Origin of the sequence: Shewanella fidelis ATCC BAA-318 (assembly GCF_000518605.1) — a bacterium.
Lineage (GTDB): Bacteria > Pseudomonadota > Gammaproteobacteria > Enterobacterales > Shewanellaceae > Shewanella > Shewanella fidelis.
The window spans coordinates 115,343-198,789 of sequence record NZ_KI912461.1 but is presented as its reverse complement, the minus strand read 5'-3'; the positions used below and the strand labels follow the sequence as shown (position 1 = coordinate 198,789).

At 42.8% G+C, this 83,447-nt stretch carries 80 protein-coding genes and 3 tRNA genes (1 of these 83 cut by a window edge); 61 read left to right on the top strand and 22 right to left on the bottom strand.

Going from position 1 to position 83,447, the window contains the following annotated elements:
* Positions 1-2 precede the first annotated feature (2 nt).
* Positions 3-77, top strand: a tRNA-Gln gene (locus L884_RS0120345).
* A gap of 181 nt (positions 78-258) precedes the next feature.
* On the top strand, positions 259-2,004 hold the full coding sequence (locus tag L884_RS23345; RefSeq protein ID WP_028769214.1) for a hypothetical protein: 1,746 nt from the start codon (positions 259-261) through the stop codon (positions 2,002-2,004).
* Positions 2,005-2,032: 28 nt separating this feature from the next.
* On the opposite strand, the gene L884_RS23340 is transcribed toward L884_RS23345, so the two are convergent.
* The 4 genes from L884_RS23340 to lolB form a co-directional block, all read right to left on the bottom strand.
* Positions 2,033-2,170: a hypothetical protein gene (locus L884_RS23340; RefSeq protein WP_156925732.1), complete on the bottom strand. Its 138-nt coding sequence runs from the start codon at positions 2,168-2,170 to the stop codon at positions 2,033-2,035.
* Between the two features lie 176 nt (positions 2,171-2,346).
* Entirely contained in the window at positions 2,347-3,294 is a 948-nt protein-coding gene (locus L884_RS0120335; RefSeq protein ID WP_028769213.1) for a ribose-phosphate pyrophosphokinase, read from the bottom strand.
* A 61-nt stretch (positions 3,295-3,355) separates the two neighbouring features.
* Positions 3,356-4,210 (bottom strand): 4-(cytidine 5'-diphospho)-2-C-methyl-D-erythritol kinase, encoded by an 855-nt coding sequence (gene ispE / locus L884_RS0120330; RefSeq protein ID WP_028769212.1) that lies wholly within the window; start codon positions 4,208-4,210, stop codon positions 3,356-3,358.
* Positions 4,207-4,866, bottom strand: a complete 660-nt coding sequence (gene lolB, locus L884_RS0120325) for a lipoprotein insertase outer membrane protein LolB (RefSeq protein WP_028769211.1) — start codon at positions 4,864-4,866, stop codon at positions 4,207-4,209. Before lolB ends, ispE begins: the two co-directional genes overlap by 4 nt.
* A 270-nt stretch (positions 4,867-5,136) precedes the next feature.
* Between lolB and hemA the strand changes: the two genes are divergently transcribed.
* From hemA to L884_RS0120280, 9 genes are all read left to right on the top strand, one after another.
* Entirely contained in the window at positions 5,137-6,387 is a 1,251-nt protein-coding gene (gene hemA, locus L884_RS0120320) for a glutamyl-tRNA reductase (protein ID WP_028769210.1), read from the top strand.
* Positions 6,388-6,400: 13 nt separating this feature from the next.
* Complete coding sequence (gene prfA, locus L884_RS0120315) at positions 6,401-7,486, top strand: peptide chain release factor 1 (protein ID WP_028769209.1); 1,086 nt, start codon at positions 6,401-6,403, stop codon at positions 7,484-7,486.
* 45 nt (positions 7,487-7,531) lie between these two features.
* Positions 7,532-8,374 (top strand): peptide chain release factor N(5)-glutamine methyltransferase, encoded by an 843-nt coding sequence (gene prmC / locus L884_RS0120310; RefSeq protein ID WP_028769208.1) that lies wholly within the window; start codon positions 7,532-7,534, stop codon positions 8,372-8,374.
* A gap of 183 nt (positions 8,375-8,557) precedes the next feature.
* A complete protein-coding gene (locus L884_RS0120305) occupies positions 8,558-8,953 on the top strand; it encodes a SirB2 family protein (RefSeq protein ID WP_028769207.1) in 396 nt (131 codons plus the stop codon).
* The gene (locus L884_RS0120300) at positions 8,953-9,741 is read left to right on the top strand and encodes a transglutaminase family protein (protein WP_028769206.1); all 789 of its coding nucleotides are present in this window, start codon (positions 8,953-8,955) and stop codon (positions 9,739-9,741) included. The genes L884_RS0120305 and L884_RS0120300 overlap by 1 nt, the downstream gene beginning before the upstream one ends.
* A gap of 206 nt (positions 9,742-9,947) precedes the next feature.
* Positions 9,948-11,216 carry a DUF819 family protein gene (locus L884_RS0120295; protein ID WP_028769205.1) on the top strand — a complete coding sequence of 423 codons (1,269 nt, stop codon included), beginning with the start codon at positions 9,948-9,950 and terminating at the stop codon, positions 11,214-11,216.
* A 69-nt stretch (positions 11,217-11,285) separates the two neighbouring features.
* Positions 11,286-12,134 (top strand): 3-deoxy-8-phosphooctulonate synthase, encoded by an 849-nt coding sequence (kdsA, locus tag L884_RS0120290; protein ID WP_028769204.1) that lies wholly within the window; start codon positions 11,286-11,288, stop codon positions 12,132-12,134.
* 214 nt (positions 12,135-12,348) lie between these two features.
* Positions 12,349-13,911 carry an AbgT family transporter gene (locus L884_RS0120285; RefSeq protein ID WP_028769203.1) on the top strand — a complete coding sequence of 521 codons (1,563 nt, stop codon included), beginning with the start codon at positions 12,349-12,351 and terminating at the stop codon, positions 13,909-13,911.
* A 151-nt stretch (positions 13,912-14,062) separates the two neighbouring features.
* Positions 14,063-14,938, top strand: a complete 876-nt coding sequence (locus L884_RS0120280; RefSeq protein WP_028769202.1) for a DMT family transporter — start codon at positions 14,063-14,065, stop codon at positions 14,936-14,938.
* On the opposite strand, the gene L884_RS22480 is transcribed toward L884_RS0120280, so the two are convergent.
* Entirely contained in the window at positions 14,935-15,447 is a 513-nt protein-coding gene (locus L884_RS22480; protein ID WP_245603174.1) for a phosphatase PAP2 family protein, read from the bottom strand. The genes L884_RS0120280 and L884_RS22480 overlap by 4 nt on opposite strands.
* A 345-nt stretch (positions 15,448-15,792) precedes the next feature.
* On the opposite strand from L884_RS22480, the gene L884_RS0120270 reads away from it, so the two are divergent.
* Positions 15,793-16,998: a C45 family autoproteolytic acyltransferase/hydrolase gene (locus L884_RS0120270; protein ID WP_028769201.1), complete on the top strand. Its 1,206-nt coding sequence runs from the start codon at positions 15,793-15,795 to the stop codon at positions 16,996-16,998.
* Between the two features lie 63 nt (positions 16,999-17,061).
* On the opposite strand, the gene L884_RS23120 is transcribed toward L884_RS0120270, so the two are convergent.
* The 4 genes from L884_RS23120 to L884_RS0120245 form a co-directional block, all read right to left on the bottom strand.
* Positions 17,062-17,175 carry a methionine/alanine import family NSS transporter small subunit gene (locus L884_RS23120; protein WP_156925731.1) on the bottom strand — a complete coding sequence of 38 codons (114 nt, stop codon included), beginning with the start codon at positions 17,173-17,175 and terminating at the stop codon, positions 17,062-17,064.
* Positions 17,176-18,708, bottom strand: a complete 1,533-nt coding sequence (locus tag L884_RS22475) for a sodium-dependent transporter (protein WP_051435709.1) — start codon at positions 18,706-18,708, stop codon at positions 17,176-17,178. It abuts the gene before it with no gap.
* 211 nt (positions 18,709-18,919) lie between these two features.
* The gene (locus L884_RS0120250) at positions 18,920-19,876 is read right to left on the bottom strand and encodes a ketopantoate reductase family protein (RefSeq protein ID WP_028769199.1); all 957 of its coding nucleotides are present in this window, start codon (positions 19,874-19,876) and stop codon (positions 18,920-18,922) included.
* On the bottom strand, positions 19,876-20,283 hold the full coding sequence (locus L884_RS0120245; protein ID WP_051435708.1) for a VanZ family protein: 408 nt from the start codon (positions 20,281-20,283) through the stop codon (positions 19,876-19,878). Before L884_RS0120245 ends, L884_RS0120250 begins: the two co-directional genes overlap by 1 nt.
* Positions 20,284-20,408: 125 nt before the next feature.
* On the opposite strand from L884_RS0120245, the gene L884_RS0120240 reads away from it, so the two are divergent.
* Positions 20,409-20,894 carry a YajQ family cyclic di-GMP-binding protein gene (locus tag L884_RS0120240; RefSeq protein ID WP_028769197.1) on the top strand — a complete coding sequence of 162 codons (486 nt, stop codon included), beginning with the start codon at positions 20,409-20,411 and terminating at the stop codon, positions 20,892-20,894.
* Positions 20,895-20,952: 58 nt separating this feature from the next.
* Here the strand turns inward: L884_RS0120240 and L884_RS22470 are convergent, their stop codons facing one another.
* From L884_RS22470 to L884_RS0120215, 5 genes are all read right to left on the bottom strand, one after another.
* Positions 20,953-21,186, bottom strand: coding sequence for a hypothetical protein (locus tag L884_RS22470; RefSeq protein ID WP_037411325.1), 234 nt, complete (start codon positions 21,184-21,186; stop codon positions 20,953-20,955).
* A 196-nt stretch (positions 21,187-21,382) separates the two neighbouring features.
* On the bottom strand, positions 21,383-22,798 hold the full coding sequence (locus L884_RS0120230) for an AmpG family muropeptide MFS transporter (protein WP_028769196.1): 1,416 nt from the start codon (positions 22,796-22,798) through the stop codon (positions 21,383-21,385).
* 237 nt (positions 22,799-23,035) lie between these two features.
* A complete protein-coding gene (locus L884_RS0120225) occupies positions 23,036-23,356 on the bottom strand; it encodes a hypothetical protein (protein WP_028769195.1) in 321 nt (106 codons plus the stop codon).
* Between the two features lie 180 nt (positions 23,357-23,536).
* On the bottom strand, positions 23,537-24,133 hold the full coding sequence (locus L884_RS0120220; RefSeq protein WP_211239217.1) for a peptidylprolyl isomerase: 597 nt from the start codon (positions 24,131-24,133) through the stop codon (positions 23,537-23,539).
* Between the two features lie 33 nt (positions 24,134-24,166).
* Positions 24,167-24,733, bottom strand: a complete 567-nt coding sequence (locus tag L884_RS0120215) for a YajG family lipoprotein (RefSeq protein ID WP_028769193.1) — start codon at positions 24,731-24,733, stop codon at positions 24,167-24,169.
* Between the two features lie 227 nt (positions 24,734-24,960).
* Here L884_RS0120215 and L884_RS0120210 point away from each other — a divergent pair, with 227 nt between their 5' ends.
* The 5 genes from L884_RS0120210 (at position 24,961) to L884_RS0120190 (ending at position 30,735) form a co-directional block, all read left to right on the top strand.
* Positions 24,961-25,518 (top strand): porin family protein, encoded by a 558-nt coding sequence (locus L884_RS0120210; protein ID WP_028769192.1) that lies wholly within the window; start codon positions 24,961-24,963, stop codon positions 25,516-25,518.
* Positions 25,519-25,711: 193 nt separating this feature from the next.
* Positions 25,712-26,776, top strand: a complete 1,065-nt coding sequence (locus tag L884_RS0120205) for a DUF2804 domain-containing protein (RefSeq protein WP_037411323.1) — start codon at positions 25,712-25,714, stop codon at positions 26,774-26,776.
* A 66-nt stretch (positions 26,777-26,842) separates the two neighbouring features.
* Positions 26,843-27,751 (top strand): sterol desaturase family protein, encoded by a 909-nt coding sequence (locus L884_RS0120200; RefSeq protein WP_028769190.1) that lies wholly within the window; start codon positions 26,843-26,845, stop codon positions 27,749-27,751.
* A 104-nt stretch (positions 27,752-27,855) separates the two neighbouring features.
* The gene (locus L884_RS0120195) at positions 27,856-29,439 is read left to right on the top strand and encodes a winged helix-turn-helix domain-containing protein (protein ID WP_028769189.1); all 1,584 of its coding nucleotides are present in this window, start codon (positions 27,856-27,858) and stop codon (positions 29,437-29,439) included.
* 411 nt (positions 29,440-29,850) lie between these two features.
* Positions 29,851-30,735: a hypothetical protein gene (locus L884_RS0120190; RefSeq protein ID WP_156925730.1), complete on the top strand. Its 885-nt coding sequence runs from the start codon at positions 29,851-29,853 to the stop codon at positions 30,733-30,735.
* 58 nt (positions 30,736-30,793) lie between these two features.
* Here L884_RS0120190 and L884_RS0120185 read toward each other — a convergent pair whose 3' ends face one another.
* Positions 30,794-32,050: a methyltransferase gene (locus tag L884_RS0120185; RefSeq protein ID WP_028769187.1), complete on the bottom strand. Its 1,257-nt coding sequence runs from the start codon at positions 32,048-32,050 to the stop codon at positions 30,794-30,796.
* A gap of 109 nt (positions 32,051-32,159) precedes the next feature.
* Here L884_RS0120185 and L884_RS0120180 point away from each other — a divergent pair, with 109 nt between their 5' ends.
* From L884_RS0120180 to dinB, 16 genes are all read left to right on the top strand, one after another.
* Complete coding sequence (locus L884_RS0120180) at positions 32,160-32,828, top strand: alpha-ketoglutarate-dependent dioxygenase AlkB family protein (protein ID WP_028769186.1); 669 nt, start codon at positions 32,160-32,162, stop codon at positions 32,826-32,828.
* A 121-nt stretch (positions 32,829-32,949) separates the two neighbouring features.
* Positions 32,950-33,249: a BolA family protein gene (locus tag L884_RS0120175; protein WP_028769185.1), complete on the top strand. Its 300-nt coding sequence runs from the start codon at positions 32,950-32,952 to the stop codon at positions 33,247-33,249.
* Positions 33,250-33,595: 346 nt separating this feature from the next.
* Complete coding sequence (gene luxS / locus L884_RS0120165) at positions 33,596-34,105, top strand: S-ribosylhomocysteine lyase (protein ID WP_028769184.1); 510 nt, start codon at positions 33,596-33,598, stop codon at positions 34,103-34,105.
* A 745-nt stretch (positions 34,106-34,850) separates the two neighbouring features.
* Positions 34,851-36,185: a Na(+)-translocating NADH-quinone reductase subunit A gene (locus L884_RS0120155; protein WP_028769183.1), complete on the top strand. Its 1,335-nt coding sequence runs from the start codon at positions 34,851-34,853 to the stop codon at positions 36,183-36,185.
* On the top strand, positions 36,185-37,384 hold the full coding sequence (locus tag L884_RS0120150) for an NADH:ubiquinone reductase (Na(+)-transporting) subunit B (protein WP_028769182.1): 1,200 nt from the start codon (positions 36,185-36,187) through the stop codon (positions 37,382-37,384). Before L884_RS0120155 ends, L884_RS0120150 begins: the two co-directional genes overlap by 1 nt.
* Complete coding sequence (locus L884_RS0120145) at positions 37,377-38,171, top strand: Na(+)-translocating NADH-quinone reductase subunit C (RefSeq protein WP_028769181.1); 795 nt, start codon at positions 37,377-37,379, stop codon at positions 38,169-38,171. The genes L884_RS0120150 and L884_RS0120145 overlap by 8 nt, the downstream gene beginning before the upstream one ends.
* Positions 38,171-38,803, top strand: coding sequence for an NADH:ubiquinone reductase (Na(+)-transporting) subunit D (locus L884_RS0120140; protein WP_028769180.1), 633 nt, complete (start codon positions 38,171-38,173; stop codon positions 38,801-38,803). The genes L884_RS0120145 and L884_RS0120140 overlap by 1 nt, the downstream gene beginning before the upstream one ends.
* A 5-nt stretch (positions 38,804-38,808) precedes the next feature.
* The gene (nqrE, locus tag L884_RS0120135) at positions 38,809-39,417 is read left to right on the top strand and encodes an NADH:ubiquinone reductase (Na(+)-transporting) subunit E (RefSeq protein ID WP_028769179.1); all 609 of its coding nucleotides are present in this window, start codon (positions 38,809-38,811) and stop codon (positions 39,415-39,417) included.
* Between the two features lie 47 nt (positions 39,418-39,464).
* Complete coding sequence (gene nqrF / locus L884_RS0120130; RefSeq protein ID WP_028769178.1) at positions 39,465-40,712, top strand: NADH:ubiquinone reductase (Na(+)-transporting) subunit F; 1,248 nt, start codon at positions 39,465-39,467, stop codon at positions 40,710-40,712.
* A 29-nt stretch (positions 40,713-40,741) separates the two neighbouring features.
* The gene (locus L884_RS0120125; protein WP_028769177.1) at positions 40,742-41,758 is read left to right on the top strand and encodes an FAD:protein FMN transferase; all 1,017 of its coding nucleotides are present in this window, start codon (positions 40,742-40,744) and stop codon (positions 41,756-41,758) included.
* A gap of 12 nt (positions 41,759-41,770) precedes the next feature.
* Positions 41,771-41,992 carry a (Na+)-NQR maturation NqrM gene (nqrM, locus tag L884_RS0120120; RefSeq protein WP_028769176.1) on the top strand — a complete coding sequence of 74 codons (222 nt, stop codon included), beginning with the start codon at positions 41,771-41,773 and terminating at the stop codon, positions 41,990-41,992.
* 332 nt (positions 41,993-42,324) lie between these two features.
* Positions 42,325-42,792 carry a bacterioferritin gene (gene bfr / locus L884_RS0120115; protein WP_028769175.1) on the top strand — a complete coding sequence of 156 codons (468 nt, stop codon included), beginning with the start codon at positions 42,325-42,327 and terminating at the stop codon, positions 42,790-42,792.
* 12 nt (positions 42,793-42,804) lie between these two features.
* A complete protein-coding gene (gene bfr, locus L884_RS0120110) occupies positions 42,805-43,272 on the top strand; it encodes a bacterioferritin (RefSeq protein ID WP_028769174.1) in 468 nt (155 codons plus the stop codon).
* Between the two features lie 262 nt (positions 43,273-43,534).
* Positions 43,535-43,747 carry a hypothetical protein gene (locus tag L884_RS0120105; RefSeq protein ID WP_028769173.1) on the top strand — a complete coding sequence of 71 codons (213 nt, stop codon included), beginning with the start codon at positions 43,535-43,537 and terminating at the stop codon, positions 43,745-43,747.
* Between the two features lie 324 nt (positions 43,748-44,071).
* Positions 44,072-46,072: a methyl-accepting chemotaxis protein gene (locus L884_RS0120100; protein WP_028769172.1), complete on the top strand. Its 2,001-nt coding sequence runs from the start codon at positions 44,072-44,074 to the stop codon at positions 46,070-46,072.
* 144 nt (positions 46,073-46,216) lie between these two features.
* On the top strand, positions 46,217-47,296 hold the full coding sequence (dinB, locus tag L884_RS0120095) for a DNA polymerase IV (protein ID WP_028769171.1): 1,080 nt from the start codon (positions 46,217-46,219) through the stop codon (positions 47,294-47,296).
* Positions 47,297-47,375: 79 nt separating this feature from the next.
* On the opposite strand, the gene L884_RS0120090 is transcribed toward dinB, so the two are convergent.
* The gene (locus L884_RS0120090; protein ID WP_028769170.1) at positions 47,376-48,836 is read right to left on the bottom strand and encodes an aminoacyl-histidine dipeptidase; all 1,461 of its coding nucleotides are present in this window, start codon (positions 48,834-48,836) and stop codon (positions 47,376-47,378) included.
* Positions 48,837-49,123: 287 nt separating this feature from the next.
* On the opposite strand from L884_RS0120090, the gene L884_RS0120085 reads away from it, so the two are divergent.
* The gene (locus L884_RS0120085) at positions 49,124-50,656 is read left to right on the top strand and encodes a M17 family metallopeptidase (protein WP_028769169.1); all 1,533 of its coding nucleotides are present in this window, start codon (positions 49,124-49,126) and stop codon (positions 50,654-50,656) included.
* Between the two features lie 930 nt (positions 50,657-51,586).
* Here the strand turns inward: L884_RS0120085 and L884_RS0120075 are convergent.
* The 3 genes from L884_RS0120075 to L884_RS0120065 all read right to left on the bottom strand — a co-directional run bounded on the left by L884_RS0120075 (position 51,587) and on the right by L884_RS0120065 (position 52,725).
* Entirely contained in the window at positions 51,587-52,102 is a 516-nt protein-coding gene (locus L884_RS0120075; RefSeq protein WP_028769168.1) for a hypothetical protein, read from the bottom strand.
* Positions 52,102-52,443, bottom strand: coding sequence for a hypothetical protein (locus tag L884_RS0120070; RefSeq protein ID WP_028769167.1), 342 nt, complete (start codon positions 52,441-52,443; stop codon positions 52,102-52,104). Before L884_RS0120070 ends, L884_RS0120075 begins: the two co-directional genes overlap by 1 nt.
* A 72-nt stretch (positions 52,444-52,515) precedes the next feature.
* Positions 52,516-52,725 (bottom strand): hypothetical protein, encoded by a 210-nt coding sequence (locus L884_RS0120065; RefSeq protein ID WP_028769166.1) that lies wholly within the window; start codon positions 52,723-52,725, stop codon positions 52,516-52,518.
* Positions 52,726-53,150: 425 nt separating this feature from the next.
* On the opposite strand from L884_RS0120065, the gene L884_RS0120060 reads away from it, so the two are divergent.
* The 6 genes from L884_RS0120060 (at position 53,151) to L884_RS0120035 (ending at position 59,226) form a co-directional block, all read left to right on the top strand.
* Entirely contained in the window at positions 53,151-53,498 is a 348-nt protein-coding gene (locus L884_RS0120060) for a hypothetical protein (protein ID WP_028769165.1), read from the top strand.
* Positions 53,499-53,588: 90 nt separating this feature from the next.
* Positions 53,589-54,029 (top strand): hypothetical protein, encoded by a 441-nt coding sequence (locus tag L884_RS22465; RefSeq protein ID WP_051435706.1) that lies wholly within the window; start codon positions 53,589-53,591, stop codon positions 54,027-54,029.
* Positions 54,016-54,528 (top strand): DUF3592 domain-containing protein, encoded by a 513-nt coding sequence (locus tag L884_RS0120050; RefSeq protein WP_028769164.1) that lies wholly within the window; start codon positions 54,016-54,018, stop codon positions 54,526-54,528. The genes L884_RS22465 and L884_RS0120050 overlap by 14 nt, the downstream gene beginning before the upstream one ends.
* 360 nt (positions 54,529-54,888) lie before the next feature.
* Positions 54,889-56,178, top strand: coding sequence for an NCS2 family permease (locus L884_RS0120045; RefSeq protein WP_028769163.1), 1,290 nt, complete (start codon positions 54,889-54,891; stop codon positions 56,176-56,178).
* Between the two features lie 258 nt (positions 56,179-56,436).
* Positions 56,437-57,561, top strand: coding sequence for a glutamate 5-kinase (proB, locus tag L884_RS0120040; RefSeq protein WP_028769162.1), 1,125 nt, complete (start codon positions 56,437-56,439; stop codon positions 57,559-57,561).
* Between the two features lie 399 nt (positions 57,562-57,960).
* Entirely contained in the window at positions 57,961-59,226 is a 1,266-nt protein-coding gene (locus tag L884_RS0120035; protein WP_028769161.1) for a glutamate-5-semialdehyde dehydrogenase, read from the top strand.
* Between the two features lie 64 nt (positions 59,227-59,290).
* On the opposite strand, the gene L884_RS22460 is transcribed toward L884_RS0120035, so the two are convergent.
* Together L884_RS22460 and L884_RS0120025 are read right to left on the bottom strand one after the other, a co-directional pair.
* Positions 59,291-59,638, bottom strand: coding sequence for a hypothetical protein (locus L884_RS22460; protein ID WP_156925729.1), 348 nt, complete (start codon positions 59,636-59,638; stop codon positions 59,291-59,293).
* Between the two features lie 198 nt (positions 59,639-59,836).
* On the bottom strand, positions 59,837-60,751 hold the full coding sequence (locus L884_RS0120025) for a DMT family transporter (RefSeq protein WP_028769160.1): 915 nt from the start codon (positions 60,749-60,751) through the stop codon (positions 59,837-59,839).
* Positions 60,752-61,054: 303 nt separating this feature from the next.
* Between L884_RS0120025 and dnaK the strand changes: the two genes are divergently transcribed.
* The 11 genes from dnaK (at position 61,055) to secF (ending at position 75,881) form a co-directional block, all read left to right on the top strand.
* On the top strand, positions 61,055-62,971 hold the full coding sequence (dnaK, locus tag L884_RS0120020) for a molecular chaperone DnaK (RefSeq protein WP_028769159.1): 1,917 nt from the start codon (positions 61,055-61,057) through the stop codon (positions 62,969-62,971).
* Positions 62,972-63,059: 88 nt separating this feature from the next.
* Positions 63,060-64,190 (top strand): molecular chaperone DnaJ, encoded by a 1,131-nt coding sequence (gene dnaJ / locus L884_RS0120015; protein ID WP_028769158.1) that lies wholly within the window; start codon positions 63,060-63,062, stop codon positions 64,188-64,190.
* A 239-nt stretch (positions 64,191-64,429) separates the two neighbouring features.
* Positions 64,430-65,230 carry a M48 family metallopeptidase gene (locus L884_RS0120010; protein ID WP_028769157.1) on the top strand — a complete coding sequence of 267 codons (801 nt, stop codon included), beginning with the start codon at positions 64,430-64,432 and terminating at the stop codon, positions 65,228-65,230.
* A gap of 82 nt (positions 65,231-65,312) precedes the next feature.
* Positions 65,313-65,930: a BamJ family beta-barrel-assembly machinery protein gene (bamJ, locus tag L884_RS0120005; protein ID WP_028769156.1), complete on the top strand. Its 618-nt coding sequence runs from the start codon at positions 65,313-65,315 to the stop codon at positions 65,928-65,930.
* 63 nt (positions 65,931-65,993) lie between these two features.
* The gene (gene dapB / locus L884_RS0120000; RefSeq protein WP_028769155.1) at positions 65,994-66,809 is read left to right on the top strand and encodes a 4-hydroxy-tetrahydrodipicolinate reductase; all 816 of its coding nucleotides are present in this window, start codon (positions 65,994-65,996) and stop codon (positions 66,807-66,809) included.
* Positions 66,810-66,983: 174 nt separating this feature from the next.
* On the top strand, positions 66,984-68,156 hold the full coding sequence (gene carA / locus L884_RS0119995) for a glutamine-hydrolyzing carbamoyl-phosphate synthase small subunit (RefSeq protein ID WP_108947366.1): 1,173 nt from the start codon (positions 66,984-66,986) through the stop codon (positions 68,154-68,156).
* A 28-nt stretch (positions 68,157-68,184) separates the two neighbouring features.
* Positions 68,185-71,406 carry a carbamoyl-phosphate synthase large subunit gene (gene carB / locus L884_RS0119990; protein ID WP_028769153.1) on the top strand — a complete coding sequence of 1,074 codons (3,222 nt, stop codon included), beginning with the start codon at positions 68,185-68,187 and terminating at the stop codon, positions 71,404-71,406.
* A 282-nt stretch (positions 71,407-71,688) separates the two neighbouring features.
* The gene (gene greA, locus L884_RS0119985) at positions 71,689-72,165 is read left to right on the top strand and encodes a transcription elongation factor GreA (RefSeq protein WP_028769152.1); all 477 of its coding nucleotides are present in this window, start codon (positions 71,689-71,691) and stop codon (positions 72,163-72,165) included.
* Positions 72,166-72,342: 177 nt separating this feature from the next.
* A complete protein-coding gene (locus tag L884_RS0119980; RefSeq protein ID WP_037411339.1) occupies positions 72,343-72,795 on the top strand; it encodes a hypothetical protein in 453 nt (150 codons plus the stop codon).
* Positions 72,796-73,156: 361 nt separating this feature from the next.
* On the top strand, positions 73,157-74,971 hold the full coding sequence (gene secD / locus L884_RS0119975) for a protein translocase subunit SecD (RefSeq protein WP_028769150.1): 1,815 nt from the start codon (positions 73,157-73,159) through the stop codon (positions 74,969-74,971).
* A 1-nt stretch (position 74,972) separates the two neighbouring features.
* On the top strand, positions 74,973-75,881 hold the full coding sequence (gene secF, locus L884_RS0119970) for a protein translocase subunit SecF (protein ID WP_374991340.1): 909 nt from the start codon (positions 74,973-74,975) through the stop codon (positions 75,879-75,881).
* 102 nt (positions 75,882-75,983) lie between these two features.
* On the opposite strand, the gene yhbY is transcribed toward secF, so the two are convergent.
* Positions 75,984-76,283, bottom strand: coding sequence for a ribosome assembly RNA-binding protein YhbY (gene yhbY / locus L884_RS0119965; RefSeq protein ID WP_028769148.1), 300 nt, complete (start codon positions 76,281-76,283; stop codon positions 75,984-75,986).
* 93 nt (positions 76,284-76,376) lie between these two features.
* Here yhbY and rlmE point away from each other — a divergent pair, with 93 nt between their 5' ends.
* The 9 genes from rlmE to rimP all read left to right on the top strand — a co-directional run.
* On the top strand, positions 76,377-77,006 hold the full coding sequence (rlmE, locus tag L884_RS0119960; RefSeq protein ID WP_028769147.1) for a 23S rRNA (uridine(2552)-2'-O)-methyltransferase RlmE: 630 nt from the start codon (positions 76,377-76,379) through the stop codon (positions 77,004-77,006).
* A gap of 69 nt (positions 77,007-77,075) precedes the next feature.
* Positions 77,076-79,034, top strand: coding sequence for an ATP-dependent zinc metalloprotease FtsH (gene ftsH / locus L884_RS0119955; protein WP_037411317.1), 1,959 nt, complete (start codon positions 77,076-77,078; stop codon positions 79,032-79,034).
* Between the two features lie 113 nt (positions 79,035-79,147).
* Positions 79,148-79,936, top strand: a complete 789-nt coding sequence (gene folP / locus L884_RS0119950; protein ID WP_425423503.1) for a dihydropteroate synthase — start codon at positions 79,148-79,150, stop codon at positions 79,934-79,936.
* Between the two features lie 121 nt (positions 79,937-80,057).
* The gene (gene glmM / locus L884_RS0119945; protein ID WP_028769144.1) at positions 80,058-81,395 is read left to right on the top strand and encodes a phosphoglucosamine mutase; all 1,338 of its coding nucleotides are present in this window, start codon (positions 80,058-80,060) and stop codon (positions 81,393-81,395) included.
* Positions 81,396-81,590: 195 nt separating this feature from the next.
* Positions 81,591-82,373 (top strand): triose-phosphate isomerase, encoded by a 783-nt coding sequence (gene tpiA / locus L884_RS0119940; protein ID WP_028769143.1) that lies wholly within the window; start codon positions 81,591-81,593, stop codon positions 82,371-82,373.
* Between the two features lies 1 nt (position 82,374).
* The gene (gene secG, locus L884_RS0119935) at positions 82,375-82,710 is read left to right on the top strand and encodes a preprotein translocase subunit SecG (protein ID WP_028769142.1); all 336 of its coding nucleotides are present in this window, start codon (positions 82,375-82,377) and stop codon (positions 82,708-82,710) included.
* 110 nt (positions 82,711-82,820) lie between these two features.
* Positions 82,821-82,906 (top strand) — tRNA-Leu (locus L884_RS0119930).
* Between the two features lie 104 nt (positions 82,907-83,010).
* Positions 83,011-83,087 (top strand) — tRNA-Met (locus L884_RS0119925).
* A 160-nt stretch (positions 83,088-83,247) separates the two neighbouring features.
* Positions 83,248-83,447 carry the 5' portion of a ribosome maturation factor RimP gene (rimP, locus tag L884_RS0119920; protein ID WP_028769141.1) on the top strand. The gene runs 256 nt beyond the window's last position, so 200 of the gene's 456 nt are visible here — the first part of the coding sequence; it begins with the start codon at positions 83,248-83,250; its stop codon lies beyond the right edge, outside the window.

Sequence of the window (83,447 nt, the reverse complement as noted above, 5' to 3'; positions counted from 1 at the left end):
ATTGGGGTATCGCCAAGCGGTAAGGCACCGGGTTTTGATCTCGGCATTCCCAGGTTCAAATCCTGGTACCCCAGCCATATAAGAAAAGCCCATCTTCGGATGGGCTTTTTTGCATCTGTCGTTCTCTCATTTTTAAACCGCGTTAGCAACCCTTGCTATTCTATTTTGTCTTCACTTTATAAGTTGATACTAATTGCTATAAGCGGTAAATTTTCTCGCTAAGTGATTGAAACGTTTGCTACCGTTATGGAATCAATAATGAAACTTCCCTTTATATTACATATACCGAATTCCCCACTTTCCGTTGAGCTACAGTTACTTTCGCCTTTGTCTGATGGACGTAATGCACTGCATTGGCAGCATGAACTTAGTGAATTGCGTAGTGAACATGATATTAGCCTAGCAGAGTTTTATAACGATAATGAGTTTGTGGTGGCAGCCACGACAGGCCAGATCTACAAAGGTAATGTTGAAGGTGAGCTGACTCTGTTTATCAGTTTGCAAGTGATGGGCATAGACGGTGGTAAAGGCTGGCTTGATAAAACAAGGCAAGAGTTTTGGTATGCCATTACAGCGCCAATGGATGACGAGCAAGGGGATCGACTTTATGGTTGGTCTTTAAGAGATTGGAGCCTTATTGGTGAGATGCAATTGCCAGAGTATCTCGACATTCAACAGCTACATCGCCGCAGTGACGGTAACTTTCTTTTCTATCATAAACGCAGCAGAGATTTGCATAAACGAAGCCAAGGTTTCTGGGTTATTAACCCTGTTACTGCAGAGGCTGAATACCACGCGCTCAACAGCCTCCCAGCAGCAGGCCGATTCAAAATTCGCAATATGCTTGCCCTGTGCCCTAAACGAGATCTCGCGTTGCTACCGTTTGTTGATGCCTTGCCATACAAAGAAAGTGATGGTGAGCTGCAACTGGGGTTTCAGTTACAACTTATCGATCTTAATAGCTTTAATACGCTATGGGTGAAAACACTTCGTTGGCTGGGCAACGATTCTGAGCAGATGCTTGATATAGATATACGTCAGACTCTAAAAGCGTATTTTGCTGATGAAGAGGTAGATGACGATGAGTTGGAAGATGCCCTTGAGGAGTGGGTTGATACCCTTAAAGGTATTCGATTTAGCGATAATGAAGATGCTTGCTGGCTGTGCTGGAGAGATGGCGTACTACGTAAGATTTATTTGAGTAATCGCCAGCAAGAACACCAATTAGCTGCTATGTCAGCGCTAGTGAAGCCGGTGCAATTAAATGAGTCTGCAGATTGGCCAAACCCACTTAATCAGGTTGCATTTCATCAATATGGTTATCATCTACAGAGCTTAAGCGAGCAGCAATTAGCAGTGATCAATTTTGATATTAAAGTGGTCGATATCAGCAAAGTTAAGCCTTGTGATAATGAATTTGAACAACTGGTGGTTGGTTATCAAGATGGCAAGCAAGCAGAATTAGCGATGTCTGAGGTATACAGAATGGCCTATACCGAGGAAGGGCTTAACGTTATTAATATCGACTATCTAGCTTTGCCCGAATGTTTGCTTGAGGGATTACAACAAATGCGGCAGCGCACGGCTTGTTTGGCTGAACATGTCAAAGGGAGTCGTCTTGAGTGGTTAATTGAAGACAGGGATGGTAGCAAACGCACTGAAGCGGAGTTTGCAGCGATGACTATTGAGTTACCGACGGCAGCAGAGCTGATGGCGCTGATGGTTGAAGATCTCTGTGACTATGGGGATGCTTGCTCTCTAAGAAGTAGCCAACATAAAGCCGCTTTATCAGATATTATTGCGGCCTTAGCAGAGTTTGATATCGCGCATTTACCTTTAGTTAGCCGCTATTTAAACACGATAGATCTTGGCCGATTCGGGGACTTTCATATTCAGCACACATTGCCTGTAATTCAGCAAAAGTACGGTCAAAGCCTGTTTTATAAGCTTAAATACAATAAGTTTATTAAGAGTCTACCGGCGCAATTGACTTATACCAATTAGTATAAAGATTTGGTCGCTCAGCGAGAATTTAGCGGCACTGAGACAAGGCAACGAGTGAAGAGCATAGTTGTTCTACGTTCGAGCTTGTTAACGCAGTATCAGCGCCGCTAAAACTCGCCATTCTGGAGCGTTTTTGGCTGCCTACTTCTTCGTTGAATAACTTCACAAGGGAGCAACCATTCTTTCAATTATTCGCCTTGAATTAGATTGCCAAAAACGCTCTGAGTAGATCAACTTCTTATACTGATTGGTATTAAATGATTAACTAAAGATAAGGCATAAAAAAACGCACTCTATGGAGTGCGTTTTTATTACTGCTTGTTTAGCTTAATTCATCAAGAATTAGTGCTTAAACATTGCAGAGATTGATTCTTCATTGCTTACACGGCGAATAGCTTCAGCCATAACGGTAGACATAGTTAATTGTGAAACCTTGTCTAGCGCAGCAATTTCAGGGCTCAATGGGATGGTATCTGTAACGATAACTTCGTCGATTACCGACTCAGCGATGTTTTTAGCAGCGTTACCAGAGAATACTGGGTGAGTAGCATAAGCAAATACGCGGTTTGCACCGTGCTCTTTTAATGCTTCAGCTGCTTTACATAATGTACCACCAGTGTCGATCATGTCATCAACGATGATACAGTCACGGCCTTGAACATCACCAATGATATGCATTACTTGCGCAACGTTTGCTTGCGGGCGACGCTTGTCAATAATTGCTAAATCAGAATCATCTAGTAGTTTAGCTACTGCACGAGCACGAACCACGCCACCGATGTCTGGAGAAACAACAACAGGGTTTTCTAGGTTCTTAGCTAACATGTCTTCTAGTAGTACAGGGCTACCAAAAACGTTATCAACAGGAACATCGAAGAAACCTTGAATTTGCTCAGCGTGTAGATCACAAGTCAATACGCGGTCAACACCAACGCTTGATAGGAAATCTGCTACAACTTTAGCTGTGATAGGTACACGAGCACTACGAACACGACGGTCCTGACGCGCGTAACCAAAGTAAGGAATAACTGCTGTAATACGACCAGCTGATGCACGACGAAGCGCGTCAACCATAACGATAAGTTCCATTAGGTTATCGTTAGTAGGAGCGCAAGTAGATTGAATGATGAACACATCCGCACCACGTACATTTTCATTAATTTGGACACTGATTTCGCCGTCACTGAAAACGCCTACCTCTGCGTCTCCAAGTTTACAAAATAGACGATCGGCTATCTTCTTAGCGAGACTAGGTGTAGCGTTACCGGCAAAAAGTTTAATGTCAGGCACTGTAGGAACCTCAGGCGTATGCTTCATGATTGTGGCTGGGAGAACGTTTCCCAGAAAGTGGTTAACGTTGAGCTAATCTCAACATTAACGGCGATTTATTTGCCCCTTTCGCAATGAAAGCTTTAGTCGATGCCGGCAGTTTAGCCAATACATCTTTAGCTTCATGCTCCTGTTCGAATTGACCAAAAACGCATGCTCCGGTTCCGGTCATTCTGGACGGCGCATATTCTAGCAGCCACTCCAAGGCTTTGGCAACTTGAGGGTGACGTTTTGCGACTAAAGCTTGGCAGTCATTTTTCCATGGGCTGTTCATTAATGAATCAAGGCTGACCTTTGGGGTATTTCTTGGTAAATCTGGGTCTTGGAAGATCTCGGCTGTAGATACGTGGACATCAGGAATAATGACCAAATACCAATGCTCGCTTGGTTCAACATTCTGTAGTTTTTCGCCAACACCTTCGGCAAATGCAGCAAAACCATTAATAAAAACAGGTACATCAGCACCTAAAGTTAAGCCAATTTCAGCAAGCTCACGGCTTGATAAACCGGTACCCCATAGCTTATTTAAGGCCACTAAAGTGGTTGCTGCATCAGACGAACCGCCACCAAGGCCACCGCCCATAGGTAGACGTTTATCTAACCAGATCTCTGCGCCTTGCTGACAATTTGTTCGATCTTGTAGGGATTTTGCGGCCTTGAGAATTAAGTTATCGCTGTCAGCAACAACGCCAGACATATTTGAGTGTAACTTAAGAGTTGGCTTATTTAATACTTTGAAATCTAAGTAATCGCAATGTTCAACAAACTGAAATAGTGTTTGCAGTTCATGGTAGCCATCTTCACGTCGAGCATTTACATGAAGAAATAAGTTCAGTTTAGCTGGGGCAGGCCAGCCCATTGACAGTTGCGTAGTCATAAAGAGTTCTCTGGGCTTGATATCGGTTTAATCAAGGCTTGGTTTTCTGGAGCAAGTGCTTGCCATTTATTAAGCTGTAATTTTAGGCGCAGATCGCCGCGGGTTAAATTAAGTAGTCTAGGTACATCAGCGCCACTTTGTTTTTGCCAGCTTTTAAACTCAACTTGCCACGGTGGTAATTGTTGTGAATTGACGAGTTTACTTGGCCGTTGTTGACTGTCACTACTGATGAGTTTATCGCCTGCGGTTAATTGTCCTGTTAGCCAAAGAGGTAAAGAGTCAATCGGAATTGACCAACCTGATACACGAGTAAGTAGTCGCTGAGCATTGGTATCTTGATAAGTTTCACCGTCTACACTCAAGGTGACAAGACCATCTTGGCTAGATAAAGATAATAAGGTAGTACCAAGCACAGTGGTAAGGGTTAACTCGTCTCTGTGGGGACTATGTAACCAATAAATATTGGTACTAAAGCGATCTTGCGAGGTTCTCACTGCGAGTTTACCTTGCATTTCCCACGCGCTAGCTTGCTGTACTTTGTTAACAGAGACGGGAATGAGGTTGTCTGGTATGGTAGTTGAGCAACCACTAATAAAAATAGTGCTTAGCATCACCCATAGATAAGTGTTTTTTGTGAACCGGCTCAAATTATTCATCTATTACTGATATAAAAGAGCCCTTATGATACGAGGGCTTGGATAAATTACCAATGCCCATATGCAAAAATAACCATATTGCACAATGCTTATTGGGCTTAAAGCGTGAAATATCTATGTGAAAATAGTTAAAAAAGTGATGCTAATTGAAAAAATGGGTAAGAACCGAGATTATTATTCGGTTTTGTTAAGCGTATTCTGTTTTTAACAAAATCAATTCAGTAGAATGGCAGCCATAAATGAGATGCCCAAGAGTCCAGAACGAGTCAAATGAGCCTTGTAGCAATCGGAATTAACCATAAAACGGCCACGGTCGACCTACGTGAGAAAGTTGCTTTCGCACCAGACAAAATTCATGATGCCATGAAAAGTCTTGCGGCTATTACTCCATCGGGCGAAGCCGTCATCATATCCACCTGTAACCGTACAGAACTTTACTGTAATAACAGTGAAGCCGCTGATGTGGTTGCGTGGCTGGAAGAATATCACCAACTCTCCCATGAAGCTGTTGAGCCTTGCTTGTACCAATATCAAGGTCAAGAAGCGGTCAAGCATTTGATGCGTGTATCTGCTGGTTTAGATTCGCTGATTTTGGGTGAACCACAAATTTTAGGCCAAGTTAAACAATCTTTTGTGAAAGCGAAAGAGGCTGGCAGTGTCGGTTCTACAATGGATAAGCTATTTCAAAATACCTTTTCCGTTGCTAAAAAAATTCGTACCGAAACTGAAATTGGCGCAGCTGCAGTATCGGTTGCATTCGCAGCTGTAAGCATGGCGAAGCATATTTTCTCATCACTGAGTACGACCCAGGTCTTATTGGTCGGTGCGGGTGAGACTATTGAGCTAGTTGCGCGTCACTTAAAAGATAACGGTGTGAGCACTATGGTGGTTGCAAACCGAACAATTTCACGTGCTGAAGCCATGTGTGAAGAGTTCGGTGCAACAGCAATTACACTAGAACAGATCCCAGATTTTCTCCCTAAGGCCGATATCGTGATATCCTCTACGGCTAGCCCGTTACCGATCCTCGGTAAAGGCATGGTAGAAAAAGCGCTTAAGCAACGTCGTCATCAACCTATGTTATTGGTTGATATAGCAGTTCCTCGAGATATTGAGGCTGAGGTTGCGGATTTAGATGATGCATTCCTCTATACCGTCGATGACCTGCAAAGCATTATTGAACAGAATATGGCCTCTCGAAGAGAAGCCGCCGAGCAAGCAGAATTAATTGCAGACGATCAAGCTCATCAGTTCATGGAATGGATCCGCTCATTGGAGTCGGTTGACAGTATTCGTGAATATCGCACCCAAAGTATGGCGATAAAAGATGAGTTGGTAGAGCGAGCGGTCAATAAATTGGCCCAAGGTGGTAACTGTGAGCAAGTCTTACTGGAACTTGCCAATAAGCTCACCAATAAGCTGATCCATGCGCCGACACAAGCGCTTACCGCTGCGAGTCGCCAAGGGGATTTGAATTCTCTTGGACAATTAAGAGCTGTGCTTGGACTAGATAAAGACTAAGGTTAGCGTTTAAATGAAGGACAGTGTGATTCGTAAGCTAGAAGGCTTACTTGAACGTAATGAAGAAGTATTGGCGTTACTGAGCGATGCTGAGGTAATTGCTGATCAGGAGCGTTTTCGCGCCTTGTCTAAAGAATACTCTCAATTAGAAGATGTAGTTAAAGCTTTCCAATCATATCAGCAAGCTGAAGAAGATCTTGAGTCAGCAAAAGAGATGATGGAAGAAGATGATCCAGATCTGAAAGAGATGGCTCAAGAAGAGTTCAAGGCGGCCAAGGCTGCCATTGCAACGCTAGAAGATGAATTACAAATTCTTCTGCTTCCAAAAGATCCTAATGATGACAATAACTGTTTCGTTGAGATCCGTGCTGGCGCGGGTGGTGATGAAGCAGCTATTTTCGCTGGTGATCTTTTCCGTATGTACAGTAAATACGCTGAAAGTAAGCGCTGGCAAATAGAAGTGATGAACACCAACGAAGGTGAACATGGCGGCTTTAAAGAAGTCATTGCAAAAATCAGTGGTGAAGGTGTTTACGGTAAGCTGAAGTTTGAATCAGGCGGTCACCGTGTCCAGCGTGTACCTGAGACAGAATCTCAAGGTCGTGTGCATACCTCTGCTTGTACAGTGATTGTGTTACCTGAAATTCCTGAAGCTGAAGCGATTGAGATTAACAAGGCTGACTTGAAAGTCGATACGTTCCGTGCATCGGGCGCGGGTGGTCAGCACGTGAACAAAACTGACTCAGCTATTCGTATTACCCATATTCCAACGGGTATTGTAGTTGAGTGTCAGGATCAACGTTCTCAGCATAAAAACCGTGCACAAGCTATGAGCGTACTGGCAGCTCGTATTCAAGCGGTTGAAGACGAGAAGCGCCGTAGCGCAGAAGAGAGTACTCGCCGTAACTTGGTAACCAGTGGTGACCGTTCTGAGCGTATTCGTACTTACAACTTCCCGCAAGGTCGTGTGAGTGAACACCGTATTAACTTGACGCTGTACCGCTTAGGTGAATTTATGGAAGGCGATATTGACGTAGTCATTGAGCCTCTGATCCAAGAAAACCAAGCGGATATGCTTGCAGCACTTGGTGAAGCGTAAATTTTAGCCTCCTCATACTGTGCTACAGATGAATAAGGATATTCCTTGCAACTAACTATCTCTGGGGCCCTTAAATGGGCCTCAACTCAGCTTGAAAGTATTTCAGACTCTGCAGCATTAGATGCAGAGGTGATGCTATTGCACGTTATCAGTAAACCACGTAGCTATTTATACACTTGGCCTGAAAAAAGCTTAGAGCCTGAAGAGGTGTTTGAGTTTAAGCAAATGCTTGCTAAGCGATTACGGGGCAAGCCAATTGCGCATATTGTTGGCGAGCGAGAGTTTTGGTCACTGCCGTTCAAAGTCAATCCAACTACGCTTATTCCGCGTCCAGATACGGAAATTTTAGTTGAGACAGCTTTGAACTTGCCCTTGGCTGAAAATGCGAAAGTGCTGGATCTCGGTACCGGAACTGGTGCGATAGCGTTGTCACTTGCTCATGAGCGTAATGACTGGCAGGTGTGCGCCATTGATAAAGTGGAAGAGGCGGTCGCATTAGCTAAAGAGAATCGCAGCAACCTAAAGCTAGAACAGGTCGATGTATTTCAGAGTGACTGGTTTGATGCCGTTGAGTGTTACGACTTTAACTTAATTGTGTCTAATCCTCCTTATATTGATGAAGAAGATGAGCATCTATCCCAAGGTGATGTTCGCTTTGAGCCGCAAAGTGCGTTAACTGCGCCGTTAAGAGGGTTTGCAGATCTGTTCCATATTGCAGAGTGCGCCCGTGATTATTTAGCACCAGGTGGTTATTTGCTACTTGAGCACGGTTATCAGCAAGCAATAGAGTTGAGAGAGAAGTTAATCGAGCTAGGCTACGAAAATGTGGCAACGGTCAGAGATTTTGGTAGTAATGATCGCTGTACACTTGGCCGTTGGCCGCGTTAAACCTCAGTCATAGCAGGTCTAAAAGGCACTACATATAGTGCCTTTTTTATTGATTTTCTCGCGTCGAAAAAATTAATGCGGTTAAACTTTGTGCGGTTCTGCTACTTGTCATCGCCTGATATTGGTTATGGTTCAAGGTATGGGGTACACTAGCCGCCTTTATCAGCTAAAAGACCTTTATTTATGGACACTTTTTACAGTTTATATCCAGCGTTCAAACACATGCATATGACGCTCATTGCGACCAGCGTATTGTTTTTCTTAGTCCGCTTTGTGCTCCATATGCGTAAATCACCAGTGTTAGAAAAGAAAGCCATCAAGATAGCACCACATGTTATCGATACTTTCTTACTACTATCAGGTCTAATTTTATGCTTCCAAATTCAACAGTATCCTTTTGTTGATCCATGGTTGACTGAAAAGCTTGGCGCTGTGGTTGCTTATATTGCGTTAGCGACTATCGCATTAAAAGCAGATCGTAACGCGCTATTTAAAATATTCGCGGCCTTTGGTGCTATTGGCTGGATTGTTTACGCAGCTAAACTTGCGATTCTTAAGCAAGGAGTATTACTCGGTTAATGGCTGATTTAACCCATAACGATTCTATTCAACTGCCGGAAACTGCATTTGAAATAGCCGAGCATTTAGGCTTTTCTAAAGTGAAAAACGCCAATTGGGCGTGGCTAGAGCTAGCAGGCTCAGTATTGAGCTTTTATGTAGTCGATAGACATGAACGTTTGAATGGCCTATTTCGTTGGTTTTATAACGATCTAGGCTTTTGCGCTCGTGAAGACTATTACAGCGCAGCATCAGCAGATCTTGGTAAATGCATTACCTCAAGACAAGGTAATAGCACTACCTTAGCAACGGTGTTGATGCTGCTTGCTAAGCAGTTGGACTTGCAACTAGATCTACTGTTATTGCCGGGGCAAACCGTACTTTGCAGCCGCATTGATAATGAGGTTCGTTATTTCGAGCCATTAACCGGTAGCGAGCTTTCAAAGCATCAGTTACACGTATTTGTCCGCGGTGAGCTAGGTAATGCAGCTAAGTTCAAGCCAAGTTATTTAAAGCCAGCGAGCGTTAAACGTATTATCTCGCGAATGATCCACGAGATGAAAGCGGGCAGTATTGTGGCACATAACTTTGAACCAGCATTAGAGTGCTGTAATTTATTGCTGCAGTGGCATAGTAATGATTTAAATTTAAATCGTGAACGTGCATTTATCGCCCAACAACTCGGCTGTATTAGTGTTGCTGCGGCGGATTTAGCTCATTTTGTCGAGAACAGTCCGCATGATCCAGTGATTGAACTGGTGAAAATGCAATTAAAAGAACTTAAAGAGGAAGTTGAAACTTTCCATTAAGTCATACAATAGGGCCATTTAGGCCCTTTTGTGTTGATACGCCTGAATAAACTAGATTTGCTCAGGTGCGAAAGATCGCGCAGTGTTTTCAAACAAGCTTTCTAAACATTAGCAGCGCCATAAAAATAAAAAATAGCAAAACATAAAATTGAAGATTTGAAAATAATAATTAGGCAAACAATGCCAATTTCAAGGGGATAGATTTCATGAGTAGTAGCGATACAGTCACCACGGCGTTGGTGACTAATGACGCAACAGCGTTAGGTATTTTAGCTGTCGTGCTTGGTTTTGTATTTTATACCAGCAATAGCAGTAATGCATTTTGGAAGAAGTTTTACACATTCGTACCCGCTTTATTGATGTGTTACTTTTTGCCGTCGTTACTCAATACCTTCGACATTATCGACGGCAAAGCATCGCAGCTTTACTATGTGGCATCGCGCTACTTACTACCCGCTTGTTTAGTGTTATTGATTTTAAGTGTCGACTTAAAAGCGATTATGTCTTTAGGGCCTAAAGCGATTGTCATGTTCTTAACAGGTACCGTGGGAATTGTTATCGGTGGACCGATTGCCTTATTGATTGTCTCTGCAATTCACCCTGAGATTTTAGGCGTTACTGGTCCTGATGCGGTATGGCGTGGCATGACAACACTAGCGGGAAGCTGGATTGGTGGCGGCGCTAACCAAGCGGCAATGAAAGAGATTTATGAGGCTGGTGGTGACATTTTCTCAATTATGGTCACCGTTGATGTGATTGTGGCTAATATTTGGATGGCAGTACTGCTGTTTATGGCCTCAAAAGCTAAGCAAATAGATGCAAAAACTGGCGCAGATACTTCAGCACTAGAAGCACTAAAAGACAAGGTTGAGAAATACCATGCTGAAAATGCTCGTATTCCAAGCCTTAACGACTTTATGATGATTGCGGCGGTTGGTTTCGGTGTAACCGGTGTTGCACATATTGCCGCAGACTTTTTAGGACCATTTTTTGAAACTAACTATCCATGGACACGTGACTACAGCTTAACCTCGAATTTTTTCTGGTTGATTGTTACGGTAACCTCTATTGGTTTAGCGATGTCATTTACTCGAGTTCGCCACTTAGAAGCTGCGGGAGCATCAAAAGTCGCTTCAGCATTTTTATATATTTTAGTGGCAACCATTGGTTTGCATATGGATGTATCCAAACTCGCCGATACCGAAAACCTTTGGTACTTTGCCATTGGTATGATTTGGATGTTAGTACATGCTAGCTTTATGCTGATTGTGGCAAAATTGATTAAAGCACCGCTGTTTTATATGGCAGTGGGTAGCCAAGCTAACGTTGGTGGTGCGGCATCGGCTCCTGTAGTCGCTGCAGCCTTCCATCCGGCACTTGCACCTGTGGGTGTGCTTCTTGCGGTATTAGGCTATGCTTTAGGCACTTATATGGCATGGATTTGTGGCCAGATTTTACAAGCTGTGGCGAGTTAACGCGGCAGCGATTGTGTATTTGATTAATGCTGAGGCATAGGCCTTGGCTCATGAAGAGAGAAAAGATTGATGAGTAATAAAATCATTAGTTTAGGTTCGATTGAAATCGCTAACGATAAGCCTTTTGTACTGTTTGGCGGCATGAACGTACTTGAGTCACGCGACTTAGCGATGCAAATTGCTGAGACTTATGCTGAAGTGACGCAAAAGCTAGGGATCCCTTATGTGTTTAAGGCCTCTTTTGATAAGGCAAACCGCTCATCTGTTAACTCTTATCGTGGCCCAGGCATGGAAGCAGGCTTAAAGATTTTTGAAGAGATTAAGTCGACTTTCAACCTACCTATCATTACCGATGTGCATGAAGTACACCAGTGTGCGCCGGTAGCAGAGGTTGTTGATGTTATTCAATTACCAGCGTTCCTTGCTCGCCAAACTGATTTGGTGGTGGCGATGGCAAAGACTGGCGCCATCATTAATGTGAAAAAGCCACAGTTTTTAGCGCCACATGAAATGCGTCATATCATCACCAAGTTTAATGAAGCAGGTAATGATGAAATTATGCTGTGTGAGCGTGGCTCAAGCTTTGGTTACAATAACTTAGTTGTTGATATGCTTGGTATGGATGAAATGAAGCAAACCGGTTACCCGGTGATCTTCGATGCAACTCATGCGCTGCAACGCCCTGGTGGACGAAGCGATAGTGCTGGTGGACGCCGCGCTCAAGCAACTGAGCTTGCACGTAGCGGAATGGCGTTAGGTTTAGCTGGTTTGTTCATTGAAGCTCACCCAGATCCTGACAACGCTAAGTGCGATGGTCCATGTGCACTGCCATTGCATCAATTAGAGAACTACTTAACTCAAATGAAAGCGATTGATGATTTAGTTAAGTCGTTCGATCCAATCGACACTAGTAAGTAAGTGTAAAGTATTTTATTCTTCTAACTAGCGGTTAAAAGTTATAAAACCCTGTTTAATCACAGGGTTTTATTGTTTTTGTCGATACAATTTAAGTTTAAATACAGATTGGCCATTTATTCTAGTAGGTTATAAAAATACTCGGTATTAAGCCCCATTATGGCATTTACTGCCATTTGTTCCGTTTAATGTGAGACATAATAAAATAGGTTGAATGATGAAAGCAGATAAACAGGCGCTTGAAGATCAAGGGCCACAAGGGATGTTGGGTAAAGCGTTAGATAGCATTGAAAGAGTAGGTAATAAGTTACCGGATCCTGCAATGCTATTTTTGATTTTAATGTTTGCAGTGTGGGCGTTATCGGCACTGTTATCGGGCGTAAGCTTTGATGCTATAGATCCACGCACCAATTCACCGATTGTGGTGAATAATCTACTTAGTGCTGAGGCGCTAACTAACTTTTTAACGTCAATGGTCACCACGTTCACCGCATTTGCACCTTTAGGTGTGGTGCTGGTGGCTATGTTAGGTGTGGGGGTTGCTGAGCATTCCGGCTTTATTAACACGGCGTTAAAGCGCATGTTAAAAATTACCCCAGCTAAGTTTCTCACTCCTGCCGTTGTGTTAGTCGGTATTATCTCTCATACCGCCACAGATGCGGGCTATGTAGTGGTTATTCCTCTTGCTGGTGTGATCTTCTTTACTGTCGGTCGCCATCCATTAGCGGGTATTGCTGCTGCGTTTGCTGGTGTATCTGGTGGTTTCTGCGCTAACTTTATTCCTTCTGGTATTGACCCATTACTGCAAAGTTTTACTCAGGCAGCTGCACAAATTGTTGACCCTAATATTGAAGTTAACCCATTAAATAACTGGTTCTTCGCGGCATCATCTTGTATTCCTATCACGTTACTTATTTGGTATCTAACAGATAAAGTATTAGAGCCGCGTTTAAACCGTACTCATAAAGTTAACCGTGACGAGGTGGATCTTCCTGCAATGGAAGAGGAAAAGCCATCTGAAATTAAAGCGTTTCGTGTCGCAACGTTAGTGATGTTAGTTGCGATTGTTGCTTTCTTTTCACTGACAGTGCCAGAAACATCGACCCTTAGAGATACAGATGGCTCTTTAACGAGCTTTAAAGCGCCATTGATGCAAGCAATTGTGCCGCTGATCTTTATCTTCTTTATGTTGCCAGGCCTAGTATACGGCTATATGACAGGTGCTTTTAAGACTTCAGGCGATGTTGTTCAAGCCATGTCTAAGTCGATGAATGGTATGTCGCATTACATCGTTATGGCCTTTTTCTGTGCACAGTTTGTGGCAGCGTTTTCGGCATCTAACCTTGGTGCGCTGATTGCGGTTGAAGGTGCTGGTGGCCTTAAAGCACTTAACCTGCCGGCTGAAATTACCGTTGTTGGCATGATCATACTCGTGGGGTTTGTGAACCTATTTGTGGGGTCATCATCGGCGAAGTGGGCATTGATTGGTCCGGTTCTTGTGCCTATGTTGATGCAACTTAATATCAGCCCGGATCTATCACAAGCGGCATATCGTGTGGGCGACTCAAGCTCAAATATCATTACACCGCTGATGCCTTACTTCCCGCTGGTTGTTGTTTATTGTCAGCGTTATGTGAAGAATATTGGTATCGGTACACTGATTTCTATGATGCTGCCATTTAGTTTAGCGCTGCTATCTATTTGGAGTGTGTGGTTACTGGCTTATTGGGCGTTAGGTTTCCCATTAGGACTGGGTGCTAGTTACACTTACGGGCTGTAATTTATTTATAGCGTTTAAATCAAAAAGCCAAGTCAGAGATGATTTGGCTTTTTGTATTTTCAGTCGTTATTTTCAGTATTAATGAAATATTGCCAATAATGCAATTTGTGCTGGCATAATAACGTTTTTCTTACCTGGCAAATTAATCTCTATGACTTGGATATTTTTTACTTTTCTTGCAGCCTTTATGCAGGCGTGGCGCAATGCGTTTCAAAGTCAGCTAAGTAAAGAGGTTAATATTGCTGGCGTTACACTAGCTCGCTTTATCTGGGCAACGCCGATTGCAATGGCCTATTTGGTCGGACTTTATACGTGGCAGCCTGTAGGCTTACCTTTTATTACCCTCAAGTTTACTGCCTATGTGTTGGGGGCGTCGGCAATGCAAATTTTGGCAACGGCCTTAATGGTGAAACTGTTCAAAATGAAGAACTTTGCCGTTGGGGCAGGGCTTGCTAAGAGCGAAGCTATCGTTGCCGCGATTTTAGGTGTGGTGTTTTTTGGCACTGAGCTGTCACTCTTAGGTTGGCTAGGCGTACTTATCGGTGGTATTGCGGTATTTATGCTGAGCTGTAAAGGTGATGTTAAACAGCTTTCATTAGCAACGGTTTTTCTTGGGCTAGCGTGCGGTGCAGCCTTTGCGCTGACCTCTTTGTGGGTGCGCGAAGCAAGTTTAAACCTTGATTTACCTTTTCCTCACAGAGCTGCTTGGGTTCTGCTGTTTGTGATTGCGATTCAAACCACTATCTTGCTGATCTACTCAACTTTGGTAGACAAAACGACCCTTGAGGGGCTAATCCAAAGACCTAAACTGACGTTATTAACCAGTGCGACCAGTTGTATTGGCTCAATTGGCTGGTTTAGTGCTATGTCGTTACAAGCTGTGCCTTATGTGAAAACACTGGGTCAGGTAGAGGTGTTCTTTACCTTACTTATCGCAATGTTGTGGCTAAAAGATAAGGTAAAGATTAAAGATATGCTGGCACTCATTTTAATTGCTGTAGCTGCAATATTAGTTATGTGGAGTTAATGGTGTTTTGGCATCACTCGCTCACTTAACCAGATAGATATTTGCGCGCAAAATACACCTAAAGTAGCGCCAGCTAACAGATCGCCTAGAAAATGATAGTTTTGCCCTAATTGTCCCGCAACTGCTCCTAGCATAGCCACTAACCAAAGTGGGTAAAGCTTGGGCAAGCGCCACCAGAAAACACTGACAAGCGCGAAGGTAAATAGCGCATGACCTGATGGAAAAGAGTTGTAGGCTGCGCCCGCCATAAAAGGGTGGAATCCTTCAACCCCATGGGTTATCCACGATGGGTTACCGCCACTGTCTAATTGCAGCCAGGTTTCTGGCCAAGTTCTACCAAATATCCATTTAGCGCCAAGCCTTACAATGGTGGCACTTATCAAGGTGAAGATAAGGGCTAAGGCAAAGTGAGCCAGTTTCACTCGAAACTTAGCTATCAGGCAGCTCAAAATAACTAAGGCTGACAGAACTTCAAATAACACTGGCATTTGGCTTAAAGGCTTAAACAAAACACTGGCATTAATGTTGTGATGCATCCAAGTTGAAATGGAGCGATCCAGAAAAAGCACGCTGAAAACAACACAACAGGTTGCAGCTAGATAAAGCCAAGCACTGCTATGTAAAGTGAGTCTCTTATTGTTTCGAGAAGGCTTGCTAGCGTTGAGGGAGTTATTTAAATGATCCATAGATCCAAGTGTAATGCCTGAGCTTAAATGGAGTTTATGAGTTTCCTTGACTAACTACAATAGACAGCTTTGCTGCTGCAGCTTAACTAAGTTTACTAATTTTCTTAGAAATGTTTAGTAATGAGGTTGTGATTATTCTAGCTCCATCATCTTAGACAGGAGCTCAACATGAAAAAATCAATTATTGCGGCAACACTTGCGTTATCTTCTATATTTTCGGTTGGCGCTCAAGCAGAACTTATTCAGCATACAGATCAAATTGCTGAAGTGAAGTTTCAAGGTTCTAGTTATGAACTGGGTTTGCATGTTGGTGTCGTTGCCAAAGCACAAATTCTTGATGGTATTGAACGCTTCGATAATACCTTGGGAGTAATGTTACCCGGGCTTAATGTCATCTCACTATCAAAGTCTTTTGAGGCGCAGAGTATTTTTACAAAACTAAAGGCGAGTTCGCCAGATGCTGCTGCTTATATTCAAGGCTTATCTGAGTCATTAAATCGCTCACCTAATTTATTGTTAGCCGTTGGCATGTCAGATGAAGCCATTTTGGAGTCTCAGCGTTCTGGTGGCATGGGCTTCTTACAAGCTGAAAAGCCAGCTCATGATCCTGCGGCTCCGGCAAAGTGCACCGTACTTGGCATGTCAGATAAACAAGGTCGTGCTTGGGGGCAAGCAAACTTCGATTATATGGGAATTAACTATGAAGGTTTAATCGTACTTAACCATACTGATGTGGACGGTCAAACCAGAGTTATCCAAACTTGGGCAGGGCTTATTCCTTACGGCGGGATAGCCAAGGGCGGACAAGCTATTATGATGAATACGATGGCCGATGAGGGGACTGCTCGTGAAAAAGCCGGTGCTGAGATCTTAGTGGATAATGCCACACCTTCATATTACCTAAGTTGGGAAGCTTACAATATTGGCTCGCAGCAAGAGTTACTAGATATCTTTAACGCTCATCAACAGTACACTGCATTTTTCTCCTACACAGTGATTGATAGTAATGCAAAAGTAATGAATATTGAGAATAACTTTTCTGCAGCCAAAGGCGGCGTGGTTAACCATTCTTATGCTGACAAAATGGTACATGCCAATCACTCTTTGTATCAGCAGCAACCATTTGTTGATCAGGCATTTGCGGCAAAATCGCTGCCAAGACAAGCCGCTGCTGAATCGTTTTTAGATAAAGCGAGTATCGAAACAACAAAGGCTCAGACACAAGAGTTTGCTGAAACCTCAGTACTTTGGAAGGGGCGTGGAGAGATGATGGGAACCGTTACCTCAACTCGATTTGATATCAATGGTGATCACGTTGATATGTTTATAAAAACAGATATGGCGCACCCTGAGGTACATATTAAGAACTATTAGTTTATGGCGTAAACCACTTACTTGTAGCATTGAGTCAGAGGTTAGCTATCAAAGCAAAGATATTTATCTTTGCTTTGATATTTTCGCGGCTCTCATAGCAATTGCGATGCATACAGCCGCGCCTCCCCAAGTAATGGTTAATGCTAAAATCATCATCACAATTGCAGCTGTACTCATTTAATGCTCTCCTTTGTTTCTCGCTTTAGCGGATTTTATTCCTATATCGTCTTTACTGGGTTCACGCGAAACTAAGCTAATAAAAATTGCGATAAACAGCATCAGTGCAATTAAGCCCCAGCCGAGAAAGATCTGATCGGCGATAGGATAATCTTCATAACCGTTTCTTAGGGTATTGATCAGATTCTTGATTAAAATGACACTCAACATAATCGGCCCAATAAAGCGCAGGCATAGATTAAACCATTTTCCAACACTGAACTCGCTGCACTGGTTGGCATAATCTCGTATATCAGCAATCTTAAATAACCATGTAAGAACAATTAATTCGATAAGGCAACTTGTTAGCAAGGCGATGTTATTTATGAAGTAATCCACTAGATCTAAAAGCAGTAAACCGCCATTGGTTGAAAATGCCATTGAAATCGTAAAACCTATGCCGCATACCAGCAGAGCGGCTTTTTTGCGTGAGATTGCCAGTTTATCGATTACAGCCGCAACAACAGCTTCAATAATGGAGATATGTGAGCTGATACCCGCAACAACTAAAGCTAGAAAGAATAACGGCCCTAAAATATAGGGGATCGGCAGTAAGTTAATAGCTGCCGGGATAGTGACAAACGCTAGCCCCACGCCAGATGTCACCACATCGGTTATAGGTTTGGCTTGCTCTGCTGCCATATAGCCAAGCACCGCGAAAATCATAATGCCGCCTAAAATAGAAAAGCCGCAGTTAATCAATACCGTCATAAAAGCATTGTTATTGATATCTGACTTTTCAGGCAGGTAGCTAGAGTAGGCGAGCATAATGGCAAAACCGACGCTTAAGGTAAAAAAGATCTGTCCGTATGCGGCAGACCAAACCTTAACATCTAAGATCATGCTGAAATCGGGCCTAAATAGGTAATTAAGCCCATCGAGCGCGCCGGGGAGTAACACAATTCTGCCAATTAATAGCAGTACCATAATAAATAACAGCGGCATCATGATTTTGCTTGCCCGTTCAATGCCCGCCTTAACGCCGCTAAAAACGGCCAAAGAGGTCATTACCCAAGCAATCGCCATCGGAATTGCGATATGTAGTTGCAACGAACCTAACTTAGTGGGCGAATTGTCGCCAAGCTGCAAGTATTCGTTGAAAAAGAAGCTATTGGTATCAGTGCCCCAGCTTTGGCTGATTGAAAAGACAAAATATGAGATAGCCCAGCCGATAATTGCCACGTAGTAAATGGCGATAACAGCAGCGATAAATACTTGAAACCAGCCCAGCCATTCAAGCCTAAAGCCAAGTGACGCACCAAGTTTTCCAAATATACGAGGAGCAGCGCCGCGATGTTTGTGTCCTAGGCTAAATTCCATAATCATAAACGGGATGCCTGCGGTCAACATAGCAAATAGGTAGGGGATAAAAAAAGCACCACCGCCGTTTTCGTACGCCATATAGGGAAAGCGCCATATATTACCTAGCCCAATCGCCGAACCAACTGCGGCAAGAATAAAACCAGTCCTTGAGTTCCATTGCTCTCTTTGCATGAGCTCTGCCTTTTTGTCTAATTACAAAAATGTCACTACAGAACTAATTTTAGTCAGAATTATAAATTGCGTAGGATTAGTTTATGAATTAACAACCGTTTATGGCTTTGAAGATCTCACTGTATGCCTAGCCGTTATTGGAGCTTGGGCGGCTAAACTTATCGGTACTACAACAGATGAGTAGATTATCTTGCTATAACACTTGAAGACGTTACAGGTACTTTGCTTCAATCTGTTTAATTTGTTGTTGCAACGACAGAATAACGGGGGCTGCAAGCTGGTGGACGCTGGCTCTTTGCAGCACAAAACCATTAATTGCATCGATTTCTGTCTGCCTATGGTGATGCACATCCTGATGCATTGATGAGAAGTTATCCGCAGTCAATTCAATAACGAGATACACCCTTTGCAGTAGGGCATCTAGATCAAGTTCAATATTGTCCTGTTTAGCGACCGCTACTAACTCACTCACCGCATTGAAAATGAGTGGTTTATGTTCATCGGCAGCGAGCTCCCCGTTACGGCAATTAAAAATCGCGGTAAGTGGATTTATAGCAAGGTTAACAGCAAGTTTTTGCCACAGTAAGGGCAATATCTCGGCGAACCATTCACTTTGAGGAATAGCGTTTAATAATATCTGTTTAAGCTCTATCGACAGTGGCGGTAATTGCGCCAGCATTTCGCTGCTACCTAATTGAGTTAAACCTTTACCAGTTTGTTTGATATGCCACTTATCTAATTTTAATGCCCCTTGGGAGGTGGTACCTAAACTGACTCCCAGTCCTTTAAGCATAGGGATGATCTCTATGTGAGGTCCCATGCCGTTGTGTAGCAATAGAATATGCGCTTGAGATCCGAGCAGAGGTAAAATAGGCTCAAGAGCATCGCTGACTTGATAAGCTTTAACACAAACAATCAGCAGATCTACTTGATTAAGGTGCACCTGATAATCTGCTTTACCTATGAGCTTTGCTTCACGGCTAATGATTTGCTCATCAAGAGTTGTAAAATGCAGTGGTTGTATTGATGAGTTGGTATCTCGACTAATAAAACTGAGCTGACTTTGCGATTGCTGCGCGAGTTGATGATAAACAAGCTGACCAATTGCGCCAGCACCTAAAATACAGATTTTAGCAAAGGCCGTTTTTTGATTAGATAGTGTAGACATTATTCTGGATCAGAGTCGACAAGTTTAGCAGCTTTAAAGTAGCGCAGGTAAAGCCAGTGGCATATGTAAAACAATAATATTCCCAGCATATCAGCAACAAAGTCTGCAAATGAGGCACTTCGATAAGAAAGCTGAGATTGAACTAATTCAATAAATACCGCATAGCCCGCTAGGATGATGGCGAGTATATACCACTTAGGCTTAAAGGCGAGGTGGGTTAAATAAGACAACATAAAAAAGCTACCCATATGGCCAATTTTATCTAGGTTAGGGATCCCACTTGGATAGTAGTTTGGTTTAGAGAAAACCAAGTAGCTTACTAAAATTAGCGTTAGTGCTAGCGCCCACTTAAAAACTGCCTGTGTCTTTATCACGTCATCGTCATTTGAGTTATTTGCGTCAATCATAAGAAAAGCGTTAGCTAAAGTCACCTCTAAGCCGAGATTTCATCTGATTTTATGGTTAATTTACTTCAAGTTCATCTTCTCAATGCGTAAAATACGGCCACAGAAATTTTTTTAGGACCAAACTTATGCCTTCAATGGATATTGTTTCAGAAGTAAATGAAGTTGAGCTGCGTAACGCGGTTGATAATTCAGTTCGTGAATTGAAAGGGCGCTTTGACTTTCGTGGTAAAGAAGCCTCGATTGAATATAAAGACCATGTGGTTACTCTAACTGCTGAAGATGATTTTCAGGTTCGTCAGTTAGTTGATATTTTACGCATGCAGATGAGTAAGCGTAATGTTGACCCGAAATCAATGGATGTTGATGAGAAAGCGGTTCACAGCGGTAAAACTTTCTCTTTAAAGGTGAGATTTAAAGAAGGTATTGAAACCTTAGTAGCTAAAAAGCTAGTTAAGCTGATTAAAGACAGTAAGCTGAAAGTACAATCATCGATTCAAGGTGATTCAGTGCGAGTAACGGGTAAGAAGCGTGATGACTTACAAGCGGTTATGGCACTAGCTCGTGAGTCTGATCTTGGTCAACCATTCCAGTTTAATAACTTTAGAGACTAATCTTCCTTGGGGGATGTCTCAATGAGGGCTGCTGCGTTAGCAGCCCTTGTCATATGAATTAATCTTTTAGCTTATTAATCTCTTCACTCACTTCATAACCTTTATCGGTAATGATTTTCTCCAAAACCACTAAACGATGTTGAATGCTTTTCACTTCATCAATAAGCTTCATTTTGTCACTACTATCGATTTTTGCTTCAAGCTGCTTCATACGAAAGCGGTATTTAAAAAAGTCAGTACCAAAGATGGCAAACACGATAATTGCAACGATAATAATTTGACCGATATCCATATTCTTTCCTTTTACTAGTCCAAGTTAGTCATATTGTTAACATAGCTTAAGGCAAATAAAGTGCCAACATTAAAAGTCTTTAATTTCATGGCTTTATGGTTTTACCGCCAAGTTGAAATATCTAAAGTCACAAAAATTATCGATATTACTCACTTGTTGGTGAATTAAACCATTGCTCGATATCACTAACTTTATATTAGCTTTCGTACTCTTTGGCTTTATCTTGCTTAAGCAACTCATCTTGCTCGATTGACGCCGGATTAGGTGCATACTTTTGAACTAACATAATAAGTCCAAGAACCGGGAAGCCAATTAAACTGGCTGCAATAAAGAAGCTAACATAGTTATAGGCATCAATATAAGCACCAGAGAATCCAGCAACAAATTTAGGGAACAGCAGCATTATTGATGAAAGAAGAGCGTATTGGGTTGCACTGTAACCGCTACTAGTCAAGCTAGAGAGGTAAGCAATGAAGGCGGCTGTTGCAATGCCTGCACTGAAGTTATCTACCGAAATGGCAAAGGTTAAAAAACTAACGTTATAGCCGATCATAGCTTGGTAGGCGAATAGTAAGTTAGTCACTGCAACCAGCAGGGCGCCGAGAAATAGAATTTTCATCGTGCCATAACGGGCGATCAATAAGCCGCCTGCTCCAGCTCCGACGAGTGTCATAATTAAACCGTATACTTTACTTAGTGTGGCAATTTCAGTTTTTGAAAAGCCCATATCAACGTAAAACACGTTGGCCATAATGCCCATCACAATATCGGAAATTCGATAGCAAGAGATAAGCAATAAGATAAGAATTGCACTGCGGCCATATCGTTTAAAGAAGTCAATAAATGGCAGTACGCTGGCGGTATAAAGCCAAGATAGGCTCGCAGCAATAAAGGTTGGATATTTGGCGGCAAACTTATCTTTAAGTGCAGCTTCTTTTTCATCTGCATCCTTGGTTTCAACAGTAGGTTCACTGCTAAATAGGGTGGTCAGAATACCGATGAACATTAAGCCTGCCATGCTGATATAAGCTGTTTGCCACGAAACTAAGCTGTAAGCTTCGCTTTCAGGTTCTATCCAAGCCGCAATGGTAAGAGCACCCGCCGTAGCAACAATCATGGCTGTGCGATATCCCACTTGATAAGCCGCAGCAAGAGCGGCTTGCATTTTGACTGGCGCTGATTCGATACGAAAAGCATCGATAACAATATCTTGGGTAGCCGAGGCAAAGGCGACCATGAGTGCAAATAGCGCTAGCCTTTCAAGATCAACTAAGGGATCACTTTGGCTCATTCCAAGTATGGCTATCACCAATAACAGTTGGGCGAACATCATCCAGCCCCGTCGCCGCCCCAAAAGTCGGGTAAATATGGGCAGTGACATGCGATCAACTAATGGTGACCAAGCCCACTTAAAACCATAAGCTAGAGCAATCCAGCTAAAGTAACCGATGGCTGTACGATCAACACCCGCTTCTCTGAGCCAGAATGATAATGTTGAGAACACTAACATGAGCGGTAAGCCAGCTGAAAAACCGAGCAATAACAGGATAAGAACCCGTTTATGACAATAAATTGATGCAGCGTCTTTAAAACGCGAAAAGAAAGAATGCACGGGGGCGAACCACCTAAGGTAGAGAGATAACAATGAGTTCAGCTAGCTTACGTAGGACGGTGCCAGGGTTCAAGGGCACAATAATGTTTTTTATCTCAGGATAGTGATTACTGCCGTAGCGGTTACTACCTGCGCGAGATTTACTTCATTTTAAGTTAAGGCAATAAAAAGCCCAAACCTGAAAGGTTTGGGCTTTGTTAGAGTTTTTACACTCTGGTGTGATTAATGGTATGGCTTTTAAGGTCTGATCCCGATACAGCCTTGAGGAATTTGGCCACCAAGACTTAAATAGTCGCAGCAGTCGTCAACTTGCTTTCGCAAAAATTGATTTCCTCTAATAGCCCAACAAGGCCATTTATCAAAGGCATGTAGTAGGTGCCAAAACACTCGTTCCATATCTGTTTGCGCTTCACCCTGATGATTGTACATCTGCCATTCTTCAAGGGTGTCCCATAGGTACATCTGGATTTCATTGAAGTCGAGTTGATTGCTCAAAAATGCTTTTCCATAGAAAGCCAGCTGGGGCGCCTTACCATCAATGAACTCATCCGCTGTCATTGAGCCGCCTCCTTATTTTACAAAAATAAGTATAGACACATATTGCTAGTTGCTGCTCAAATTTTTTGGTTTATTACACTTTCATTACAAAATATTGTAAGGCTTAGCTTTATGTTAGCTAAGCCTTGGATTTATCTTTAAAGTGTCAAAAAATAAGATTAATCAACTGATTATATTGGACTAGTTACGAGGTAGTAGGGTCGCTTTTTTTAGTACGATATCGGTCACAGGAAAATCTGGCCATTCAATCGTGGTATTAAACTCGGTTGGAACTAAAGACATAGCTTGTAATACTTCCATCCCCGAGGTGACTTCACCAAAAACTGCATAACCCCAGCGGCGTGAAGAGGGGTCTAACTTTTCATTATCGACCACATTAAAATAGAATTGGCTGGTGGCTGTATGAGGTTCTGCTTCTCTTGCCATGGCAATCGTGCCGGTTAGGTTAGATAAACCGTTGCCTGATTCGTTGACGATAGGCGCAGAGGTTGGCCTTTCCTCTTTATTCAAGTCTAAGCCGCCACCTTGAACAACGAAATCTGCAATAACACGATGAAACAGCGTGTTGTCATAGTGGCCTTTAACTACATAGGTTAAAAAGTTATCAACGGTAATAGGGGCACGAGTTCTATCGAGCTCAACTACAATTTTGCCCATAGTGGTGTCTAACTCAACCTGAGGGTAAAGCGTGTCAGGCTGAATATCTACAGCGTGGCTAACTTGGCTTATAAGTAATAGGCCTAAAGGTGCAAGCGCTTTTAAAATCCAAGATTTCATTTGGTTCCCTTATTGTTAATTAAGCGGCGTTAACTACTGTTGAATAAACTGGTTTAATTCAGGATCGTTGATAATATCCTGAGTTAACTCACCAATTAGTTTATTGATTTCTAGCTCTAACGTCGCAAAATCTGCACTAAGTGGACCTTTTAATAAACCCTTTGCACGATAACGCTTTGTCAGCTCTTGATTGGTGTTCTTGGCTATGACGTTAATAATCACTTGGCTGTTAGCTTCGAATCCGAAGGTGCTTTCATTCACGTCGGTAAGTAATTGTTCCAGTTGAATTTGCATATGGTTTACAGCGCTTGGATCGATTCGATAGCCTGCTTGGGTAAATCCTTGTCTAAATACTTGATCCATTTGCACCCGTGGTGCTTCTGTTGGGCTAACTAAACGCGCTGCTTTGTCGCCGTCATTGAATCGCACAATAAAATTGGCTGAGCGAGTATCTATGGTTTCTATTGCGATCGGCAGTTCAGCTTCTGTTTGCACTGAAATCGCAGGAACTTCGGGGTTTAATGCAATGTGCGATGGGCCTTGGCTGGCGCAACCAACCATAACTAATGCGGTCGTTAGTATTAAAAGTAAAGATTTCATTATTATCATAAATTAGCAAAAAGTTGATGGCCTCAGCATACCAGAATAGCGTTGGTATTCCAGCGCTACACGGCTCTTTTTGTTATTGCTTTTTGATGCCCAAATTGGTTGTAGATTAACCATGATTACTTATTGTAGTATGGCGAAATTAATAGAGAGAGGCGCTAATTTAGTCATAAATTAGTTGTTTCATCGTTGTTCTATAACGCGTATTTAAAGGAGTTAATATGCGAATACTTTCTGTGTTGGTTGCAGGGTTATTAAGTTGTAACGCCATGGCTGTGCAAGGCGATCATATTATGGGCGCTAACGTTGGTTTTGGTCACCAAGATTTTGAGGGGAGTTCAAGTGACAGCTCAACGAGTGGTGATAATATGATGTACGACATTTATTATCGCTATATGTGGCAGGATAACTTCGGCGTTGAGGCGGGTTACCTTTCAGGAAGTGGCGGTATTGTTAGTGCGTTTGTGGGCATAATAGCCAAAGTGAATAACATTGAATATAACGGTTTTAGAACTGCACTCTATGGCGAATATATGTTGTCTCCGAGTAATCGTCTTTACGCAAAATTGGGGGCTAGCGCCAATGAGCTTAGCTACGATTTAGAAGCTAGCAATAATAACGTTAAGTCTATTAGTGATAGGGATGTTGACCTATTCAGTGCTGTAGGTTGGGGGATCCGCTTTAATTCGGGTTTAGGTATGAATATTGAGTATCAATATATTCCAATTCAACAACTGACTGTACAAAACTTGAGTATTGGTATGAGTTACCGTTTTTAGCCAGCTATTATCGCCCCGCATTTTTAAGATAGCGCAGTCTAATGCGCTATTTTTGGAGGTATTCTTCAATTCAGCTATTAATCTTCAGTTAGTGCATTTACAAATGCGCAACAAAAAGTGGGTGATTCACTTTTAACCTGCCTCAGTTCCAGTTAGAGTAAAAGGTCAAATAAGCGTTAAGGACCTAAGACTTATGTTAGCGAAAGCTGCTGATTGGACGCCACAAATATTGACCAGTGTACCTGCGCCGCAGCGATTAATTGATGAAGTTGGGCAACCTGTGTTTGGTCACTTCGATGGCCCAGTGGCTGAGCTTGGTGTAGAACACTTTAACTATCGCAACGAAATGGACAAGCCAGCATCGCGCTGGGCTAAGCATTTCGACTATAAGCAGTTTCAGTTTTTAAGCATAGTGACCCCGCATTATGTGATTGGCGTTGCTTTAGCAGATATCCGCTATGTAGGCAGCGCTTTCTGTTATTTATATGACATCAGTAGCAACCAGCTTATTGAAACGAGTTGGCTTAAGCCTTTAGGCCTGGGTTATCAAATGTCGGACTCGCCAATGCAGGGCTGTGCCAATATTAAAGGGACAAAAGGCAGTGTTACATTTGAGATTGAACAGGGGCTTTGGCGATTAAGATTAAACACTTTGGGTATTGAGGCTGATTTAACCCTGCAACCAGATGTGTTGAGTTTACCAATGGCCATGTGTAATCCAACCGGATATAGCGGCTGGACATATACCCAAAAGCATAATGGTTTAGCGCTAAAGGGGAGTTTGTTGATAAACCACGAGCCCCAGCCACTGCAACGTGCTTGTGCTGGTTATGACTTTAGTGCTGGCTTTATGCGGCGTGATACGAGCTGGCGCTGGGCAAGTATTAACTGTATTAGCGAACACGCAGTGCTAGGGCTTAACTTAGCTGCTGGCGTTAATGAAACTGGATGCAATGAGAATGCATTTTGGCATAACGGTGAACGTCACTTACTGGGGCCGGTGCATTTTCAATTTACTCGGCCTACATCGCAAAGTCAGTCAGCAGGTAAATGGCGAGTCTTTTCTGATAATGGGCAAGTGGAGCTCAGTTTTACCTCTAAAAACTGTCGTCAAGAGAAGCTTAACCTAGGCTTTTTAAAAAGTAATTTTAGGCAATATATAGGCTATTTCGACGGTTTTATTATTGATAACTTAGGTAATAAACACCAATTAAATCAAGTGCTAGGGCTAACAGAAGATCACTTTGCCCGCTGGTAGCGACAGATGCATGGTCGGCGTATTTGAGTGTTGGCGCCAGACTGATAAATAAAAGGATCATAGAAGATGGATTTTAATTCACTGATTGCCCACCCTGAAGTATTGCTCTTGGTGTTAGCGCCATTATTTTTCGTGTGTATTTTACTCGAATGGTACGTGGGTGATAGGCAGAACAAGTTACCGCTTAATGCTCGATATCATTTACCTGAAGTGCTATGTAACTTTGCGTTAGCAGGGATGCATCAGTTAACCGATATCCTGACAGGCTTATTGATAGCAAAGCTGTACTTAGTCTTTTTTGGTTGGCGATTATTTGATATTGAAATGAACGCAGTAACCTTTGTTGCGTTGATGATTGCGCAGGATTTTTGTTATTACTGGTTTCATCGTGCTAGCCATCGAGTGCGTTGGATGTGGGCTGCCCATGTTGCTCACCACAGCTCAGAGAATATGAATTTTAGTACCGCATTTCGTCAGAGTTTAATGTATCCATTAGCAGGTATGTGGTTATTTTGGCTGCCTTTGGTGATTATTGGCTTTGATCCTAACTGGGTGGTTTTTGTGGTGCTATTAAATTTAGGTCTACAGTTTTTTGTACATACTCAATCAATCAAGTCATTAGGGATCTTTGAGTGGGTATTAAACACACCTTCACACCATAGGGTGCACCATGGCCGTAATCCCCAATATATAGATAAAAACTACGCAGGAATTTTAATTATTTGGGATCGTTTGTTTGGCACCTTTGTCAAAGAGCGTGAAACGGTTGAATATGGAATTACTAAACCGATAAATAGCTTTAACCCGTTGGTGGTGACTTTCACTGAATGGCGCGATATGGGAGCTGAATTTTTAGCGCCAAATCGCAGTTGGAAGCAGCGATTTAGTGCGTTATTTGCACCGCCGCAAACAACTCAAGCAGTCAAGAAGGGAGCTGAACTGAGCAGTGTTAATAGTGAAGCTGTTAAAGACTAATTTGAGCCTGCCAATATAACTAGTGTCATATTGTGATAAGACAACCACTATGGCTTCACGGTAATATTTAACCGAGACTCAAAAGTGCTAAACAAGGATGAGGCGTGCCACAAATAGATTTTCAGCAACAAGATTTTAGCCAAGTATATTGTGCAGAGAACTTCAAAATTTGTTGCCGTGAACGAGTGGTTTATTTTGCTGAGCATAAGGTTGAAGTTAGGCCAAAAACCTTAGCGTTAATGCAATATTTAATTGAGTCAAAACGCGATATTTGCACTAAAACTGAACTGTTGGAAGCCATTTGGGATGATGTACATTGTGACGAGCAGGTACTGTTTCAAACGATAAGTGAAATTAGACGGATATTTGCACCACAAAAAGTCATCCAAACCTTTCCAAGAAAGGGCTATCGCTGGTGCGTCAATGTGACTCGTCAGGCGCTAGAACCGTCAGCCGTCCATGCTGACATCGGTGGTGTAACAACTTCTGACAGCTTTTTGTCTAATGATATTTGTCATCTTGGGGATGGGCATGCCCCCCTTGATACTAATAAGCATCCTTTAGCTGTTGAGCTGGTATTGCAGCACTATAAACTATTGTTAGCGCTGTTAGGCATCATAACGCTTTGCTATTTTCTGTTATTCAATACAACAACGTTTGATAAACAACGTGTTGCTGCAACGGGGACAGTGATTATTTTGCCTGTAAGTAATCAGGTTATTGGCAGAGATCATGCTTGGGTACCGTTAGGTGCAATGGATCAATTGATTGGTAATCTTAATAACCGTGGCAAAGTGATGAGTACCGAATACGTGCTGCCGCTGGTTGCCAAGTTATCACTGACTGCAAACTATAGTCACAATGATATTGCAACAATGTTTAAGCGCACTGGAGCAAACTTAATTGTTGAAACCCAACTCCACGGCAATGTTCGTGACTACCAACTTTCTTATCGACTTCATGTAAAGCAAGGTGAAACCGTTGGCGTGGTTTTTAGTACTAGCCTCGACGATGCGTTATTGCAACTTGCTGCAATCATCAATCGGCATTTAGGTGCAAGCGCGGCGGCGATCCGAGCTGATTTTCAAAGCGAGCTTAAAAACGAATTGGTGTTTCAAGCCATTGTTCTGTATAAGCAAGGTAAACTAAATGCCGCCCAAGCTATGCTTAGGAGTACGTTAGCGATAGAGCCTGATAATCACAGCGTGCGTTTATTACTCGCTCAGTGGTTGATGTTGGCGGGTAAAGAGTTGCAGGGTAGGGAGCTTTTATTCGAACAAACCAACCTGCTTCAACCGACAAGCCACTTGAGTGGGCGTTACGCCTATTGGCTTGCTTATAGTTACAGCCAAGAAAACTTCGGCGCAACACTCAAAGCACTCGAGCAGTCCATCAAGCAAAGCCAAGTTGATAATGACTTTTTGTATCTGGGATACGCCTACCAATTAAAAGCTGCACTTTATAGTGATCTCGCACAGCAAGCGAATATCAATCTTGCTGTGGCGGAAGATTCATTAAAGCAGGCGTTGGCTTTTCATCAAATGATTTTTTGCCCAATGGGAGTCAGTCAGGTAAAGCTAGCGCTAGCATCGCTTTATCAGCAGCAGGGAAAGCATGAATTATCATTAAGCTACTTAGAGGCTGCAAAAAAACAGATCCGTTTACACGAACTGACCATAAAAATATAGCCTCAGAGCAATTTAATCTCATCTTAGTTGTTAGCTTGGTATTTGTTTAATTTCTGAATTTTAAAGCTGTTTTATAAAATTTTAGAAAGTTTTGGTGGTAGTGGATAACGCACTGGTCAACAGTGAGTCATCACTTACTTTAACACTCTAAATTCTATGCTTAATCGATGGTTCCATTTTCGCGCTTTGATCAGCTTGGTTATTTTTGCCAGCATGTTTGTCATGTTTGCTTCGTCAATTTTCATGTTTGTCAAAAGTCATTATCCACCAGTGGCAACATTGCACACTATTGTTGGATTCGGGTTGTTGCTCGCTGCGTTTTGGCATTTGAAAAATAATTTTACGCCGTTAAAAAGTTACTTGCAGTTGCGCTTCTGGGGCAAAAAGTCCCGCTATAAATGGACCTTGCCGATGGCATTTTTATCGGTTGCGATATTAGCTGCTTTATCTTGGCTTGGTATTCAGCCAGTTAAACAGTTTTACCAGTGGGGTATGACGCTAAGGGCAACGGATCTGGGTTTTGAAAATCAAGAGCTGCGTTACCTTTTAGTCGATAATACTGCTGAAGGTTTAACTACGCCGCAGTTATCTATTGAGTTTAAAGCGGGCGTAGCTTTTCAGTGGCCGCAATATGCGATTTGGTTAGAAACATTAGAGGGGCAATTTGTTCAACCTATCTATGTAACACAAAAATTGGCTGAAAATAACTTTGCTAACCGGGTCTCCACTCGTGACAAGAATGCTGTATTTACCGATAACCCGTTTGAGCGGCCAGGGTTTACGATGGAGCAAGCGTTTGATTTAGTGGTGGAGCCGGAAACGCGTAATGATAGGTTTCGAAAAGAGTCTTTGCCGGTGTTTTTGCATAAGTTAGCAAGCAACAACCAGTCAGTAGAGGCAAACCAAATCAGTAAGTTGGTAGATGGCTACTCTGGCGCAACTATGATGAACAACTTTATTTATCGCGCGAGTGTCGAGCAGAAGCTGAGTGGTATTTATAGGTTACGTCTTGAGGTTAATCAATCATTCGACTTTAACCAATATTACGCGAGTGATCGTTTTCCTGAAGATGCGGTTTATTCTGGTAGCGGTTATTCAGCGCAGCCTTCGGTGATTTATGAAACTGAGATCAATTTCGATAAACCGAATGCGCTATTTGTAATGAAACTGATTGGACGTGGCCATCATTCTGGGCAAGATGGTGAGGTACATGCTGATCTTTCGGGAATGACTTCAGCGCTCCAGCTAGTTGATAGGGTGTTAGTTGAAGTTAAAGCGGCTAACACTGCTAGTTAGAATGTGTTTAAAAATTAAAAAGGTGAGCATAAGCTCACCTTTATTGGTTTAAGGCTGACTATTTTGACTTTGGTTTACCATAGAGTGAGCTTTGTGGGTGCGGCTCATCATTTGTTTGGTTTGCCGCACTTGGCGCTTGTGAATCAAACTCTTGCGCTTTTTTACTGATCTTTTGAGCCTGTAAAATAACAAACTTGCCGTTAGAGGCAACCGTGGTACAGTTTTTAAAAATACGCTTTAATTTAACGTGATAGGCTAAATGACGGTTACCTACAACATGCAGTATGCCGCCATTTTTTAAACGTCTAAAGGCGTCTAAAAACATCTGCCATGCAATATGGTCAGTAATTGCTTCGCCTTGATGGAAAGGCGGGTTACACAACACAAGATCTGGGCGGAAGCCCTCGCTCATATTAGTCAAACAGTCATCCCAGCCAAAAGTCGCTTGCTCACCCACAAGGGCTGGGTTATCAAGTTTATTTGCTTGCCAGTTAGCTCTTGCTGAGGCCACGGCCATCTCTGAATCATCGATGAAATGAATATAAGCTTCAGGAAAAACTTGTTTGGCGTGTAAGCCTAAAATGCCATTACCGCAACCTAAATCGACAATCGATTTAAAGTTACCTTTTGGCATATTATCGAGCATGATCCGCGCACCAATATCGAGCTTGTTCGCTGCAAACACATTGCTCAGATTACTGATCTCTAGATTAAACTCAGGTACAGACCAAGTTGTGGCTTTGGGCAGAGTACGTGGCTTGCCGTCAGCAACACAAGTGATCACACGGGTCTTTTTCCATGCAAGACTCGCATTGGCTGGCCCTAAATATTGGCCGATGGTCTCTAATAGCGATTTATTGATTGATTTAGCTTTAGCGCCAATAAGTACTTGAGTGCCAGCGGGCAACACTTGTGACAATCTACTTAGTTGGTGGCTAAAATAAGTCAGGTTTTTAGGCAACTTCATCAAGACGAGGCTAATACCTTGTGGCAACTCGTCACGGCTATTAACCCAAGTAATACTGTTGCTGTTTAGCTGATTACGCTCAATATTTTGTTGAGTACCGAGTAAACTGGTTTTGGCATCTGTCTCAATCGTCAGTGGCCAGCTAGCATTGATCGATAGTAATGCTGTAGTTAACGCACCGAAACTATCATTAATAACCGCGGTATTGGCTGGTGCTTGCTCAGTATCTAACAAATGTTTTATTAGGTGCTCATCGGCAGCATCCCATGCCTGCAGATTGGATTCTTGTCTGCTAGGGTAACGGAAAAGTTCGAGTTCAATACCCGATACAGAAAATTGTGTAGTCATATGCCAATCAGTACCAAATAAAATAGGGCGCATATTATCGCAGATTTATGATCTCAGGTATATGATGTCTAAGTATGCCGTTTATAGCTTTGTTTAGTGGAAGGTGAAGATGCAACAAGATGATTTTGATTTCGACCCGCCATCAGAAGCACAGCCAGCCACTCAAGGGCATGAGAGCCAATTGCAAAAGGCAAATACAAAGCCACGTCCACCTTATACCTTAATAAAAGGCTATTTAAATCTAGCTCAACAAGCAGCGCTACTTAAAGAAGTTGAGACTTATCCGTTAACCCGCCCCGAAGTATTTGTTTTTGGTAAGCATCATCCTATTCCACGCAGCCAAGTGTGGTTTGGCGATAAAGGCTGTGATTACGTCTATTCTGGCTTATTCATTGAAGCTCAACCTTGGCCGCATTATGCTCAAAAACTGCGTCTTAAACTCGAACGTGATTTTGGCTTGCAGTCAAATGGAGTATTAGTCAACCTCTATGCTAATGGCCATGAATCTATGGGCTGGCATAGTGATGATGAAAAGGAAATTAAATCTGGAACGGATATCGCTTCTGTGACGATTGGAGCAAGTCGTGATTTTTTCATTCGCCATAAGCAAACATTAGACAAGCAATGTTTGCATTTAGAAAGTGGCGATTTACTGATTATGCATTGGCCTATGCAAAGTGATTGGGAGCACTCATTACCAAAGCGGCTCAAGGTTGAACAACCTAGAGTGAATTACACTTTTAGGTGTTTAATCGCTAATTATCATCAGCATAATTAGCAGCCTAGCATGACTGATAGCAGCTTATTCAAATTTCATTACAGGGTCGTCAGTTGACCTTTAACATTGATAGCAGTACTCTGCCGCAATCGCATTTATGCCTTAATTCGAGAACATCTTTATGTCAGTAGCGCAGATCATTACCGAAAAACTTACCGCAGCACTATCACCATCGCACCTAGAAGTGATCAATGAAAGTCACAATCACCATGTACCACCAAATTCAGAGACTCACTTTAAAGTGATTATTGCTAGTAGTGAGTTTGAAGGTAAGCGACTTATTGGTCGTCATCGTGCGGTCAATGAAGCGTTAGCTGAAGAGTTTGCTCAAGGCTTACATGCCTTGTCTATGCACACTTATACACCGCAAGAATGGGCTGACGAAGCAAATGTACCAGACTCGCCAAAGTGTAAAGGCTAACTAACAAAAGTTAGCCCAGATAGTTAACTATCTAGTGATAACCTAAAGCCATAGCAAATTGCTGTGGCTTTTTTGTATGTGTCGTTGAGTAAGTCATACGCTGCAGTGTATAAGTCACTGGTCTGCTCATTTTATATGCCCCTTGGTTTGGCTGCTGTTTGAACGCAAATGTTATAAGAGCAGCTTTGATGAAAAAAGTTTGTGATAGTTATTGTTGACTATAGCGTTGGGCTAGGTAAGTATCATTTGCGGTACAAAGTCGGGGCTGTAAGATAAATAATAAAAGCGTCACAAGCGCGTTGAGCGTAGTGATTGTAAAAAAACTAGGTGAATTTGGAGAATTGCCATGCCGTTATTAGATAGTTTTACTGTTGACCATACTCGTATGAATGCGCCTGCTGTGCGTGTAGCTAAATCGATGGCGACACCTAAAGGCGATACCATCACTGTGTTTGACTTACGTTTTTGCGTACCCAACAAAGAGATCTTAAGTGAGCGTGGTATTCATACTTTAGAGCATCTTTTTGCAGGCTTTATGCGTGATCACTTAAACGGCGATGATGTGGAAATTATTGATATTTCACCTATGGGCTGCCGTACCGGTTTTTATATGAGCTTAATTGGTACGCCGAGTGAGTCAGTAGTTGCAGACGCTTGGTTAGCTGCTATGCAAGATGTATTAAAAGTGGCTGCGCAATCAGAGATCCCAGAGCTTAATGAATATCAGTGTGGTACTTATGAGATGCATTCATTAGATCAGGCCAAAGAGATTGCACGTAATATTATTGCCGCAGGGATTAATGTGAACCGCAATGATGACCTTAGCCTGAGCGAAGATATTTTAAAGGGGCTTTAAATTAGTTGGGTGTTTAAAATATACAAAAAAGCAGCGTTAGCTGCTTTTTTTGTATTTAAGACTCAATTATTGGATAAAGCTGACACTACCCTGACAAAGATGCAGCTCTGCTAATCCTTGCTACAAGCGGAAGGTTTGGTTTCTGTTTTACTTGCTCGCTCGCTTGCCACTCATTTACCACCTAATAAAGTTACATACCATTAACAATAAGGCATTTGGTTATTCGCTTATTTAGGGTTTAAGCATGTTTTTTGCTTTGAATAGCGGCTATTCAAAATAGCGATATGTGAGCTATTTTGCAGTGGCAAAACATAGCTTGCGGTGAGTTTTATTTGCTTTTTATTGCTTGTGATCTAGATCTCGCAAGCTCAATTAAGCAGCAGTTAGACAAAAGTGTAAATTTTATTATTAACAATAACTATAACAGTGTTATGAAAGCGTAAAAGTTAATTAACCTCTTTAAATGTATGGAGAATGTGGCCTGCAGCTATATTAATTGATTCTTAATATCTTCGTAGATTTAGGATGTTTGTTATAAAAATGCCTTCAAGCTTTTAAAACAGACACAATTTTCATGGCGAGTCGGTGATATTTGGGGTAAAATGCGCGCGACCAGCGTGATTTTGATCGCATTTTGGCGATAAATTAGCGCTAGCTCAACACGAATTAGAGGTTTGTTTAAAACTTGTGTGTTTAGCAGGAACGCGGCGCATTGTCTTTCCTTCATAACGTAGTGCTTGTGGATATGATTACAATAAAGAAAGGATTGGACCTGCCTATTGCAGGTGGGCCAGAGCAAGTTATCCATGATGGTAATGCCATCAAACATGTAGCTATTTTGGGTGAAGAGTATATTGGCTTACGTCCTACCATGAAAATTAAGGTGGGAGATAAAGTTAAAAAAGGTCAGGTTCTTTTTGAAGATAAGAAAAACCTAGGCGTGATATACACAGCTTCAGCCAGTGGCACAATTTCCGAAGTTAACCGGGGCGCTCAGCGTGTTCTGCAGTCTGTTGTTATAGAAGTAGAAGGGGATGAAAGCATCTCTTTTGCTAAATATGACGCCACTGCTATCGACACGTTAGAGTCACAGCAAGTACGTGACAACCTGATCCAATCAGGCTTGTGGACTGCTTTGCGTACGCGTCCTTTTAGTAAAGTACCTGGCGTTGATGCAACTGCCGCAGGTATTTTTGTCACCGCTATCGATACTCAACCACTGGCAGCAGATCCTGTTGTCGTGATTGCAGAGCATAAAGCTGATTTTGAAAATGGTTTAAAGCTACTTTCAAAGTTAACTGAAGGTAAGGTTTACCTTTGTAAAGCTGCTGGCGCAGATATTCCAGCTGCTAACGCTCAGGTTGAAGAGTTTGCTGGCCTGCACCCTGCGGGATTACCTGGCACGCACATTCATCACCTATTACCTGCTTCTGCAAACAGAACCGTTTGGCATATTAACTACCAAGACGTGATTGCGTTTGGTCAGTTATTTACAACGGGTGAGCTTTATACTCAGCGTGTTGTTGCTATTGCCGGTCCTAAAGCTGTTAAGCCACGCTTAGTGCGTACGCAAGTTGGTGCATCTATGGTGCAATTACTTGAAGGCGAAAAAGCAGAAGGGACTGTTCGTTCTATTTCTGGTTCTGTTTTAAACGGTCGCAACGCTATAGGCCCTCACGCTTATCTTGGCCGTTACCATAACCAAGTTAGCTTGCTTGAAGAAGGTACAGAAAAAGAGTTCTTTGGTTGGGCAATGCCTGGCGCCAATAAGTTCTCAATTACTCGTGCGTTCCTTGGGCACCTTTCATCTTCTCGTCTATTTAACATGACAACGAGTACCGGTGGTAGTGACCGTGCAATGGTGCCTATTGGCAACTATGAACGTGTGATGCCATTAGATATTCTGCCAACTATGTTACTGCGTGATCTGGTTTCAGGTGATTACGATGGTGCGGCAACGTTAGGCGCATTGGAGTTGGATGAAGAAGATTTGGCACTGTGTACTTTCGTATGTCCAGGTAAGTATGACTACGCGTCATATCTACGTGACTGCTTAGATACGATTCTGAGGGAAGGCTAATGGGCTTAAAACAGTTTTTCGAAAATATTGAGCCGCAATTTGAAAAAGGCGGTAAATATGAGAAGTTTTATGCGCTTTTTGAAGCAGCATATACTGTCTTTTATACCCCAGGTTATGTGAACAAGGGACGCACCCACGTTCGTGATAACTTGGACCTAAAGCGTATGATGATTACGGTTTGGGCATGTACATTCCCTGCAATGTTTATGGGTATGTTTAACGTCGGCTTACAAGCACAAGATGCATTGGCTGCAGGTTTTGCTGCTCCAGACACTTGGCAGGTCGCACTTTTCGGTATGTTTGGTACTGAACTTACTGCTGATTCGGGGGTTGCCGCATTAATGTGGTATGGTGCCTGTTGGTTCTTACCTATTTATGCCGTGACGTTCGTTGTTGGTGGTATATGGGAAGTACTTTTTGCATCAGTACGCGGACATGAAGTTAACGAAGGCTTCTTTGTTACCTCGATTCTTTTCGCATTAACACTGCCGGCAACGATTCCGCTATGGATGGTTGCACTTGGTATTACCTTCGGTGTAGTGGTTGCGAAAGAGATCTTTGGTGGTACAGGGCGTAACTTCTTAAACCCAGCACTGGCTGGCCGTGCATTCCTATTCTTCGCTTATCCGCTAAACATGTCTGGTGACACCACTTGGGTTGTTGCTGACGGTTTCTCTGGTGCAACAGCACTGAGCCAAGCGGCACAAGGCACTTTAGAATACGGTCTAACACAAGACTGGTGGAACGCATTCTTAGGTTTCATTCCTGGTTCTGTTGGTGAAGTGTCAACACTTGCTATCTTAATCGGTGGCGCGGTTATCATCTACACTCGTATCGCTTCATGGCGTATCGTGGGTGGTGTGATGGTCGGTATGATTGCCGTTTCTTACCTACTTAACTTTATCGGTAGTGATACTAACCCTATGTTTGCTATGCCTTGGTACTGGCACCTTGTTTTAGGTGGCTTTGCGTTCGGTATGATGTTTATGGCGACAGACCCTGTTTCGGCGTCTTTCACCAATAATGCAAAATGGGCCTACGGTATTCTTATCGGTGCTATGGCAGTATTCATTCGCGTTATCAACCCTGCGTTCCCAGAAGGCATGATGTTGGCTATCTTGTTCGCGAACCTATTTGCTCCATTATTTGACCATTTCGTGGTTCAGTCGAATATTAAGCGGAGGATTGCACGTGGCTAGTAATAAAGATTCTTTTGGTAAAACTCTGTTTGTCGTTGTTGGTTTATGTTTCATCTGCTCGATGTTTGTATCCACAGCAGCGGTATTGTTGAAGCCAACCCAACAAGAAAACAAGCTTCTTGATAAGCAAAAATACATTCTTGAAGCTGCTGGTCTTATCAATACTCGTGAAGGTAAAGTTGAAAAGGCTACCATTTTATCTACATACGATAAGTATGTTGAAGCTAAATTGGTTGACCTTAAAACCGGTGACTTTGTAGAAGGTGATGCGAATGCTTTTGATACTGAAAAAGCAGCGCGTACTCCAGCTACATCGTTTATCCCACAAAACGATATTGCATCTGTAAAGCGTGTTGCAAACAAAGCGGTTGTGTACTTAGTGCATGATGACAACAAACAACTACAAACAGTGATTATTCCTGTTAAAGGTTACGGTTTGTGGTCAACCATGTTTGCTTTCTTAGCGGTAGAACCTGACTTGAATACGATTCGTAGTTTGGTTTACTACAGCTTCACTGGCTCTGGTGAAACACCAGGTCTAGGTGGTGAAGTTCAAAACCCACAGTGGATCGCTAAGTGGACAGGTAAGAAGCTATATAACGACAAGGGTGAGCTTGCGATTAGCGTAACGAAAAACCCTGCAGTAGCGGCTTCTCCATACGGTGTTGATGCATTATCTGGTGCAACGCTTACTGGTAATGGTGTACAAAACTCACTTGAATTTTGGTTAGGTGAAGAAGGTTTTGCACGCTTTATCGAAAAGGCTCGCAATGGAGGGCTTAGCTAATGGCTGATGCTAAAGAACTTAAATCGGTTCTGATTGGACCTATTGTTAGCAATAACCCGATTGCTCTACAAATTCTGGGTGTATGTAGTGCCTTGGCTGTAACCAGTAAAATGGAAACAGCTTTGGTAATGACAATCGCACTTACTGCTGTATGTGCTTTGTCTAACCTATTTATCTCATTAATCCGTAATCACATTCCAAGCAGTGTTCGTATTATCGTACAGATGACGATTATTGCGTCTTTGGTAATTGTGGTTGACCAAGTATTGCAAGCTTACGCTTATGATGTCGCTAAGCAGTTGTCAGTATTCGTTGGTTTGATTATTACTAACTGTATCGTAATGGGCCGTGCAGAGGCTTATGCGATGAAGACTCCTCCTATGATGAGCTTCATGGATGGTATCGGTAACGGCTTAGGCTATGGTGCTATCTTGCTATCAGTTGGCTTCGTACGTGAGCTGTTTGGTAATGGTTCACTATTTGGCATTGAAATCTTAAGCAAGATTTCAGACGGTGGCTGGTACCAGCCTAATGGCCTATTGCTGCTTCCTCCAAGTGCGTTCTTCCTGATCGGTGCATTGATCTGGATTATTCGTGTGATGAAGCCTGAGCAAGTTGAAGCGAAAGGATAAGCATAATGGAACATTATATTAGTCTATTAATCCGTTCTGTTTTCATTGAAAACATGGCGCTATCCTTTTTCCTTGGTATGTGTACTTTCCTTGCAGTTTCAAAGAAAGTTAAAACAGCCATGGGTCTAGGTGTTGCGGTTATTGTAGTACTGGCAATTTCAGTACCTGTTAACCAAATTATCTATCAAGGTCTTCTTGCTCCAGGCGCGCTTGCTTGGGCTGGTGTACCTGATGCCGACTTAAGCTTCTTAAAATTCATTACCTTTATTGGTGTGATCGCAGCTTTAGTTCAAATCCTTGAAATGACATTAGATAAGTATTTCCCACCGCTATATAACGCGTTAGGGATTTTCCTACCACTTATCACTGTAAACTGTGCAATTTTCGGTGCGGTTTCATTCATGGTTGAACGTGATTACAACCTAGGCGAAAGCTTAGTGTTTGGTATTGGTTCTGGTATTGGCTGGGCGTTAGCACTTGTGCTGCTTGCTGGTATCCGTGAGAAGTTAAAATATGCAGATGTTCCTGATGGGCTTCGCGGTTTAGGTATTACCTTTGTAACTGCTGGTTTGATGGCTCTAGGTTTCATGTCGTTCTCTGGTGTGTCTCTGTAAAGAGGCACCTAAACGACGCATTAATTTGAACCTTTAAGGATAAGTTTATGGGTATTCTTGAATCTACTCCGATAGATGTTTATCTCGGTGTGAGTATGTTTACCGCAATCGTATTAGTGTTAGTGTTAGTGATTCTCTTCGCTAAGTCTAAGCTAGTTGCAAGCGGTGACGTCACTATCGGCATTAACGGTGATGCAGATAAAGCAATTAAAACTGCGGCTGGTGGCAAGCTACTAGGTGCGTTAGCTGAAAGCGGTATTTTCGTGTCATCAGCTTGTGGTGGCGGCGGTACTTGTGGTCAGTGTAAAGTACACGTGAAATCAGGTGGTGGTGATATTCTGCCTACTGAAATGGACCACATCAGTAAAGGTGAAGCCCGTGGCGGTTGTCGTTTATCTTGTCAGGTAAACGTAAAAACTGACATGGAGATTGAACTAGAAGAAGAGATCTTTGGTGTTAAGAAGTGGAAATGTGAAGTTATCTCTAACGATAACAAAGCCACTTTCATTAAAGAGCTAAAGCTTGGTATTCCAGATGGCGAATCAGTGCCTTTCCGTGCTGGTGGTTACATCCAGATCGAAGCGCCAGCTCACCACGTAAAATATGCAGATTTTGATGTACCTGCAGAATACCGTGGCGACTGGGAACACTTTGGCTTCTTTAACCTAGAGTCAAAAGTGGATGATGAAACAATCCGTGCATACTCCATGGCGAACTACCCTGAAGAAGAAGGGATCATCATGTTGAACGTACGTATTGCAACGCCTCCACCGCGCAATTTAAGCCTGCCTTGTGGTAAGATGTCTTCGTACATCTGGAGCTTAAAAGCGGGTGACAAGGTAACAATTTCAGGTCCATTTGGTGAGTTCTTCGCTAAAGAAACTGACGCTGAAATGGTATTTATCGGTGGTGGTGCTGGTATGGCACCTATGCGTTCACACATCTTCGACCAACTTAAGCGTCTTAAGTCTAAGCGTAAGATGAGCTTCTGGTACGGTGCACGTTCTAGTCGTGAAATGTTCTACGTAGAAGATTTCGATGGTCTAGCGGCAGATAATGACAACTTCCAATGGCATGTTGCGCTATCTGATCCACAGCCTGAAGATAACTGGGATGGATACACTGGCTTTATTCATAACGTATTGTACGAAAACTACTTACGTGACCATGAAGCACCAGAAGATTGTGAATACTACATGTGTGGCCCACCAATGATGAACGCTGCTGTTATAGGTATGCTTAAAGATCTTGGTGTCGAAGATGAAAACATCCTATTGGATGACTTCGGTGGCTAACCCTTCTCTTATTGGAGATCTAGGTCAATATGTTTAAGACCTTAGTAAATTGGCTGGCCCTTATTGGGTTAGCCTTTTTTATTTCAGCTTGTACTAAACAAGCTGAAGTGATTTCACTGTCTGGCAACACAATGGGCACGACTTATCACATTAAAGTCGTCCCTAACGAAAGAATGCCAGATGCCCAGTTACTGCAAGCAGAGATCGATTTAGCCTTAGAGCAGGTTAACGATCAAATGTCGACCTATCGACCAAACTCGGAGTTATCTAAATTTAACCAGATGACACGTAATGAAAAAGTCGAAGTGTCAGCCGATACTGCTAAGGTAATTGCTGAAGGATTAGCATTGTATAAAACAACCGATGGCGCGCTGGATATTACTTTAGGGCCATTAGTTAACTTATGGGGATTTGGGCCAGATAAACGGCCAACACAAGTACCAACCCAGCAAGAAATTGACACCGCTAGACTGCGAACAGGAATAGAATCGATTGTTTTAGAAGGTAATAAGCTTAGTAAGCTCAACCCTGATATTTACGTCGATCTATCTTCGATTGCAAAAGGTTTCGGTGTTGATAAAATAGCCGCCTTATTGGATAAATATCAACCTATGGGATATTTGGTCGAAATAGGTGGTGAGATCAGTCTACGCGGTACCAAGGCCGACGGTTCACTATGGCGAATTGCCATAGAAAAGCCGGATAACAGTGGTAATGGCATACAGCAAGTGATTTCGCCAAAGAATATGGCGATGGCGACATCGGGTGATTATCGTAATTATTACGAAGAAGATGGTAAACGTTTTTCTCACTTGATAGACCCGCGTACAGGATACCCAATTAATCATAGATTAGCGTCTGTAACAGTCTTGCATAAAGAGTCAATGATTGCAGATGGCTACGCTACCGCTATGATGGTTTTAGGCACGCAAGCGTCACTAGAGCTTGCTAATCGTGAGCATCTAGCGATAATGCTTATTGAAAAGCAAGATGATGGCTTTAAAGTTTTCTATAGTGAAGCTTTCAAACCTTTCGTTACTCAGTAGTTGGAGTCGAATATGAGCAATTTTATTGCAGCTTTTGTCGTATTAATCGGATTCTTTTTATTAATGTCGATAGGCTATTTAGTTAAGCGTAAAGCAGTGGCGGGTAGCTGCGGTGGCTTAGGGGCGCTAGGAATTGAAAAGGCATGCGACTGTGATGATCCATGTGATAAGCGTAAAGCCCGTATGGCAGAACAAGAACGCAAAGAAAAGTTAGCGCAAAACCGTATCATCTAACTTGGTTGTATTTGCGACATGAAGGCTCCTTTTTAGGAGCCTTTTTTATACCCTTTTCAACTAAGCTTAGTGCTTATTATTGCTTAAATAGCAGCCCTAACTATTCTATGATCCGCAGTCCTTTCATTTAGCTTATACATACCTTTGGTAATTCCTTAGTTTTAAAGTAGTAATCAGTTAGCTAATTAATCTTATGCTTATTAATAATTGTAGTAGAAATGAGAATGGTTATCTTTACTAAGCATTTGAAATATAAAGTTTATTTGAAATTGATGCTTTTTTGTTCTAGGTTATAAATATTGATATAGATCAATTTAACTAAGGACACAAAGATGAAAGGACAACCTAAGGTCATTAGTCAGCTTAATAAAGTGCTGACCAGCGAGCTTACTGCAATTAACCAATATTTTTTACACGCACGTATGTTCAAAAATTGGGGCTTAGGTGAGCTGAACGAAAAGGCCTACAAAAAATCCATTCAAGACATGAAGCATGCAGACAAGCTGATCGAACGTGTATTGTTTCTTGAAGGCTTACCAAATCTACAGCAACTCGATAAATTACGCATTGGTGAGCATAGCCAAGAGATGCTCGAGTGTGACAAGGTGATGCTCGAGGAGGAACTGGTTGTGCTGCGTGAAGCTATCGCTTTGTGTGAGAGTGAAGCCGACTATGTCAGCCGCGATATTTTAGAAGATCTGCTTGAAGATGAAGAAGAGCATCTTGATTGGTTAGAAGCCCAGTTAGAACTCATTTCGTTAACGGGTATGCAGAACTACTTACAATCGAAAATGGACTAACTGGAGGCAATTATGAAAGGTAATAAAGAAGTCATTGATACACTCAACAAATTGCTGACCGGTGAGCTATCAGCAATGGATCAGTATTTTGTTCATGGGCTAATGTACGAAGATTGGGGCCTCAATGAGCTGCACGAACGTATTTCCCATGAAAGTGACGACGAACGTGAACATGCCAAAAAGCTGGTGCAACGTATTTTGTTTCTTGAGGGAACACCTGACGTTGCCAGTCGTGAGCCATTAAATATCGGTAAAGACACCGAGCAGATGCTGAAAAATGATCTCGCTTATGAATATCAAGTCGCTGATAACCTACGCAGTGCAATCGCGCTGTGCGAGGCAAAGCAAGATTATGAAACCCGTGAGATCTTAGAAGTCCTACTTGAGGAGACTGAGTCTGATCATATGTACTGGCTTGAAAAGCAGTTAGGCCTGATAGACAAAGTTGGTTTAGCTAATTACTTGCAAAGCAAGATGTAGTTTTTTGGCTCTAATTCATTCACAAAAGGCGCTTAATGCGCCTTTTGACATTATAAGAGCACGCTGGCAAAAAATCCCTACCAGTTAAAAATTCTTGTCTATACTTTGAATATTGAAAAGGAGCCGATTCAATAGTCGCTGTACAGCAAGTATTCAGCTAGGCGGACCTATCCTATATAAGTCGTTTTAAATTGAGTCGAAATTTGATTGTTAGTGCTTAACTAGTGGACGTACTTTAGTTGACTGGTATCAGGGGGAGCATATGATTAATGTTGTTAAAGCCAATGCTGCTCGCCTGAGTCGAGAAAGCCAGTTTCAAGTGGATTTTTTACTAGAATGCATTGAGCGTTACGAGCAACAACAGGCAATGCTCCAGAGTAACAGTAAGCCTAGTGCGCAACCTGCCATTAATACCATCACACCTAGATCTGTGCTTACCCGTGAAGAGTTGACCATGCTAACAACCCTATTTTAACTGGGGTTACTACCCTAGATCTTGGCCTTTATCTTTATTTTAGAACTAAATATTTACATATTATTTGTCGCGCCTTAGTGGTAGCAACTTGAACTGATATTCCCTAAATGAATAGCCTATTATGTTGCTATAGCTTATAGGCGTAATGAATTTGGCTTAATATCGGTTGCGGGTTAACCATTATTACTACTCTCTCCAACTGTACTTTTACTAACCTTGGCCATTCTGGCTAGATTAACTACTTTAATCTGTACTCTTTTCTGTTAGATTTGTGAATATCTGATAACGAAACCTACTTAAAAAATATAACAAAGAGGGGAGTCAATGCAGTGGTTTAAACGTTCGTTGAGTATGCAGCTCGTTGTAACCATAGTCGGTGCACTTGCTGTGCTATTCACTGTGGTTGCCGTATTTCTGGTGAAAAATGAAAGTAGCAGCACACGCCAGCAAATTGATAACGATCTCACCAGTCTAGTCCAGTTAAAGTCTACTGAAGTACGTAGTTATTTTGAGGCCAAAGGCCAACTTATCCATGCAATATTTGCTGATCCTACCGTGGTGAACTGGTTCAGTCAGTACAATGCCCGCCTAAGTGACTTATCACGAGATAAAGACTATCCATTAGTGGTTGAGTATTTTAAACATTTTTCTGACAAAGATAGCGACATTAAGTCAGTGTTCTTTGGTTCTGCTAATACCTTTGAATATTTTGATTTAAACGGCCGCTACAACGATAGCGAATACTTCACTAATAAACGGCCATGGTGGCATGAAGCAATTGAAAAGAATGGCATGTTTGTTGGCGATCCCGCTGTAGATGCTAATGACGGCTCTATCTCAACAACGGTTAAAACCCTTGTCAAAGATAAATCAGGTCGTTTTATTGGTATCGGTGGTATGGATATTTTAATTGATACGATAGGTAGCGAACTGCTTGCGCCGATTAAATATCAAGGTGAGGGCCAAGCATTTTTAACCACAGATGCAGGTAAGTTAGTTTATTTCCCCGGTTTTTCAGATAAGTTTCCACCAGGTTCTGATGCTGCCAAAGTTGATAGCCAGTTTAGCGACTCAAGTGGATTTGCCCAGTTGAGCCGACAAATGCAGTCACAAGGCTCTGGTTTTGCAGAGGTTATATTTAAGGGGGAGCCACAGCGAGTCATCTTTATTGATGTGGGAGGAGAGTATCCTGAGCAGAAGTGGCATCTTGCCTTTATGTTGCCAGTGGAGGTAATTGAAGCGCCAGTATCAGAAGCTATTGTTAATTCTATCTTACTGTCAGTGCTGATAATGGCTCTAGTGGGAGTGACAGTTTGGGGGACTTTGTTACCGTTCAGAAAGCAGATTAATGAGCTGCTGGCAGCGATGGAGGATATTGCTGAAGGTGATAGTGATTTAGCCAAACGTATCGAAATGAACCGCGAAGATGAGCTAGGCAAACTCGGTGACGCCTTTAATCGTTTTGCTGCTAAAGTGCAGGGAATGTTACAAGAAACTCGAGAGTTAACCTTGCAAGTTGAGCAAGGGGTCGTTGCAGCGTCAGATGTGAGTACGCGGGCACTCGAGTCTGTAGCGCAGCAAAAGCAAGAGATTGCCTCGGTTGCTACCGCTGCCACGGAGATGGCGCATACCAGCCAAGAGATGGCTGCAAGTGCGCAAAGGGCGAGTGAATTTGCAGATCAAGCTCAGGCTCAGTCGAGTGAGGGCAGTGCTATTGTCGCGCAGGCAACTCAAGGTATGCAGTCACTTTCAGTGCAGGTGATTGAAGCAGCTAAAGTGGTCAAACAGCTTAGAAGCCGTTCTGAGCAAATTGGTGAAGTACTCAATGTTATTCGTGGTATTGCTGAGCAAACCAATTTGTTAGCACTAAACGCTGCCATTGAAGCTGCTAGGGCCGGTGAACAAGGTCGTGGTTTTGCGGTGGTAGCTGATGAAGTGAGAACATTAGCATCACGTACACAGGACTCAACGGCCAATATTCAAGAGATCATCCAAACACTTCAGCTTAATGCTAATGAGGCTGAGCAAGTTATGGAAGCGGGAGTAGAGCAGGCCAATATTGGTCAAGATCTTACAGCTAAAGTGGAAGTGGCATTAGGGGATATTACCGATGCGATTGAGGCGATTCAGCAACAGACCATTGAAATATCTGCAGCTGTTGGCCAGCAAGCCGTTGTGGCTGAAGAGGTTGCTTGCAATATTGAGAATGTACGCACGCTATCTGACGAATCACTCGCTGCGAGTGAAGCCTTGTCCCACAACTTTGATGAGTTTACTCAAGTGAGCAAGTCATTGGGTAATAATATTAAGCAGTTTAAAATCTAGCATTTAAGCTTTGTTTATTGAAAGGAGCCCTATGGCTCCTTTTTTATTTACCCCGAATAATTCGCGATTGCTCAATCGTTAAAATGCGCTTTTTATTGTGCACTGTATTTTTATACAGTATCATTATTGGCGGAGGAGATTGGCTTGCAAAAAATCATTCACGTTGACATGGATTGCTTTTACGCCGCAGTGGAAATGCGCGACTTTCCTGAACTGAGAGGAAAACCAATTGCTGTCGGTGGTCGTAGCGATCGCCGCGGAGTTATTAGTACCTGTAATTATGAAGCGAGGCAATTTGGTGTTCGCTCTGCAATGGCATCGGGTTATGCACTAAAGCTTTGTCCTAATTTAATTTTGGTTCCCGGTCGCATGCAAGTTTATAAAGAGGTTTCAAGTCAGATCCGTGCAGTGTTTGAACGCTATACTGACTTAATTGAGCCGCTGTCTTTAGATGAAGCCTATCTTGATGTTACTGATAGCCCACACTGTAAAGGCTCTGCAACCTTGATTGCACAAGCTATTCGCGCAGATATCTTGGCTGAAACAGGGCTTACGGCTTCTGCGGGGATCGCTCCAGTGAAGTTTTTAGCCAAGATAGCCTCCGATTTAAATAAACCCAACGGGCAGTATGTGATCCGTCCCGACATGATTGATGAGTTTGTAAAAACCTTACCACTGATAAAAATTCCGGGAGTAGGAAAGGTTACCGCTAAAAAGTTAGCCGATCTCGGCTTACACACTTGCAGTGATGTTCAAGCGTATCCACAGGCAAAGCTCATCGAGCGTTTTGGTAAATTTGGTGCAGTATTGATAGAGAGAGCAAAAGGTATAGATAAGCGCGGAATTTCACCTAATCGTGAACGAAAATCAGTGGGTGTAGAAACCACATTAGCTAAAGATATTCATACGCTAGAGCAGTGTCGTGCAGTGATGCCGCAACTGATCCAAGAGTTAGGCGCAAGAGTGAGTCGTGGTGCAAAAGATAGAATAATTAACAAGCAGGTCGTTAAGCTTAAATTTGAAGACTTTAAGCAAACCACCATTGAACATCGCAGTGATGAGATCTCGGTGAACCTATTTTATCAATTACTTGAACAAGCGATGGAAAGGCAACATGAGCGCGGTATTCGTTTACTTGGGGTATCGGTTGGTTTGGCATCGAATACAACAAATACAGCAAAAAGCGATTGTTATGATACCAGCCAACTGGATTTAGGTTTTTGAATTTGTCATAAAAAAGGCCACTTATTGCTAGGTAATTAGCTAAGTGGCCTTGCATTATGTTGCGTATTTAAACCTATGGTTAGTCTTTAGCTGGAGTACGTTCAAGTACAGCTAACAGCAGCTTCCAGTATTGACCTACAGTGGTAATATTTACTTTCTCATCAGGGCTATGCGGGTAACGAATCGTTGGGCCAATCGATACCATATCCATATCAGGATAAGGTTTCTTAAATAGGCCGCACTCAAGACCGGCATGGATCACCATGATAGTTGGTTCTTTGTTGTAAATCGCTTCGTAGGTTTCACGTACGCTTGCCATAACAGGTGAGCTGTTATCAGGTTTCCAACCAGGGTAAGCACCGCTAAATTCAACACCAGCGCCAGCAAGGTTAGCAAGCGAGCTTAAAACGCCTTCAACTTCACTGCGGCCAGAGTCAATCAAAGAACGAATAAGACACAGAATTTGCACACTGTCATTCTCAGTGCTAATCACGCCAACGTTCAGCGAGGTTTCGGTAACGCCCTCAACTTCATCGCTCATGCGAATAACGCCGTTAGGGCAGGCATTGAGTAGGTCAATTAAGATCTGCTGTGAGTCTTCACTCATCACTTGTTTTTCAGCTGGGATCTCATCGAGGGTTAACACTGTACCCGGATCAGCAATCGCCAGTTCTTCACGGACTAGCGCTTGGAACTCACTGATACGAGTTTGTAACAGGTTTAAATTCTCTGGCGGTAGCATAAAGTGAATAGCAGCTTCGCGTGGAATGGCATTACGCAGTGAACCACCAACAAATTGGGTTAGCTCGATAGCCAGTTCATCAGCGTGATCAAACAGGAAGCGCGCTAATAGCTTGTTTGCATTACCACGGCCCAAATGGATATTCACCCCAGAGTGACCGCCTTTTAAACCAGAAAGAGACAGCTTATAGCTGGCATTTGTTGGTTCTGGTGATTGCCATACCATAGGTACTGTTAGCTCAGCGTCAACACCGCCAGCACAGCCCATGTAAATCTCACCTTCTTGCTCTGAGTCGGTATTAATTAAAATCTCAGCTTCAAGCATGCCAGCTTCAAGACCAAAAGCACCTGTCATGCCTGCTTCTTCATCAATGGTTAGCAGTACTTCTAGTGGTCCGTGAGCAATGTCATCAGCCCCTAACACAGCAAGAGCTGATGCCATGCCAATGCCATTATCTGCACCTAAGGTTGTGCCTTTAGCTTTCACCCAGTCGCCATCGACATAGGCTTCAATTGGGTCTTTTTCAAAGTCATGTTCTTTATCGGCATTTTTTTGCGGCACCATGTCGATATGGGCTTGTAGTACCACAGTTTTGCAATGTTCCATGCCAGCGGTTGCGGGCTTTTTAATAATTAGGTTACCGACTTTATCTTCAACAACATCCAGTTGCTTATCTTTAGCCCAAGCTTGGATGTAGGCGCTTAGCGCTTGTTCATGTTTTGATGGGTGTGGAATGGCACAGATTTGTTCAAACCATTGCCAAAGAGCTTGCGGTTGTAATTGACTTAGAGTGGTCACGAGTAATCCCCTATTTTAATAAAAATGCGCAGCGGAATCTGTTCGAATAAATGCGCTTGAGGCTTGAAATTACCACAGTCTAACATAGTCTAACTGTGGTGCGGAGTCGTTTACTAAGGAGAGGTATTTGCTTTGTCAGCGTAAGTTTCCACTGTGATTATTAGTCAATAAAAACAGATTGGTAATCAAGGCGTATTCGGTGAATAATGCGTTAGCAAAAAGTTGTTTTGCCCTGCGCAGATGCAGGCACAATGACACAATATAATAGCAGCAAGAAAGGAAAGGTTATGGGGTCAGTACAGTTTGTTGATGTGCCAGAGCAAGATGCGATTTTTGAAGGCAATGGATGGGATGCGTTAGTTGTTGTGACCGCGGATGTCACATCGATCCAAGTCGATGAAGTGGCGATGTTGGCAAGTCATGGGCAGAAAGTCGATCAGCGAGTAGGTCAATCAGTTACCTTACTTTTTGCTCCGGGTATGGCTGGCGGTCGTTTGATTATCGCCCCAGTTAAACATGCGGATGATGACTATCAAGACGTACGGATCTTTGCTGATGCAGCGCGTGAAGGCATAAAAGTAGCTAAAGATGCAGGTGCAAAAAGACCGTTACTCCTTGTTGATGGAATTGAGCAACAGCGCTACCAACATGCTCAGCAGGTTGCTGCACTGGCATGTGGCCAAGCACTATGGCAAGCATTAGAACTAAGAGAGGCTGGAGGCGGCGCTGAACCATTAGAAGCGATAGGAATATTTGCAGGCAATACCGCGACAACCCTCACCGCAATTGAAGCTGGCCGAATACTCGCTCGTGACTTATGTGGCACTGAGCCTGAACGTATGTCAGCGCCAGCTTTTGCTGATTATTGCGTTGCAGCATTACAAGACTCTGGTCTGGCTATGAGTGTGGTTGAAGACAGAGACATTTTAGAGCGTGATTATCCATTATTGTGCGCGGTTGGCCGTTCATCTTTTGCAGTGTTAAGGCATCAGCCAAGAGTGGTTAAGCTTGAATACGTAGGTGAAGGCGATATTGAACAGACTTTCTTTTTCGCAGGCAAAGGCGTGGTATATGACACCGGTGGTGCAGATTTAAAAGTTGCTGGTGCTATGGCGGGCATGAGTCGTGATAAAGGTGGTGCTGCAGCTGTAGCAGGATTAATGAAGACCATTAGCCTATTAAAACCGAAAGGGATCAGAGTGGTTGCAGAGTTAGGTTTAGTGCGTAACAGCATAGGTAGCGAAGCGTTTGTTACCGACGAGATCATTACTAGCCATGCAGGAAAGCGTGTGCGGATTGGTAACACAGATGCAGAAGGCCGCTTAGTATTAGCAGACTTGCTTTCGCACTTACGACTAAAGGCTGCAATGGCAGTTAAGCCACAAATGTTTTCAGTTGCGACTCTGACCGGCCATGTGGTGCGTTGCTATGGCGGATATACTGCAGTAGTGGAAAACAGTGTTGCTAAACAAAACAATGTGGCCAATAACATGCAAGCATTGGCATCACTTTGGGGCGAACCAATAGAGGTGAGTCAATTGCGTCGCGACGACTTTAATAAAATCGTTGATCCATCTGCAGCGGCAGATATGCTGTCATCAAATAATGCTCCATCGTCAGTGACTGCGCGTGGCCACCAATATCCAGCAGCGTTCTTAATTGAAGCATCTGGTTTGAGTCAACATGGCTTGAATGCTAAAACGCCAATTGCTTATAGCCATATTGATATTGCAGGTAGTGCAACAGAAGGTCACCCACAATACGGTACGCCAACAGCGACCCCGTTAGTTGGTCTATTTGCTTATATGACGGCAGAGTAAATCACAGTCATACTGTAAAGCTGTGTCTTATGAAAAACCGCGACTGCTTCAGTGGCGGTTTTTTGTTGTCCATGCATCGCGAATTCAAGATGATCGAATAATATCTATAGCTAATACATTTTGTAATAAAATAACGTAAAAACGCCTTTTTTAAGTTTTTTAAAGAAAAAGCTTGTAATAAAACTACATTTATTTATAATTCTCTTCGTCGGGTAAGCAATGGTGCTTATCGGCACTTAGTCTATCCAGGAAGGATAATTCTCCAAGGAATCGAGCGACAAGTTGCCTCATTAAGTGAGTTTGGTTTAACCCCATCGACTGACTTAGTTTGAGATATTGATACAACTTTGCTTTGGAGCACAGGCTATGTCTTGTACAGGACAAACGACGATTTACTGGCAAAATACTTGGTTAGATTCAACTGTTTTGCGCGGCGGTTTATTCGCCATGACTTTTTAAGGCCTAACCTCCTTTTTAAGTGGTTTCATCATCCATCAACCTTTATCACATCCTTTGGGTGTGTTTAGACTCAAGTGGTATGTTGACTTTGTTGATATACCATTGATTAACGCTAGCGCGCTAACCGATTTCCTTTTTACTCTTTATTAGAGACGCTTGAAATATGTCTTGCCAGCTCTTTGAGCTGGTTTTTTTTTACCTAAATTTTAATGGTTGCTGACTGCTTATAGTGCGCAATATTCACTAAGCTCATTGAAAGAGTTTGTATTAATGCTAACCGATTTCCTTTTTACTCTTTATTAGAGACGCTTGAAACATGTCTTGCCAGCTGTTTGAGCTGGTTTTTTTTTGCCTAAATTTTAATGGTTGCTGATTGCTTATAGTGCCTAGTTTCGACCTCGTTCGTCGTAAGACTTTGAGAAGCCCAAATACATAGGTAGTCATAGTAAATGGCTAACTATAGTTTTATAGCTAACGAGCAAATGCGGGGATATTGATAACTAAGTTATTGTAGTATTCAAGCTCACTTTCTCTTTTTGACTCAACTATCTGGATGTGTGATAACTCTATAGCACTATCATATTCGATAAGCTTAGATACTACCTCTATGTTTTTTCCATTTTTGAAATAGTCACGAAGTGCGATATCAAGGGGATCCAGCCCGTTAACTCGGATTTCAGGACTAACTCCTTGATGAAGTAATAAATTGAGTATTGAAAGTTTAGATTTGTACATAACAGCGACATTGACAGAGTTGCCGAGCGATGGTTCAGAGTAGAAAATATCTAACCCGTAATTTTGAAGTTCAATAATTTTAGTAGACTGTCCTTTTATAACCAGCATAAAAATTGTATTACCCGGTAAGGTTGCGCCTTGATTAAGTAAATCAATAATTACTGGTAAAGGGGCATCTTGTTGCAGTGCATGGTATAAAATAATTTGAAGTACTTCAGGGGATACTTGCCGTATTGAGTTTATGAAATTCATTAACTCACCCACTCTTTCTTATTAATTAATTTATATATATCTTTACCTAGTTGAATTCCCTCATTAATTTCAGGGTGGTCACTGTGTCCGATATCTATAGCTTCACTAATTTTTCCTAGCAATATATTGTGGTTGTTTGATTTCGAAATAAACTGGTCTTCTGGTTGATATAATGTGTTTTTATTCTTTTCTCGCTCAATGATATTTACATCAAGATGCGGAGGCGGGGATACTTCTGAATCGCGATAAATAATTTTATTTACCAGTACGATAATACTCAATATGAGAACTATCACACTGATAAATATTAATTTTATGGCTTTAAGTTTTCTATTTTGCAAATGAATGATTCCTTTTCGTATTCTCCTGACTTGTACTATCTCGCTCTTAAAGCCAATATTGCTATTTGTTATCTACTTTAGTTTTTTAAATCCATTCTCGTCAGTCACACGTCCAACAACTATAGCTAAAAACATCCAGAATAATAGCTGCCAAAGGGCTGGTTGGTGTTCGATAACTCCAAGGAAGTAGAGTCCGTAAGTAGGAATAGCTATACATAAGAAAATTGCAAAACTACGGTAGGTTAGGCTTTTAGGAAGTTTAAAAAAATACTTTTGTAACATAGAAACTCCTTTGCTATTTATCTTGTAACCCCTTTTCATTACATAGTATCCATACTTTTTAAAGGGGTATTTAGGGTTGCACTATATTTGTAATGTGGCAAGCCTTTTTCTGGTGGCATATCAAAATAATTAATTGTCAGGCTCAAGAGAATAAATAGACTGTCATAGCTAATGGCATGCAGATTTGTTTATTCTTTATCTGAGACGCTTTGACCCGCTCTTAGCCGCATATTGAGTTTTTCACTAACACCTTCATTAATACTTCATCATTGCCGCTTTAGTTTGCAGATAGACTAAATGATTATTTTTGCTGCTTAGTTAAAAAAACGATGTTTATCGATAGACCTAAGCTGTTCGCCCCATGTAGCATTCACAGCCATTAGCTCATGTTTCTATTTTAACGCTATTAAAAATCGAGAGGCGGCATGCTGTTTTATTTTTTCGTGGTAATTATTTATGCCTTACCAGCGCTATTTACTTTATTGCACGACAAGATCTTTTATGGGCAAGCATGGACCAAAGGCGTTACCTGCAACCGTCTGCTAGCTTGTTATGGGATCTATATGCTTGGCTTAATGGGATATACCGTTTGGGAACCGATCGATTATTTCGTTAATAGCTATTCCTGTGGTTGGTATGATTCTGCTACTTGGTGCGGTGGTTATTGGTATTCACTGGTGCAAGGTATTGAGGATTGGTTAATGTGGGTATCACTGATTTGCGCTGGAATTGGGCAAATTATCTACATTCACTTCATCTCAAAAATAAAATAGCACTGCTGGGCATGCTTTTGTATTTTGGCGTTGAGCTTTATCGTATATCGGTTGGCTTAAAGTTCACTTTTATTAAAATAAGGATTGTTAATGGTGCTATTAAGTCGTTCGCCAGTAACACCACTGCGCAACTGTTACCTTGCTGCATCTGCGATTTATATACTTAGCTGGGCTTTCTGGCCTGTCGCTGTTCTGTGGCTGGTATTAACTGCTTGGATTTGGCGTTGTTGGCGTAAAGCGTCAAATGCACTGTGGCAGCAAGTGTATTGCAATATGTTGCAAGCTGTCGGTTTATATGTCGGTTTACATTTAGCGGCTTTTGGCGCAATAGTTATCGCCAGTAAGTTTAATTATGGCGGGCTTTCTTCTGCAGCTGGCGCTGAAAACTTTATGTACTTACTTAGCTTCGGTCTACTTGCAGTGCTTTTGCTAATTGTTGGCACTATATGGCCAATCGTCCGCCTTGTTAAAGGTCATCGTCGTTTTCTATCCAATCAGCAACCAAAGGAAACCCATTGTGAAGCGCATTAAGTTGTCTCAGGTTTCAATCCTAATGTGGTTTATGTTTATTATGTTTTCCTTTGCAGTGGGGCTCGCGTCTTATGTAGTGCATCAGTTTCATGCTTCTTTTAGTTGGCCGACAGCTAAGGGAATGGTGGTAGACAGTTGGATTATTGAGCGTTACCACGAAAGAAGCAGTGCTGACTCACATTATGAAGTGGGTATCGAGTATTTTTATGACGTTGATGGCGTCAGGTATCACAAAAACAAGAAGTCAGATATTACTGGTGCTATCCCTGGGTATTCGTTAGAAGAGGCGACAGCTTTGGTTACAGAGTTGCCAGCTGGCAAGGTTATTGCGGTGCATTACAAGCCTAGTGATCCTGATAACGCTGTGATTAAGCCAACTATGCATCTGTTTATGATTGTTGCTTTAATTATCTTCTCTTTGATTCTAATTCCTATTTGCTATGTGATGTATCTGCAGATGACAGCTAAAGCAGATAGTTACATTGTGCGTCATGTTTAGCTTAGCCTTTATAACCAATTGCTAGGTTTGAACAAGTAGTCACAATGTAATCATTACTCTTAATACTAGAACAATCATTTCGATGAAGTAGGTTAAAGCTAAAATCTATTAGTACCGACTTGTGTAAATCAAAAACAAACATGTGTTTGAAATTACTGGTCTCAGGCGTTAACCCTCCGTATAATCGCTGCGAAATGTACGCTCTGAACAACTTTTGTACATACTCTACATTGCTACCTTGTTGACCTAGCCGAATTGAGCGCTAAACAATGATTGTTTGCTAACTCGAAAAGTCTTGCTTAGGTTAGCAATGAATACACCCTACAAATCAATATAATAAAATCCAAGGGACTTAGTTCCATGTTAGAAAAACTATTTAAATTAAAACAAAATCAAACAACGCTTAAACAAGAGGTGGTTGCTGGTTTAACTACCTTTTTAACCATGGCGTATATCATCTTTGTTAATCCTATGATGTTAGCTGACGCTGGTATGGATCATGGGGCGGTTTTTGTTGCAACTTGTTTGGCGGCAGCAATTGGTTGCTTAGTTATGGGGTTGGTGGCGAATTATCCTATCGCATTAGCACCAGGTATGGGCTTGAATGCCTTTTTTACTTATACCGTAGTTGGTGAAATGGGGTACTCGTGGGAGACGGCACTTGGCGCGGTATTTTTGTCGGGCATATGCTTTTTAGTTTTGTCTTTGGTGCGTATTCGTGAGTGGATAGTCAATAGTATTCCTATGTCGCTTAGAGTGGGGATTGCTGCTGGTATTGGTTTGTTCTTAGCCCTGCTGGCTCTTAAAAGCGCAGGTATTGTTGTTGCTAACCCTGCAACCTTAGTCACTATGGGAGACATTACTGCATTTCCTGCATTAATGGCGACATTAGGCTTCTTTCTGATTATTGCTATGGTACATCATGGTATGAAGTCAGCAGTGGTCATTAGCATTTTAGCGATTACATTGCTTGGTGTTTTATTTGGTGATGTTCAGTATCAAGGCATGGTATCGGCGCCGCCGTCAGTTATGCCAACATTCATGAAAATGGATCTATCAAACGTACTCGAAGTCAGTATGTTGTCGGTAGTGTTTGCATTCTTATTTGTCGATCTATTCGATACCTCTGGCACCTTAGTCGCCGTCGCTCAGCGTGGTGGCTTTTTAGATGATAAAGGCCGACTACCGCGACTAAACCGTGCATTAACAGCAGACAGTACCGCAACGATTGCTGGTGCAATGCTTGGTACTTCAACAACAACTAGCTATGTAGAAAGTACTGCTGGTGTTAGCGCTGGTGGCCGTACTGGGTTAACAGCGGTTGTGGTTGGTTTATTGTTTATTGGTGCGCTATTTATTTCACCGCTTGCGGGGATGGTGCCTGCTTATGCGACTGCCGGCACTTTGTTTTATGTGGCCATTTTGATGATGTCCGGTTTAGTGCAAGTTGAATGGGAAGATATTACCGAGGCGGCTCCAGTGGTAGTGGTGTGTATTTTAATGCCATTGACTTTTTCCATTGCAACAGGAATCGCGATGGGGTTTATCTCTTACGCTGTAATAAAACTGATGAGCGGTCGTTATAAAGATTTAACTGCTGGGGTAGTTGTGCTTGCAGCCTTATTTATCGCTAAATTTATCTATGGATAGTCTCAGCTAACACTTGTCAGATTTTGTCGTAATTTGCCGTTTAGCTAACCAAGAGTAAAAGCCGCACCCTGTGTGGCTTTTGTGTTATATCTATTAAAAAATAGGGAGCAAAACTTAACGCTTGTGCAAATTCTTGCCTAAATAATATGAGATCTCGCTAATTTGGCAGTTTTTTTTAGTTTCTTTGTTGGTGCTTACTACCATTTCAAACCTATATTGGGTATAAGGATTTATTCAATATAATTTTGTTAGCAGACAATGAACTTAAGTGAGATTGGCTACCGTCGCGTAGTAGTAAAATTGGGAACAAGTGTACTGACATCTGGCAGCTTAAAGTTAGATAGAGCACACATGGTTGAATTGGCAAGACAAATGGCTTGCTTAATGAAAGCAGGCGTTGAAGTCGTATTGTGTACTTCAGGTGCAATTGCCGCAGGTAAAGAGCATTTAAGTTACCCCAAGCTCCCCGATACTATTGCAAGTAAACAGCTATTAGCTGCCGTAGGTCAAAGCCAGCTTATTCTTGCTTGGTCACAACTGTTTAGTATTTACGATCTGCATGTGGGTCAGTTATTGCTTACTCGCGCTGATCTGCACGATCGTGAGCGTTACCTTAATGCTCGAGACTCGTTAAACGCACTACTTAACAACGGTATTATTCCGATTATTAACGAGAACGATGCTGTTGCTACCGCTGAAATTAAGGTTGGTGATAACGATAACCTATCGGCTCGTGCTGCATTGCTTTGTGATGCTGACTTGTTGATTTTACTTACGGACCAAAAAGGCTTATTTGACGCCGACCCACGTAAAAACCCTGATGCTAAGTTGATTACTGAAGTTGAGAAAATCGACGATAGTCTGCGTATGCTTGCGGGCGGCGCGGTGTCAGGTCTTGGCACTGGCGGTATGGCAACTAAGTTAGAAGCTGCCGATATTGCTCGCCGTGCTGGAATTGAAGTGGTGATCGCGTCTGGCCATCATAAAGATGTGATTCAAAATGTAGTGTGTAAAAAGCCTGTAGGAACTCATTTTACAGCGCTTGAACATCCGTTAGAAAGCCGTAAACAGTGGATTTTAGCTGGGCCTAAGGCTCGTGGTCAGGTTGCGCTTGATAGTGGTGCAATTACTGCGGTAACCGAAAAAGGCCGTAGCTTACTTTCTAAGGGGATCACTAAAGTCACGGGTAAGTTCCTACGCGGTGATACCATTGAGCTAATTGATACTAATGGTAAGGTCTACGCTAAAGGTATGTCACGCTACAGCTCTGTAGATGTGGACAAGATAGCGGGTAAGCACTCTGACAATATTGAAGAAGTATTAGGTTACGATTACGGTGACGCTGTTGTGCATCGTAATGATATGGTGGTGTTGTCAGCTTAGCTCGGCATTGGCTTGTATTACAAATGATTTAAACTAGGCTCACTTTTTACTGATCTAGAGCAGTGAGCTTAGTTATTATTTTATATCTAGCTGTTGCGTCAAAAATCACTTTTGCATGAATTCAATATCTCCTAGGTTTGTTTGTCCGAACGACAGTTCGATGATGCATTAGTGTGTGACCGTTAACGAAAACGTGCATTAGTTATACTTAAAATGTCTTTTTGAATTTATATGCACTTTATTGTTCTGCGGTTGTTTTAGCGTTAGCTTAGTTATCAAGTTTCGGCATATCGCTGATGCTCAGTTAATGTAGATAAATAGTGGTTCAAGCTCCTGATATTATTAGCTTGGCTACGACTACGGTGATGCAATTATTCATCGTAACGATATGGTGGTGTTATGAATAACAATGAATATTTAACGGCGTTAGGCCAAAAAGCAAAACAAGCAAGTTATGCGCTAGCTGCATTATCGGGTCAGCAGAAAACTGCGCTATTACGCTGTATTGCAGCCAAGCTAACTGCGGCAAAAGCAGATATTGTCAATGCTAATCAGCAAGATGTGGCTAACGCAAAACAGAACGGTTTATCTGATGCGATGATTGACCGTTTACTGCTTGATGAAGCACGTTTAATGGGCGTGATCGGTGATATCGACAACGTCATTGGCCTAACCGATCCTGTGGGTAGCGAAATCGATAGCCGTTTACTAGACAATGGCTTACGTTTATCACGTCGCCGCGTGCCACTTGGCGTGATTGGGGTGATTTATGAAGCGCGCCCGAATGTGACTGTTGATATTGCCGTCTTAGCGTTAAAAACCGGTAATGCAGTGATTTTGCGTGGCGGTAAGGAAACGCTGGCATCAAATAAAGCGCTTTGTGAAGTGATCCGCTCAGCCATGGTTGAACAAGGCTTGCCTGCGGACTGCGTACAGTTAATTGATAACCCAGATAGAAGTTTAGTGTCCGGTTTATTAAAGCTTGATAAATATGTAGACATGATTGTGCCTCGTGGCGGACAAAATCTGCAACGCTTATGCGCTGAGCAAGCAACGATCCCAGTTATTTTAGGGGGGATCGGGATCTGTCATATCTATGTTGATGCTGAGGCTAACCTTGAAAAAGCCATCGCGGTGATTGAAAACGCCAAAGTGCAACGTCCAACAGTATGTAATGCATTAGACACGGTATTGATTAACCAAAATCACGCAGAGCAATTTATTCCGCTACTGGCAAAACATCTTGCTCAATTAGGTGTGAGTTTTTATGGCTGTGAGCAAACTCAAGATATACTTTCTGCTGCCGGAGTTGCAGTTAATGCTGCTAATGAAGAAACATATGCAACCGAGTGGTTATCGCTAACACTCGGCATAAAAGTTGTGGCAGATCTAGATGGCGCGGTTGAACATATCCGCACTTTCTCTAGTGGTCACTCAGAGTCTATTTTGACTGACAATATCCATACAGCTAGCGAGTTTATGAATGCGATTGATTCAGCTGCTGTTTACGTCAATGCGAGTACACGCTTTACCGATGGTGGTGAGTTTGGTTTAGGTGCTGAAGTTGCTGTAAGTACGCAAAAACTTCATGCTCGTGGGCCGATGGGCTTAGAAGCGCTAACCACTTATAAATGGTTAGCATGGGGTGATTACACCGTTCGTTAATCCTGTTGCTTCAGACAATAAAGCCGCGTAATGCGGCTTTTTTGTGGCAAAAAAACGGTGAGGATCAAGCTAGCCAGTGAGGAAGGGCCGGGAATATCGGACGGTCGTAACTAATGAGTTGGTGGAGATACAAGCCTAAGTAGATGACGGCCATGATGCTGGTATAGGTTTTTAATGGCGTAATGACTTCGCGCATTTGTAAAAAAAACTTATGCTGCACCGAGCTAGTAAAATAAAGTGATGGGATTAAGAAAAAGCAGTACAGACAAGCATAATACCAAGAGCTTGAACCTACTTGCTGTAGCTCATTGAGTAATATTATTACCGCACAAAGCATGCCGCAGATGCGGATGATATTGACCAGTTTAGGTTGCTTTAATCGTGAAAATGATTCCATAAATTTGCTATACATAACTAATATCCATTTGGTTACGTTAGATTTTTATACCGTGATTCAACTGAGTTTACAAATATAGATGAGTAATAAGTACTTAAGTTGTAGGAAAGTATAGATAATTATGCCGTGAAGGCTGAGCTGCATATGTGAAAAAGTCGGCTTAGTTATGCCGACTTTTTTGAATGTAAGTGTATGCGTTATGTTTAGACTAAATTAAACGGGCACGCGCTTTTTGGTTCTCCAGTTACCCACTTTTGGCAAAATCTGCTGTAGAGCCAATGCAAGCAGGATTAAGCCAAGGCCAATATAGGTCGATTTTTCGATGTTTTCTTGCAGTACCCAAGCAATAAAGCCTATCGACATAACGGGAGTGATAAATACTAACGTACTTATACTGGCTGTGCGTTCGGCCTTTTTTAACGCGATTAACCAAAGTACGAAAGTAACGCCCATTTCAAATAGCCCAACATAGACACCCGCTGCGAGTGCTTTTATATCCCAACTTGGTAAAGACTGCGTCATCAGTAGTGCGGTAACAATAAAAGGTAAGCCAACTAAAAAACTGAGTAATAGGCTAACCACAGGATCGCCCTTATCTTTAGTGTTCACTATCCAATAAAGTGACCAAAGCAGGGTGCTGGTGAGTGCTAATGCTACCCCCGCCATACTTTCAAATTGAAATCCGCTTAGGTTGCCTTTAGTGGCAATAAAAAATACCCCGCAATAGGCCACAAGTGCAGCGGTCATATCGCTTTTACGTAGTTTTTGTCCAAGTAATGGCACTGATAGCAGCGGCAATAAGATTGCCCAAGTGTAATTTAACGATAATGCCTGCTGCGCGGGTAACAGATCATAAGCTTTAAACAATACTAGGTAGTAAAGAAACGGGTTTAACAAACCTGTTTGCAAATAAAACCAAGGTTTAGCCAAAAATTGTTGCTTAATTAACGGCAACTTTCTTTGTGCTATCAGGATCGCCCCTAAGGTGACAATGGAGGTGGTAACAGCCACAAAAACCAGTTGCAGCGGTGTGTAGTGAGCCAGCGCTAATTTAAAGGCGGTAGCAACGGTAGACCACAAAAATATAGCGCCAATGCCAAAGGCATAAGCTTGATGGGATGATTTCAATGTGCACTTCTCTTACAGCGAGATAACAACTCAGCCTAATGCCAGTATGACCTTAGCAATGGGCTACCTCATAGATTGTATTCATTATACGTATTTGCAAGGTTTGGGCACAACGCGCGAGATCAAATTAATGCACACTTCAGATAATTTTTATCTTTGTCCCTTGTATTCATCTGAAACGTCCCAATATAGGGGGTAAGAGAAGATTTAGGGTGAAAAAAAGACTTGAAAAACATTCAGTCTGTCCCCACTTCATAAACCAGATAACAAATTTAGTTTTTAAAAAGTTTTTCGGAGGACTCCATGGGTAGAATTATTGGTATCGATTTAGGCACAACTAACTCTTGTGTTGCAGTATTAGATGGCGACAAAGCGCGCGTATTGGAGAATGCTGAAGGCGATCGTACTACACCCTCTATCATCGCATACACTGCTGATGAAACTTTAGTTGGTCAACCTGCAAAGCGTCAGGCGGTAACAAACCCAACTAACACATTATTTGCTATTAAGCGTCTAATCGGCCGTCGTTTTAAAGATGACGAAGTTCAACGTGACGTTAGCATTATGCCATTCAAAATTATCGGTGCTGACAACGGCGACGCTTGGGTAGAAGCTCAAGGTAAGAAAATGGCTCCACCACAAGTATCTGCAGAAATCTTGAAGAAGATGAAGAAAACTGCTGAAGACTACTTAGGTGAAGAAGTAACAGAAGCGGTTATTACTGTTCCTGCATACTTTAATGATTCACAGCGTCAAGCAACTAAAGATGCGGGTCGCATCGCAGGTCTTGAAGTTAAGCGTATTATCAACGAGCCAACAGCGGCTGCACTTGCTTACGGTATCGACAAGAAGCAAGGTGACAACATCGTTGCAGTATACGACTTAGGTGGTGGTACATTCGATATCTCTATCATCGAAATCGACAGCGTTGATGGCGAGCAAACTTTCGAAGTACTTGCAACTAACGGTGACACTCACTTAGGTGGTGAAGACTTTGACAACCGTTTAATCAACTACCTAGCTGACGAGTTCAAGAAAGAGCAATCTCTTGACCTACGTAACGATCCGCTAGCAATGCAACGTCTAAAAGAAGCTGCAGAGAAAGCGAAGATCGAACTTTCAAGCACAACACAAACTGAAGTTAACCTGCCATACATCACTGCTGATGCAACAGGTCCTAAGCACTTAGTTGTTAAAATCACTCGTGCAAAACTTGAGTCACTAGTTGAAGACTTGATCAAACGTTCTCTAGAGCCGCTAAAGATTGCTCTAGCTGATGCTGACCTTTCTGTTTCAGACGTTAACGAGGTAATCCTTGTTGGTGGTCAGACTCGTATGCCTAAAGTACGTGAAGAAGTATCTGCTTTCTTCGGTAAAGAGCTACGTCAAGACGTTAACCCAGACGAAGCGGTTGCTATCGGTGCTGCGGTTCAAGCGGGCGTACTATCTGGCGACGTTAAAGACGTATTGCTACTAGACGTTACTCCACTATCTCTAGGTATTGAGACTATGGGTAGCGTAATGACTAAGCTTATCGAGAAGAACACTACTATCCCGACTAAAGCTTCACAAACATTCTCGACTGCTGACGACAACCAAAGCGCTGTGACTATTCACGTACTTCAAGGTGAGCGTAAGCAATCAAGCGGTAACAAGTCTCTAGGTCAATTCAACCTAGAAGGTATTGAGCCTGCGCCACGTGGCATGCCACAAATCGAAGTTGCTTTCGACATCGATGCTGACGGTATCTTGCATGTATCTGCTACAGACAAGAAGACCGGTAAAGCACAAAACATCACTATTAAAGCCTCTTCAGGTCTAAGTGATGAAGAAGTTGAAGCTATGGTACGTGATGCTGAAGCACACGCTGACGAAGATGCTAAATTCGAAGAGCTAGTGACTGCTCGTAACCAAGCTGATGGCATGGTTCACGGTACTAAGAAGCAAATCGAAGAAGCGGGTGACGCATTACCAAGCGAAGACAAAGAAAAGATTGAAGCTGCAATGGCTAACGTTGAAACTGCCGTTAAAGGTAGCGACAAAGAAGCAATTGAAAAAGCAACTCAAGAGCTAATGGAAGCGTCTGCTAAATTAATGGAAATCGCTCAAGCTAAAGCGCAAGCACAACAAGGTCAACCTGAAGGTGAAGCAAAAGCTGCTAAGCCAGAAGATGACGTAGTTGACGCTGAGTTTGAAGAAGTTAAAGACGACAAAAAATAATGACGGGTAACTCCTAAATTATTGTAGCGGGCGTTACGAGGAAACTCTAACGCCCGTTTGTGCAACTTTAGCAAAGAAATAAAAAACTATGTCAAAGCGCGATTATTACGAAGTATTAGGTGTCGGACGTGACGCCAGCGAACGCGAAATTAAGAAAGCTTACAAGCGTTTAGCAATGAAATTCCACCCAGACCGTAATCCGGGTAACAAAGAAGCTGAAGCGAGCTTTAAAGAAGTTAAAGAAGCTTATGAAATTCTAACCGATGGCGACAAAAAAGCGGCCTATGATCAGTTTGGTCATGCTGGCGTTGATCCTAACCGCGGTGGCGGTGGATTCGGTGGCGGCGCTGATTTTGGCGATGTTTTCGGTGACGTATTTGGTGATATCTTCGGTGGCGGACGCCGCGGTGGCCAACGTCAAGCTGCGCGCGGTAGCGATCTGCGTTATAACCTTGAACTTTCTCTAGAAGAAGCGGTAAGAGGTTTAACTAAAGAGTTACGCATCCCAACACTTGCTGCTTGTGACGTGTGTGACGGCAGCGGTGCAAAGAAAGGCACTACGCCAACAACTTGTGGCACCTGTCACGGTCAAGGCCAAGTACAAATGCGCCAAGGTTTCTTCGCGGTGCAGCAGGCATGTCCAACCTGTCATGGCCGCGGCAAGATCATCAAAGATCCTTGTAACAAGTGTCATGGTGAAGGTCGTGTTGAAAAGAGCAAAACGCTTTCAGTTAAGATCCCAGCTGGTGTGGATACAGGCGATCGCATTCGTCTATCTGGCGAAGGTGAAGCGGGCGAGTATGGCGCACCTCCAGGCGATCTATACGTACAAGTTAGCGTGCGTGAACATGCTATTTTCCAACGTGATGGCAATAACCTTTATTGTGAAGTGCCTATCTCGTTCAGCAAGGCTGCTCTTGGTGGTGAGATTGAAGTGCCAACACTTGATGGCAAAGTCAATCTTAAGATCCCTGCTGAAACTCAAACAGGCCGTATGTTCCGTATGCGTGGTAAAGGCGTTAAGTCGGTACGCAGCCATGCAGTAGGTGATTTGCTTTGTAAGGTTGTGATGGAAACCCCGGTTAACCTTAATGAGCGTCAAAAAGAGTTATTACGTGAATTTGAAGAAACATTAACCGGCCAATCAAAGAAGCACAGCCCAAAAGCTGAAGGTTTCTTCGATGGTGTGAAGAAGTTCTTTCAAGATCTAAATAGCTAATATCGGTACCTTTCGGTATATAATTTAAGCCTCGCAATAGCGGGGCTTTTATTATACCAATTAGTATAAAGATTTAGTCGCCATTCTGGAGCGGTTTTGGCTGCCTACTTCTGCGTTGAATAACTTCACAAGGGAGTAACCATTCTTTCAGTTATTCGCCTTGAATTAGTTTGCCAAAATCGCTCTGAGTAGATCAACTTCTTATACTAATTGGTATTATTTATGGAAGAGAGCAAGATATGAAAGGAATACTATTACTGCTGAGTGCAGCGCTGTTGTTAACTGGCTGTGCCACAAATCAGTCACCGACAGGTCGCAGTCAAACATTGCTATTTTCATCCCAAGAGATGGCCCAGCTAGGTGAGTCCTCATTCACGCAAATCAAACAGCAAGAAACAATCAACCAAGATAAAGCGATTAATGCCTACGTTCAGTGTGTGGCTGACAGAGTGACGGCTGCTTTGCCGCAACAAAACTTGCCATGGGAAGTTGTTGTCTTCAAATCCGACCAAGTTAATGCGTTTGCGTTGCCGGGTGGTCATATAGGCGTGTATACCGGCTTACTTGATGTGGCGGTTAGCGCTGATCAGCTAGCAACCGTAATCGGTCATGAAATCGCCCATGTACTTGCCAACCACAGTAATGAACAAGTCTCTCGCGCACAGTTAACTGGCGCGGGTATGCAATTGGCTGACATTGCGCTTGGTGCTGGCGGTATTGCTGATAAAGATCTGTATATGGCGGCATTAGGCCTAGGTGTGCAGGTGGGTTACATACTTCCCTATGGCCGCAGCCAAGAGACAGAGGCCGATGTAATGGGGGTTGAGCTAATGGCAAGAGCGGGCTTTGATCCTGCAGCAAGCGTAGAACTATGGAAGAATATGGCAAAAGCCGGTGGAGAGCAGGGGCCTGAGTTACTTTCTACACATCCATCTCATGGTCAACGTATCGCTCAGTTGCAACAAATGCAGACAAAAGCGCAGCCCTTATATCAACAGAGCAGAGCAAGTGTGAAAAATATTTGCCAACGCCCAAAATAACGTCAGTTTTTAGGGCAATATCACAATAGATATGATAAAGTTGCGCGCGAAAATTCATTGAATAATTGAGAGTACAATCATTATGTCTGATAAGTTCAGTACAATTGAAGGTCAAGCAAGTTACGGTGTTGGTCGCCAACTAGGTGAGCAACTAGCGGCTAACTCGTTTGAAGGTATCGATATTTCTGCTGTTCAATTGGGTCTATCTGACGCATTCGAAGGTAAAGAAAGCGTTGTATCTATGCAAGATATGCAAATTGCATTCACTGAAATCAGCAAACGTATTCAGAAAGTACAAGAAGAAGCTGCTGCAGCTGCTTCTGAAGAAGGTGAAAAGTACCTAGCTGAAAACGGCGCCCGTGACGGTGTTGTAACGCTAGAGTCTGGTCTTCAGTACGAAATCATCACTGAAGGTAACGGTGACAAGCCTGGTTACGATTCTACTGTGCGTACTCACTACCACGGTACTTTCATTTCTGGTGATGTGTTTGATAGCTCTGTTACACGTGGCGAGCCAGCTGAGTTCCCAGTTTCTGGCGTTATCGCTGGTTGGACTGAAGCGCTACAACTAATGCCTGTTGGTTCTAAGTGGAGACTGTTTGTACCACAACACCTTGCATACGGTGAGCGTGGCGCTGGTGCTGCTATCCCACCTTACTCAACTTTAGTTTTCGAAGTTGAGCTATTAGATATTATCTAAGTTAGACAATAAGCCTAAGTTAATACTTAGGCTTTTTTTTGACATTTGCAGGGAGTAACAGAGATGAGTGAACGCGTAAGAGTGGCAATTACCGGTGGCAGCGGCCGCATGGGACGTACTCTTATTGAGGCAGCAAAACAAAATGAATTAATTTTGTTAGGTGCAGCGATTGAACGAGCGGGCTCAACGCTGATGGGCGTTGACGCAGGTGAGCTAGCTGGGGTTGGCGCGATGAACGTGGCGATTACTGACTCTCTCGATAAAGCGGTCGATGATTTCGATGTACTCATCGATTTTACCTCGCCAGAGGCTTCTGTTATTCACACAGACTGGTGTGCAAAGCACGGCAAGGCAATTGTTATTGGTACTACAGGCTTTAATCATGCTCAGAAAGAGCAGATTTCAGCATATGCCGACCAAGTACCTATTGTTATGGCACCGAATATGGCTGTTGGCGTAAATTTGATGTGGAAGCTACTTGAAGTTGCCGCAGAGGTTATGGGCCATTACAGCGATATTGAGATCATCGAAGGTCACCATAGATATAAAAAAGATGCACCATCGGGTACGGCATTAAAAATGGGCGAAGTGATTGCTGAAACCCTAGGCCGGGATCTAGAAAAATGTGCGGTTTATGGTCGTGAAGGTATTACCGGTGAGCGTGACAGAGAAACCATAGGTTTTGCGACTGTGCGTGCCGGTGACATTGTGGGTGAGCACACAGCCTTGTTTGCCGATATCGGTGAACGTTTGGAGATCACTCATAAAGCCTCAAGTCGAATGACCTTTGCTAATGGTGCAATGCGCGCGGCAACTTGGTTAGTCGATCAAGATGCCGGGCTTTATGATATGCAGCAAGTCTTAGGCTTGAAAGCATAATTATTTAAAACCGCTATTAGCGGTTTTTTTTTGCTAAAAAAATTTTTTGACAAATTTCTTATTTGTACTATGGACAGGTTGTTATTTTACATATAAAATCGGCGGAATTTGTCAAAATTTTGCATTTTAGCGAAAGTTGGTATTTTAAAAACACATAAAAAACAATTAATTTCAATGATTTGGCTCTTTCCGGAGGTCGCGTTGACAAAGTCTGCCTTACTCGTACTTGAAGATGGAACCATTTTTTCTGGCACTGCTATCGGTGCTGAAGGGATGTCTGTTGGTGAAGTTGTATTTAACACTTCAATGACTGGTTACCAAGAAATTTTGACTGATCCATCATATTCACGTCAAATGGTCACCCTCACTTATCCACATATTGGTAATACTGGTACCAATGAAGAAGATACAGAATCTGATTCTGTTCATGCTTGTGGCCTTATCATTAGAGACTTGCCATTAGTGGCAAGTAATTTTCGAAATCAGCAATCTTTAAGTGATTATTTGATCGCTAACAACGTTGTTGGTATTGCTGATATCGATACCCGTAAATTAACTCGTATCCTACGTGAAAAAGGCGCCCAAGCCGGTTGTATCATGGTTGGTGATTTAGATGAAGCTAAAGCGCTAGCTGCAGCTAAAGCCTTCCCTGGTCTTAAAGGCATGGATTTAGCTAAAGAAGTTACAACAAATGAAACCTACTCATGGCGCAGCGGCAGCTGGCGTTTAGTTGGCGGTTTGCCATCTGACACTCCTGAAGCTGAACTAAAGTATAAAGTGGTTGCTTACGACTATGGTGTTAAGCGCAACATCCTACGTATGTTAGTTGACCGCGGTTGTGACGTAACAGTAGTTCCAGCTCAAACTCCTGCTAGCGAAGTGCTAGCGATGAATCCTGATGGGGTTTTCCTATCAAACGGTCCTGGCGACCCAGAGCCATGTGATTATGCTATTGCGGCGATTCAAGAGATCTTAAAGACTGATATTCCAGTTTTTGGTATCTGTCTTGGTCACCAGCTACTGGCACTGGCTTCAGGTGCTAAAACACTGAAAATGAAGTTTGGTCACCATGGTGCTAACCATCCAGTGAGTAATATCGAGCAAGGTAATGTGATGATCACCAGCCAAAACCACGGTTTTGCTGCTGATGAAGCCTCACTACCAGCCAACATTAAGGTGACTCACAAGTCGCTATTTGATGGTTCATTGCAAGGTATTCACCTGACTGATAAGCCTGCATTTAGTTTCCAAGGTCACCCTGAGGCTAGCCCTGGACCACATGATGCCGCGCCATTATTTAATCATTTCATTGATTTGATTGAGTTGTACCGTAAAAACGCCAAGTAGTAACTTCATCCGGGAGAAGATTTAAGCAATGCCAAAACGTACAGATATAAAGAGTATTCTTATCCTAGGTGCTGGACCGATTGTAATTGGTCAAGCCTGTGAGTTTGACTACTCAGGCGCTCAAGCCTGTAAAGCCCTACGCGAAGAAGGTTACCGAGTTATTCTTGTTAACTCTAACCCTGCAACGATTATGACTGACCCTGAAATGGCCGATGCAACTTACATCGAGCCAATCCAGTGGGAAGTGGTACGCAACATTATTGCCAAAGAGCGTCCAGACGCAATTTTGCCAACAATGGGCGGCCAAACTGCACTTAACTGTGCTCTAGAGCTTGAAAGCCGCGGCGTACTAAAAGAGTTTAACGTTGATATGATTGGTGCAACCGCCGATGCAATCGACAAGGCTGAAGACCGTAGCCGTTTCGACAAAGCAATGAAGTCGATTGGTCTTGAGTGTCCGCGTGCGGGTATCGCCCACTCAATGGAAGATGCTTACAAGGTACTTGAGCAAGTTGGCTTCCCATGTATCATTCGTCCGTCTTTCACTATGGGTGGTAGCGGCGGTGGTATCGCTTACAACAAAGAAGAGTTTGAGGATATCTGTTCTCAAGGTCTTGAGCTATCGCCAACTAACGAACTGCTTATCGACGAATCTTTGATTGGTTGGAAAGAGTACGAGATGGAAGTGGTCCGTGACCGCAACGATAACTGTATTATCGTATGTTCTATCGAAAACTTTGACCCAATGGGCGTTCATACTGGTGACTCAATTACAGTTGCTCCAGCGCAAACACTAACAGACAAAGAATACCAGTTGATGCGTAATGCTTCGCTAGCTGTTCTGCGTGAAATTGGTGTTGAAACAGGTGGTTCAAACGTACAGTTTGGTATTAACCCGAAAGATGGCCGTATGGTTATCATCGAGATGAACCCACGTGTATCGCGCTCTTCTGCACTAGCATCGAAAGCAACCGGTTTCCCGATTGCTAAAATCGCAGCTAAGCTAGCGGTTGGTTTCACTCTTGATGAACTAAGCAACGACATTACTGGTGGTGCAACACCTGCATCGTTTGAACCAGCAATCGACTATGTGGTAACTAAGGTTCCACGCTTTAACTTCGAAAAATTTGCCGGTGCAAATGACCGCCTAACCACACAGATGAAATCTGTGGGTGAAGTGATGGCAATTGGTCGTACTTTCCAAGAGTCGCTACAAAAGGCACTACGTGGTCTTGAAGTTGGCAAACATGGCCTTTGTCCGCACATTGATTTGGCAGAACCTGAAGCTTTAACACGTATTCGTCACGAGTTAAAAGAACCAGGTGCAGACCGTATTTGGTACATTGCCGATGCATTCCGTGCAGGCCTTTCTGTGGAAGATGTGTTTGCGTTAACTAACATCGACCCTTGGTTCCTTGTGCAACTTGAAGACTTGTTAAAGAGCGAAGCACTGGTTGCTGAGCAAGGTCTAGCTGGTCTGAATGAACACACACTTCGCCAGTTAAAGCGTAAAGGTTTTGCCGATGCTCGTTTAGCGGCACTTGCTGGCGTGAGCGAAACTGAAGTGCGTAAACTACGCGCTCGCTTTGATATTCACCCTGTTTATAAGCGTGTAGATACTTGTGCGGCAGAGTTTTCAACTGATACCGCATACATGTACTCAACGTATGAAGAAGAGTGTGAAGCGAACCCATCTACTCGTGAAAAGATCATGGTATTAGGTGGCGGTCCAAACCGTATCGGTCAAGGTATCGAATTCGATTACTGCTGTGTACACGCGGCATTAGCGCTACGTGAAGACGGCTATGAAACTATCATGGTTAACTGTAACCCTGAAACAGTTTCTACCGACTACGACACATCAGATCGCTTGTACTTTGAGCCTGTAACTTTTGAAGATGTACTTGAAATTGTTCATATCGAAAAGCCAAAAGGCGTTATCGTGCAATACGGTGGTCAAACACCACTTAAACTGGCACGCGACCTAGAAGCTGCTGGTGTGCCAATTATTGGTACTAGCCCTGACGCGATTGACCGTGCTGAAGACCGTGAGCGTTTCCAGCAAGCGATTGAACGCTTAGGCATGAAACAGCCAGAAAACGATACTGTTACAACGGTTGAAGGTGCAGTTATTTCAGCAGAGCGTATCGGTTATCCGTTAGTTGTTCGTCCGTCATATGTACTCGGTGGCCGCGCAATGGAAATCGTTTATGACGAGCAAGATTTACGTCGTTACTTTAACGAAGCGGTAAGTGTATCTAATGCGTCTCCAGTGCTACTAGACCACTTCTTAGATAACGCAATTGAAATCGACATCGACGCAGTATGTGATGGTGAAACAGTCGTAATTGGCTCAATCATGGAGCATATCGAGCAAGCGGGTGTTCACTCTGGTGACTCGGGTTGTTCACTGCCTCCATACAGCCTAAGCCAAGACATTCAAGACCGCATGCGTGAGCAAGTGGGCAAACTTGCAATGGAACTTGGTGTTGTCGGTTTGATGAACGTGCAGTTTGCGGTGAAGGATAACGAGATCTATATGATTGAAGTTAACCCTCGTGCAGCGCGAACCGTACCATTTGTATCTAAAGCTACCGGTGTGCCATTAGCTAAGATCGCAGCGCGAGTGATGGCAGGCCAAAGCCTAAAATCACAGAACTTCACTGAAGAAGTTATTCCGCCATTCTACTCTGTAAAAGAAGTGGTATTGCCGTTTAACAAGTTCCCAGGTGTTGATCCACTATTAGGCCCTGAAATGCGCTCTACTGGTGAAGTCATGGGGGTAGGTGACACGTTTGCTGAAGCTTATGCGAAAGCACAGCTTGGTGCGACATCTGAAGTACCTAAGTCTGGTCGTGCATTATTGTCTGTACGTAACAGCGATAAAGCACGTGTTGCTGAGCTAGCTGCTAAGTTGATTGAACTGGGCTACCAAATTGATGCTACTCACGGTACAGCGGTTATCCTAGGTGAAGCGGGCATTAACCCACGTTTAGTTAATAAAGTGCATGAAGGTCGCCCACATATTCTTGACCGTATCAAGAATGGTGAGTACACCTACATTGTTAACACAACAGAAGGTCGTAAGGCGATTGAAGACTCACGTCAACTTCGTCGTGGTGCACTGCGTTACAAAGTGAACTACACAACGACACTAAACGCTGCATTTGCAACTTGTATGGCGCACTCTGCAGATGATCGTTCTAACGTGAATTCTGTTCAAGAGTTACATAAACGCATTAGTCAGTAATTAGCTAAGCTGTTGTTTAAAAGGCCGCTATAGCGGCCTTTTTTATTTTCTAAAATAAAATTTATCAGCCATAGCTAGCAACTCGGAGCAAGGTTGAGTAAGCTCTATGTTTAGAGTCCATGTTTTGGCTAGATTAGTTTCATATAGCGCGAGTGAATACGGATTTAAGTGCATCACTTGCCCCCAGCGTATACAATAACGCGATTCCACCAGATGATTTACCTCACTGATATTTTGATTCGGTGAGGCATGCTTTTGTTTTAAAGGAGACGAAAGAAACTTATGAGTACAGTTCCAATGACAGTTGTCGGTGCTGAACAGCTGCGTAAAGAATTAGATTATCTTAAATTTGAGCGTCGCCCACAAATTGCTGAAGCGATCGGTGAAGCGCGTGAACTTGGCGATTTAAAAGAAAATGCTGAGTATCATGCTGCACGTGAAGAGCAAGGTTTGTGTGAAGCACGCGTAAGAGACATCGAAGGTAAGCTTTCTCACGCTCAGATCATCGACGTGACCACTATGGCCAACAATGGCCGTGTTATCTTTGGCTCTACGGTTACCATTTTAAATCTGGACACAGACGAAGAAGTGACCTACCGCATCGTAGGCGAAGATGAAGCGAATATTAAAGAAAATTTGATTTCAGTTAGCTCTCCGATTGCTCGTGGACTAATTGGTAAAAACCTTGATGATGAGATCTCAATTGTGACGCCTGGTGGCACTAACGATTTTGAAATCATTAAAGTTGACTACATTTAATTGCTGCTGCGTTTAGGTGATGATAAAAAAACCGCTTGTTAGCGGTTTTTTTGTTTAAGTTGCTAAAAAAGCAATTTATCTATTGGTAACATTTATCTTCTAGGTTTAGTATAGCTTTTATTGTAAAGCAGGTTGAATAGGGCTCGAGTGCAGTTATTTTGGCGTTTTGGATTAGTTATGTTGTTCATAGGGGGATTTTTCCTTTCACCTATGCATGTAACTGCGTCTGAACAGAACCAAACTCAACAGCCAATTGCAGTCAGTACAGAGTTTCAACCTCTAGAGCATTATTCAAATGTTTTGTTGTCATCAGATCTCGCCCAAGTGGGGTTACCTGTGACGCTAAAAGAACACCCTGCCAAACAATCAAGTGGTAATGAATCTGAGTATATTCAGGCTGTTTCACAGCGTTTTATTAGCTTTTCACAACATGATCCGCAGCAGAGTCGGCCACAATATGAATTGGCGTTTGAGTTTTCATCACCACCTATCCCTTCGCTAGCTATCGGTTATCGAATCGATGTTAAACCTGCAGCAGATTGGGTATTGCACGTAAATAGTTGTGCATATCGACTTGCTGCTTGGAAAGAATCCAACCTGTTATATCGCTTCTCTCAAGCTCGAGCTTAGTCTCGATAAACCTAAGGGTTTATCTCATTTCATTTTTAAACAACACAGCTATCGAGAATGGTCTAGTTTCGGCTTTTTTATAAGCTTGGCTTTGAGTTTATGTTTTCGTAAACCATAAAACTATTGGCGTAGGTCATCGACGTTATGTGCACTCTGTTAGATAACATCTGTTAATCAGTGCATTAGCGTTGCGCCGCCATAGTTAAGCAGTTTGCGAGTTACCAGTTAATTAAAAGCGGGTAACACTCTGGCTAATAAACAAACTAGCACTCTCGGTATCGATCAATGAACTGCCATTAAATGCGGGAACCCCCGTATTATTTAGGTTGTTCACCATCGCGTATTCAGTGAAGAGCGAACTATGAGAGAGCAAAAACAAACCACTATTTTAAACCATTACTCAGCGTGGAAGTATGTGCTGTTAGTGGTCACTATTACCGTCATGTTATTTAGCGCATTACCCACATTTTTTGGCGAAGATGCTGCTGTGCAAATTGCCCCGGAAGCTGAACTTAATGTTAATCCGTTGGAGCTGCATCAGTTATTAATATCCCATGGCATAGATTTAAAACGAATTGATCAAAGCAATGGGCAAACAACGGTTATTCTTGCTGATAATGCTCAGCAGACACAGCTTAAAACCCTTCTAAGTCAGCAGGTAAAAGATCCTTCTAAATTGACATTAACCTTGGCTCCCGCAGCGCCAAACTGGTTGTTGTCTCTCGGGTTTAACCCAATAAAGCTTGGACTCGATCTACGTGGTGGAGTGCAGTTCTTACTAGATGTAGAGATCGAGCCTGTTTATAAACTGCATAATAATGCTTTTATCGAAGCGGTTAGACAATTTGTACGCCAAGACTCGTTATTTGGAGTGAGTGTAAAGCAGCAAGTTGATGGTCGGGTGCAGATCCAAACTGCAGATCTGACTCAGCGCGCGGCTATTCGTGAATTTATTAATAAGCAGTATCCGAATTGGCAAATATCTAATGCTGGCGATAAATCATTACAAGTGGCTTTATCAGAAGCAGAGAAGCTTAATATTCGTGATTTGACGGTAAAGCAAAATTTACAAATTATGCGCAGTCGCATTGAGCAACTTGGTATTACTGAAGCTGTGGTGCAGCGCCAAGGCGAGCACCGTATTCGCATTGAATTACCTGGTGTGCAAGATCCTGCCGCAGCCAAGTCAGTGATTGGTGCGACAGCCAGTTTAGCTTTTTATCAAGTTAAGCAGGCAGGTTCGGTTAATGCGCAAACGTTAAAAGATGAGCATGGACAAGCTGTTTATGTTGCCAGACGCCCAGTACTCGGTGGTGAGCACATTGTTGATGCCAGAGCGACGCTTGGTGAGATGGGGTTGCCTGAAGTCGTTATTCACCTTGATAGGGAAGGCGGCTCAATGATGTCGGATTTCTCTCGCGACAATATTGGTAAGCCAATGGCGACTTCGTACAGTGAATATAGCCGTGACGAAAACGGCCAGATCCGCCAGAGTACCGAGGTCATTAGTGTTGCCACGATCCAATCACAATTAGGTGACCGCTTTAGTATTACCGGAGCCGGCAATTATGCGCAGGCACAGGAGTTAGCGTTACTACTCAGAGCGGGCTCGATGACAGCGCCTGTCACCATAGTGGAAGAGCGCACAATTGGGCCGAGCTTAGGGGAAGAAAACATCACTAACGGTTTTTCAGCACTGGCATTAGGCATGGGCGTTACCCTGTTATTTATGGGGCTTTGGTATCGCCGCCTTGGATGGGTTGCCAACGTGGCACTTATGGCCAATATGATCCTAATTTTTGGGTTAATGGCATTAATTCCGGGGGCAGTTTTGACGTTGCCAGGTATTGCTGGGTTAGTACTTACTGTCGGTATGGCAGTTGATACTAACGTACTTATTTTTGAACGTATTAAAGATAAGTTAAAAGAGGGCAGAAGTTTTGCTCATGCGATTGATAGAGGATTTGATAGTGCGTTTTCAACCATTGTCGATGCTAACTTCACCACGATGATCACCGCAGTTGTACTTTACGCTATTGGCAATGGACCTATTCAAGGTTTTGCTTTGACCTTGGGGCTCGGTCTACTAACCAGTATGTTTACTGGAATATTTGCATCGAGAGCCCTTATCAACTGGGCTTATGGTCGTAACTTTAGTCGTAACGTGAAGGTGTAATATGAAATTTAATAATATGAGTAGTTTAGGTAAATTAACCAAGGCACGTTACCTTTCTAGTGTTTTCTCATTACTGATCATGCTGGCATCGGTTGCTATTATTGTGACGAATGGATTCAATTGGGGTCTTGATTTTACTGGTGGTATTGTTACTGAGGTTAAGTTAGATCCGAGTATTAAAGCTGCGCAAATAAGCCAAGTTTTGGGTCATGATTCCAAACAAGAAGTCAGTGTGATCTCAGCTGGAGAACCGGGTCGTTGGGTACTTAGATACGCTAAAGTTGATAGTGGCGCATCTGCAGATATTCAGTCTGTTTTAGCGCCACTAACTGATAATGTAGAAGTGCTTAATTCGAGTATCGTTGGTCCGCAAATCGGTCAAGAGTTAGCAGAGCAAGGTGGACTAGCGTTACTGGCTGCAATGTTGTGTATTTTAGGTTATTTGAGTTTTCGCTTTGAATGGCGTTTGGCTAGCGGGGCATTACTAGCACTATTTCACGATGTGATTTTTGTACTGGCGTTTTTCTCCTTAACGCAGATGGAGTTTAATTTAACCATTTTGGCGGCAGTATTGGCGATTTTAGGTTATTCACTGAATGACTCAATTGTGATTGCGGATAGGGTAAGGGAAGTGCTGATAGCAAAACCAAAGATGGCAATAGATGAGATTTGCAGTAGTGCAGTGAAGGCAACCTTTTCCCGCACTATGGTGACTAGTGGCACAACCCTGTTTACCGTAGCTGCGCTATGGATAATGGGAGGCACGCCGTTACAAGGTTTTTCAATCGCAATGTTCCTTGGCATTATGATTGGCACAATTTCATCGATTTCGGTTGGCACCTGTTTGCCTGAGTACTTAAAGGTAAGTGCTGAGCACTATAAAGTTGAGCCGATTAGCGACGCGCCTTAATTTATACAGCTAAAAGTCAAAAAAAGAGCCGCTGTGTAAACAGCGGCTCTTTTTATTTATCTTGCATTAATAACTTTATTGGCTAAAGCTATCTTTGCGAATTTACTTTGCTTTTGGCAAAGCAATTTTCATTTCTTCAGACTGACGGAACAGTACTAAAACGTGACCAATAAGCTGTACTTTTTCAGCTTGAGTTTCACGTACAATGGCGTCTACGATAGCGTTTTTAAGTTCTCTGTCACCAGAGGCTACTTTCACTTTAATCAATTCATGATAAGAAAGTGCATTATCAATTTCAGCCAGTACACCTTCAGTCAGGCCGTTGCCACCAAGCATCACTACAGGCTTGAGACCATGCGCTAAGCCTTTTAAGTGCTGTTTTTGTTTGGTTGTTAAGTTCATTTATACCAACTTTATGCTGAGTTACTGTTGAAAACCCGCTATTCTACCCTTATATAGTCTTTGTGTAACTCTCAATTTTGTTGCGGATTTTAAATGTCAGGAAAAAAACGAACGGCTAGCTCTTCTCGCTGGATGCAGGAACATTTCGACGATCACTATGTCAAACTGTCGCAAAAGCGCGGTTTGAGGTCGCGTGCGGCCTTTAAACTTGAAGAGATCCAAGAAAAAGATAAACTCATTCGTCCGGGGATGACAGTTGTCGATTTAGGGGCGGCGCCGGGTGGTTGGTCGCAAATCGCGGTGAAATTAGCGGGTGATAACGGTCAAGTTATTGCTTGTGATATCTTACCGATGGATCCTATTGTTGGTGTTGATTTCCTACAGGGTGATTTCCGCGAAGAAAAAGTACTTGATGCATTATTAACTCGAGTTGGTGATGATAAAGTAGATGTGGTGCTATCTGATATGGCACCTAATATGAGTGGTTCAGGTGGCGTTGACCAACCGCGTGCCATGTATTTAGTAGAGCTAGCATTAGATATGTGTCATCAAGTTTTGGCACCCAATGGCAGCTTTGCAGTTAAAGTCTTTCAGGGGGAGGGCTTTGATGAATACATGAAAGCGGTTAAAGAGGCGTTTAAAACAGTTAAAACACGTAAGCCCGATTCTTCACGACCACGTTCACGTGAAGTCTATCTTGTGGCGACGGGCTACAAGTTATAGTAATCTATCGTAAGTACTCTAACATTTGTTTTCGAAAGACTTTAAAAGAGGTCGAGTAATTTGAGTGACATGGCAAAAAATTTAATTCTCTGGGTTGTCATCGCTGTTGTGTTGATGTCAGTTTTTCAGGGCTATTCCCCCTCTTCATCAACTAAGGCGAAGATGGATTATTCAACCTTTTTGGACGATGTTCGCTCAGGGCAGATTAGTTCTGTTGAAGTAAAAAGCGATCAGCGCACTATTGAAGGTACCACACGTTCTGGTGAGAAATTTGTCACCATCATGCCGATGCCAGATCTTGATTTGATCAATGATCTTGACCGTAAAGGCATTATGATGAAAGGACAAGAAGCTGAAGAGTCGGGTTTCTTAACTCAAATCTTTATCTCTTGGTTCCCGATGCTATTGCTTATCGGTGTATGGATTTTCTTCATGCGTCAGATGCAAGGCGGTGGCGGTAAAGGCGCGATGTCGTTTGGTAAGAGTAAAGCCAAATTGATGAGCGAAGACCAAATTAAAACGACTTTTGGTGATGTTGCTGGTTGTGACGAAGCAAAAGAAGACGTTAAAGAGTTGGTTGATTACCTAAAAGAGCCGACAAAATTCCAAAAACTGGGTGGTCGAATTCCAACGGGTGTGCTTTTAGTTGGTCCTCCTGGTACGGGTAAGACTTTGCTTGCTAAGGCGATTGCCGGTGAAGCAAAAGTACCGTTCTTTACTATTTCAGGTTCTGATTTCGTAGAGATGTTCGTGGGTGTTGGTGCATCGCGTGTTCGTGACATGTTCGAGCAAGCTAAAAAATCTGCGCCTTGTATTATCTTTATTGATGAGATCGACGCTGTAGGTCGGCAACGTGGCGCTGGTGTAGGTGGTGGTCACGATGAGCGTGAGCAAACACTGAACCAAATGCTAGTTGAGATGGATGGTTTCGAAGGTAACGAAGGTATTATTGTTATCGCGGCGACTAACCGTCCGGACGTACTTGATGCTGCACTACTTCGTCCAGGTCGTTTTGACCGTCAAGTGGTTGTTGGTTTACCTGATGTACGTGGTCGTGAACAGATCCTTAAAGTACACATGCGTAAAGTGCCTTTAGCTGATGGCGTTAAAGCAAGCGTTATTGCCCGTGGTACACCAGGTTTCTCTGGTGCAGATCTTGCAAACCTTGTTAACGAAGCAGCCTTGTTTGCTGCGCGTAACAGCCGCCGTGTGGTTGGTATGGAAGAGTTTGAAAGCGCTAAAGATAAAATCATGATGGGTGCAGAGCGCCGCACTATGGTTATGTCTGAAGAAGAGAAAGAGATGACTGCTTACCATGAAGCGGGTCATGCCATCGTAGGTTGTTTAGTACCTGAGCACGACCCTGTGCATAAGGTGACTATTATTCCTCGTGGTCGTGCATTAGGCGTAACCTTCTTCTTACCTGAAGCGGATGCTATCAGCCAAAGTCGTCGTAAACTTGAGAGCCAAATCTCAGTTGCCTACGGCGGACGTATTGCTGAAGATTTGATCTACGGTAGTGAAAAGGTTTCTACTGGTGCGTCGCAAGATATTAAGTATGCAACTTCTATTGCACGTAACATGGTTACGCAATGGGGTTTCTCTGAAAAACTTGGTCCAGTACTTTACGCAGAAGATGAAAACGAAGTGTTCTTAGGACGTAGCATGGGTAAGTCTCAGCATATGTCTGACGACACTGCGCGTATTATCGATGCTGAAGTTAAGCAGTTAATTGATTCGAACTATGATCGTGCACATACATTCTTGACAGAGAATATGGATATTTTGCATGCCATGAAAGATGCGTTAATGAAGTATGAAACCATTGATGCGAATCAAATTGATGATCTAATGGCGCGCCGTGAAGTGCGTATGCCTGCTGAGTGGCAAAAAGATCAACAGTCTAACGACAACGACAGCAACAATGCTCAAGCGGTGAAGACCGAAGAGGTCAAGCAGGAAGAAAGCCAGCAAGCTAAAGAAGATAAGCCAGATGTCAGCGACGCTGACGAGTCTCCGGCTAAGTAAGCTTTAGGTTGATTTAAGAAAACCCCTTTTAGGGGTTTTCTTGTTTAGGGAACACTATTTTGTCGAAATTAATCTCAGGTAATTCAACACTCGATTTAAGTCGTCCAATTGTCATGGGGATCCTTAATGTGACCCCAGACTCTTTTTCTGATGGCGGTGAGTTTTCTTGTTTCGCAACAGCTTGTCAGCAAGCAGATTTAATGGTCGCACAAGGCGCGAAGATCATTGATATAGGTGGAGAATCTACGCGTCCCGGTGCTAAAGATGTCTCACTTGAAGATGAACTCAAGCGTGTGCTGCCGTTAATTGACTATGTCGCCAAAAATCATGATGTGTGGATTTCTATTGACACCAGTAAAGCTCAGGTGATGGCAGCTGCGGTGAATGCCGGAGCGCACCTGATTAATGATGTTAGGGCGCTGCAAGAACCAGATGCGCTTAAAACTGCGGCCAAGCTTAATGTGCCTGTATGTTTGATGCATATGCAGGGACAGCCTCGAACCATGCAGGATGCGCCTCAATATAGTGATATCATCAGCGATATTAGTCATTTTTTTCAAGATCGAATTGATGCCTGCCTAGCTGCGGGAATTAAGCGCGAGCATATTGTGCTTGATCCTGGTTTTGGTTTTGGTAAAACCTTAGCTCATAACTATGAGCTGCTTAACCGAATGAATGAGTTTGGCAAATTTAACCTACCCGTACTTGCAGGATTATCGCGTAAGAGTATGTTCGGTCAATTACTTGGACGTGAGGTATCACAAAGATTAAGTGCCACACTTACTGGTAATATGTTGGCAGTTCAAGCAGGTGCAAAGATCGTGCGCGTTCATGATGTGCAAGAAACCTGCGATATGATTGCGGTACTGCAAGCTACAGATAATTTTGAGCGCTTGGCCTAGTGCTTGGCTGATAGATTGGCAGAGATATGCTGTCTAGGCGCATATCTGCTTATTTATGTTTTATATTTTTAAGGAAGATCAACGGAGTTAGATCTACCTGTTTAGTTAAATTGGAGTTCAAGTGAAACAAAGACAATTTTTTGGTACCGATGGTATTCGCGGTAAAGTAGGCGCGGGTAAAATGACCCCTGAATTAGCGCTTAAACTTGGTTGGGCGGCTGGGCGAGTGTTGTCTCGCGCGGGCACGCATAAAGTGATTATCGGTAAAGACACTCGTATCTCAGGTTACCTATTTGAATCGGCATTAGAAGCGGGTCTATCGGCAGCAGGTCTAGATGTAATGCTAATTGGTCCTATGCCGACACCTGCTGTTGCTTACCTAACTCGCACCTTCCGCGCTGAAGCGGGGATTGTTATAAGTGCATCTCACAACCCTTATTACGATAACGGTATTAAGTTTTTTGCCAATGATGGCAGCAAATTAGATGATGATGTTGAGCTTGAAATTGAAGCTGAATTGGAAAAGCCACTGACTTGCGTCGAATCTCATTTATTGGGCAAGGTTAATCGTATTGATGATGCTGCAGGTCGCTATATCGAATATTGTAAAGGTCACTTCCCAGCAGAGCAAACGCTAAGCGGGCTTAAAATTGTGGTTGATTGCGCTCACGGAGCAACTTATCACATCGCTCCGAGTGTATTTAGAGAGCTTGGTGCTGAGGTGATTGCTATTGGTGACAAGCCAAATGGTTTAAACATCAACGATAAAGTTGGTGCGACTTCAATGGCAAAAATCTGTGAAACTGTACTGGCTGAAAATGCTGATCTTGGTATTGCGTTAGATGGTGACGGTGACCGTATTATGATGGTCAATCGACATGGGCGTGTTATTGATGGCGACGAAATTCTTTATATTTTAGCCGCAGATGCTCAAAAAAGTGGTGTATTACGAGGTGGCGTTGTAGGGACACAAATGTCAAACCTTGGTTTAGACCTAGCATTACAAGAGCTCAGTATTCCATTTGTGCGCTCCAAAGTGGGTGACCGCTATGTTATGGAGTTACTAAAAGAGCATGACTGGCGTATTGGTGGTGAAAACTCAGGTCATATCTTAAATCTTGATCATGGCACTACTGGAGATGGCATTGTCGCCGGTATTTTAGTGTTAGCTGCAATGCAGCGCCAAAATGCAACCCTTGAGCAACTAACAGAGAATATTACTATGTTGCCTCAAGTGCTTGTTAATGTGAGATTTGAAGGTGATAATGACCCGCTAACATCTGATAGCGTATTGGCTGCACAAGCTGAAGTAGAGCAAAAGCTTGGTGCCCGTGGCCGGGTCTTATTGCGCAAGTCGGGTACAGAGCCATTACTACGTGTAATGGTTGAAGGCGATGATCAAGCCGCGGTGACAGAATATGCTAACTATATTGCAGATGCGGTACGTAATTTAGTTTAGTTTTAGGTTGAACTACAAGCTGAGTGGCGTTGTTGCGATTAAATTAAAAACAAACTAATCATTAATCGTACAGCGCGCTTATTTGCAGCGTAAAAAATATGCGTTCACACCAAGATTATTAAAAATAACGCCTTTAGGTATTGTAACTTAACAAGTGGTTCGCTATTATTCACGCCGCTTTCAAAGGAGACAGTGATGGCACTTAGACGTCCGATGGTTGCTGGTAACTGGAAAATGAATGGCAGTGCTCAATTAGCACAAGAGCTTTTCAAAAAATTCGCTACCAAGCTACAAGATGATTCAGCGGAAGTGGTTTTGTGTCCACCTTCTATTTACTTAGAAAGTGTACGACAACTGCTAGATGAAAATAAAGAAGCCTTAAATGGTTGCTTAGTCAGAATGGGTACTCAAAATATAAGTCAACATGACTTTGGTGCTTATACTGGTGAAATATCTGGTCAGATGTTAAAAGATTCAGGATGTCGATATGTGATTATCGGTCATTCAGAACGTCGCCGTATGTACGGAGAGACGAGTGATATCGTAGCAGAGAAATTTGCTGCAGCTCAAAAGCACGGTTTAACACCAATTCTATGTGTTGGTGAGTCAGGTCCAGCTCGTGAAGCAAGACGCACTTTTGAAGTCATTGCTGAAGAACTAGATGTGGTCATTGAAAAAAATGGCACCATGGCTTTTGATAACGCTATTATCGCTTACGAGCCATTATGGGCAGTAGGGACAGGTAAGAGCGCTACGCCAGAGCAGGCTCAAGAAGTTCATGCGTTCATTCGCAAGCGCCTCTCTGAAGTATCTCCATTTATCGGAGAAAATATCAGGATTTTGTACGGTGGTAGCGTAACACCGAGTAATGCGGCAGACTTGTTTGCCCAGCCTGATGTAGACGGTGGATTGATTGGTGGTGTAAGCCTCAATGCTACCGAATTTCTCAGTTTATGTACGATAGCGATGAGCGCATAATATGTATGAAGTTCTAATGGTTGTTTACTTGTTGGTTGCGATTGGTCTAGTAGGCTTGATCTTAATCCAGCAAGGTAAAGGTGCTGACATGGGTGCTTCTTTTGGCGCCGGTGCATCAGGTACACTTTTTGGTTCATCAGGTTCTGGTAACTTTTTGACTCGTTCGACTGCTATTTTAGCCGTAGCGTTTTTTGCACTAAGTTTAACGATTGGTAACTTAAGCGCAAACCACACTAAAGCTGAAGGTGCTTGGGATGATTTAGGAAGTGAAGCAGCACAAGCTGTTGAACAAGTTCAGCAAGAAGCTGAAAAGTCAGAAGATAAAATTCCTGACTAATTCATAAGATGACTTATGATGGTATCAATCGAATCGATTGATACCGACTGTAAAACTGCTATTAACCTCAAACATAGTAGTTACCAAATACAGTCAAACCACGGTTTTATGCGGATGTGGTGGAATTGGTAGACACGCCATCTTGAGGGGGTGGTGAGCTATGCTCGTGAGGGTTCAAGTCCCTCCATCCGCACCAAATCTTTGGTTTTGCTAGCAAGCAAAATCGAGGATAATAAAGCGGCGAATAAGCCCTTTATTATTGCAAGTTGAGCGCTTTCTCAATATACTTGCACAAGTTGTCGCGGGGTGGAGCAGTTTGGTAGCTCGTCGGGCTCATAACCCGAAGGTCGTCGGTTCAAATCCGGCCCCCGCAACCAGCTTCCCAGTAAAGAAATTTTATTTCTATGCTGTTACAGGTTCTGGATATTTCAACCTCGTCATTACGGGGTTTTTTGTTATCTGGAACTTTTAAAACGGTCACATAGTGTGACGTGTACTGGGGCTATTAGGCCCTTTTTTGTTTTTCAGGGGGTAACCTTGGCTACATTAGAACGCAGACTGGTAGAGATGCTCAAAGCGCCAGTTGAAGCATTAGGCCATCAGCTTTGGGGTTTGGAGTACATTCAAGCAGGTAAGCACTCTACCTTGCGTCTATATATAGACAACGAAAAGGGCATCTTCATTGAAGATTGCGCAGAAGCAAGCCGCCAAGTCAGTGCTGTACTGGACGTTGAAGA

What these genes read in the sequence shown, in the direction of transcription:
- L884_RS23345 (WP_028769214.1), top strand. Translation starts at nt 259, where the DNA reads ATGAAACTTCCCTTTATATTACATATACCGAATTCCCCACTTTCCGTT.
- ispE (WP_028769212.1), bottom strand. Translation starts at nt 4,210, where the DNA reads ATGACTACGCAACTGTCAATGGGCTGGCCTGCCCCAGCTAAACTGAAC.
- lolB (WP_028769211.1), bottom strand. Translation starts at nt 4,866, where the DNA reads ATGAATAATTTGAGCCGGTTCACAAAAAACACTTATCTATGGGTGATG.
- hemA (WP_028769210.1), top strand. Translation starts at nt 5,137, where the DNA reads ATGAGCCTTGTAGCAATCGGAATTAACCATAAAACGGCCACGGTCGAC.
- prfA (WP_028769209.1), top strand. Translation starts at nt 6,401, where the DNA reads ATGAAGGACAGTGTGATTCGTAAGCTAGAAGGCTTACTTGAACGTAAT.
- L884_RS0120305 (WP_028769207.1), top strand. Translation starts at nt 8,558, where the DNA reads ATGGACACTTTTTACAGTTTATATCCAGCGTTCAAACACATGCATATG.
- L884_RS0120300 (WP_028769206.1), top strand. Translation starts at nt 8,953, where the DNA reads ATGGCTGATTTAACCCATAACGATTCTATTCAACTGCCGGAAACTGCA.
- L884_RS0120295 (WP_028769205.1), top strand. Translation starts at nt 9,948, where the DNA reads ATGAGTAGTAGCGATACAGTCACCACGGCGTTGGTGACTAATGACGCA.
- kdsA (WP_028769204.1), top strand. Translation starts at nt 11,286, where the DNA reads ATGAGTAATAAAATCATTAGTTTAGGTTCGATTGAAATCGCTAACGAT.
- L884_RS0120285 (WP_028769203.1), top strand. Translation starts at nt 12,349, where the DNA reads ATGAAAGCAGATAAACAGGCGCTTGAAGATCAAGGGCCACAAGGGATG.
- L884_RS0120280 (WP_028769202.1), top strand. Translation starts at nt 14,063, where the DNA reads ATGACTTGGATATTTTTTACTTTTCTTGCAGCCTTTATGCAGGCGTGG.
- L884_RS0120270 (WP_028769201.1), top strand. Translation starts at nt 15,793, where the DNA reads ATGAAAAAATCAATTATTGCGGCAACACTTGCGTTATCTTCTATATTT.
- L884_RS23120 (WP_156925731.1), bottom strand. Translation starts at nt 17,175, where the DNA reads ATGAGTACAGCTGCAATTGTGATGATGATTTTAGCATTAACCATTACT.
- L884_RS22475 (WP_051435709.1), bottom strand. Translation starts at nt 18,708, where the DNA reads ATGCAAAGAGAGCAATGGAACTCAAGGACTGGTTTTATTCTTGCCGCA.
- L884_RS0120250 (WP_028769199.1), bottom strand. Translation starts at nt 19,876, where the DNA reads ATGTCTACACTATCTAATCAAAAAACGGCCTTTGCTAAAATCTGTATT.
- L884_RS0120245 (WP_051435708.1), bottom strand. Translation starts at nt 20,283, where the DNA reads ATGATTGACGCAAATAACTCAAATGACGATGACGTGATAAAGACACAG.
- L884_RS0120240 (WP_028769197.1), top strand. Translation starts at nt 20,409, where the DNA reads ATGCCTTCAATGGATATTGTTTCAGAAGTAAATGAAGTTGAGCTGCGT.
- L884_RS22470 (WP_037411325.1), bottom strand. Translation starts at nt 21,186, where the DNA reads ATGGATATCGGTCAAATTATTATCGTTGCAATTATCGTGTTTGCCATC.
- L884_RS0120225 (WP_028769195.1), bottom strand. Translation starts at nt 23,356, where the DNA reads ATGACAGCGGATGAGTTCATTGATGGTAAGGCGCCCCAGCTGGCTTTC.
- L884_RS0120220 (WP_211239217.1), bottom strand. Translation starts at nt 24,133, where the DNA reads ATGAAATCTTGGATTTTAAAAGCGCTTGCACCTTTAGGCCTATTACTT.
- L884_RS0120215 (WP_028769193.1), bottom strand. Translation starts at nt 24,733, where the DNA reads ATGAAATCTTTACTTTTAATACTAACGACCGCATTAGTTATGGTTGGT.
- L884_RS0120210 (WP_028769192.1), top strand. Translation starts at nt 24,961, where the DNA reads ATGCGAATACTTTCTGTGTTGGTTGCAGGGTTATTAAGTTGTAACGCC.
- L884_RS0120205 (WP_037411323.1), top strand. Translation starts at nt 25,712, where the DNA reads ATGTTAGCGAAAGCTGCTGATTGGACGCCACAAATATTGACCAGTGTA.
- L884_RS0120200 (WP_028769190.1), top strand. Translation starts at nt 26,843, where the DNA reads ATGGATTTTAATTCACTGATTGCCCACCCTGAAGTATTGCTCTTGGTG.
- L884_RS0120190 (WP_156925730.1), top strand. Translation starts at nt 29,851, where the DNA reads ATGGCATTTTTATCGGTTGCGATATTAGCTGCTTTATCTTGGCTTGGT.
- L884_RS0120185 (WP_028769187.1), bottom strand. Translation starts at nt 32,050, where the DNA reads ATGACTACACAATTTTCTGTATCGGGTATTGAACTCGAACTTTTCCGT.
- L884_RS0120180 (WP_028769186.1), top strand. Translation starts at nt 32,160, where the DNA reads ATGCAACAAGATGATTTTGATTTCGACCCGCCATCAGAAGCACAGCCA.
- L884_RS0120175 (WP_028769185.1), top strand. Translation starts at nt 32,950, where the DNA reads ATGTCAGTAGCGCAGATCATTACCGAAAAACTTACCGCAGCACTATCA.
- luxS (WP_028769184.1), top strand. Translation starts at nt 33,596, where the DNA reads ATGCCGTTATTAGATAGTTTTACTGTTGACCATACTCGTATGAATGCG.
- L884_RS0120155 (WP_028769183.1), top strand. Translation starts at nt 34,851, where the DNA reads ATGATTACAATAAAGAAAGGATTGGACCTGCCTATTGCAGGTGGGCCA.
- L884_RS0120150 (WP_028769182.1), top strand. Translation starts at nt 36,185, where the DNA reads ATGGGCTTAAAACAGTTTTTCGAAAATATTGAGCCGCAATTTGAAAAA.
- L884_RS0120140 (WP_028769180.1), top strand. Translation starts at nt 38,171, where the DNA reads ATGGCTGATGCTAAAGAACTTAAATCGGTTCTGATTGGACCTATTGTT.
- nqrE (WP_028769179.1), top strand. Translation starts at nt 38,809, where the DNA reads ATGGAACATTATATTAGTCTATTAATCCGTTCTGTTTTCATTGAAAAC.
- nqrF (WP_028769178.1), top strand. Translation starts at nt 39,465, where the DNA reads ATGGGTATTCTTGAATCTACTCCGATAGATGTTTATCTCGGTGTGAGT.
- L884_RS0120125 (WP_028769177.1), top strand. Translation starts at nt 40,742, where the DNA reads ATGTTTAAGACCTTAGTAAATTGGCTGGCCCTTATTGGGTTAGCCTTT.
- nqrM (WP_028769176.1), top strand. Translation starts at nt 41,771, where the DNA reads ATGAGCAATTTTATTGCAGCTTTTGTCGTATTAATCGGATTCTTTTTA.
- bfr (WP_028769175.1), top strand. Translation starts at nt 42,325, where the DNA reads ATGAAAGGACAACCTAAGGTCATTAGTCAGCTTAATAAAGTGCTGACC.
- bfr (WP_028769174.1), top strand. Translation starts at nt 42,805, where the DNA reads ATGAAAGGTAATAAAGAAGTCATTGATACACTCAACAAATTGCTGACC.
- L884_RS0120105 (WP_028769173.1), top strand. Translation starts at nt 43,535, where the DNA reads ATGATTAATGTTGTTAAAGCCAATGCTGCTCGCCTGAGTCGAGAAAGC.
- L884_RS0120100 (WP_028769172.1), top strand. Translation starts at nt 44,072, where the DNA reads ATGCAGTGGTTTAAACGTTCGTTGAGTATGCAGCTCGTTGTAACCATA.
- L884_RS0120085 (WP_028769169.1), top strand. Translation starts at nt 49,124, where the DNA reads ATGGGGTCAGTACAGTTTGTTGATGTGCCAGAGCAAGATGCGATTTTT.
- L884_RS0120075 (WP_028769168.1), bottom strand. Translation starts at nt 52,102, where the DNA reads ATGAATTTCATAAACTCAATACGGCAAGTATCCCCTGAAGTACTTCAA.
- L884_RS0120065 (WP_028769166.1), bottom strand. Translation starts at nt 52,725, where the DNA reads ATGTTACAAAAGTATTTTTTTAAACTTCCTAAAAGCCTAACCTACCGT.
- L884_RS0120060 (WP_028769165.1), top strand. Translation starts at nt 53,151, where the DNA reads ATGCTGTTTTATTTTTTCGTGGTAATTATTTATGCCTTACCAGCGCTA.
- L884_RS22465 (WP_051435706.1), top strand. Translation starts at nt 53,589, where the DNA reads ATGGTGCTATTAAGTCGTTCGCCAGTAACACCACTGCGCAACTGTTAC.
- L884_RS0120045 (WP_028769163.1), top strand. Translation starts at nt 54,889, where the DNA reads ATGTTAGAAAAACTATTTAAATTAAAACAAAATCAAACAACGCTTAAA.
- proB (WP_028769162.1), top strand. Translation starts at nt 56,437, where the DNA reads ATGAACTTAAGTGAGATTGGCTACCGTCGCGTAGTAGTAAAATTGGGA.
- L884_RS0120035 (WP_028769161.1), top strand. Translation starts at nt 57,961, where the DNA reads ATGAATAACAATGAATATTTAACGGCGTTAGGCCAAAAAGCAAAACAA.
- L884_RS22460 (WP_156925729.1), bottom strand. Translation starts at nt 59,638, where the DNA reads ATGTATAGCAAATTTATGGAATCATTTTCACGATTAAAGCAACCTAAA.
- dnaK (WP_028769159.1), top strand. Translation starts at nt 61,055, where the DNA reads ATGGGTAGAATTATTGGTATCGATTTAGGCACAACTAACTCTTGTGTT.
- dnaJ (WP_028769158.1), top strand. Translation starts at nt 63,060, where the DNA reads ATGTCAAAGCGCGATTATTACGAAGTATTAGGTGTCGGACGTGACGCC.
- L884_RS0120010 (WP_028769157.1), top strand. Translation starts at nt 64,430, where the DNA reads ATGAAAGGAATACTATTACTGCTGAGTGCAGCGCTGTTGTTAACTGGC.
- bamJ (WP_028769156.1), top strand. Translation starts at nt 65,313, where the DNA reads ATGTCTGATAAGTTCAGTACAATTGAAGGTCAAGCAAGTTACGGTGTT.
- dapB (WP_028769155.1), top strand. Translation starts at nt 65,994, where the DNA reads ATGAGTGAACGCGTAAGAGTGGCAATTACCGGTGGCAGCGGCCGCATG.
- carA (WP_108947366.1), top strand. Translation starts at nt 66,984, where the DNA reads ATGATTTGGCTCTTTCCGGAGGTCGCGTTGACAAAGTCTGCCTTACTC.
- carB (WP_028769153.1), top strand. Translation starts at nt 68,185, where the DNA reads ATGCCAAAACGTACAGATATAAAGAGTATTCTTATCCTAGGTGCTGGA.
- greA (WP_028769152.1), top strand. Translation starts at nt 71,689, where the DNA reads ATGAGTACAGTTCCAATGACAGTTGTCGGTGCTGAACAGCTGCGTAAA.
- L884_RS0119980 (WP_037411339.1), top strand. Translation starts at nt 72,343, where the DNA reads ATGTTGTTCATAGGGGGATTTTTCCTTTCACCTATGCATGTAACTGCG.
- secD (WP_028769150.1), top strand. Translation starts at nt 73,157, where the DNA reads ATGAGAGAGCAAAAACAAACCACTATTTTAAACCATTACTCAGCGTGG.
- secF (WP_374991340.1), top strand. Translation starts at nt 74,973, where the DNA reads ATGAAATTTAATAATATGAGTAGTTTAGGTAAATTAACCAAGGCACGT.
- yhbY (WP_028769148.1), bottom strand. Translation starts at nt 76,283, where the DNA reads ATGAACTTAACAACCAAACAAAAACAGCACTTAAAAGGCTTAGCGCAT.
- rlmE (WP_028769147.1), top strand. Translation starts at nt 76,377, where the DNA reads ATGTCAGGAAAAAAACGAACGGCTAGCTCTTCTCGCTGGATGCAGGAA.
- ftsH (WP_037411317.1), top strand. Translation starts at nt 77,076, where the DNA reads ATGGCAAAAAATTTAATTCTCTGGGTTGTCATCGCTGTTGTGTTGATG.
- folP (WP_425423503.1), top strand. Translation starts at nt 79,148, where the DNA reads ATGGGGATCCTTAATGTGACCCCAGACTCTTTTTCTGATGGCGGTGAG.
- tpiA (WP_028769143.1), top strand. Translation starts at nt 81,591, where the DNA reads ATGGCACTTAGACGTCCGATGGTTGCTGGTAACTGGAAAATGAATGGC.
- secG (WP_028769142.1), top strand. Translation starts at nt 82,375, where the DNA reads ATGTATGAAGTTCTAATGGTTGTTTACTTGTTGGTTGCGATTGGTCTA.